We start from the raw sequence: 108,813 nt of genomic DNA on the forward strand, positions 1-108,813 counted from the left end.
CATTGCCAGGTAGTTTTTCTTGGTCTTGCGGTCGCCGTTGTCGGTGGTCTGGGTGCCTTCGCTATCGGACTGCTGCAGGGTGTCGGTCTCGATGATGTCGGTCGAGGTTACGGCCTGGCCCATGGCGTAGGCGCTCCACGCGCCGCTTTCGCCATAGACCCACGGACGCAGATCGAGGCCGACGCCGTTGACGTCGCCGCCGCTGGCGGTGCCGAGGTCGCGGTCGTCTTCGGACTGGCCGGTGATTTTCACTTCGAGGCCGAAGTTCTTCGATTCAGTCATCGCGGCCAGGGTCGGACAAGACCAGATCAACGCGAACGTGAGGCCAATGCCGGCCTTCACAAAGGGATTCAATTTCATAGTTTTTCCTCGCCGTCTTCTTCTTGCAGGGCGTGCAGTTGCAGCGTGTTCTGGTTCAGGGCGCCACGGGCCGCCTGTTCCTGTTGCAGCAGGCGCCGCGCTTCGGCCAGGCGCTCGGGCGGCAGCTGGGCGGCGAGGGTGGTCGCCAGCTCGTCGGCTTGCGGGGTGTTTTGCGCCTTGGCCAATTGGCTGAACACATAGGCGTTGAGCGGGTCGGGCTTGGTGCCCTTGCCTTGGGAAAACAGCTGGGCGATGGCGAAGTCGGCGCTGTTCTGGCCGTTGCGCGCAGCGGTCAGCAGATGGTCGAGGGCCTTCTGCGGATAGACCTTGCCCAGGTAGCCACGGCGGTAGATCTGGCCGAGGTAGTAATCGGCGGCGACTTCGCGGCCGACGGCTTTCTGGAAATGTTCCTCGGCGACTTTCGCGTCGGCCGGGACCAGTTTGCCTTCGTAGTAGAGCTTGCCCAGCAACAGTTCGGCGCGCGACTGGTCGGCGGCGCGGCCGTTGTCCAGGTACTTCATCATCTGATCGACATCGCCCAGTTCCGGGAAGTCGTAGAGCAGTTGTGCCAGCGTTACCCAGGACGCCGGGTAGCCCGGCGCGATCGGCTCGAGCAGCGACTGCGCGGTTTTTTCGTCGGTCTTGCCCAGGGTCGAATCAGCCAGCACACGGGCTACGGAATCCACCCGCTGAGCGCTGACGGTGCCGCGGCTGTAACCGGCCTGCAGTTGTTTGATCAGCTCGGCCTGTTGCTCCGGCGCGCCACGTTTTTGATAGACCGTGGCCAGTTCGACGTAGCAGATGTCGGTGGTGTTGAGTGCGGCCTTGCAGATCTTTTCCACGTCATCCAAGTGCTGGTCGTAAGTGCCCTGGGTGCGGTACAGCAGCACTTGAGCGAGACCGGCTTCCGGGTAACCGGATTTGCGCCATTGGTCGATCTGCTGCTGAGCGTTGATGTTCGGGAAGCTGTGCGGGTATTGCAGGTACAGCATCGCGAGCGGAATCAGCGTGTTGCCTTCGCCACTGGCGGCGGCTTTCTTCAGCAGGGTTTCGGCTTCGTGATGTTCGGCCTCGGTGGAGCCGGGCTTGGCCACCAGCAAGCGGCCGAGTCGGGCCTGGGCACGCGGCGAAACACTGGCGGCGGCGCGGTAGGTGGCTTCGGCCTGTTTCATTTGTTCCGGATCGCGACTGTCGACCTGAATATCGGCGAGGCCCACCTGGGCTTCGCTGTAACCCAGATCGGCCAGCGCACGGTAGTTCTGCGCGGCGGTCGCGGTGTCACCGCGCTTGAGCGCTTCGTTGGCCAGACGCTGGTCAGGCAGGCCGGCGCAACCGGCCAGACTGACTGCCAAGGCCAATGCGCACACTGAACCCATGTGGGAGCGAGCTTGCTCGCGAAAGCGGTGTGTCAGTCGGCACTGAGGCTGAATGTCAGAATGCATTCGCGAGCAAGCTCGCTCCCACAGGGTTTGTGGTGTGCTCGAGATGGGTGCAGTAGTCACAGGCATGTCCTCGACTTAAAGACCGGCAGCCATGGCTTTGTCGATCAGCCAGTTCAGGTTCGGACCACGGTCGCTGTTCACTTCCACCGGGCGGCCGGCGAAGCGGCTGTCCAGCGGTTCGTCTGGCTGGATCTGCACGCGGATGTCGGAGGACAGGTCAGCACTTTTCAGGCTGGTGCTGCTGATGATCTTGCCGGTGCGGGTCTTGTCTTCGCCGGCGATCTGGAAGCTCACCGGAGTGCCCGGACGTACGTCGCCGAACTGGCGATAGGAGAAGCGTGCATCGACGGTGGCCTGGGTATTGCGCGGTACCAGCTGGAAGATCACGTCGCCCTTGCTCGCATATTGACCGTCGGCCACCAGTTGCTGGGCCACGGTGCAATCGCACGGCGAGGTCAGAGTGCCGGTCATCTGCTTGCCGAACAGTTCTTCAACCTTGGCCGGCTGCAGTTGATCTTCGTCCAGATGGCCCTTGAGCACGTCGAGCATGCTGGTGCTGAAAGTCGCCAGCGGTGCACCTTTGGCGGCAACGCCGTCGGATTTGACCAGGCTCTGCACAGTGCCGTCGCGCGGCATGGTGATGTTCATGCCCGGCACGCTGACCAGACCGGCCTGCGCATGGCTGACGAAGTACATGCTGTACACCGATTTGAAAATGAAACCCGCCGCCACCAGGCCGACCGCGAAGATACCGGCGCTGAACGTCACCGCTTTCAGGCGCCCGAACGGGGTCATGCCGGAGTCGCCGTCCTTGACCTTGCGGGCCTTGGTGAAGTTGTCGCGCTGCAGGGTTGCCAGCACTTCGCCGATGCTGACGATGTCGCCGGCCAGGTGCGAAGTGATCAGGTGGCGCAGGGTCGAAATGTCCTGCGGCTCGAGGTTCTGGAACTGGCAGCCGACACGGCCCGTCTGCCGGTCGTAGGAGCGCACTTGCAGTTCAACGTCCATGGCCAGGCCGAGGTTGTCGATGACGAACTGCAGACGCGCCTTGTACACCTCGCCGACGGTCAGCGGCAGTTGTCCGGCATTGAACGCCAGACCACCGGCGGACAGGTCGAGGACCCGTGCTTCAACCGGGGTCCGGTCAGGGCCGAAGAATCGCAGCTTGGCCGGGATTTTTACCCGGGCGTGCTGGCGCTGGGCTTCGGATTCATGCACTACGTTGACGTTGACGGCGGTATTCATGGGGGCGATTTCCTTGTTAATTCAATAGGGGCAGGTCAGACCATCATCAGCAGCACGGCGACGAAGATGCTGCCGGCGGAGAAGGTCATGGTCCGAGACGACCAGGTGTTGAACCAACGTTGAAAGCTGGCGAGATCACGGGTCAGGGAAGTGGGTTGGCGAGTCCAGGATTGTTGGTCGAGGCGGAAGAACACGTAGATCTTCACGAGCGCGCCGACGATCTGGTTGTAATAGAGAATTGCCGGGTAAGCCGGACCGATCCGGTGGCCCGAGCAGGACAGCAACAGCGTCAGAATCAGTCGGGTGATGCCGATCCACAGCAGGTAAACCAGAATGAACGCGGTGCCGTATTTGAAGCTGGCGATGATTGCCACGGTCAGGCCGAGCAGCGATGTCCACATCGATACGCGCTGGTCGAACAGCACCACCGAGGTGAAGGCACCGAGGCGTTTTACACCCAGGCCCAGCGCTCGGGAGTTCTGCCGCAGGTTGTTGCCGTACCAGCGGAACATCAGTTTGCGGCTGGCCTTGATGAAGCTCTTTTCCGGCGGGTGTTCAACGGTGTTGATCGCCGCGTCCGGCACGTAGAAGGTGTCGTAGCCCAGACGCATCAGGCTGAACCAGCTCGACTTGTCGTCGCCGGTCAGGAACTTGAAACGGCCCAGGCGCCAGTGTTGCAGCGAGTCGCTTTCAACGTCGGCGATGAATTCCGGGTTGGTGACCACGGTGGCGCGGAACACCGACATGCGTCCGGTCATGGTCAGCACGCGTTTGGACAGGGCCATCGAGCACATGTTGATGTGGCGCTGGGCGAAGCGCAGCTTGTGCCACTCGCTCATGATGTAGCCGCCACGCACTTCGCAGAATTCGTTGGTGGTCAGGCCGCCGACGTTGCCGAACATCTGGAACCACGGCACGGTTTTGCGCACAACGCCTTCGCCGAGCACGGTGTCGCCATCGATCACGGCCACCACGGCGCGGTCGTCCGGCAAGTGACGGGAGATCGCGCGGAAACCAAACGCCAGGCCATCACGTTTGCCGGTGCCGGGAATGCGCACGAAGTCGAGTTTCACGCGGTCCGGCGGATTCATCCGCGCCCACAGCGCCTTGACCAGCAGCTCATCGGACATTTCGACGATCGAGCAGACCACGGTGGTCGGCAGTTCGCAGTCGATGGCTTCGCGGATCACCGAGCTGTAAACCTGCGCGGTGGTCAACGCGTCGATGCGGAAACTGGTGACCATCAGAAACACATGCGACGGGTCCGCCGCTTTACCCAGCTTGCGAACCTTGCGGCGCAGGTGCGGGTAGACGATGTAGAGAAAGATCATGCCGCGCACAAAGTGCGTGGCACCCATCGAATAGCGCCAGATACCCACGGCGCCAATCAGGAAAATGAAGTCCTTCGACTCGGAGTCGAACGTGGACGTGGGCAGCATCAGGGCCAGGCCCATCAGCAGGCTCAGAAACAAAAGCCAGCCGGCGGATTGCAGAAAAAAATGTTTGAGCTTGGACATGACCGTCATCCGAAGGTGATGGGGGCTTCAAGCCGCCCGCCGATTCACGGCGGGCGGTTTGAAACTCGGGGCTTGCCGCTGCGTTACCAGCAGATGCCTTCGGTGCGGCTACCGGCGCTGGTGGCCTTGGACATGAAGCCCACCAGGTCGATCACCTGTTTGCCGTGCGGCGCTTCTTCGGCCAGCGCACGGAACTTCTCGTCGCGGTTGCCGAGGATGATCACGTCGGAGTTGTCGATCACCGAATCGAAGTCCGCGTTGAGCAGGGACGACACGTGCGGGATCTTCGACTCGATGTAGTCCTTGTTCGCGCCGTGGACACGGGCGTACTGGACGTTGCTGTCGTAGATGCTCAGGTCGTAACCCTTGCCGATCAGCATCTCGGCCAGTTCCACCAGCGGGCTTTCGCGCAGGTCGTCGGTGCCGGCCTTGAAGCTCAGGCCGAGCAGGGCGACTTTGCGTTTGTCGTGGCTTTCAACGATGTCGAAGGCGTTTTGCACTTGCGATTCGTTGCTGCGCATCAGCGAGTTGAGCAGCGGCGCTTCGACGTCCAGGGAGCCGGCGCGGTAGGTCAGGGCGCGCACGTCTTTCGGCAGGCACGAACCGCCGAACGCGAAGCCCGGGCGCATGTAGTACTGGGACAGGTTGAGGGTCTTGTCCTGGCAGACGACCTCCATCACTTCGCGGCCATCGACGCCCACCGCTTTGGCGATGTTGCCGATCTCGTTGGCGAAGGTCACTTTGGTGGCATGCCAGACGTTGCAGGTGTACTTGATCATCTCGGCGACGGCGATGTCCTTGCGGATGATCGGCGCGTCGAGTTCTTCGTACAGTGATTGCAGAACGTCGCCCGAGGCCTTGTCGAACTCGCCGATGACGGTCATCGGTGGCAAGTCGTAGTCGGCGATCGCGGTAGATTCACGCAGGAACTCAGGGTTTACGGCGACACCGAAATCAACGCCGGCTTTCTTGCCGGAGCAGTCTTCGAGGATCGGGATGACAACGTTTGCCACGGTGCCCGGCAGCACGGTGCTGCGCACGACGATGGTGTGACGGGTGGTCTTTTCGCGCAGAACAAAACCGATCTCGCGGCACACCGCTTCGATGTAGTTCAGTTCCAGGTCGCCGTTCTTCTTGCTCGGCGTGCCGACGCAGATCATCGACAGATCGGTGTCGCGAATTGCCTCGGCGAAGTTGGTTGTGCCGCGCAGACGACCGGTCTGGATACCTTGTGCCAGCAACTCGCCCAGGCCCGGTTCGACAATGGGAGATTTGCCAGCGTTGATCATGTCGATCTTGTCTTTGGCAACATCGACGCCAACGACGTCATGGCCCCGTGCAGACAGGCAACCGGCACATACTGCACCGACGTAACCCAAACCAAATATGCTGATGCGCATCGCAATTACCTCTGTATATATCAGGCCTTAGAGGGCCGGAGTTAATAGTTTTCAGCGTTCTTAGTGCACTCGAAAGTGTGACTTACAGGCGTCACAATGCCGTGTGCAGGCATACTTAAGTTCCGAGTGTCTAAATAAGTGCACTCAAGATGTGCGCTAACCAGGCCTTGTTGTTATGACGTGCCCTGTTATGCAGCCGATCCTCTGGTCAGAGGGCTCTTGTGCAATCGTGTTACACGCTCGATGCCAGGATAAATACCTGTAGATCAAGCGCTTGGGTGCTCAGGCGAGCACGTTTATAGGGGCGCGACCATGGCCTTGCAGGGGATATTAATGGTGCGTATCTCCTGTCCTTCGATAGTTGTCCAGAGTTGTTATCCATGGGTGCAAGTTGTTGTGACAACTTGGTTACATGGTTGGGTTCTCTGCGTAAGTTATCTCGTACAAACTCGGCGAGAATCGTTACCGGTGGTATGAGCTATGCATTTGGACATAGTTCCTGTCCGCTCATCGCGGAAGCAGAAATTTTTTGAAATATTGAGAAAGATGGCACTGCTTTCAAATTGATAGCACTTTCGATTTCGCCCTTTGTTAATCGGGGGATAATCGCGTTAGATGGTTTTGTGCCACTACTGTAAAAAAATTTAGGTGCCACTACTGAAAAAAATGACAACTGTCGAGTGAAACTAAAGATAGGAAAGAGGGTGATGTTTTTATGGCGCCAATAAGTCGGCGTAAACAGGCGGGGGATTTTTGACGTCGTGCGACCTGCACGACTCTCTTAATCAAGAGTCGTGCAGAAGTGCATGCTTTATTCCGGTGCGTGGTCGCGCAGAAACACCAGATTGTCGGGTTTCGATTGCTCGGCGCTGTAGCGATAACCCTGTACATCGAACTGCTTGAGCAGGGCCGGATCGTTGATTTTTTCCTGGATCACGAAGCGGCTCATCAGGCCCCGGGCCTTCTTGGCGTAGAAGCTGATGATCTTGTACTGACCGTTCTTCAGGTCCTTGAACTCGGTATTGATGATGCGCGCGTTCAGGGTCGTGCGTTTGACGGCCGAGAAGTATTCGTTGGACGCCAGGTTCAGCAGCACGTCATCGCCCTGATCGGCCAGTGCTTCGTTCAGCCATTCGCTGATGCGCGTGCCCCAGAAGGCGTACAAGTCCTTGCCTCGGGCGTTGGCCAGTTTGGTGCCCATTTCCAGGCGATACGGCTGCATCAGGTCGAGCGGGCGCAGCAGGCCGTAGAGGCCGGAGAGCATGCGCAGGTGCCGTTGCGCATAATCGAAGTCGGCTTCGCTGAAACTCTGGGCGTCGAGTCCGGTGTAGACGTCGCCCTTGAAGGCCAGCAATGCCTGTTTGGCGTTTTCCGGTGTGAACGCCGGTGTCCAGCTGCCGAAGCGCGCGGCGTTGAGGCCGCCGATCTTGTCGGACACGTGCATCAGCTCGCTGATCTGCGCCGGGCTCAGTTCGCGCAGTTGCTGGATCAGTTCCTGGGAATGGTCGAGGTATTGCGGCTGGGTGAAGCGCTGGGTCGCCGGCGGTGTTTCGTAATCGAGGGTCTTGGCGGGGGAAATCACCATCAGCATGAAGTCGTCTCCTTTAATCGTGGGGGCGATTCTAGGGGGTTGGGGCGGATGACTCCAGCTATCAGGTCCATAGGTGATCGGTGGTGTGCCACCCAACCCTGATCGTTCCCACGCTCTGCGTGGGAATGCAGCCAGTGACGCTCTGCGTCACCCCGGCAGCGGACGCGGAGCGTCCGGGGAGGCGTTACCACGCAGAGCGTGGGAACGATCATCTGTGTGCCTGCGGGAATTACTGTCGGATCGGCTATAGTGCCGCGCGGGTTTTGTTATGGAGACACCCTTTGCGCATTGTTCTTTTTTTCGCCGCGTGGCTGTTGAGCGTCGGTGCCGTTGCGGCGCCGGGCGATATCGCGACGCTGGATCGCAGCACCTGGCCGGAGAAACTCGACAACCCGACCCTGTTCGACGTCGCCTCACGGGCGGAAATCCTGATGTTCGCCCGAGGCCTGCTCGGCACCGAAGCACTGGACGAAGCGGTGCTGGCCCAGCGTCTGGGACTGCGCACGGTCAATCTGGATGCGATCAACAGCCTGCGCGAGCGCCTGTGGCAGCGCCTGCTGGCCAACTACAACTTCGCCCAGCAAAGCTGCGATCAGGACGCCTCGTTTTGCTTCCTCGTCGAAGACTTGCCGACCCTGCGCGAGCAGGCGGCCAAATTCGTGGTCAGTGACGAGAGCTACTACACCAAATGGGCCGAACCGAGCCGGATCTTCCATCTGCAGTACCTTGATGAGCTGATGCGCAAGGCTGCGCTGTCGCCGCAGACCAGCAGCGAACTCGATCATTTCGCAGACTACGAGCGCAACGGCGACGACATGCACGATCGCCTGTTTCTGCTGAGTTTCGACAGCGCCGCCAACCTGCAACCGGACAATACCGACTGGCTCACCGAGTACCTGCGCAAGTCGAACCTGAGCGGCACCTTTTTCATGTTGGGCAAGGATGTTCAGGCGCGGCTGGCCGATCGTTCGGTGAGCAGTCTGCAAGCGACGTTTTCGCAGCAGTGCGTCGGCGTTCAGGGCTGGGAATTCCGCTCTCACAGCCACTGGCAGGACTGGCAGGATTCGGTGCGACGCAGTGCCGACCTGGTGCGCAACAAGCTGCCGGAAAACTACGTGCCGCTGTTCCGTCCGCCGGAAGGCCAGCGTCGCAGCGATGCTGGGGGGTTCTTCAACAGTCAGGGCTTGCAAGTGGCGCTGTGGGACATCGATGCCCAGGACGGCGCCGGCAAGCTCAAGGGTGCTCCGAGCGCGCAGCGCGTGCTGACCCTAATGCTGTTGTGGCGACACGGAGTGATCAATTTCAACATGAAGCAGGACGCGGTGAAGACCGCGTTGCCGTGGCTGATCACACAGACTGCGCAAAGCGGCATCGGCTGGGAAGACTGTCAGAACGCGTTTCGCTGAAAAACGGCAAGAGCCCGGAAATATTGGGCTTGGGGTGAATTTTTTGCAGGATTCGATGCAGGCGGACTTCCGACTCTAACGGGGGCAGGGCGGTCCGCCAAGGGCTTTTCGTCACTTTGCAAAATAAACTTCAAAAAAGCGTCAAAGTGCTTTTTTCTGTCACGGGTTTTGGAGTATTACGAAGTCAGACCGCCGAAACCTGCAACACAGGTGGCGTCTTCCAAGACCCATTTTGTGTGCGGTTCACCTGCTATCCCGACAAAAGCTGTGCAGGTGGATTCGGCAGTCACTTCGAGGCGCAGCACCGCCGAGGTATTGCGTCGAATGGCTCCCACAAAGGTGACCGAGTATGGATGATCACGGACGTAGCCCCTCCTCCAACCAGCCAATCCTTTATGTACTCGATACCAACGTACTGATTCACGATCCGAACGCCCTGCTGAATTTCGAAGAACACCACGTCGCGATCCCGATGACCGTGCTTGAAGAGCTGGACAAGCTCAAGAGCGGGCATCACAGCGTGGCCGCCGAATGCCGTCAGGCGATCCGCCTGATCGACAAGACCCTGGGCGATGCTTCCCCGGAAGATGTCGAGCTGGGGGTGCCGATCCAGCGCGGCAAGGGCGGTCCGAAGGGCTTGCTGTCAATTCTGATGAGCAAGCAGGCCGAATCGAACCTGATTCTGCCCGAGCATCTGAACGACAACAAAATCATCAACCAGCTGATCGACCTGCACACCCGCGACCCGAAAAAACCGGTGGTGCTGGTCACCAAAGACATCAACATGCGCCTCAAGGCGCGCGCCTGCGGGATTGACGCCGAGGACTACAGCACCGACCAACTGGTCGACGACGTGTCCCTGCTGCCCAACGGCTATCACAACATGACCGGCTCCTTCTGGGACCGTGTGAGCAAGGTCGAAACCCGTCAGGACCATGGCCGCACCTGGCATCAGGTGCAATTGACCGATAACCTGCCGGCCGTGCACATCAACGAATTCATCATTGATGAGCAAGGGTTTGTCGGCTGGATCAAGGAGATTGAGGAGGACCGTCTGCTGATCCTCGACCTTCATCAGGAACCGCTGCTGCACCAGGAAGCCTGGGGCCTCAAGCCACGGGACATCTATCAGAGTCTGGCGCTGTATGCGCTGCTGGATCCGGACATTCACCTGGTCAATCTGTCCGGCGCCGCCGGCTCGGGTAAAACCATTCTGGCGCTGGCCGCTGCGATCGAGCAGACCATGGTCAGCAAGCGCTATCGTCGCATCATCGCCACCCGCAGCGTGCAGGGCCTGGACCAGGAAATCGGCTTCCTGCCCGGCACCGAAGCGGAAAAAATGGAGCCTTGGCTGGGCGCCATCACCGACAACCTCGAAGCCTTGCACATGGATGACGAAAACACCCATGGCAGCGTCGACTACATCCTCAGCAAAGTGCCGTTGCAGTTCAAATCGCTCAACTACATTCGCGGTCGCAGCTTCCAGCAGAGCCTGATCCTGATCGACGAATGCCAGAACCTCACGCCGCACCAGATGAAAACTATCATCACCCGGGCCGGCGCCGGTTCCAAAGTGGTGTGCCTGGGCAACCTGGCACAGATCGACACCCCTTACCTGTCCGCGACCAGCTCCGGGCTGACCTACCTGACCGAACGCTTCAAGGATTTCCCCAACGGTGTGCACATCACCCTGCAAGGGGTGCCTCGCTCGATCCTGGCCGAATACGCCGAATCGCATCTGTAACCGTCAAACGCAACCGGGCGACTGCAAAGTCGCCCGGTTTTTTATGTGCGCAATTCTGACCCCCAGGTTTACAATCGACGCTCCTGATCAGGAGTAATCCCGTGCTGACTCATCTCGATTCCCAAGGTCGCGCCAACATGGTCGACGTCACCGAAAAAGCCGTGACGTTCCGTGAAGCGACGGCCCAAGCGCTGGTGCGCATGCTGCCCGACACCCTGCAGATGATCGTCAGCGGCGGCCATCCCAAGGGCGACGTGTTCGCCGTGGCGCGCATTGCCGGCATTCAGGCGGCGAAGAAAACCAGTGACCTGATTCCCCTGTGCCATCCGTTGATGCTGACCGGCGTCAAGGTCGAGCTCAGTGCCGAAGGCGATGACGCGGTGCGCATCGTCGCCCGCTGCAAACTGTCCGGGCAGACCGGCGTCGAGATGGAAGCGCTGACCGCCGCCAGCGTCGCCGCCCTGACCATCTACGACATGTGCAAGGCCGTGGATCGTGGCATGACCATTGAAAGCGTGCGTCTGCTGGAAAAGGTCGGCGGCAAGAGCGGGCATTTCCAGGCGGAGCAGCCATGAACCTGACCGTGAAGTTTTTTGCCCGTTACCGCGAGGCGCTGGGCGTGGACTCGGTGAAGGTCGAGGGTGACTTCGCCACCGTCGATGACGTTCGTGCGTTGCTGGTGCAGCGTGACGGCGCCGAGGTGCTGAGCGAGCAGAATCTGATGTGCGCGCGCAACGAAGACCTCTGCCAGCTCGACGAGCCGGTGGCGGATGGCGACGAAGTGGCATTTTTCCCCACCGTGACCGGAGGCTGAGCCATGCGCATTCGAGTGCAGTCCGAACCGTTCGATCCGGGCGCCGAAGTCAACGCGATGCACGCGGCCAATGTCGGCGTTGGCGCGGTGGTGAGTTTCGTCGGCTACGTGCGCGACTTCAACGATGGCCTCGATGTCGCCGGAATGTTCCTCGAACACTATCCGGGCATGACCGAAAAGGCCCTCGGCAAGATCGCCGTAGAGGCCGAGCAACGCTGGCCGCTGTTGAAGCTGGAAGTGCTGCACCGCATCGGCGCGCTGGAACCGGGCGAACCGATCGTGTTTGTCGCCGCCGCCAGTGCCCATCGCCAGGCGGCGTTCGACGCCTGCGCCTTTGTCATGGATTACCTGAAAACCCGCGCGCCGTTCTGGAAGAAAGAGAACACCAGCGACGGCCCGCGCTGGGTTGAAGGCCGTGACAGCGATCATGCGGCGGCGGATCGCTGGAAGCAGTAATTCCTCTGTCGACTTAGAGTCAGTCTTCGCGAGCAAGCTCGCTCCCACAGGTTTTAGATAATCCTTGTGGGAGCGAGCTTGCTCGCGAAGAGGCCATCCGAATCACCAATTCCCTCAAGTTCACCTCCCCGACCATCGGCCAGAAATGATCGGTCTCGCCCAATTGACGATTTGTACGTAAAAGTCCAGTATGGATTTACAAGTACAAAAAAGGTCTTTCCCCGTTTCAGCTTTTTTCTTCTGTCTTGCCAAACCAACAACAACCCGCGAGAGAACGAACATGAAGAAATTCCCCCTCATCACCGGTCTGGCACTGAGCCTGTTGGCGTGCAGCAGCGCGTTCGCCGCCGAGAAAACCCTGCGCATCGGTATCGAGGCGGCGTATCCGCCCTTCGCCTCGAAAACCGACAAGGGTGAAATCGTCGGTTTCGACTACGACATCGGCAACGCCCTGTGCGCGCAGATGCAGGTCAAGTGCGTGTGGGTCGAGGGCGAGTTCGACGGTCTGATTCCTTCCCTGAAAGTGAAGAAAATCGATATGGCGCTGTCGTCCATGACCATCAACGAAGATCGCAAGAAGTCGGTGGACTTCACCCACAAGTACTATTTCACCTCGTCGCGGCTGGTGATGAAGGAAGGCGCGAGCGTCGATGACCAGTACGCCAGCCTCAAGGGCAAGACCGTTGGCGTGCAGCGTGCGACCACTACCGACCGCTACGCCACCGAGGTGTTCGAGCCCAAGGGCATCAACGTCAAGCGTTACGGCAACAACGAAGAAATCTACATGGACCTGGCGGCCGGGCGTCTCGACGCGATTTTCGCCGACACCATTCCGCTGACCGACTTCCTGTCGATGCCTCGGGGCAAGGGTTACGCCTTTGTCGGGCCCGAGTTGAAGGACCCGAAATACGTGGGCGAGGGCGCGGGGATTGCGGTGCGCAAGGGCAACACTGAGCTGGTCAGCCAGTTGAACACCGCCATCGACGGCATTCGCGCCAGTGGTGAGTATCAGAAGATTTCCGAGAAGTACTTCAAGTCGGACATCTACGGCGACTGACAGTCCGCCATCGCTGGCACGCCAGCTCCCACAGAGATTTTCGGTGTACACAAAACCTGTGGGAGCTGGCTTGCCAGCGATGAGGCCGTCAGATTCACCGCAAAATCTTCAGCCCTTCAATTCCTTCAAATGCTTGTACACCGTCGCCCGTCCCATGTTCAGGACATTGGCCACATAGTTCGAGGCGCTCTTGCCCTTGAACGCCCCCTCGGCGTGCAGCGCCAGCACCAGTTCGCGTTTGTGATCGCGGGTCAGCAGGTTCAGGCTCAGTTGCCGCTCGCGTAGCCAGGCGTGCAGGAAGGTGTTGATGCGCTCCTGCCAGTCATCGCGAAACAGCGAGTCCGGTTGCGGAATCAGTTTGCTCGGCGAGAGGAACAGGTCCAGCGCAGCCTTGGCATTCTCGAACAGCGAAATATTCAGGTTGATGCACAGCACCGCCAGCGGATGACCTTCGCTGTCACGCAGCACGGTGCTCAGGCTGCGAATCTTCTGGCCGTCCCAGTTGAGCTTTTCGTACGGGCCGATGTTTCGTTCGCTGACGTCGTCGCTGAGCATGTCCTCCAGCGACGATTCATCGCCGATCACCCGTTTCGACAGGTTGTTGGCGATGTAGTCGACCTTCTGCGTGCGCAGGTCATGCAGCACCACTTCGGCATGGGGAAAGAACAGCGTGGCGATGGCGTCGGCGATGGCGTGGTAGTTATCCAGCGCGGCGTCATGCAGCTCGGGCGTGTGTTCGGGGGCGGTCATAACTGTGGAGCTCCAGGCAACGTCAGCGCCCCCGTGATCCGGGGGCGTTGCGAGTGTGCCGCAATCCGTCGGGCGCGTCATCCGGGCGGACGGTCAGGCCAGGCGGGAAGGGGCGAGCATGGCGGCGGTCAGGCCGAATTGCTCGAGGTGTCGGGGCAGCGATTCGCCACGCACCAGCGCTGCGCTGGCCATGCCCATGGCCGGTGAGGTCTGGATACCGTAACCGCCCTGGGCCGCGACCCAGAACAGCCCCGGCACTTGTGGGTCGAACCCGGAGAGCAAATCACCGTCGGCGACGAAACTGCGCAGACCGGCCCAGGTGCGGGTCGGGCGGCGGATGGTCAGGGTCGTCGCCTCCTCGATCTGGTAAATGCCCATGGCAATGTCCAGTTCTTCCGGTTGCACGTCGTGCGGCTCGACCGGGTCGGCGTTGGCCGGTGAGCCGAGGAACATCCCGGCATCGGGCTTCATGTAAAAGGATTCGTCGAGGCTGACCAGCATCGGCCAGTGATGAATGTCCACGCCTTCGGGGCCGGCGAAGATGAACGCGGCGCGACGTTTTGGTTGCAGGCCCAACGGCCGGGCGCCGGCCAGGGCACCGATCTTGTCGGCCCAGGCGCCAGCCGCGTTGATCACGATGGGCGCGCTGAAGGTTTGGTCATTGGTCTGCACGTGCCAGATTCCGTCGGCATCGCGGCTCAGCCCGAGCACTTCGCAATCGGTATGCACCTGGCCGTTGTTGCGACGGATGCCGCGCAGATAACCCTGATGCAGGGCGTCGGTGTCGATGTCGCTGGCGGTCGGGTCGTAGATCGCGCCATGGACTTTCTCCCTGCGCAGGATCGGCAGCCTCGCGCAGGCTTCATCCGCGCTGAGCAACTGCATCTCCGGCACTGTGGCTTTGGCGCTCAGGTATTGATTGTTCAGCTCGGCGGCGTCCCCGGTGAAATCCACGGTCATTTCCCCGCGCGGGGTCAGCAGCGGGTGCTCGCAGAAACCGCTGGGCGGATGGTCGAAGAATTCGCGGCTGGCCTGGGTCAGCGCCCGGACCTGCGGTGTGCCGTAAGCGGCGGTGAACAGCGCCGCCGAGCGCCCGGTGGAGTGATAGGCCGGATGCGACTCGCGCTCCAGCACCACGACCTTGCCGTGCTGCGACAGCCAGAAACCGGTGGAAGCGCCGGCAATCCCGCCGCCGATGATGATGAAATCTGCATGACTCATGAAAATCTCCGGTGTCAGCGCTGCAATTGATAGATGGCATTGGCCAGGGCGATGTCTTCCAGACCCAGACCGATGGAGCGGAAAAACACGTGATGCTGGTAATCGGGGCGCTGCACTTTTTCGCTGAGCAGATCCGCCAGGTCGCCGAGGATCGCGCTATTGTCCCAGCCATGTTGTTCGCGGGCGATCAGCATCTCGCCGGCCGAGCCCGGGGTGGTCAGGCGATAGTCGCAGAACACCTGCATGTCGTTGAGGCTTTGCGGCGGCACTTCGTGGGCGCGCGGTGCGTTGGTGCTGATCGAGGTGATCAGCGCTGGTTTGTTCAAGGTCGCCGGGTCGATCACAGGTCCTGCGGACGAAGTGCAGAGCATGACTACGTCGGCCTCGGCGATGGCGGCTTCGCGGCTTCCGGCGATGCTCACCCGTGGATCGAGGGCTTGCAGTTGTCGGATGGTTGCCGGGTCTTCGCTCAAGGTAGGTGAATACACACTGATGCTTTGCCAGTCGCGCAACGTTTTGACGTAATGCAGGTGCGCCTGGGCGACCTTGCCGCTGCCGATGATTGCCAGGCGTTTTGCGTTCGAAGGGGCCAGGGCGTCGACGGCGACAGCTGTGGTTGCCGCCGTGCGGGCGGTGGTCAGTTCGCCGGCATCGCAGAGCAGCAACGGTTGACCGGTCTGCATCGACATCAACAGCGTCCACGCCGTCACCAGCGGGCCTTGTTCGCGAACGATGTACGGCGAGGTCTTGACTCCGTACACGCCATCTTCTGCCAGCACGCCCAGATAGTTGATGAAGTCCCCGGCGCCCTGGGGGAATTCCACCAGTTGCTGCGCCGGTTGCACCGCATGCCCGGCCGCCAGATCGCGGAACAGCTTGCGCAGGATCTGCGGCACATCGATCCGGGCCAACAGCTCGCGGGCCTGGGTTTGGTCGATCACGTAGGGCGTACTGGACATGGCAGACTCCGGAGACTGTTTCTAAACTAATTTGTCTATTATGGACTTTTAGTTTTGTTGAACAATATCCGGGCGAAAAAAAAGCGCAGTCCGTTGCCGGCTGCGCTTCTCTTTATGGTGCCGCTTACTGTGGACGCTTGCGCTCAACCGCCCGCAACAGATGGGTCGGCGGCGTTTCACAGCTGATCTTGCGACCGAGTTTTTCTTCGATGGACGGCAACTGATAGGAGTCGTCTTCACCGGCGAAGCTGATCGACACACCGTCGGCGCCAGCACGACCGGTACGACCGATGCGGTGCACATAGTCGTCCGGGACTTCCGGCAGGGTGAAGTTGATCACGTGGCTGATACCGTCGATGTGAATACCGCGACCGGCCACGTCGGTGGCGACCAGGACGCGGATCCTGCCTTCGCGGAAGCCTTCAAGCGTCTTGATCCGCTTGTGCTGCGGCACGTCGCCGGACAATTGCGCGGCGTTGATGCCGTCGCGCACCAGGCGTTCCTCGATACGCCGCACTTCGTCCTTGCGGTTGGCGAACACGATCACTCGCTCCCAGCCGTTGTCGTTGACCAGGTTGAAGAGCAGTTTGTATTTGTCGGCACCGGCCACCGCATAGATGTGCTGTTCGACATTTTCGTTGGCCACGTTGGTGACCTCGATTTCGACGATCGCAGGATCGGTGGTCCACTGCTTGGCGAGGTTCATCACGTCATCGGTGAAGGTCGCGGAGAACAGCAGGGTCTGGCGTTCGCTTTTCGGCGGAGTCTGGCGAATGATCTGACGCACTTGCGGGATGAAGCCCATGTCGAGCATGCGGTCGGCTTCGTCCAGCACCATCACTTCAACCATGTCCAGGTGCACGTCGCCGCGCTGGTTGAAGTCGAGCAGGCGGCCAGGCGTTGCGACGAGGATGTCGCAATGGCGCGCTTCGAGGTGCTTGAGCTGCTTGTCGAAGTCCATGCCGCCGACGAACGTCATGACGTTGAGGCCGGTGTACTTGGTCAGGTCGGCGGCGTCCTTGGCGATCTGCACCACCAGTTCACGGGTCGGCGCGATGATCAGCGCCCGTGGCTCGCCCATGTAGCGCTCTTTCGGCGGCGGCGTCTGCAACAGCTGGGTGATGATCGAGATCAGGAACGCGGCGGTCTTGCCGGTGCCAGTCTGGGCGCGGCCGATGGCGTCTTTGCCGGCGAGGGTATAACCCAGCACCTGAGCCTGGATCGGCGTGCAATACGGGAAGCCCAAGTCGTGGATGGCATGCATCAGTTCCGGGGCGAGCTTGAAATCGTGGAAGCGGGTCTTGCCTTCCTGCGGCTCGACGACGAAGTCTTCGAGTTTCCAGGGAATCACCGGCGCCTTGGGCTTGGGTTCGCGACGTGGTCTGGCCGGTTTCGGGGCTTCGCTGCGCGCAGGCTCAGTGGCGGGCGTGGCAGCCGGAGCGGGTTTCGGTTCGTGCTTTGGGGGCGTGGCGGGCGTCTGGCGGCCGGCCTGGCTGGCATCGTTGCGATGACCGGGGGCGTGCGACGGCGCAGTGGGGACTGGCGCGAGCTGCTCAGCCTCGCTTTTACCGAACATTTTCTTGAGTGCTTTGAGCACGGTCATCTCATCAATTGGTTAAGGAATGTACGCCGGCCAGTGTAATGCAAGAAACGGGCGCGGCGTAGTGGGATGATCAAAGGGCGACCCCTGTCGCAATTGTCAGCGCAAGCGTTCGCTGAGCCACACGCCGATGTCGCGAATTTCTTCGGGTAACACTTCGTGCTCCATTGGGTATTCCTGCCATGTCACGGTGACACCATGGGCTTTGAGATACTCATAAGCCGTGCGACCCATCGAGTTCTGCACCACGTTGTCGAACTGGCCGTGCAGCGCCAGTGCCGGAATCCGTTGCTGGCTGGCGGATAACTCCAGTTCATCGCTGAACGTCGGCGCGTATGTCGATAATGCCAGTACCCCGCCCAACGGCCCCTGCCATTTCAGAAACGCGGTGTGATAGACCACGGCGCCGCCCTGGGAAAAACCGGCCAGGAAAATCCGCGATGCGTCTATTCCGCTGCTTCGCTGTTCTTCGATCAATTCGATGATGCGATCGGCGGACGCTTCCAGCTCATCGTGGTCGATCGACCGCGCCGGGCTCATGGCTTTGATGTCGTACCAGCTTGGCATGGCATATCCGCCATTTATCGTCACCGGGCGCGTCGGCGCCTGAGGCAGCACGAAACGCGTGCTCAGCAGGCTTTCCTGAAGCGCTTCGGCCACCGGCAGAAAGTCGTAGCGGTCGGCGCCGAGGCCGTGCAGCCAGATCACGCAGGCGTCTGCGGGCTTAACAGGCTGAAGAATCAAGGGCTCGGTCATGGCTGCTCCAATTGTGTGCGGGCGCTCTCATTGAGTGCGTGATTTGCGTGCGCGCCCGGTTGATCCGTTAAGAAGATGTCGCAAGGGTGCAAGTTTTGCTATTGACCTGTCACTCAATCGCTTCAGCAGCCGGTGTGGTACGGGCTTTGCTATGAGGTAGTCGTGCAATCAATCTCGCGCCTGGCGGTAACACTATCAGTGAACGCCGGGTGACGGGATAGCAAAGAATCCGGTGATGGATGTTCGCCAATGGCCGCAACGGGCTTAGCGAACGTGAAAGGGCTACCGCCCGTTCGGCCGAATGGTGAGAAGTGAGTTGTCCATGATGTGGATTTTCTCCTACTAGACTCATAGCGAAGGTCCTGCGTCGGTTGACCCCAAAAAAAGCCAACACGGGTCAACAACGCCTCAAAAGGGTGCGACTGGACTCAAGCTCCGACACAACAAGAGCAAAACTGGAGGTTTGAATGAAGATGTTGAAATCCACTCTGGCGATCGTGACTGCTGCTGCAGTACTGGGTGTCAGCGGGTTCGCTCAGGCGGGTGCAACCCTGGATGCAGTGAAGAAGAAAGGATTCGTGCAGTGCGGCGTCAGCGATGGCTTGCCAGGCTTCTCGGTTCCGGATTCCACCGGCAAGATCGTGGGCATCGATGCTGACGTCTGCCGCGCCGTGGCCGCTGCCGTGTTCGGCGACGCGACCAAGGTCAAGTTCAGTCAGTTGAACGCCAAGGAGCGTTTCACCGCTCTGCAGTCGGGCGAGATCGACATCCTGTCGCGCAACACCACCATGACCAGCTCCCGTGACGCGGGCATGGGCTTGAAATTCCCGGGCTTCATTACCTACTACGACGGCATCGGCTTCCTGGTTAACAACAAGCTGGGCGTCAAGAGTGCCAAAGAGCTGGACGGTGCAACCATCTGCATCCAGGCCGGTACCACTACCGAACTGAACGTTTCCGACTACTTCCGCGGCAACGGTCTGAAATACACCCCGATCACTTTCGACACCTCCGATGAAAGCGCCAAGTCGCTGGAGTCCGGTCGTTGCGACGTGCTGACCTCCGACAAGTCCCAGCTGTTCGCCCAGCGCAGCAAGCTGGCTTCGCCGAAGGATTATGTCGTTCTGCCGGAAACCATTTCCAAGGAACCACTGGGCCCGGTCGTGCGTAACGGCGACGACGAGTGGCTGGCCATCGTGCGTTGGGTTGGCTACGCGCTGCTGAACGCCGAAGAAGCAGGCATCACTTCGAAGAACGTCGAAGCTGAAGCCAAAGCGACCAAGAACCCGGATGTCGCTCGTATGCTCGGCGCAGACGGCGAATACGGTAAAGACCTGAAACTGCCGAAGGACTGGGTCGTACAGATCGTCAAGCAAGTCGGCAACTACGGTGAAATCTTCGAGAAAAACCTCGGCAAGAGCACTCCGCTGGAAATCGACCGCGGCCTGAACGCGCTGTGGAACAACGGCGGCATTCAATACGCACCACCAGTGCGCTGATGGTTCTGTCACCCGGCAGGCCAACTGCCGGGTGACGTTCTGTTCCATTATTTCCGGGGCACTTCATGCAAAATTCAATCGGCGCACCAAAGCAGAGGCTCAGCCTCAGCGATCCACGAGTGCGTGCGTGGGTATTTCAGATCATCACCATCGTGGCGGTGGTCTCCCTGGGCTGGTATCTGTTCGATAACACCCAGACCAACCTGCAACACCGGGGTATCACTTCGGGGTTCGACTTTCTCGAGCGCAGTGCCGGGTTCGGCATCGCTCAACACCTGATCTCCTACACCGAAGCGGACAGTTATGCCCGGGTGTTTGTCATCGGCCTGCTCAACACGCTGCTGGTGACCTTCATCGGTGTGATCCTGGCCACAATTCTCGGCTTCATCATCGGCGTCGCGCGCCTGTCGAAGAACTGGATCATTTCCAAACTGGCAACCGTGTACGTGGAGGTTTTCCGTAACATCCCGCCACTGCTGCAGATCCTGTTCTGGTACTTCGCGGTGTTCCTGACCATGCCGGGGCCGCGCAACAGCCACAACTTCGGCGATACCTTCTTCGTCAGCAGCCGTGGCCTGAACATGCCGGCCGCGCAAATGGCCGACGGCTTCTGGGCGTTCGTGGTCAGCATCGTGGTGGCCATCGTCGCCATCGTGCTGATGAGCCGCTGGGCCAACAAGCGCTTTGAAGCGACCGGCGAGCCGTTCCACAAGTTCTGGGCTGGCCTGGCGTTGTTCCTGGTGATCCCGGCGCTGTGTGCGCTGATCTTCGGTGCACCTGTGCACTGGGAAATGCCGAAGCTGCAAGGCTTCAACTTCGTCGGTGGCTGGGTGCTGATTCCGGAACTGCTGGCCTTGACCCTGGCGTTGACGGTGTACACCGCGGCGTTCATCGCCGAGATCGTGCGTTCGGGCATCAAGTCGGTCAGCCACGGCCAGACCGAGGCGGCGCATTCGCTCGGCCTGCGCAACGGCCCGACCCTGCGCAAGGTAATCATTCCGCAAGCGCTGCGGGTCATCATCCCGCCGCTGACCAGCCAATACCTGAACCTGGCGAAAAACTCCTCGCTGGCGGCCGGTATCGGTTATCCGGAAATGGTTTCGCTGTTCGCCGGCACCGTGCTGAACCAGACCGGTCAGGCGATCGAAGTCATTGCCATCACCATGAGCGTGTACCTGGCGATCAGTATCAGCATTTCCCTGCTGATGAACTGGTACAACAAGCGCATCGCGCTGATCGAGCGGTAAGGAATAGCGCATGAGTACTCATACTTTCAAACCCGACATGCCACCGCCGGCCAAGGTCTTCGGCCCGATGGCGTGGATCCGCGCGAACATGTTCTCCAGCTGGCTCAACACCCTGCTGACGCTGTTTGCGTTCTATCTGATCTACCTGGTGGTACCGCCGATCCTCAGTTGGGCGATCCTCGATGCCAACTGGGTCGGCACCACCCGCGCCGACTGCACCAAGGACGGCGCCTGCTGGGTCTTCATCCAGCAGCGTTTCGGCCAGTTCATGTACGGCTACTATCCGCCGGAACTGCGCTGGCGCGTGGACCTGACCGTGTGGCTGGCGGTCATCGGCGTGGCGCCCTTGTTCATCAAGCGCGTGGCGCACAAGGCGGTGTACGGCCTGAGCTTCCTGGTGATCTACCCGATCGTTGCCTGGTGCCTGCTGCATGGCGGCGTCTTCGGCCTCGACACCGTGGCGACCAGCCAGTGGGGCGGTCTGATGCTGACCCTGGTGATCGCCACTGTCGGCATCGCCGGTGCGTTGCCGCTGGGGATTGTCCTGGCGCTTGGCCGACGCTCGAACATGCCGGCGATCCGTGTGGTCTGCGTGACCTTCATCGAGTTCTGGCGCGGCGTGCCGTTGATCACGGTGCTGTTCATGTCCTCGGTGATGCTGCCGCTGTTTCTGCCTGAAGGCATGAACTTCGACAAGCTGCTGCGGGCGCTGATCGGCGTGATCCTGTTCCAGTCGGCGTACGTCGCCGAGGTGGTGCGCGGCGGTCTGCAAGCGATCCCCAAAGGCCAGTACGAAGCCGCGGCCGCGATGGGCCTCGGTTACTGGCGCGCCATGGGCCTGGTGATTCTGCCGCAAGCCCTGAAGCTGGTGATTCCCGGCATCGTCAACACCTTCATCGCGCTGTTCAAGGACACCAGCCTTGTGATCATCATCGGCCTCTTTGACCTGCTCAACAGCGTCAAGCAAGCCGCTGCCGATCCGAAATGGCTGGGCATGGCCACCGAAGGCTACGTGTTCGCCGCCCTGGTGTTCTGGATTTTCTGTTTTGGCATGTCGCGCTATTCCATGCACCTGGAACGCAAGCTCGACACTGGCCACAAGCGTTAGGAGTTTTTTCGATGAGCGAAGCAATCAAAAAGCCAGCGGGCCCTGAAGGCATCATTCAGATGCAGGGCGTGAACAAGTGGTACGGCCAGTTCCATGTGCTGAAAGACATCAACCTGAACGTGCGTCAGGGCGAGCGTATCGTGCTGTGCGGCCCGTCGGGTTCCGGCAAGTCCACCACCATCCGCTGCCTCAACCGTCTGGAAGAACACCAGCAGGGCCGCATCGTGGTCGATGGCGTGGAACTGACCAACGACCTCAAGCAGATCGAAGCGATCCGCCGTGAAGTCGGCATGGTGTTCCAGCACTTCAACCTGTTCCCGCACCTGACCATCCTGCAGAACTGCACCCTGGCACCGATGTGGGTGCGCAAGATGCCCAAGCGCAAGGCCGAGGAAATCGCCATGCATTACCTGGAACGCGTACGCATTCCGGAGCAGGCGCACAAGTATCCGGGGCAACTGTCCGGCGGCCAGCAGCAGCGTGTGGCGATCGCCCGCGCGCTGTGCATGAAACCGAAAATCATGCTGTTCGACGAACCGACCTCGGCACTCGACCCGGAGATGGTGAAAGAAGTACTCGATACCATGATCGGCCTGGCCGAAGACGGCATGACCATGCTCTGCGTAACCCACGAAATGGGCTTCGCCCGCACCGTGGCCAACCGTGTGATCTTCATGGACAAGGGCGAAATCGTCGAGCAGGCGGCACCGAACGACTTCTTCGACAATCCGCAGAATGATCGTACGAAGCTGTTCCTGAGTCAGATCCTGCATTGATCCGATTCAGGCGTTGAAATAAACCCGGACTCAGTTCCGGGTTTATTTTTGTCCGGGTTTTGCCGGTTGCCCTGATTGGAAAATCTGACTACCCTGTCAGCAAATTCATCCCATGATTGGATGACAGGGCGAATTCCATGTCTGAAAACTCTTTATTGATCAAACGATCCCTGGTCGATCAGGCGCTGGATCAACTGCGTCAGCGCATCACCGATGGCAGCTGGCAGGTCGGTCAGCGGCTTCCCACCGAGCCCGAGTTGTGCGCCGAACTCGGCATCAGCCGCAATACCGTGCGCGAAGCGATGCGGGTGTTGGCGTTTTCCGGGTTGATCGAGATCCGTCAGGGTGACGGCAGTTACCTGCGGGCGGTGGTCGATCCGATGGACACGCTCAAGGCGCTGTCCAGATGCTCGCTGGATCAGGCTCGGGAAACCCGGCACATCCTTGAAGTCGAGGCCATCGGCCTGGCGGCCTTGCGCCGTACCGATGAAGACCTCGTCGCGTTGCGCGAAGCGCTGGGTGTCGCCGGCAGCCACTATCACGGCGACCTCGACAGTTACATCCGCTGCGATCTGGTGTTCCACCGGCGTCTGGTGGATGCCGCACACAATCCGACCCTCAGCGAGCTGTATCGCTATTTTTCCAGCATCGTCGGCGCGCAATTGCGCCAGACCCTGAACATCGTCCCCCGTCGCCAGGAAGTCTTCGATTTGCACGTCGCCTTGCTTGAGGCCGTCGAGCAGCGCGATCCGGAGCGGGCCAAAGCCTTGTCGAGGCAGTTGATCAATGAACCTTGAAACCGAGAAAACCATGTCCCGCCCAGAAGTCTCCCCGGCACCCGTTCGCAAGGCCGAGCTCGAAGAATTGTTGATCGACGCCGAAGCCGATGACGAACAAGTGCAGCAAGGTCATCCGTTGGTGCGGCGCCCTTGGCTGTTGCTGCTTGGGTTGATTCTGGTGGCGTTGAACCTGCGACCGGCGCTGTCGAGCATGGCGCCGCTGCTCAGTGATGTGTCGAAAAGCCTTGGTTTGTCGGCCGCTCAAGCAGGGTTGCTGACGACGTTGCCGGTACTCTGCCTCGGTCTGTTTGCTCCGCTGGCACCCGTGCTGGCGCGACGTTTCGGTGCCGAGCGGGTGGTCTTGGGGATTCTTCTGACACTGGCCGGCGGCATCATCCTGCGCAGCAACTTCGGCGAAATCGGTCTGTTCGTCGGCAGCGTGCTGGGCGGTGCGAGCATCGGCATCATCGGCGTTTTGCTGCCGGGCATCGTCAAGCGCGACTTCGCCAAACATGCCGGCACCATGACCGGCGTCTACACCATGGCCCTGTGCCTGGGCGCGGCAATGGCGGCAGGTTCCAGCGTGCCGCTGAGCGAACACTTCGACCACAGCTGGGCCATGGGTCTGGGTTTCTGGGTGATTCCGGCGCTGGTGGCGGCAGTATTCTGGCTGCCGCAAATCGGCCAGAAGCACGGCGCGCACAACGTTGCCTATCGGGTCCGCGGTCTGCTGCGTGATCCGCTGGCGTGGCAAGTGACCTTGTACATGGGCCTGCAATCTTCACTGGCCTACATCGTGTTCGGCTGGTTGCCGTCGATCCTCATCGGTCGCGGGCTGACCCCGACCCAGGCCGGCCTGGTGCTGTCCGGATCGGTGATCATCCAGCTCGCCAGCTCCCTGGCGGCACCGTGGCTGGCCACGCGCGGCAAGGATCAGCGGCTGGCGATCGTGGTGGTCATGGCGCTGACGCTCGGCGGCCTGTTCGGTTGCCTCTACGCACCAATCGAAGGACTGTGGGGCTGGGCGATCCTGCTGGGGCTGGGGCAGGGCGGTACGTTCAGCCTGGCGCTGACCCTGATCGTGCTGCGCTCGCGGGATTCCCATGTCGCGGCCAACCTGTCGAGCATGTCCCAGGGCTTCGGCTACACCCTCGCGTCCATGGGGCCGTTCGCGGTCGGTGTGGTGCACGACTGGACCGGTGGCTGGAACGCCGTGGGCTGGATCTTCGGCATCATCGGTGCGGGTGCAATCCTCGCCGGCCTCGGTGCCGGACGTGCGCTGTATGTGCAGGTAGTCAGCGAAAAGGTCTGACGCGCGCGCACTGTCGGTATTCGGAGTGCGAATGCCGATAGTGTTTCGGGCGTTTGCGGATTATCGTGCTGGCAATCTGTACCTTTCCTGGAGATTGCCCATGAGTGAAGAAGCCCACAGCGCCCTGATCACCCGTTTCTACCAGGCTTTCCAGCGCCTTGACGCCGAGGCCATGGCCGCCTGCTACACCGACGACGTGGTATTCAGCGATCCGGCGTTCGGCGAACTGCGCGGCCGCGATGCCGGCGACATGTGGCGCATGCTCACCACCCGCGCCAAAGACTTCTCACTGACCTTCGACAACGTCCGCGCCGATGAGCGCAGCGGCGGCGCCCACTGGGTGGCGACCTACCTGTTCAGCCAGACCGGCAATATCGTGATCAACGACATCCAGGCACGCTTCGTCTTCCGTGACGGCAAGATATGCGAACACCACGACCACTTCGATTTGTGGCGCTGGTCGCGTCAGGCGTTGGGCTTCAAGGGCCTGCTGCTGGGTTGGACGCCGCTGGTGCGCAACGCCGTCCGTGCCCAGGCCCTGAAAGGGCTGAAGGCATTTCAGGCGAGTCGCTGATAAGATCGCGGCCTGTTTTCCTTACGCCTGAATTGTCCCGTGACCAGCCTCAGCGAAAATCCTCCCGATGTCGACGTACCAGTGAGCAAGTCCTGGTTCGTCTACCTCGTACGCGCCGCCAACGGTTCGCTGTACTGCGGGATCAGCGATGATCCCGTGCGCCGCTTTGCCAAGCACCAGAGTGGCAAGGGCGCACGATTCTTTCTTTCAAGCCCGGCGATGGCGCTGGTCTATACCGAGCTGTGCCGCGACAAGAGTGATGCGTTACGCCAGGAGCGGTTGATCAAAAAACTCAGGAAGAGTGCGAAGGAATGTTTGGTGGCGTCTTATCGGCCTGATTGATCGGGTGTAAGCGGTAGAAGTCTCTGCATGTCGAAGGCGCTGCCTGAGGCAAACGGCGGGCGAAAAAAAACCGCCTTTGCGGGGCGGTTTTTCTGTAAACGCCGGTTTGCGGCCGGGTTTACTGCATCACAATGGACACACTAGCGTGGACGAAGATTATTCGGCTTTATGCCATCGAGCAAGTGGGAAAACCGTCTCGGTTTCGGCTGAGGCGGTTTTTTTCGAGAACTCTCCAGTGCCTTATCAACCTGACTGATCGGTTCCCATCAGCCGGATCCGTAGGCTGCGAACAAATTGCGCGCTAAGCTGCTGGCTCACTTTCTGTGCGGCGGAGCCGAGCATGTCCGAGTTGATCCTTCATCATTACCCGACCTCTCCCTTTGCTGAAAAGGCCCGGCTGCTGCTGGGGTTCAAGGGCTTGTCCTGGCGTTCGGTGCATATCTCGCCAGTGATGCCCAAGCCTGACCTGACCGCCCTGACCGGTGGCTACCGCAAGACGCCGGTGCTGCAGATCGGCGCCGACATCTATTGCGACACCGCGCTGATCGCCCGTCGCCTCGAGCAGGTAAAGGCCCAGCCTTCGTTCTTCCCGGATGGTCAGGAAATGATCGCCGCCAGTTTCGCTGCCTGGGCCGATTCGGTGGTGTTCCAGCATGCGGTGAGCCTGGTGTTTCAGCCCGAATCGGTGGCGGTGCGTTTCGGCAAGTTACCGCCGGAAGCGATCAAGGCCTTCCTCGCCGATCGTGCCGGACTGTTCAGCGGTGGCAGCGCGACCAAACTGTCAGCCGAACAGGCCAAACATCAATGGCCAACCATCATGGCGCGTCTGGAGCAGCAGCTGCAGCGTGAAGACGGGGACTTCCTGTTCGGCGAGCCGTCGATTGCCGACTTCGCCATGGCCCATCCGCTGTGGTTCCTCAAGGCGACCCACGTCACCGCGCCGCTGGTGGACGACTATCCGGCAGTGTCCGCATGGCTCGGGCGGGTGCTGGGCTTCGGTCACGGTGCGGCCAGTGCGATGAGTTCCGAAGAGGCGCTGGAGGTTGCACGCAGTTCGAAACCGGCGGCATTGCCCGATGAGCAGTTTGTCGATCCGAACGGATTCGAAACGGGCCAGCAAGTCGTGATCGCGGCCACTGACTACGGCGTTGATCCGGTGGCCGGTGAGCTGGTGTTTGCCGGTCGCGAGGAGTTGATCTTGCGCCGTGAAGACGAACGTGGCGGCGTGGTGCATGTGCACTTCCCGCGTTTCGGTTTCCGAATCGAGAAACGCTGAAACAACTGAGGGAGCCGATTGGCTCCCTCGTTCATTTCAGTGCAGCGAGAATCTCGTTCGGATCAAACCCGCGAATCAACGTGCCATTGACGTCGATCAGCGGAATTCCGCGCCCGCCCAAAGCCTCGTAAGCCTTGCGTGCCTCGGCATCCTTCTCGATATCGAATTCCTTGAACGGAATGCCTTTCTGATCGAGAAAGCGCTTAGTCTGCTTGCAGTAACCGCACCAGTCCGTGGCGTACAACACGACATGGGCGTTGGCGCGGACCTGCTCGGACGCCATCTGCGATGGGTTGAATACCCGCTCGATCTTGCCCCAGTTCTGATAGACCACGACCACCAGCAGAACCAGCAGAACTTTTTTCAGCACATTGCCGAGCATCAGTTGCGACGCTTCAACTGATCGGTGAGCGAGGTCGGCAGACCTTTGATGATCAGGGTGCCGGCCTCTTCGTCGTATTCGATCTTCGAGCCCAGCAGGTGTGCTTCGAAGCTGATCGACAGGCCTTCGGCGCGGCCGGTGAAGCGGCGGAACTGGTTGAGCGTGCGTTTATCCGCCGGAATCTCCGGCGACAGGCCGTAATCCTTGTTGCGGATGTGATCGTAGAAGGCCTTTGGGCGCTCTTCGTCGATCAGCTCCGAGAGTTCTTCCAGGCCCATGGGCTCGCCGAGCTTGGCCTGGCTGCTGGCGTAGTCGACCAGGGTCTTGGTCTTTTCGCGCGCGGAATCTTCCGGCAGGTCTTCGCTCTCGACGAAGTCGCTGAAGGCCTTGAGCAGGGTGCGGGTCTCGCCCGGGCCGTCGACGCCTTCCTGGCAGCCGATGAAGTCGCGGAAGTACTCCGAGACCTTTTTGCCGTTCTTGCCCTTGATGAACGAGATGTACTGCTTGGACTGCTTGTTGTTCTGCCACTCGGAAACGTTGATCCGCGCCGCCAGGTGCAGTTGGCCGAGGTCGAGGTGGCGCGACGGTGTCACATCCAGTTGTTCGGTCACTGCCACGCCTTCACTGTGGTGCAGCAGGGCGATGGCCAGGTAATCGGTCATGCCTTGCTGGTAGTGGGCGAACAGCACGTGGCCACCGACCGACAGGTTCGATTCTTCCATCAGCTTTTGCAGGTGCTCGACCGCGACTTTGCTGAACGCGGTGAAGTCTTTGCCGCCTTCCATGTACTCCTTCAGCCAGCCGCTGAACGGGAACGCACCGGACTCCGGATGGAACAACCCCCAGGCTTTGCCCTGTTTGGCGTTATAGCTCTCATTGAGATCGGCGAGCATGTTCTCGATGGCAGCGGACTCAGCCAGTTCGGAGTCACGGGCGTGCAGGACTGCGGGTGTGCCGTCGGGTTTTTTGTCGATCAAATGGACGATGCAATGACGGATCGGCATAGGCTTCTCGGCTGGTGGAAGGGGGGAGGGCGGGCTCCCCCGAAAAAGCGCTCAGTGTACCGCAACCACTGGATTTGGCGCGGGGTGAAGGGCAAATCCGGGTCACCCGACGGCCCTTATGCATTTATTTACCGATTTAGCGCAATAAACCTGACCATTTGGCTAGCTAGAGGCGGATATTTCCTTGTCTCTGTGCTAGTTTTGCCCGGTCTTGTGCGAAGTCACCGCGACAAGCATGCATTCAGCTTTTGTCAGGTCGAACCAAACCTTGATTTCGGCATCTATAACCCCGACTCGTCGTGGTTATCGCCGAGGGTGCCAGATCCAGAAGATCGGGCTCGATGGCTGACACTGCACTCTGCAATCCATATGAATTTGATAGGGAAGGAACACTACATGGCTCTTACTAAAGACCAACTGATCGCCGACATCGCTGAAGCTATCGACGCGCCGAAAGCCACCGCGCGTGCCGCTCTGGACCAACTGGGTCAAATCGTTGCCGATCAGCTGGAAAACGGTGCCGAAATCACTTTGCCAGGTATCGGCAAGCTGAAAGTGACCGAGCGTCCTGCCCGCACTGGCCGTAACCCGTCGACTGGCGCTGCCATCGAAATCCCTGCCAAGAAAGTGGTCAAGATGGTTGTGGCCAAAGGCCTGACCGACGCTGTGAACAAGTAAGACGCAGCGATAAAAAAAACCGTGCACCGGAGCGATCCGGGCACGGTTTTTTTGCGCCTGCTGTTTGTGTTTCAGCAGTAGCGGCGGCTGCTTTGCGCTCAAGCGCCGCCCTGGTCGAAGCGTATTACTTGCGAACCCAGCGCTCGCGCCGCCAGATCTGCTGTTCGGACTTGGTCTGGAAGGTCCAGGCGACGAAGCGGCTCTGCTTCTGCCCCTGGGACATTTCCACCACCTGGCTTTCCAGCGCGCCGGCCTTTTTCAGCGCGGTTTCGATGGCAGGCAGGTTCGAGGCTTTCGAGACCAGGGTGCTGAACCACAACACCTTGTGCGCAAAGTTCGCACTTTCGGCGATCAGTTGCGTCACGAAGCGCGCCTCGCCACCTTCACACCACAGCTCGGCCGACTGACCGCCGAAGTTCAGCACCGGTAATTTGCGCTTCGGATCGGCCTTGCCCAGGGCTCGCCACTTACGCTCGCTGCCCTTGGTGGCTTCTTCCATCGACGCGTGGAATGGCGGGTTGCACATGGTCAGGTCAAAGCGCTCGCCGGGCTCCAGCAGGCCGATCAGGATGTGCTTGCGGTTTTCCTGCTGGCGCAGCTGGATGACCTTGTTCAGGTTGTTGGACTGGACGATGGCCCTGGCGGCGGCCACGGCGGTCGGATCAATCTCCGAGCCGAGGAAGTGCCAGCGGTATTCGCTATGACCGATCAGCGGATACACGCAGTTGGCGCCCATGCCGATATCCAGCACATTGACGATGGCTCCGCGCGGAACCACGCCATCGTTGTTGCTGGCCAGCAGGTCCGCCAAAAAGTGGATGTAGTCGGCACGGCCCGGCACCGGCGGGCACAGATAATCGGCCGGGATGTCCCAATGCTGGATACCGTAGAACGATTTGAGCAGCGCCCGGTTGAACACACGCACCGCATCGGGACTGGCGAAGTCGATGCTTTCCTTGCCGTACGGGTTGGTGATCACGAACTTCGCCAGTTCCGGCGTGGTCTTGATCAGCGCCGGGAAGTCGTAACGACCCTGATGGCGATTGCGCGGGTGCAGGCTGGCTTCTTTACGCGGTTCCACGGGCTTGGCCGGGGTGGCGGAGTCAGGCTTCTTGCGCGCAGGTTTCGGTGTACGTGGGGCGTTCATGGGCGTGGTCGATTCGGGTAGGGCTGAAAGTGGCGGCTATTGTCCCACAGGGCGCTGCGTTGTTGGCCGGAAAAGTGCCGGGCACAAAAAAGGGAGGCCGTTGCGGGCCTCCCTTTTTCAGTGCGATTTGCCGTTACAGGCTGGCAATCCGCGCGTGCTGCTCGGCCAGCTTGGCCAGAGCCTGTTCGGCTTCGGCCAGTTTGGCGCGTTCCTTCTCGATGACTTCGGCCGGGGCCTTGTCAACGAAACCGGCGTTGGACAGCTTGCCGCCAACGCGCTGGACTTCGCCCTGCAGACGCAGGATTTCCTTGTCCAGACGCGCAAGCTCGGCGTTCTTGTCGATCAGGCCGGCCATCGGCACCAGCACTTCCATCTCGCCAACCAGCGCGGTGGCAGACAGCGGCGCTTCTTCGCCGGCCGCCAGCACGGTGATCGATTCCAGACGCGCCAGCTTCTTCAGCAGCGCTTCGTTTTCGGTCAGGCGGCGCTGATCTTCGGCGGTGACGTTTTTCAGGTAGATCGGCAGCGGTTTGCCCGGGCCGATGTTCATTTCGCCACGGATGTTGCGCGTGCCGAGCATCAGGCCCTTGAGCCATTCGATGTCGTCTTCGGCCGCCGGATCGATGCGCTCTTCGTTGGCCACCGGCCAGGGTTGCAGCATGATCGTCTTGCCCTGAATGCCGGCCAGCGGCGCGATGCGCTGCCAGATTTCTTCAGTGATGAACGGCATGAACGGATGCGCCAGACGCAGCGCCACTTCCAGTACGCGAACCAGCGTGCGGCGGGTACCGCGCTGACGCTCGACCGGCGCGTTTTCGTCCCACAGCACAGGCTTGGACAGTTCCAGGTACCAGTCGCAGTACTGGTTCCAGATGAACTCGTACAGCGCTTGCGCCGCCAGGTCGAAACGGAACTGATCCAGTTGACGGGTCACTTCGGCTTCGGTGCGTTGCAACTGCGAGATGATCCAGCGGTCTGCCAGCGACAGCTCGTAGGCTTCGCCGTTCTGGCCGCAGTCTTCGCCCTTGTCCAGAACATAACGCGCGGCGTTCCAGATCTTGTTGCAGAAGTTGCGATAGCCTTCGACGCGGCCCATATCGAACTTGATGTCGCGACCGGTGGAGGCCAGCGAGCAGAAGGTGAAGCGCAGGGCGTCGGTGCCGTAGCTGGCGATGCCGTCGGCGAACTCTTCGCGGGTCTGCTTCTCGATCTTCTTCGCCAGCTTCGGCTGCATCAGGCCGGACGTGCGCTTCTGCACCAGGGTTTCCAGCTCGATGCCGTCGATGATGTCCAGCGGGTCCAGGACGTTGCCCTTGGACTTGGACATCTTCTGGCCCTGGCCATCACGCACCAGACCGTGTACGTAAACGGTCTTGAACGGAACCTGCGGCGTGCCGTCCTCGTTCTTGATCAGGTGCATCGTCAGCATGATCATCCGGGCGACCCAGAAGAAAATGATGTCGAAACCGGTGACCAGCACGTCGGTGGAGTGGAATTTCTTCAGGAACTCGGTCTTTTCCGGCCAGCCCAGGGTAGAGAAGGTCCACAGGCCCGAACTGAACCAGGTGTCGAGCACGTCGTTGTCCTGTTGCAGCGCAACGTCCGGGCCGAGGTTGTGCTTGGCGCGCACTTCGGCTTCGTCGCGACCCACGTAGACCTTGCCCGACTCGTCGTACCAGGCCGGAATCCGGTGACCCCACCACAGCTGACGGCTGATGCACCAGTCCTGGATGTCGCGCATCCACGAGAAGTACATGTTTTCGTACTGCTTCGGCACGAACTGGATGCGGCCGTCTTCAACGGCGGCAATCGCAGGCTCGGCCAGCGGTTTGGTGGACACGTACCACTGGTCGGTCAGCCACGGTTCGATGACGGTGCCGGAGCGGTCGCCTTTCGGCACTTTCAGGTTGTGATCGTCGACGCTGACCAGCAGGCCGGCGGCGTCGAACGCGGCCACGATCTGCTTGCGTGCTTCGAAACGCTCGAGACCGGCGTACTCGGCCGGAATCTTGCCGTCGATGCTGTCGTTCAGCGTGCCGTCGAGGTTGAACACTTGCGCTGCCGGCAGCACGTTGGCGTTCTTGTCGAAGATGTTCAGCAGCGGCAGGTTGTGGCGCTTGCCGACTTCATAGTCGTTGAAATCGTGGGCCGGGGTGATTTTCACGCAGCCGGTGCCGAATTCAGGATCGCAGTAATCGTCGGCGATGATCGGAATGCGGCGGCCGACCAGCGGCAGCTCGACAAACTTGCCGATCAGGGCTTTGTAGCGCTCGTCGTTCGGGTTCACCGCGACGGCGGAGTCGCCGAGCATGGTTTCCGGACGGGTGGTCGCGACGATCAGGAAGTCGTTGCCTTCAGCGGTTTTCGCGCCGTCGGCCAGCGGGTACTTCAGGTTCCACAGGAAACCTTTCTCGTCATGGTTTTCCACTTCGAGGTCGGAAATCGCCGTGTGCAGCTTGGTATCCCAGTTGACCAGGCGCTTGCCGCGGTAGATCAGACCGTCTTCGTGCAGGCGCACGAACGCTTCTTTAACGGCTTCGGAGAGGCCGTCGTCCATGGTGAAGCGCTCGCGGCTCCAGTCCACGGACGAGCCGAGGCGGCGGATCTGACGGCTGATGTTGCCGCCGGACTGATCCTTCCACTCCCAGACTTTTTCGAGGAATTTCTCGCGGCCCAGATCGTGGCGATTCTGGCCCTGAGCTTCGAGTTGACGCTCCACCAGCATCTGCGTGGCGATACCGGCGTGGTCGGTGCCCGGCTGCCACAGGGTGTTGCGACCCTGCATGCGGCGGAAACGGATCAGGGCGTCCATGATCGCGTTGTTGAAACCGTGACCCATGTGCAGGCTGCCGGTGACGTTCGGCGGCGGGATCATGATGGTGTAGGAGTCGCCCGCGCCTTGCGGGGCGAAGTAGTTCTCGGACTCCCAGGTGTTGTACCAGGAAGTTTCAATGGCGTGCGGCTGGTAGGTCTTATCCATGCGCGGCGGGACCCTATTGGCATTTATTCAGGAAAAGCCGGGAAGTATAGCGGGGCATGGGGCGCAGGGCGAGCGGGGCGGGCCGGGTGGAGGGCTAAATGTGGGAGCTGGCTGACCAGCGATGGCGGTGGCGCGGTTTTTCAGGAAAGCCGCCGTGATGCTGTCGCTGGCCAGTCAGCTCCTACAGGAGATCGGGGGGATTATTCATACTGGCCGAGAAGCCGTTCCATCCGCGCCTCGAGGCGACGTTTGATTTCGGTTTCGATGTGTGGTGCGAAATCGTCGATCACGTCCTGCATGATCAGTTGCGCGGCGGCGCGCAGTTCGCTGTCCAGGTGCAGGAGCGCGTCGGGACCTTTATCCACAGGTGCAGCGGCAGGCTGCGGGGCAGGCGTCGGCGGGGGTGCAGCTTCGGCGGCTTGCGGTGTGTTGTCGATCGAATCGAACAACATCGGAATCTGTTCCTGTTCGCCATCATCGACCGTGTCGGTCAGCAGCGGCGGTTGCAGGTTGTCATCACCGAGCAACTGGCGGATCGACTCGAGATCATCCAGCAGGTGCGCGGGTTTTTGCAGCGGTTTTGGAGTGTCCATCGGCGTACTCAGAGTCGCTGTAAACGGTGGTCTTGCAGAGGATAGCCCTGTTCGCGGTAGAAACGGAAACTCTCCCGCGCCGCAGTGCGAATCGTCGGATCTTCCACCACAACCTCCGCCACCCGGGCGAATTTGTTGGCGAAAGCCGGGACTTTCAGGTCGAGGTTGACCAGCAAGTCCGCGTGCTGGCCGCAGTCATCGCCCAATCCCAACACGATCAAACCTTCCGGTTCGCTTTCAGCCGGGCCGTGAGGCACGAAGGTTTCGCCCTTGAACGCCCACAGCCGCGCATCGAGATCATCACGCTGGGCGGCATCGCTGCAATGCAGGTAGATGCGGTGGCCCATGCGCCACGCTTTCTCGGTGAGCTTGCAGGCAAAGTCCAGGCGAGCCGAAGGATCGGCGCTGGGCAGGATATAAAAGTCGACTTTGGTCATTGCGGTTCCTGAGCTGAAAGCGGCGCCTCTCAAGAAAGGCGCCGCCCGCAGTCATCGGTTTCAGGCTTTGGCGCGGTCCAGCAGGTATTGGGTCAGCAGTGGAACCGGACGGCCAGTGGCGCCCTTGTCCTTGCCGCCGCTGGTCCAGGCGGTGCCTGCAATGTCCAGGTGTGCCCAGTTCAGTTTTTTGGTGAAGCGCGACAGGAAGCAGGCGGCGGTGATGGTGCCGGCTTTCGGACCGCCGATGTTGGCGATGTCGGCGAACGGGCTGTCCAGTTGCTCCTGGTACTCATCGAACAGCGGCAGTTGCCAGGCGCGGTCGTCGGCAGCCTTGCCGGCGCTCAGCAGTTGCTCGATCAGCTCGTCGTTGTTGCCCAGCAGGCCTGACGTGTGGGCGCCCAGAGCAACGACGCAGGCACCGGTCAGGGTGGCGATGTCGATTACTGCTTGCGGCTTGAAGCGCTCGGAGTAGGTCAGGGCGTCGCACAGCACCAGACGGCCTTCGGCGTCGGTGTTGAGGATTTCCACGGTCTGGCCGCTCATGGTGGTGACGATGTCGCCCGGACGCGAAGCCGTGCCGCTCGGCATGTTCTCGGCGCAGGCGAGGATGCACACCAGGTTGATCGGCAGTTTCAGTTCCAGCACGGCGCGCAGGGTACCGAACACGCTGGCGGCGCCGCCCATGTCGTACTTCATCTCGTCCATGCCGGCGCCCGGCTTCAGGCTGATGCCGCCGGTGTCGAAGGTGATGCCTTTACCGACCAGCGCGTACGGCTTCTCGGATTTCTTGCCGCCGTTGTATTGCATGACGATCAGACGCGGCGGCTGGGCGCTGCCCTGGCCGACGGCGTAGAACGAACCCATGCCCAGCGACTTGATCTTCTTCTCGTCGAGGACTTCGACTTTCAGATCCTTGAACTCTTTGCCGAGGTTCTTGGCCTGTTCGCCCAGGAAAGTCGGGTGGCAGATGTTCGGCGGCAGGTTGCCCAGGTTGCGGGTGAACGCCATGCCGTTGGCGATCGCAGTGGCGTGGTTCACGGCGCGCTGCACTTCGGCCTGAGCGGCCTTGATGGTCAGCAGGGTGATCTTCTTCAGGGCGCGCGGTTCGGCTTTCTGGCTCTTGAACTGGTCGAAGGTGTATTCGCCGTCGATCAGGGTTTCGGCCAGCAGTCGGGTCTTGCCGTAGCTGTCGCGGTTCTTGACGATGATTTCATCGAGCGCCAGCACGGCGTCGCTGCCACCCAGGCCTTTAAGCGTGTTGAGGATGCCGGCGACGATCTTGCGGAACGGACGGTCGCCCAGTTCTTCATCCTTGCCCACGCCGACCAGCAGCACGCGTTCGGCTTTCAGGTTCGGCAGGCTGTGCAGCAACAGGCTCTGACCGACCTTGCCGGCCAGGTCGCCACGCTTGAGCACGGCGCTGATGGCGCCGCCGCTCAGTTCGTCGACCTGCCTGGCGGCAACACCGAGTTTGCGGCCTTCGCCGATAGCAACCACCAGGGTGGCGGTTTTCAACGTTTCTGGGCTAACGCTTTTTACAACCAGTTCCATGTCCGGATCCCTGAATGAATGGTCAACACGCAGGCGTTCGACGTGTCCGCCGTCGCCTGCTTATAGAGAGAAGAGGCGCAGGCCAGTGCCTGCGACAGAGGCGGCAGTTTGAACCTCGCTCACCGCGCCTGACAACCCTCGGTTGTACGATCTTCAACGGATTGCATGCTTGCGTGAGTGTGCGCAGTGACAGGCGCCCTCAATCACAGGATAATGCCGCATCTTTTTTCGACGGCTCTGCCTTGCGGGCCCGTCGATACGTTTGCTTGTTTGGCCGCCTTAGCCTGACAACCCTGGAGTGTCTGGTTTGATCGTCTTCCGTTATCTGTCCCGCGAAGTCCTGTTGACCCTGAGTGCGGTAAGCGCCGTGCTGCTGGTCATCATCATGAGCGGTCGCTTCATCAAATACCTCGCCCAGGCCGCTGCGGGCCAGCTCGATCCGGGATCGCTGTTCCTGATCATGGGCTACCGTCTGCCGGGCTTCCTGCAACTGATCCTGCCGCTGGGCCTGTTTCTCGGGATCCTGCTGGCGTACGGCCGGTTGTACCTGGAAAGCGAGATGACCGTGCTCTCGGCCACCGGCATGAGTCAGCAGCGTCTGTTTCGCATGACCCTGTTCCCGGCCACCCTGGTGGCGCTGGTGGTGGCATGGCTGAGCCTGAGCCTGGCCCCGCAAGGCGCCAACCAGTTCCAGCTGCTGCTGAACAAACAGGACGCCCTGACCGAGTTCGACACCCTCGAGCCCGGCCGTTTCCAGGCCCTGCGCGACGGTACGCGGGTGACCTACACCGAAACCCTGAGCGACGATCGGGTCAACCTGGGCAGCGTGTTCATCTCGCAGAAGAACCTCGGCGCCAACCAGAAGGATCGCGGTATTTCCGTGCTGGTGGCAGAAAAGGGCCGTCAGGAAGTGCGTCCCGACGGCAACCGCTACCTGATCCTCGACAACGGGTACCGCTACGACGGCAGCCCGGGTCAGGCCAACTACCGCGCCATCCACTACGAAACCTACGGCGTGCTGCTGCCCAAGCCGGATGTCAGCGAGGAAGTCACCGACCGTGACGCCATGCCGACCTCGTCTTTGCTGGGCAGCGACGACATCCGCTCGAAAACCGAATTGCAATGGCGCCTGTCGCTGCCGTTGCTGGTGTTCATCGTGACCCTGATGGCGGTGCCGCTGTCGCGGGTCAACCCGCGTCAGGGGCGTTTCCTCAAGCTGCTGCCGGCGATTCTTCTTTATATGGCTTACCTGACCATCCTGATTGCCGCCCGCGGCGCCCTTGAAAAAGGCAAGATTCCACCGTCGCTCGGTTTGTGGTGGGTGCACGCGATCTTCCTGTTCATCGGCCTGGGCCTGTTGTACTGGGAACCTCTGCGCCTGAAGCTGGCCAGCCGTCGCAGCGCTGCGCTGGAGGTGGCCCGTGGTTAAACTCGACCGCTACATCGGCAGCAGCGTATTCATTGCGATCATTGCAGTGCTGGCGATCATTCTCGGCCTGGCGACCTTGTTCGCGTTCATCGACGAGATGGGCGACGTCAGTGACACCTACACCCTGGTCGATGTCCTGAGTTTCGTGCTCCTGACCGCGCCACGCCGCATGTACGACATGCTGCCGATGGCGGCGCTGATCGGCTGTCTGATCGGCCTCGGCAGTCTGGCGAGCAGCAGCGAACTGACGGTAATGCGCGCTGCCGGTGTGTCCATCGGGCGCATCGTCTGGGCGGTAATGAAACCGATGCTGGTGCTGATGCTGGCCGGTGTGCTGATCGGCGAGTACGTGGCGCCGGTCACCGAAAGCATGGCCCAGGCCAACCGTTCGCTGGCGCAAGGCAGCGGCGACGCGCAAAGCGCCAAGCACGGCATGTGGCACCGCCAGGGCGAGGAGTTCATTCACATCAACTCCGTACAGCCCAACGGTCGCCTGTATGGCGTGACTCGCTATCACTTTGACAAAGAGCGTCATCTGCTGAGCTCGAGCTTCGCCAAGCGCGCCGAGTTCGATACCGATCACTGGCAGCTGACCGACGTAACGACTACCAGATTCCACGAGCGCAGTACCGAAGTGGTCAATACACCGGTCGAGCGTTGGGATGTCTCGCTGAGCCCGCAATTGCTGAGCACTGTGGTGATGGCGCCGGAATCGCTGTCGATCACCGGCCTGTGGGGTTATATCCACTACCTGGCCGATCAGGGCCTGAGCAACGGTCGTTACTGGCTGGCATTTTGGGTCAAGGTGTTGCAGCCGCTGGTGACCGCTGCCCTGGTACTGATGGCGATCTCCTTCATCTTCGGTCCGTTGCGTTCGGTGACCCTCGGTCAGCGGGTATTCACCGGTGTGCTGGTGGGTTTCACCTTCCGCATCGTTCAGGATCTGCTGGGTCCATCCAGTCTGGTGTTCGGGTTCTCGCCGCTGTTCGCGGTGCTGGTGCCGGCTGGCGTATGTGCGCTGGCGGGTGTCTGGCTGTTGCGTCGAGCCGGTTGATGAACAAGGTTTCACCCACGCTTTAGCCTTGGAAACGCCTCGGTCGTCAGATCGGGGCGTTTTTGCATGCAATCCGGGTGACAGGCGAACGTGACGCTTGCGCCGTGTATCAGGTACAATTCCCGGCTATTTTTCGGCGGGCCAAGCCTGCAGCCTTTTTGAGTGTTGATCCGTGAGTGATTTGAGTCATATCCGCAATTTCTCCATCATCGCCCACATTGACCATGGCAAGTCGACGCTGGCTGACCGTTTCATCCAGATGTGCGGCGGCCTGGCCGAGCGTGAAATGGAAGCCCAGGTCCTGGACTCCATGGAACTGGAGCGTGAGCGCGGGATCACCATCAAGGCCCACAGCGTCACCCTCTATTACAAGGCCAAAGACGGCATTACCTACCAGCTGAACTTCATTGACACCCCGGGCCACGTCGACTTCACCTACGAAGTCAGCCGTTCCCTGGCCGCGTGTGAAGGCGCGTTGCTGGTGGTCGATGCGGGGCAGGGTGTTGAAGCCCAGTCCGTGGCCAACTGCTACACCGCCATCGAGCAGGGCCTCGAGGTCATGCCGGTGCTGAACAAGATCGACCTGCCACAGGCCGAGCCCGACCGCGTCAAGGACGAGATCGAGAAGATCATCGGCATCGACGCCACCGACGCCGTCACCTGCAGCGCCAAGACCGGCCTGGGTGTCGACGAGGTTCTGGAGCGTCTGGTTACCACCATTCCTGCGCCGACCGGCAACATCGAAGATCCGCTGCAAGCGTTGATCATCGACTCCTGGTTCGACAACTACCTGGGCGTTGTCTCCCTGGTACGCGTGCGTCACGGCCGCGTGAAGAAGGGCGACAAGATCCTCGTCAAGTCCACCGGCAAGGTGCATCTGGTCGACAGCGTTGGCGTGTTCAACCCGAAACACACCGCCACCGCTGACCTGAAAGCCGGCGAAGTGGGCTTCATCATCGCCAGCATCAAGGACATTCACGGTGCGCCGGTCGGTGACACCCTGACCCTGAGCTCCACTCCGGACGTTCCGGTGCTGCCAGGCTTCAAACGTATCCAGCCGCAGGTTTACGCCGGTCTGTTCCCGGTCAGCTCCGACGACTTCGAGGACTTCCGCGAAGCGCTGCAGAAACTGACCCTGAACGACTCGTCGCTGCAATACACCCCGGAAAGCTCCGACGCACTGGGCTTCGGCTTCCGTTGCGGCTTCCTCGGCATGCTGCACATGGAGATCATCCAGGAGCGCCTGGAGCGCGAATACGACCTGGACCTGATCACCACGGCGCCAACCGTAATCTTCGAACTGGTGCTGAAAACCGGTGAAACGATTTACGTCGACAACCCGTCAAAGCTGCCGGATGTCTCGTCGATCGAAGACATGCGCGAGCCGATCGTGCGCGCCAACATCCTGGTACCGCAGGAGCACCTGGGCAACGTCATCACCCTGTGCATCGAAAAACGCGGCGTGCAGGTCGATATGCTGTTCCTCGGCAATCAGGTGCAGGTGACCTACGACCTGCCGATGAACGAAGTGGTCCTGGACTTCTTCGATCGTCTGAAATCCACCAGCCGCGGCTATGCTTCGCTGGACTACCATTTCGATCGCTACCAATCGGCTAATCTGGTGAAACTGGACGTGCTGATCAACGGCGACAAGGTCGACGCTCTGGCGCTGATCGTGCACCGTGACAATTCGCACTTCAAAGGTCGCCAGTTGACCGAGAAGATGAAAGAACTGATTCCTCGTCAGATGTTCGACGTGGCCATCCAGGCTGCCATTGGCGGTCAGATCGTCGCCCGGACAACCGTCAAGGCGCTCAGAAAGAACGTATTGGCCAAGTGCTACGGCGGCGACGTCAGCCGTAAGAAAAAACTGCTTGAGAAGCAGAAGGCCGGTAAGAAACGCATGAAACAGGTCGGCAACGTGGAAATCCCACAAGAAGCCTTCCTCGCCGTGCTCAGGTTGGAATAGTCAGGTCCTATGTCACTAAATTTCCCGCTGTTGCTGGTCATTGCCGTGTTCGTCTGCGGTCTGTTGGCGTTGCTCGATCTGTTGATCCTGGCACCGCGTCGGCGTGCTGCCATCGCCTCCTATCAGGGCAGCGTCAGCCAGCCTGATGTGATGGTGGTCGAGAAGCTGAACAAGGAACCGCTGCTGGTCGAGTACGGCAAGTCGTTCTTCCCGGTGCTGTTCATCGTGCTGGTGCTGCGTTCGTTTCTGGTGGAGCCGTTCCAGATTCCGTCCGGCTCGATGAAACCGACCCTGGACGTCGGCGACTTCATTCTGGTGAACAAGTTTTCCTACGGGATCCGTTTGCCGGTGATCGACAAGAAGATCATCGAAGTCGGTGATCCGCAGCGCGGCGATGTGATGGTATTCCGCTACCCGAGCGATCCGAACGTCAACTACATCAAGCGTGTCGTCGGCCTGCCGGGCGACACCGTGCGGTACACCGCCGACAAGCGTCTGTTCGTCAATGGCGAGTCGATTGCCGAGCAAATGGTCGGCTCCGAGCCGGGCACCCTCGGCAGTGCGGAACTCTACAAGGAAAAACTCGGCGCCGCCGAGCACCTGATCCGCAAGGAAATGAGCCGCTACCGCGCTACGCCGGACCATAGCTGGACCGTGCCGGCCGGACACTACTTCATGATGGGCGACAACCGCGACAACTCGAACGACAGTCGCTACTGGGATGATCCAAACATTCCCAAGGATCTGCTGGGCATGGTTCCCGACCAGAACATCGTCGGCAAAGCCTTCGCGGTCTGGATGAGCTGGCCGGAACCGAAACTCAGCCACCTGCCGAACTTCTCGCGGGTCGGCCTGATCAAGTAAACAAACACGGCGCTGTTGACCACAGCGCCGAATGCATTTCTGGCGTCGGCACAACCGGCTCCAGGGCATGAAGCCACGATATTCAGGACGTCATTTTTGAACACAGCGTTAATTGTCCCAGGCCTGCGCCGTATCCCGGCGATGGCGGTGGAATCCAGCCACGAACTCAGCGTGGGTAAACCGTGAGCGTTTCTCTAAGCCGTCTCGAGCGCCAGCTCGGTTACACCTTCAAGGACCAGGAACTGATGGTCCTGGCCCTCACGCACCGCAGCTTTGCCGGACGCAACAACGAGCGTCTGGAATTCCTCGGCGATGCGATCCTCAACTTTGTTGCCGGCGAAGCCCTGTTCGACCGTTTCCCGCTGGCTCGCGAAGGCCAGTTGTCGCGTTTGCGCGCTCGGCTGGTAAAAGGTGAGACGCTGGCGGTGCTGGCCCGCGGTTTCGATCTGGGCGATTACCTGCGTCTGGGTTCCGGCGAGTTGAAGAGTGGCGGTTTCCGTCGCGAGTCGATTCTGGCCGACGCCCTGGAAGCACTGATCGGTGCAATCTACCTCGACGCCGGCATGGAAGTCGCCCGCGAGCGCGTACTGGCCTGGCTGGCCGGTGAGTTCGAAGGCCTGACGCTGGTCGATACCAACAAGGATCCGAAGACTCGCCTGCAGGAATTCCTGCAATCGCGCGGCTGTGAACTGCCGCGCTATGAAGTGGTGGATATCCAGGGCGAGCCGCACTGCCGTACCTTCTTCGTCGAGTGCGAAGTTGTCCTATTGAATGAAAAAAGCCGAGGTCAGGGTGTGAGCCGTCGTATTGCCGAACAGGTAGCGGCCGCCGCAGCACTGATTGCCCTGGGTGTGGAGAATGGCAATGACTGATACAAACGCAACGCGCTGTGGCTATGTTGCCATCGTCGGCCGTCCCAACGTGGGCAAGTCCACGCTGCTGAACCACATCCTCGGCCAGAAGCTGGCAATCACCTCGCGCAAGCCGCAGACCACTCGCCACAACATGCTCGGGATCAAGACCGAGGGCGACGTGCAGGCGATCTACGTCGACACCCCCGGCATGCACAAGGGTGGCGAAAAGGCCCTGAACCGCTACATGAACAAGACCGCTTCGGCGGCGTTGAAAGACGTCGACGTGGTGATCTTCGTAGTCGATCGCACCAAGTGGACCGAAGAAGATCAGATGGTTCTGGAGCGCGTGCAGTACGTGACCGGCCCGTTGATCGTCGCGCTGAACAAGACCGACCGCATCGAAGACAAGGCCGAGCTGATGCCGCATCTGTCGTGGTTGCAGGAACAGCTGCCGAACGCGCAGATCATTCCGATTTCGGCGCAACAAGGGCATAACCTCGATGCGCTGGAAAAGGTCATCGCCGACCATCTGCCGGAGAACGATCACTTCTTCCCGGAAGACCAGATCACCGACCGCAGCAGCCGCTTCCTCGCCGCCGAACTGGTGCGCGAGAAGATCATGCGCCAGCTCGGTGCCGAACTGCCGTACCAGATCACCGTGGAAATCGAAGAGTTCAAGCAGCAGGGCGCGACGCTACACATCCATGCGTTGATTCTCGTCGAGCGTGACGGCCAGAAGAAAATCATCATTGGCGACAAGGGCGAGCGTATCAAGCGCATCGGCACCGAGGCGCGCAAGGACATGGAGCTGCTGTTCGATTCCAAGATCATGCTCAACCTGTGGGTCAAGGTGAAGGGCGGCTGGTCCGACGACGAGCGTGCGCTGCGTTCGCTGGGTTACGGCGACCTGTAAAGCAATACATCGATCCATTGTGGGAGCGAGCTTGCTCGCGAAGACGATGTAACATTCGGCATTGATGTTGACTGTTGCACCGCTTTCGCGAGCAAGCTCGCTCCCACACTGGTTTTGGGTGATGAGTAAACCGCGTTTCCCTCAACGAGAAATCCATGTCTCAAGCGCCTCCCGCCCAACCCGCCTACGTCCTGCACTCCCGCGCCTACCGCGAAACCAGCGCATTGGTGGACTTCCTCACGCCGCAAGGTCGGCTGCGGGCGGTATTGCGCAGTGCGCGGGGCAAGGCCGGAACACTGGCGCGGCCGTTCGTGCCGCTGGAAGTGGAGTTTCGCGGCAAGGGTGAGTTGAAGAACGTCGGGCGGATGGAAAGTGTCGGCAACGCAACGTGGATGGTCGGCGAGGCGTTATTCAGCGGCCTGTATCTCAACGAATTGTTGATTCGCCTGCTGCCCGCCGAAGACCCGCACCCGGCGGTGTTCGATCATTACGCTGCTACCTTGCTGGCTTTGGCTGAAGGCCGGCCACTGGAGCCACTGCTGCGATCCTTCGAATGGCGGCTGCTCGACGACCTTGGTTACGGTTTTTCCCTGAACACCGACATCAACGACCAACCCATCGCTGCGGATGGTCTCTACCGTTTGCAGGTGGATGCCGGACTCGAGCGGGTCTATCTGCTGCAACCCGGCCTGTTCAACGGCACCGAACTGCTGGCCATGGCCGAAGCCGACTGGTCGGCCCCCGGCGCGTTGTCCGCCGCCAAACGCTTGATGCGACAAGCGCTGGCCGTGCATCTGGGCGGTCGTCCTCTCGTCAGTCGCGAGCTGTTTCGCAAGCCCTGATATGCTGTGCGCCGAATCTTTCCATTCAGGAGCGCATCCGTGACCACCAGCAATCGCATTCTTCTTGGCGTGAACATCGACCACGTCGCCACCCTGCGTCAGGCCCGTGGTACGCGCTACCCGGATCCGGTCAAGGCTGCGCTGGACGCGGAAGAGGCGGGCGCCGACGGTATCACCGTGCACCTGCGCGAAGACCGTCGACACATTCAGGAGCGCGACGTCCTGCTGCTCAAGGACGTGCTGCAAACCCGCATGAACTTCGAAATGGGCGTCACCGAAGAAATGATGGCGTTCGCCGAACGCATTCGTCCGGCGCACATCTGCCTGGTGCCGGAAACTCGTCAGGAACTGACCACCGAAGGTGGTCTGGATGTGGCGGGGCAGGAGGAGCGAATCAGAGCGGCGGTCGAGCGTCTGTCGAAGATCGGCAGCGAAGTGTCGCTGTTCATCGACGCCGACGAGCGGCAGATCGCGGCGTCGAAGCGTGTCGGCACACCGGCCATCGAACTGCACACCGGGCGGTATGCCGATGCTGAAACGCCAAGCGAGGTGGCGCAAGAACTCAAGCGTGTGGCGGATGGCGTGGCGTTCGGTCTGGCCCAGGGCCTGATCGTCAATGCCGGCCATGGCCTGCACTATCACAACGTCGAGGCCGTGGCCGCGATCAAGGGCATCAACGAGCTGAACATCGGCCATGCGTTGGTGGCACACGCGTTGTTCGTCGGCTTCAAGTCGGCGGTGTCGGAGATGAAAGCGCTGATTGTGGCGGCTGCCAAACACTAAGTATCAACATCCTGTGGGAGCAAACTTGCTCCCACATTTGTTTTGGGGATGGGTTAAAGCGGAGCGGGCTCTTGAGCGGGCTTCGACTTGTCGATCCCCGGCACATGCAGGTTGCCTTCGGCCACTTGATCGCCTTCAAGCTGCGGCTGGGTCACCCAGGTGAGGATGTCGTAGTAGCGTCGGATGTTCGCCACGAAATGTACCGGTTCGCCGCCCCGGGCGTAGCCGTAGCGGGTCTTGCTGTACCACTGTTTCTGCGACAGACGCGGCAGGATCTTTTTCACATCCAGCCACTTGTCCGGGTTCAACCCTTCCTTGGCCGCCAGTTTGCGCGCGTCATCCAGATGACCGCTGCCAACGTTGTAGGCCGCGAGGGCAAACCAGGTGCGATCCGGCTCCTGGATCGACTCGTCGAGCTGATCCTTCATGTAGGCCAGGTACTTGGCGCCACCCATGATGCTCTGCTTCGGATCGAGGCGGTTGGATACGCCCATGGCCTGGGCGGTGTTCTGGGTCAGCATCATCAGCCCGCGCACGCCGGTCTTCGACGTGACCGCCGGTTGCCACAGCGATTCCTGGTAACCGATGGCCGCGAGCAGGCGCCAGTCGACTTTTTCTTTCTTGGCGTAGGCCTTGAAGTGCTGTTCGTATTTGGGCAGCCGCTGCTGCAAATGTTGGGCGAAGGTGGTGGCACCCATGTAGCCGAGGACGTCGACGTGGCCGTAATAACGGTCTTTCAGACGTTGCAGGGTGCCGTTCTTCTGCACCTTGTCCAGATAACTGTTGATCTCGTTGAGCAGGCTGTTGTCTTCACCGGCGGCCACGGCCCAGCTCTGGCTGCGGGCGTCGCCGAGGTCGAAGGCCACGCGGATATTGGTGAAGTACACCTGGTTCATCGCCACTTCGTTGGAATCGACCAGGGTCAGGTCGATCTGACCTTCATCGACCATGCGCAGCAGGTCGACCACTTCAACGGCGTCGGATTCTTCGTATTGAATGGCAGGATATTTCTGTTTCAGCTCCGCCAGTTGTTCGGCGTGGGTGCTGCCCTTGAGCACCATGATCTTCTTGCCTACCAGATCGCTGGCGTCGGTGGGGCGCGACTGGCCGTTGTGGTAGATGATCTGCGGAGTGACTTCGAGGTAGGAGCGGGAGAAACGCACCTGTTTCTTGCGCTGTTCGCTGCTGACCAGACCGGCGGCCGCCAGCACCGGGCCGTTCGGCTTGCCGATCTGGTTGAACAGGTCGTCGAGGTTGTCGGCGGTTTCGATTTTAAGCTCTACCCCCAAATCGTCGGCGAAGCGCTTCACCAGCTCGTATTCGAAGCCGGTTTCACCGCTGCGATCCTGAAAGTAGGTGGCGGGGCTGTTTCGGGTGACCACCCGCAGCACGCCATCCTCCTTTACGCGCTCGAGTGTGTTGGGTTTATCAACACAGCCACTGAGCATCAGGAAGAGTCCGGTAGCGATCAGCCATCTGGCGTACCGCGGACGCAAAGCCGTTGGGGAAAACATGTGCGCAGTATACGCAAAGGACAACGGGCGCCATATCTCGACAGTTGCGGGGTTGTCTGCTAGGGATCACAAAACCGCTCGAAACCCCGCAGGGACGGGCCCGAAAGGCATTTTGTGACAGAAAAAATAACCGGCGTTCCTGCAGCCGTTAAATTTGACCCTCAAGGCAGGAACACCACTCGACATCCGGGTGCAACCGTGCGTAGCGTTTCGGGTGATGTTGAGGGCGGTTTAGGCTAGAATGCACGGCCTCAAAGCACACCCCTTCCCGAGGCTGTCCCGAAGATGTTGATCCTGCGCGGCGCTCCTGCCCTTTCTGCCTTTCGCCACAGCAAACTCCTTGAGCAACTGAGCCAGAAGGTTCCGGCTGTCAGTGGCTTGTATGCTGAATTCGCTCACTTCGCCGAAGTCACCGGCGTCCTGACCGGCGACGAACAGCAGGTGCTTGCGCGCCTTCTGAAGTACGGTCCAAGCGTTCCGGTTCAAGAGCCGACCGGTCGTCTGTTCCTGGTGTTGCCGCGTTTCGGCACCATCTCGCCATGGTCGAGCAAGGCCAGCGACATCGCCCGCAACTGCGGCCTGAACAAGATCCAGCGCCTGGAGCGCGGCATTGCGTTCTACGTGGCCGGTCAGTTCAGCGAAACCGACGCGCAGCAGATCGCCGACGTACTGCATGACCGCATGACCCAGATCGTTCTGGGCAACCTCGAACAGGCTGCCGGTCTGTTCAGCCACGCCGAACCGAAGCCGCTGACCGCCATCGATATCCTCGGCGGTGGTCGCGCCGCGCTGGAAAAAGCCAACGTCGAACTGGGTCTGGCCTTGGCCGAAGACGAGATCGACTACCTGGTCAACGCCTTCAACGGTCTCAAGCGTAACCCCCACGACATCGAACTGATGATGTTCGCCCAGGCCAACTCCGAGCACTGCCGCCACAAGATCTTCAACGCCAGTTGGGATATTGACGGCGAGAGCCAGGAAAAAAGCCTGTTCGGCATGATCAAGAACACCTATCAGATGCACAGCGAAGGCGTGCTGTCCGCTTACAAGGACAACGCTTCGGTGATCGTCGGCAACGTCGCCGGCCGCTTCTTCCCGGATCCGGAAACCCGCCAGTACGGCGCGGTGCAGGAGCCGGTGCACATCCTGATGAAGGTCGAAACCCACAACCACCCGACCGCTATCGCTCCGTTCCCGGGCGCGTCCACCGGTTCCGGCGGCGAGATCCGCGACGAAGGTGCAACCGGTCGTGGCGCCAAGCCGAAGGCCGGCCTGACCGGCTTCACCGTGTCGAACCTGCAGATCCCGGGCTTCGAACAGCCGTGGGAAGTGCCGTACGGCAAGCCTGAGCGCATCGTCAACGCGCTGGACATCATGATCGAAGGCCCGCTGGGCGGTGCTGCGTTCAACAACGAATTCGGTCGTCCGGCCCTGACCGGCTACTTCCGTACCTTCGAACAATCGATCACTACCCCGCACGGTGACGAAGTTCGCGGTTACCACAAGCCGATCATGCTGGCGGGCGGTATGGGCAACATCCGTGAAGAACACGTCAAGAAAGGCGAGATCGTCGTCGGCTCCAAGCTGATCGTGCTCGGCGGCCCGGCGATGCTGATCGGTCTGGGCGGCGGCGCTGCTTCCTCAATGGCCACCGGCACCAGCTCGGCGGACCTGGACTTTGCTTCCGTGCAGCGTGAAAACCCTGAAATGGAGCGTCGCTGCCAGGAAGTCATCGACCGTTGCTGGCAGCTGGGCGACAAAAACCCGATCAGCTTCATCCACGACGTGGGGGCTGGCGGTCTGTCCAACGCCTTCCCGGAACTGGTCAACGACGGCGACCGCGGTGGCCGTTTCGAACTGCGCAACATTCCAAACGACGAGCCGGGCATGGCCCCGCACGAAATCTGGTCCAACGAATCCCAGGAGCGTTACGTTCTGGCAGTCGGCCCGGCCGACTTCGAGCGCTTCAAGGCGATCTGTGAACGTGAGCGTTGCCCGTTCGCCGTCGTCGGTGAAGCCACCGCCGAGCCGCAACTGACCGTGACCGACAGCCACTTCGGCAACAACCCGGTGGACATGCCACTGGAAGTGTTGCTGGGCAAGGCACCGCGCATGCACCGTTCGGTGGTTCGCGAAGCCGAGCTGGGCGATGACTTCGATCCGTCGAACCTCGACATCGCCGATTCCATCGAGCGCGTCCTGCACCACCCGGCCGTGGCGAGCAAAAGCTTCCTGATCACCATCGGCGACCGCACCATTACCGGCCTCGTGGCCCGCGACCAGATGGTCGGCCCATGGCAGGTTCCGGTGGCTGACGTTGCCGTTACCGCCACCAGTTTCGACGTCTACACCGGTGAAGCGATGGCGATGGGCGAGCGCACTCCGCTGGCGCTGCTGGACGCTCCGGCGTCGGGTCGCATGGCCATCGGCGAAACCCTGACCAACATTGCCGCCTCGCGCATCAACAAGCTCTCCGACATCAAACTGTCGGCGAACTGGATGTCCGCTGCCGGCCACCCGGGTGAAGACGCGCGTCTGTATGACACCGTGAAAGCGGTCGGCATGGAGCTGTGCCCTGAGCTGGGGCTGACCATTCCGGTGGGCAAGGACTCGATGTCCATGGCCACCCGCTGGAACGACAACGGCGAAGACAAGACCGTCACCTCGCCGATGTCCCTGATCGTGACCGGTTTCGCGCCAGTGGCTGACATCCGTCAGACCCTGACCCCGGAACTGCGCATGGACAAGGGCACCACCGACCTGATCCTGATCGACCTCGGTCGGGGCCAGAACCGCATGGGCGCCTCGATCCTCGCTCAGGTTCACGGCAAGCTCGGCAAGCAGGCCCCGGACGTCGACGACGCCGAAGACCTGAAAGCCTTCTTCGCGGTGATCCAGGGCCTCAACGCCGACGGTCACCTGCTGGCATACCACGACCGTTCCGACGGTGGTCTGCTGACCTCCGTAGTGGAAATGGCCTTCGCCGGCCACTGCGGTCTGAGCCTGAACCTCGACAGCGTTGCTGAATCCTCGGCAGAAATCGCCGCCATCCTGTTCAACGAAGAACTGGGTGCCGTGATCCAGGTTCGCCAGGACGCCACTCCGGGCATCCTTGCGCAATTCAGCGCTGCCGGTCTGGGTGAATGCGTTTCCGTGATCGGTCAACCGATCAACAACGGCCAGATCAACATCACCTTCAACGGTGACACCGTGTTCGAAGGCCAGCGTCGTCTGCTGCAACGTCAGTGGGCCGAGACCAGCTACCAGATCCAGCGTCTGCGCGACAACGCAGACTGCGCCGAGCAAGAGTTCGATGCGCTGCTGGAAGAAGACAACCCGGGCCTGAGCGTCAAGCTGAGCTACGACGTCAACCAGGACATCGCCGCGCCTTACATCAAGAAAGGCATCCGCCCACAGGTCGCCGTACTGCGTGAGCAGGGCGTCAACGGTCAGGTGGAAATGGCAGCCGCGTTTGACCGCGCCGGTTTCAACGCGATCGACGTGCACATGAGCGACATTCTGGCCGGTCGCGTCGACCTGAACGAGTTCAAAGGTCTGGTGGCCTGCGGTGGCTTCTCCTACGGCGACGTTCTCGGCGCCGGTGAAGGCTGGGCCAAATCCGCGCTGTTCAACAGCCGTGCCCGCGATGCGTTCCAGGGCTTCTTCGAACGTAACGACAGCTTCACCCTCGGCGTGTGCAACGGTTGCCAGATGATGTCCAACCTGCACGAGCTGATTCCGGGCAGCGAGTTCTGGCCGCACTTCGTGCGCAACCGCTCCGAGCAGTTCGAAGCGCGCGTGGCGATGGTGCAAATCCAGGAATCGAACTCGATCTTCCTGCAGGGCATGGCCGGTTCGCGCATGCCGATCGCTATCGCTCACGGTGAAGGCCATGCCGAATTCGAAAGCGAAGAGGCACTGCTTGAAGCCGATCTGTCCGGTTGCGTGGCGATGCGTTTCGTCGACAACCACGGCAAGGTCACCGAAGCCTACCCGGCCAACCCGAACGGTTCGCCGCGCGGGATCACCGGCCTCACCAGCCGCGACGGTCGCGTAACGATCATGATGCCGCACCCGGAGCGTGTGTTCCGCGCCGTGCAGAACTCGTGGCGTTCGGAAGACTGGAACGAAGACGCTCCTTGGATGCGCATGTTCCGTAACGCTCGTGTGTGGGTGAACTAAGCGCTGTGTACAAGCTTGCGTTTTTTGTTCCCGACAGCCATGTCGAGGTGGTCAAGGACGCCGTATTCGCGGCCGGTGGCGGGCGGATCGGTGACTATGACCACTGTGCCTGGCAGGTGCTTGGATCTGGTCAGTTTCGGCCTCTGGACGGCAGTCAGCCGTTCATTGGCGAGGCGGGGCAGGTTGAGCGGGTCGAGGAGTGGAAGGTTGAGCTTGTTGTTGGCGATGAGTTGATTCGCTCGGTAGTGGCGGCTCTTAAGTTGAGCCATCCCTACGAGACGCCGGCTTATGAAGTGTGGCGACTGGAGGATTTTTGATCCTCCTTGGCTGCTGAAATGAAAACCCGCTGAGAGTGATTTCAGCGGGTTTTTTGGTTTTTTTGGGGGGGGATTGAGTGAATATCCGTTTCTTCGGGTGTTGCTGCTGGCGGTTTCGCCCTTACGGCGAGTCACTTTTTTCAAACGCCAAAAAAGTAACCAAAAACGCTGGGCCCCTGCGTTCGGCGCCTCGCTGTGGCTCGGCGTTCCTTCGTTCCGGGATTCATCCGGGGGCATCGCCTACGGTTTGCTTCGCTGCACCTCCTCTCGATGCATGCGGCTGCGCCGCACGGTCGCTGCGCTCCCACCCCCGGATAAATCCCTCCACTCAGCCTGCCGATGGGGCCAAAAGATCAAGAGCCTTACTCGAGCTAACGCTCATCGTGTTGAGTGGTGGACCTAAACCTTCGCACTCACCTCACTCCGATTAACCAACCCCTCCAGCGCCGCACTCAAACTCTGCGCCCGCTCGCCCACCAGCAAGTGCCATACGCCATCTTCCAGTGCGCTCACACCCAGACATCCAAGCTCTTTCAATCGGCTTTCCGACAGCGCCTTGCCATCGGCCAGTTGCAGGCGTATCCGGCTCATGGCGATGCAGTCCAGTTGCAGCACGTTGTCGCTGCCGCCCAGAGCAGTCAGCCATTGCTGGGCCTGGGGTGTGGACACTGTGACGGGCTCGCTGGTTTCAACGATGTCGACAGGGGCAACCACTACGGTTCGGCCCAATGCGGGCATCGCCAAGCGGATTTCGTCGGCAATGCTGTCGGCCATCGGCCCGACAACCACCTGCAAGCTCCCGCCCTTGCCCGGACGTACTACGGCCATTGCGCCCAGGGCTTTCAAGTCCGCATCGGAGGCTTTGTTGCGATCCACCATTTCCAGGCGCAGCCGCGTGGTGCATGCGCCGACAGTCACCAGATTCTCCGCGCCACCCAGTGCCTTGATGTAAGCCCCGGCGCGTTCGTTTTCGGTCAGGACCGCTTTGTCGGCGCTGGCAACGTCTTCACGTCCCGGGGTTTTCAGGTTGAAGCGGCGGATACAGAAATCGAACACCGCGTAGTAGATGACCGCATAAACCAGGCCCACCGGCACCACCAGCCAGCCGTTGGTCGAGCGTCCCCAGCCCAGCACCATGTCGATGAAACCGCCGGAGAAGGTGAAGCCCAAGTGGATGTTCAGCGCATTGGTGATTGCCATCGACAGGCCGGTCAGTAGCGCATGCAGAAGAAACAGCAGCGGAGCGAGGAACATGAAGGCGAATTCGATGGGTTCGGTGACGCCGGTGAGGAACGCGGTCAGGGCCATCGACAGGAAGATCCCGCCCATGACTTTGCGCCGCTCCGGCAGGGCGTTGCGGTACATCGCCAGGCAGGCGGCGGGGAGGCCGAAGATCATGACCGGGAACATGCCGGTCATGAACTGGCCGCCTTTCGGGTCGCCGGCGAAATAGCGGGACAAGTCACCGGTGACCAGTGCGCCGGTGGTCGGGTCGGTAAAGTTGCCGAACACGAACCACGCCATGTTGTTGAGGATATGGTGCAGGCCGGTGACGATCAGCAGGCGGTTGAACACGCCAAAGACGAAGGCGCCGAAGCTGCCGCTTTCCATCAGCAGGGTGCCGAAGCTGTTGATGCCGTGCTGGATCGGCGGCCAGATGTAGCCGAACAGCACGCCCAGGCCGACCGCGCTGAAACCGGTGACGATGGGGACGAAGCGCCGGCCGCCGAAGAACGCCAGGTACTCCGGCAGCTTGATGTCCTTGAAACGGTTGTACAGCGCGCCGGCCATCAGGCCGCTGACGATCCCGGCGAGCATGCCCATGTTGATGCTCGCGTCGAGCACCTTGAGGGTGGAGATCATCACCAGGTAACCGATCACCCCGGCGAGGCCGGCGGTGCCGTTGTTGTCCTTGGCAAACCCGACCGCGATGCCGATGGCGAAGATCATTGCCAGGTTGGCGAAGATCACCTGACCGGCGTCGTGGATGATCGCGATGTTCAGGAGGTCGGTGTCGCCCAGGCGCAGCAGCAGGCCGGCGATCGGCAGGATCGCGATTGGCAGCATCAGCGCCCGGCCGAGGCGTTGCAGGCCTTCGATGAAGAGTTGGTACATGGCGTTTGTCCTTGTTGTTTTTGTTAGCGCAGAGGCCAGTGTTGATGACAGGCATGCCGCACCGCGGCGGCGCTGCTCAGCTTGAGCAAGTCCCGGGCGAGGCGTTGGCATTCGGCTTCGTGCAACTGGCGCACGCGGTCCTTGATTTCGCCGATCTGTACCGGGCTCACCGACAGTTCGGTCACGCCCAGGCCGATCAACACCGGCGTCGCCAGCGGATCCGAGGCGAGGGCGCCGCACACGCCGACCCAGCGTTTATGCAGCGCCGCGCCGTCGCAGGTCATGGCGATCAGGCGCAGCAGCGCCGGGTGCAAGGCATCGACCCGTGCGGCGAGGCCGGCGTGGTCGCGGTCCATGGCCAGGGTGTATTGCGACAGGTCGTTGGTGCCGATGGACAGGAAGTCCGCGTGCTCGGCCAGTTGTTCAGCCTGCAGCGCAGCGGCCGGAACTTCGATCATCACGCCGATTTCCGGACGTTGATTGATGCCCAGCTCCAGACACAGCGCATCGACCCGCTGGCGGATGTGCAGCAGTTCGTCGACTTCGGTCACCATCGGCAACAGGATCCGGCAGCGCTGCAACGGGCTGACTTGCAGCAGGGCGCGCAGTTGCTGATCGAGGATTTCCGGGCGGGCCTGGGCCAGACGAATACCGCGCAGACCGAGCACCGGGTTGGCTTCGACCGGCAGTGGCAGGTAGTCGAGTTGTTTGTCGCCGCCGACGTCGATGGTGCGGATGATTACCGACTTGTCGCCCATGGCATCGATCACGGCTTGATAGGCGGCGCGTTGCTCTTCGACATCCGGTGCAGTGTGGCGGTCGACGAACAGGAACTCGGTACGCAGCAGGCCGACGCCATCGGCGCCGTTGGCAAATGCATCCGCCGCTTCATGGCTGGAGGCGACGTTGGCGACCACTTCGATAGCGACGCCGTTGCGGGTTTCGGCGGGCAGATGGGCTTTGGCTTGCTGGGCATTGCGCCGTTGCTGTCGGTCGATTTGCGCTTGTTGGACCTCAGCCAGACGCTCGGCATTCGGCGTCAGTTCGAGGCGACCGCCGTCGGCGTCGAGGACCACCGATTGGCCTTGTGCTTGGTCGAGCAGCGCCGAGCCCAGTGCAACCATGCACGGCAGGCCTTTGCCTCGGGCCAGAATCGCCACGTGGGAAGTCGCACCACCTTCAGCCATGCACAAACCCGCGACGCCTTGCGCGCTCAGTTGCAGCAAGTCCGACGGCGTCAGTTCGTGGGCGGCGACAATGGCGCCGGCCGGCACGTCGTAGTGCCAGGCTTCGCCAAGCAGCGCGCGCAGCACCCGTTGCCTGAGGTCGCGCAGATCGTTGGCGCGCTCGGCCAGCAGCGGGCTGCCGGTGTTTTGCAGTACCTCGCATTGCGCGTCGATGGATTGGCTCCAGGCGTGGGTCGCCGCCGTGCCGGTTTCAATTGATTGCTGGGCAGCGTCGAGCAGGGCCGGGTCTTCAAGCAAGGCCAGGTGCGCGGCGAAAATCGCTTCTTCGTCGGCATTACGCTGTTTTTTCGCCTGGGCGAGGGTGCTGTTGATTTCGCTGCGAACCTGATTCAGCGCGGTGTCGAGAATTTGCAACTGTTGCTCGGGCTGATGATTGCCGCTGTCGGCTGGCAGGCTGATCGCGTTCAAGCGAAACAGCGGCCCGCCGACCAGGCCCGGTGCGGCGCACACGCCGTGCAACACGCCAGCCTCGGCCGAACGATTGCGTGGGGCGGAGGCAACCGGCGCGGCGGCATGATGATCTTCGGGCAGGGCGGTGGCCAATGCGGTAAGCAAGGCTTGCAACGCCGCCTGTGCGTCGGGGCCCTGGCAACTGACCTGCACTTCGTCCTGCTCGCCAATCGCCAGGCCCATCAAACCGATGAGGCTGTTGCACGGCGCCGATTTGCCGGCGAAATGCAGCTGCGACTGGCTCTTGAAACCTTGCGCTGTCTGGCGGATCAACGCCGCCGGGCGTGCATGCAGACCACCGCGATGGGCGATCCGCACGTGACCGTGAACTTCCGGGCCGCCAGGTTCTTCGATGTTCGCCGCAACGCTGCGACGAGCGACGATGTGCAGCAGCGGTTCACCGACCTTCACCGTTTTCAGCGTAATGGGGCGCGCCTGGAAATCCTGGCTGTTGGTCAGGATCAACAGGCTGACCAGGCTTTTGCACTGGCGGCCGACCTTGTCCAGGTCATAGCGCAACAACGGCTGGCCACTGCTGACCCGCGCGCCTTCCTTGACCAGCATCGAGAACCCTTCGCCCTGCAACTCCACCGTGTCCAGGCCGAGGTGCAACAACAGCTCGGCGCCGTTGTCAGCGCGCACGGTCAGTGCGTGGCCGGTGCGGGCGACGTGGATCACCACGCCGGCGCAGGGCGAATACAAGGTATCGTTCAGCGGATCGATGGCAATGCCGTCGCCCATCGCGCCGCTGGCGAACACCGCGTCCGGGACTTTGGCGAGCGTGAGCACCGGGCCGCTGAGCGGGGCGCTTAAAGTCAGCTCTTTATTGTTGTTGTGCATGGCTCGGTCTCATCAGGAAAACGTTCGGTTCGGACTCAGTGCGTACGGGTGACTTTGCTCAGGTGTCGCGGCTGATCCGGGTCCATGCCACGGGCCACGGCCAGACCGGCCGCCATCACGTAGAAACTCTGGATCGCCAGGATCGGATCGAGCGCCGGGTGCTCGGCACGGCTCAAGGTCAGGTCGCGTTCGCTGACATCATCCGGCGCGGCCAGCAGCACGCGGGCACCGCGCTGGCGCATTTCGGCCGCCAGGCTCAGCAGGCCGGCCTGTTCGGCACCGCGGGGGGCGAACACCAGCAGCGGGTAATGTTCGTCGATCAGGGCCATCGGGCCGTGACGGACTTCGGCGCTGCTGAAGGCTTCGGCCTGGATCGCCGAGGTTTCCTTGAATTTCAGTGCGGCTTCCTGAGCGATGGCGAAACCGGCGCCACGGCCGATCACCATCAACCGCTCGCAATCGCGCAGGGCGTCGATGGCCAGGCTCCAGTCCTGTTGCGCGGCTTCGCGCAGGCCTTCGGGCAGGGCGTTGTGTGCCTCCAGCAATTCACTGTCTTCTTTCCAGTGCGCGATCAAGCGGGCGCTGGCGCTGAGGGTGGCGATGAAGCTCTTGGTCGCGGCGACGCTGCTTTCAGTACCGGCCAGCAGCGGCAGGCTGAATTCGCATGCGGCCTCCAGCGGCGAATCGGCAGCATTGACCATCGACACGCTCAGGGCACCGCGCTTGCGCAGCAGGCGCAGGCTGTTGACCAGGTCCGGGCTCTGGCCCGACTGGGAAAACGCGAACGCGACCTGGCCGCTGACCTTAAGCGGCGCCTGCTGCATGGTCACCACCGACATCGGCAGCGACGCCACTGGAATCCCCAGTTGCTGCATGGTCAGGTAGGCGAAGTAGCTCGCTGCATGGTCGGAGCTGCCACGGGCAACGGTCATCGCCACTTGCGGCGGCTGACGGCGCAGGCGCCCGGCGATCTCGATCATGTGCGGATCGAGTTGTTGCAGTTGGGCTTGCACGGCCTCGAACGAGGACAGCGCCTCCTCAAGCATTTTTGAAGTCAATGTCTTCTCCTTCGACCATGACGGCGGTCAGTGTGAGTGAGCGATCCAGCCGCACGCAGTCGGCCCAGGCGCCGGGTTGCAGGCGTCCGCGTTCGGTGATGCCGAGGTAGTCGGCGGGGAATTGCGAAAGACGTTGCGAGGCCTCGGCGATCGGCAGACCGATCTTCACTAGATTGCGCAGGGCCTGATCCATGGTCAGGGTGCTGCCGGCCAACGTGCCGTCGGGCAGGCGCACGCCGCCCAGGCATTTGGTGACGGTGTGGCTGCCGAGCTTGTACTCGCCGTCGGGCATGCCGGCGGCGGCGGTCGAATCGGTCACGCAGTACAGGCACGGAATCGAGCGCAGGGCGACGCGGATCGCGCCGGGGTGTACGTGCAGCAAGTCCGGAATCAGTTCGGCGAATTTGGCGTGGGCCAGTGCCGCGCCGACGATGCCCGGCTCGCGGTGATGCAGCGGGCTCATGGCGTTGTACAAATGCGTGAAGCTGGTGGCGCCGGCTTCGAGCGCGGCGACGCCTTCCTCGTAACTGCCGAGGGTGTGGCCGATCTGCATGCGGATGCCACGGCTGCTCAGCTCGCGAATCAGACCGTCGTGGCCGGCGATTTCCGGGGCGATAGTGATCACCCGAATCGGCGCGAGTGCCAGATACTCTTCAACTTCGGCCATCAACGCGGTGTGGGCGAAGTTCGGTTGGGCGCCGAGTTTGCCGGGATTGATGTACGGACCTTCAAGGTGAACGCCGAGCACCCGTGCGGCGCCTTTCGGACGCTGCTCGCAGAATTCGCCGACTTCCTTGAGCACGCTGGCAATCTCGACACTCGGCGCGGTCATGGTAGTGGCCAACAGCGAGGTGGTACCGAAGCGCACGTGGGTCCTGGTGATGGTTTCGAACGCGCTGGCACCTTCCATGATGTCCTTGCCGCCACCGCCGTGGACGTGCAGATCAATGAAACCCGGCAGCAGATACGGCAAATCATTGGTCGCCGGATCGCAAGGCTCGCCTTCGATCGACACGACTCTGCCGTGTTCGTGGACCAGCCGGCCGCGAACCCAGCCGTCAGCGGTGAGGATGTTGTCTTCAGACATTTCGCTTCTCTCGTTTGGCCTGGCTGCTGATCAGCGGCGAAGCTCTGCAACAAAGTCGTAGTAGTCGTTGCGGCAATAGGTGTCGGTGACTTCGATCGGCGTGTTGTCTTCCAGATAGCCGACCCGGGTCATCAGCAGCATCGCGGTGCCGGGAGCGATGCCGACCAGCGCGGCGAACTCGTCCGATGCGTTGATCGCCTGGATGTGCTGCAACGCGCGCACGATCGGTTTGCCGATGCTGTCGAGGTGTTCGTAGAGGGAATCGCCCACCACCTGTGGCTTGGGCATGATCGAGGCGGGCAGGGTGCTCATCTCGATGGCCATCACCGTGTCGTCGGCTTTGCGCAGGCGTTTCATGCGCGCGACCTTGTCGTTCGGCGACAGACCGAGTCGGATCAGTTCTTCGTGGGTGGGCAGGGAGATTTCCCGCTCGAGCCATTGCGAGCTGGGTACGAACCCCTTGAGACGCAGCATCTCGCTGAAACCCGACAGGCGCGACAGCGGTTGTTCAAGGCGCGGGGTGATGAAGGTGCCGGAGCCTTGCAGGCGTCGGATCAAACCCTGATCGAGCAGGACTTCCAGCGCCTTGCGGGCGGTGACCCGGGAAATCCCCAGCATCTCGCTCAGATTGCGCTCCGAGGGCATTGCCTGTTCGGCTTTCCACTGGCCTGTATGGATCGCCGCTTCCAGGTTGCGCGCCAGTTGCAGGTACAGCGGCGTCGGCTGGGAGTCGTCTGGGCGTAGGGCGTGGAGGTCGTTCATGTAAGGCATTTCCGGCGCTGATATAGGATTGTTGTCGCTCGGTAGTGCGGCGAAAACTAATACCACTTGCATACCATGTCAACGCGTCGGAAACGCCTGTAGTCCTTTGGATTCGGGTGTTTGAGGATGGGTGGTTTCAAGTGGTATTAGAGGTGGGGGCGGCAAAGCAAAAGATCGCAGTCTGCGGCAGTTCTGGCGGGTGAAAGTGGTATCACCGTTCAGACGTTGCCGCAGGCTGCGATCTTTTTGATTTATTTTTTGCGAGCGACCAATGGTCGGGAGAAAGGGCCGCGTTGCGGCCCTGAGAGCGCAAGCGCTCCGGTCACAGACTCAAGGGCGGATTTCGATCATCGTGCCGTCCGGCACCAGGTTCCAGACTTCGCGCATGTCGACGTTGCGCATGGCGATGCAGCCGTCGGTCCAGTCCAGGGTGTGGAACAGTTGCTCGGGGTTGTCCTCGGAGTCCGGCGTACCGTGGATCATGATCATCCCGCCAGGCTCGACGCCTTCGCGGCGGGCGCGGGCGGAGTCGCTGATGTTCGGGTAGGAGATGTGCATCGACAGGTTGAATTTGTCGCTGGTCTTGCGCCAGTCGATCCAATAGAAACCTTCCGGCGTGCGCTTGTCGCCCTCAATCAGCTTCGGACCCTTTTTCGCGCCTTTGCCCAGGGAAATGCGATAGCTCTTGAGTGGCTTGCCGTCGGCGATCAACTGCAGTTGATGGGCCGATTTGAGCACCAGTACTTTTTCGATGAGCGGGGTGTTTGAAGGCGTCACGGTGGTCACGAATGACGCTTGGGAGACGGTGACGAACGACAGGCAGAACAGGGCAAGCAACCAGCGCATTGAAACGATTCCCCAGATATGAAGCAGATACTTTATTTATAGAGAGTGTGCAGTCGCTGTCGCGGGCTGCGTTAGCCGGTTATCGGCCGGCCGCCGTCGAAATCAAGTGATGGCCGGTTGCGCGAGCGGCGGGATCGATTCGGAACGAACCGGATAGACCTCGACGCGCCGGTCGGCGAAGAAGCATTCCAGGGTACGGCCCACCGTGCGAAAAGCCAGCTCGTCCCAGGGAATGTCTTCCTCGTCGAACAGTTGCACTTCCAGGCTTTCAGGGCCGGCGGCGAAGTCCAGATCCGCCAGCTCGGCGCGGAAAAACACATGCACCTGACTGATGTGCGGCACGTCGATCAGGGTATAGATGCTCAGGTTGCGTACCCGGGCGCAGGCTTCCTCGGCGGTTTCGCGGATGGCGGCCTGCTCGATGGTTTCGCCGTTCTCCATGAACCCGGCGGGCAACGTCCAGTAACCGAGGCGTGGCTCGATGGCGCGGCGACACAGCAGGACTTTGCTGCCCCAGGTCGGCACGCAACCGGCCACGATATTGGGGTTCTGGTAGTGAATCGTCTGACAGCTGCCGCAGACAAATCGCAGCCGCGAGTCGCCTTCGGGAATGCGCTGGGTCACCGGGTTGCCGCACTGGCTGCAAAATTTCATGCTGGGGTTCCTGAATGCTGCGCCTATCTTGGCGTGCAGCGGTGTCAGTCGGCAAGTTGTCGTTTCGCGACATGACGCCCGTCCGGGGCTTGGGCGGTCGCAATGATTGGTGCATGATGCAGGGCAAGGCACCGATCGAGAACACTTATGCTGGACGAGCTACTGCACCGGGTAAGCAATCACACGCCGCGCACGCTGGAGACCGACACGCGTTTCCCCGAGGCCGCTGTCCTGGTGCCGATTACTCGCAGTGACGAACCCGAACTTGTCCTCACCCTGCGCGCCAGCGGGCTCTCGACCCACGGCGGCGAAGTCGCCTTCCCCGGTGGGCGACGGGATCCGGAAGACCCGGACCTGACGTTCACCGCCCTGCGCGAAGCCGAAGAGGAAATCGGCCTGCCACCGGGACTGGTCGAAGTGATCGGTCCGCTCAGCCCGCTGATTTCCCTGCATGGCATCAAGGTCACGCCGTATGTCGGGGTGATTCCCGACTTTGTCGAATACCAGGCCAATGATGCCGAGATCGCTGCGGTGTTCAGTGTGCCGCTGGAGTTCTTCCGCAAGGATCCGCGCGAACATACCCACCGCATCGACTATCAGGGTCGCAGTTGGTACGTGCCGAGCTATCGTTTCGGCGAATACAAGATCTGGGGGTTGACGGCGATCATGATTGTCGAGTTGATCAACCTGCTCTATGACGCCAGAATCAGCCTGCATGAGCCGCCAAAAAGCTTTATCAATACCTGAAGCCATCGTTCGAATGGCCAGCCATCGTGAGCCCTGAGGAAAACAAGATGAAATACCGCCTGGGCGACGCCCGTGTCGATACCCATCCGCAGAGCTGGGTTGCCCCCAATGCCGTGCTGGTGGGCAAGGTCAGACTGGAAGAAGGCGCCAACGTCTGGTTCAACGCCGTGTTGCGCGGCGACAACGAACTGATCCTGATCGGCAAGAACAGCAACGTGCAGGACGGCACGGTGATGCACACCGACATGGGCTATCCGCTGACCATCGGCACCGGCGTGACCATCGGCCACAATGCCATGCTTCACGGTTGCACGGTCGGCGACTACAGCCTGATCGGCATCAACGCGGTCATCCTCAACGGCGCGAAAATCGGCAAGAACTGCATCATCGGCGCCAACGCGCTGATCGGCGAAGGCAAGGAAATTCCTGACGGTTCACTGGTGATGGGCTCGCCAGGCAAAGTGGTGCGCGAACTCACCGAGCCGCAGAAGAAGATGCTCGAGGCCAGCGCCGCGCACTATGTGCATAACTCACAGCGCTATGCGCGCGATCTGGTCGAGCAGGAAGAATGACAACTCCGGAAAGACCCGTCGCCTCGCCGTGCGTGAGCATTTGCGCGCTGGACGAAGACGACATTTGCACCGGTTGCCAGCGCACGGTCGAGGAGATCACCCGCTGGAGCCGGATGACCAACGACGAGCGGCGGGCGGTGCTGGGGTTGTGTCATGAGCGGGCGAAGGCGAGCGGGCTGGTCTGGATGATCGGCAAAACGCCAGGGCAATAATCGATTTGATTGGCGTCATCGAAGGGCTGAAGTAACCTGTGCGCCAATTTGACAGGTCACGCCCATGATTTTCCTCATCGCCTACATCAGCAGCGTCGTGCTGATCAACTTTGCCTTCTCCACCGCACCGCACCTGGACATCATCTGGTCGGCATGGGGCGGGCTGGTTTTCGTGTTGCGCGACATGGTGCAGATCCGGTTCGGCCACGGCGCGATCCTGGCGATGCTGGCGGCGCTGGTGCTGTCCTATGTCACGTCCGATCCGTCGATCGCGTTGGCCAGTGCCACGGCATTCGCGGTCTCGGAGTGCATCGACTGGCTGGTATTCACCGTCACCAGGCGCCCGCTGCGTGACCGGTTGTGGATCAGCTCGGCGCTGAGCATTCCCCTCGACACCTTCATCTTCTTCGGCATGATCGACCTGCTGACACCGCCAGTGCTCATCACTGCATTGGCCTCGAAGTTCGCCGGTGTCACCGCCGTCTGGCTGATCATGGCCTGGCGTGAACGCAAACAGGCTGTCGCCGGCTGAAGCCAAACCCTCAGGTTCATGTAAAATGCCGCGCTTTCTCCCCATGGAAAGCGCGTCTGGCGTTGCTTTCCTCGATGATCCGCTTCTTTGAGGACCTGAGATGACCCGTATCGGAACTCCATTGTCGCCGACCGCGACCCGCGTATTGCTGTGTGGCTGTGGTGAGTTGGGCAAGGAAGTGGTGATCGAGCTGCAACGCCTGGGCGTTGAAGTGATTGCCGTCGACCGCTACGCCAATGCGCCGGCCATGCAGGTTGCCCATCGCAGCCACGTGATCAACATGCTCGACGGTGCCGCCCTGCGTGCAGTGATCGAAGCCGAGAAGCCGCACTTCATCGTGCCGGAAATCGAAGCTATCGCCACCGCCACCCTGGTGGAGCTGGAAGCCGAAGGCTTCACCGTGATCCCGACTGCTCGCGCCGCGCAACTGACCATGAACCGCGAAGGCATTCGTCGCCTGGCCGCCGAAGAGCTGGACCTGCCGACTTCGCCATACCACTTCGCCGACACCTTCGAGGACTACAGCAAAGCCGTTCAGGACCTGGGTTTCCCGTGCGTCGTCAAACCGGTGATGAGTTCGTCGGGCAAGGGCCAGAGCCTGCTGCGCAGCGCCGATGACGTGCAGAAGGCCTGGGACTACGCACAAGAGGGCGGTCGCGCCGGCAAAGGTCGCGTGATCATCGAAGGCTTCATCGATTTCGACTACGAAATCACTCTGCTGACCGTGCGTCATGTCGGTGGCACCACGTTCTGTGCGCCGGTCGGCCACCGTCAGGAGAAGGGCGACTATCAGGAATCCTGGCAGCCACAGGCCATGAGCCCAATCGCACTGGCTGAATCCGAGCGCGTTGCCAAAGCCGTGACCGAAGCGTTGGGCGGTCGTGGCCTGTTCGGCGTCGAATTGTTCATCAAGGGCGATCAAGTGTGGTTCAGCGAAGTGTCGCCGCGTCCACACGACACCGGTCTGGTGACCCTGATTTCCCAGGACCTGTCGCAGTTCGCCCTGCACGCCCGGGCGATCCTCGGTCTGCCGGTACCGCTGATCCGTCAGTTCGGCCCATCGGCTTCGGCAGTGATTCTGGTGGAAGGTCAGTCGACCCAGACCGCATTCGCCAACCTCGGCGCGGCACTGAGTGAACCGGATACCGCGCTGCGTCTGTTCGGCAAGCCTGAAGTCAACGGCCAGCGCCGCATGGGTGTTGCACTGGCCCGTGACGAGTCGATTGAAGCCGCTCGTGCCAAGGCGACCCGTGCTTCCCAGGCTGTTGTTGTAGAGCTGTAAACCGAGTCACATCCATCGCGAGCAAGCTCGCTCCCACAAGTTCGGCGGCACTCACAAATTATGTGTGTGGCACGGACAATGTGGGAGCGAGCTTGCTCGCGAAGCTTTTAGATCAGGCAACCTGATTCAGGTCGTTATTGCGCGTTTCCTTCAGGCACAGCACAGCGATCAGGCTGAGCACCGCCGCCCCCGATACATACCCGCCGACGTAACTCAAACCACCCATCGCAACCAGTTTCTGCGCGAAGAAAGGCGCCGCCGAGGCTCCGACGATACCGCCGAGGTTGTAGGCCGCCGATGCGCCGGTGTACCGCACGTGCGTCGGAAAAAGCTCCGGCAGCAGCGCGCCCATCGGGGCGAATGTCACGCCCATCAGGAACAGCTCGATGCACAGGAACAGCGCCACGCCCCAGGTCGAGCCCTGAGTCAGCAACGGCTCCATCAGAAAACCGGACAGAATCGCCAGCACACCACCGATGATCAGCACCGGCTTGCGCCCGTAGCGGTCACTGGCCCAGGCCGACAACGGCGTCGCGGCCGCCATGAACAGCACCGCGAAGCACAGCAATCCGAGGAAGGTCTCGCGGCTGTAACCCAAGGTGGAGACGCCGTAGCTCAGGGAAAACACTGTCGAGATGTAAAACAGCGCATAGCAGACCACCATGGCGGCGGCTCCCAGCAATGTCGGTGCCCAGTATTGGCTGAACAGCTCGACCAGCGGCACTTTCACTCGCTCCTGACGGGCGATGGCGTTGGCGAACACCGGGGTTTCGTGGAGTTTGAGGCGCACGTACAGCCCGACCATTACCAGCACGGCGCTGAGCAGGAACGGAATCCGCCAGCCCCAGCTGCGAAACTGTTCGTCATTGAGCGTCATGGCCAGCGTCAGGAACAGGCCGTTGGCGGCCAGAAAGCCAATCGAAGGCCCGAGTTGCGGGAACATGCCGAACCACGCCCGCTTGCCTTTCGGGGCATTCTCGGTCGCCAGCAGCGCCGCGCCGCCCCATTCACCACCCAATCCCAGGCCTTGGCCGAAGCGCAGCACACAAAGCAGGATCGGCGCCCAGGCCCCGATGCTCTCGTAGCCCGGCAGAACGCCGATCAGCGTGGTGCAGACGCCCATCAGCAGCAGCGAAGCGACCAAGGTCGATTTGCGCCCGATCCGGTCACCGAAATGGCCGAACAGCGCCGAGCCCAAAGGTCGGGCGAGGAAGGCGATGCCGAAGGTCAGGAATGCCGAGAGCATCTGCGCCGTGCCGGAAGTCTGAGGGAAAAATACCGGCCCGATCACCAGCGCAGCGGCGGTGGCGTAGACGTAGAAATCGTAGAACTCGATGGCCGTGCCGATGAAGCTCGCGGTGGCCACGCGGGTGGCGGAGTTGGCCGGTTGGGTCGGCGCGGTGTCGCTGTAAGCAGTACTGGTCGTCATGCGGTGATCCCTGACAGTCATGAGCTCCGTTGGAGCGAATTATTATGGTCGAGCACCCAGGGATGTGGGATGAGGCGCGATCGCTGCTTCAGGTAGGAGCAGTCGTCGGTGTGATGCGGATATTGCCGGTGAACCGGCCGGAACGGGTCGGGTGCGGGGTAAGCACGCGGTTCGGCGGGGCTTGGGTAAGCCTCGCGATTATAGGAAGGTGGCTAACGATTGAACAAGGGGCTGGCTAGCGGGCCGTGGCCAGCGCCGGTGCCGAAGTGGTGTGCCAGATCAGGACCTTGCTCACCCGGTTCTCCTCGGTTTCGAGAATCTCCAGGCGATAGCGGCCGATCTTCAGGCACACCGCGCTTTCCGGGATGGTTTCCAGCGCCTCCGTCACCAGGCCGTTGAGGGTCCGGGGGCCGTCGCTGGGCAGGTGCCAGCCCAGACATTTGTTCAGTTCGCGGATCGACGCCGCCCCATCGATCACCATGCGGCCATCGGCTTGCGGGTGGATGTGCGGGTTGTCGAGGCTGTGCTCGCTTTCAAATTCGCCGACGATCTCTTCGAGAATGTCTTCCAGGGTGACAATCCCCAGCACTTCGCCGTACTCGTCCACCACCATGCCCAGGCGCCGCTGCTGCTTGTGGAAGTTCAGCAGTTGCAGTTGCAGCGGGGTGCTTTCGGGAACGAAGTACGGCTCGTAACTGGCCGCCAGCAACGCTTCGCGGGTCAGGCTGCCGTTGTCGAGCAGGTGACGGATCTGCCGGGTGTTGAGTACGGCTTCGACCTGATTGATATCGCTGTGAAACACCGGCAGGCGGGTGCGCCGGTTCTTGCGCAATTGCTCGATGATTTCTTCGAGCGGATCGTCGAGGTTGATGCCGTCGACATCGCTGCGTGGCACCAGAATGTCGTTGACCGTGATGTTGTCCAGCGCATGGATGCCTGAGATCGGATGCGGGCGCACCGGATGATCCGGATCGTCATGATGCTCGGTCGGCACATCGTCTTCGCTCTGTTGCACCATTTGGGCCTTGCGGATGAACGGGCGCATCAGCAAACCACTGATGCGGCTGAGCAGCCACGCAAGCGGGTAAACGCCCTTCAGCGGTACTGCCAGCAGCGTATTGCCAAACGACAACACCGCATCCGGGTATCGTTGGGCGAGCGCGCGGGGGAAATAATCGGCAAAGACCAACAGCAGGGCGCCGGCGCCAAGGCAAGCCGCCCAGGGGCCGTTTTCTTCACAGAGAAAGATTGCCAGCAGTGTGGCAAGAATGACGGCGAGGGTGCGGCACAGGGTATTGCAGAGGATCAGGCTGTCGAGCGGGAAGTTGAGCTTCGCCAGCGGCTTGTCGCTGGCGCGGGATGCGGTGCGTTGCGCAAGCAGGTGCTGCTGCGCCGCTTCGACGGCGGTAAACAGCCCCGACCAGAGAATCAGCAGGACAAATACCGCGAGCATCGGCCCTATGGGCAAACCGTCCATTTATACCGCCCGTCAGATGTGCAGGATGTATTCACGAACCAGTTTGCTGCCGAAATACGCGAGCATCAGCAGGCAGAAACCGGCGAGGGTCCAGCGGATTGCCTTGTGGCCGCGCCAGCCGAGGCGGTTACGGCCCCAGAGCAGAACGCTGAACACGATCCAGGCCAGGCAGGCCAGCAGGGTTTTATGCACCAGGTGTTGCGCAAACAGATTCTCGACGAACAGCCAGCCGGAGATCAGCGACAGCGACAGCAATGTCCAGCCTGCCCAGAGGAAGCCGAACAGCAGGCTTTCCATGGTTTGCAGTGGCGGGAAATTCTTGATCAGCCCGGACGGATGCTTGTGCTTGAGCTGATGATCCTGCACCAGCAGCAACAAGGCTTGAAAAACCGCGATGGTGAACATGCCGTAGGCGAGGATCGACAACAGAATGTGCGCGAGGATGCCTGGCTCTTCATCAATGATCTGTACCGTGCCAGTCGGCGCGAACTGCGCCAGCAGCACCGTGATCGCACCCAGCGGGAACAGCAGCACCAGCAGGTTTTCCACTGGAATCCGCGAGCAGGCCAGCAGGGTCAGGGCGATGACAGCGGCGGCGATCAGGCTTGAGGCGCTGAAGAAATCCAGGCCCAGACCGATCGGCGTCAATAAATGCGTGAGCAGGCTTGCGCTGTGGGCCAGCACGGCGAGGACGCCGAGCGAGACCAGCAGGCGCTTGTTGGCCTTGGCGCCAGTGGCCAGGCGGGTGCCCTGGTAGAGGGTCGCAGCGGCGTAGAGAAGTGCGGCGGCGAGGGTGGTCAGCAAACTCGGTGACAAGGGGAGCATAAATCCTGTTAGGCAAGCCCGAAAGGCGCTGAGTTTGGCATAGAACCGCCGTCGCACGAAAGACCGGCAAGCTGACAGCGAGGTGTCCGCCAGACGCAGTCTTCGCTATAATCCGCGACCTGCCCACGCCGCAGGCTCGCCGAGCACATGTTGATTCCGGTCTGGGCCGCCATTATCCCGGTCTACACAGGGCCTGAAAGGATCGCGCAATGTTTGAAAACTTAACCGACCGTCTCTCGCAGACGCTGCGCCATGTCACCGGCAAGGCGAAACTGACCGAGGACAACATCAAAGACACCCTGCGCGAAGTGCGCATGGCGTTGCTCGAGGCTGACGTCGCCCTGCCGGTGGTCAAGGACTTCGTCAATTCGGTCAAGGAACGCGCTGTCGGCACCGAGGTGTCGCGCAGCCTGACGCCGGGCCAGGCGTTCGTGAAGATCGTCCAGGCCGAGCTCGAAACCCTGATGGGTGCGGCCAACGAAGACTTGAACCTGAGCGCCGTGCCGCCTGCCGTCATTCTGATGGCCGGTCTGCAGGGCGCGGGTAAAACCACCACCGCCGGCAAACTGGCGCGCTTCCTTAAAGAGCGCAAGAAGAAGTCGGTCATGGTCGTGTCGGCGGACATCTACCGTCCTGCTGCTATTAAACAGCTGGAAACCCTGGCCAACGACATCGGCGTGACGTTCTTCCCGTCCGACCTGAGCCAGAAGCCGGTCGACATCGCCAACGCGGCTATTAAAGAAGCAAAACTGAAATTCATCGACGTGGTCATCGTCGACACCGCCGGTCGTCTGCACATCGATGAAGAGATGATGGGCGAGATCAAGGCGCTGCATGCCGCGATCAATCCGGTTGAAACCCTGTTCGTGGTCGACGCCATGACCGGTCAGGACGCGGCCAACACGGCCAAGGCCTTCGGTGATGCGCTGCCGCTGACCGGCGTGATCCTGACCAAGGTCGACGGTGATGCCCGTGGCGGTGCCGCGCTGTCCGTTCGCGCGATCACCGGCAAGCCGATCAAGTTCATCGGTATGGGCGAGAAGAGCGAAGCGCTCGATCCGTTCCACCCTGAGCGTATAGCTTCGCGGATCCTCGGCATGGGCGACGTGCTCAGCCTGATCGAACAGGCCGAAGCGACCCTCGACAAGGACAAGGCCGACAAGCTTGCTAAAAAGCTGAAGAAGGGCAAGGGCTTCGATCTCGAAGACTTCCGCGATCAGTTGCAACAGATGAAGAACATGGGCGGCCTCGGCGGGCTCATGGACAAACTGCCGAGCATCGGCGGCGTCAATCTCTCGCAAATGGGCAACGCCCAGAACGCCGCAGAGAAGCAGTTCAAACAGATGGAAGCCATCATCAACTCCATGACCCCGGCCGAGCGCCGCGACCCTGAGCTGATCAGCGGTTCGCGCAAGCGTCGGATCGCCATGGGTTCCGGCACCCAGGTGCAGGACATCGGTCGCTTGATCAAGCAGCACAAGCAGATGCAGAAGATGATGAAGAAATTCTCCGCCAAGGGCGGAATGGCGAAAATGATGCGCGGCATGGGCGGTATGTTGCCCGGCGGCGGCATGCCGAAAATGTAAGGTGTCCCGCCTCACCCATTCTGCTCACTTGTGGCGGCAACCGTCACTCGCCAAAAGTGAGCGAAATGGCTGAGACGGGACACTGGATTCTCGCCGGTCGTCGCGCCGGCGCAGACCCTGCAAGGACGCAGGATCAACAGCAAACCCGCACTCGGCGGGAGCTGACCGGCCGTTTTGAATGACGGCCCCATATGCAAATCTGCACGGCATGCCACAGGCGCCGGAAAAAGTCATTTGCAAAAGTCCGGATATTCCTTAGAATATGCGGCCTTTCGGGCACCCATGCCCGCTGTGCATTTAGATTTGCAGCACCGACTACAGGAACGATGTTCACATGCTAACAATCCGTCTTGCCCTTGGCGGCTCCAAAAAGCGCCCGTTTTACCACCTGACCGTAACCGACTCCCGCAACCCGCGTGACGGTTCCCACAAAGAACAGGTTGGTTTCTTCAACCCTGTTGCCCGTGGTCAGGAAGTTCGTCTGTCCGTGAACCAAGAGCGCGTTGCCTACTGGCTGAGCGTTGGTGCACAGCCTTCTGAGCGTGTTGCTCAGTTGCTGAAGGAATCTGCCAAGGCTGCAGCCTGAGCAGTATGAGCGCGACGCCAGAAAAAGCTGATGACCTGATCGTTGTCGGCAAGATTTTTTCGGTTCACGGCGTTCGCGGCGAGGTGAAGGTCTTTTCCTTTACCGATCCGATTGAAAACCTGTTGAACTACCGCAACTGGACGCTTCGGCGCGAAGGCGTGGTAAAGCAGGTCGAGCTGGTCAGCGGTCGATCCACTCAAAAGGATCTGGTTGCCAAGCTCAAAGGCCTCGACGATCGTGATGAAGCCCGTCTTCTGAGCGGTTACGAGATTTGCATCTCACGAAGCCTTTTGCCCGACCTGACTGGCGACGAGTACTACTGGTACCAGTTGCAGGGTCTGAGTGTCATCAACCAGGACGAACAACTGTTCGGCAAGGTTGATCACCTGTTGGAGACCGGCGCGAACGATGTATTGGTGGTCAAGCCCTGCGTCGGCAGCCTGGATGATCGCGAGCGGTTGTTGCCCTATACGGAGCAATGCGTGCTGGCAATCGACCTGGAAGCAGGCGTGATGAGGGTGGAATGGGACGCGGACTTCTAAGCAATGGCCAGCCTGCGCGTAGACGTCATTACGCTGTTCCCCGAGATGTTCTCGGCCATCAGTGAGTACGGCATTACCAGTCGTGCGGTCAAACAGGGGCTGTTGCAGCTGACCTGTTGGAATCCGCGGGATTACACGACGGATCGGCATCACACTGTAGACGATCGCCCGTTTGGCGGTGGTCCGGGCATGGTGATGAAGATCAAGCCCCTGGAAGATGCTCTGGTTCAGGCCAAGGCAGCAGCCGGGGAGGCGGCGAAGGTGATTTACCTGTCCCCCCAAGGCCGTCAACTGACTCAGTCGGCGGTACGCGAACTGGCGAAATCGGATGCATTGATCCTGATTGCCGGTCGCTATGAAGGCATTGACGAGCGTTTTATTGATGCTCATGTCGATGAAGAGTGGTCGATTGGTGACTATGTGTTGTCTGGCGGCGAGCTGCCGGCCATGGTTATGATCGATGCGGTTACACGACTGCTGCCCGGAGCTTTAGGGCATGCGGATTCCGCTGAGGAAGATTCCTTTACGGATGGTCTGCTGGATTGCCCGCACTACACCCGACCTGAGGTGTATGCGGATCAGCGTGTTCCCGACGTGTTGCTGAGTGGCAATCACGCGCATATCCGGCGTTGGCGTTTACAGCAGTCCCTCGGCAGGACCTATGAACGACGCGCCGATCTTCTGGAAAGCCGCTCGCTTTCTGGAGAAGAGAAGAAGCTGCTCGAGGAATACATCCGCGAGCGGGACGATAGTTAACAACGTATCGATGGTAGATCAGACGATTTACCTTAGGAGCACAGCATGACCAACAAAATCATCCTTGCACTCGAAGCAGAGCAGATGACCAAAGAAGTCCCTACCTTTGCCCCAGGCGACACCATCGTCGTTCAGGTGAAAGTGAAGGAAGGCGATCGTTCCCGTCTGCAAGCGTTCGAAGGCGTTGTAATCGCCAAGCGTAACCGCGGCGTGAACAGTGCGTTCACCGTTCGTAAAATCTCCAACGGTGTTGGCGTAGAACGTACTTTCCAGACCTACTCCCCGCAGATCGACAGCATGGCTGTCAAGCGTCGCGGTGACGTACGTAAAGCCAAGCTGTACTACCTGCGCGACCTGTCGGGTAAAGCAGCTCGCATCAAGGAAAAACTGGCTTAAGTCCAGCTTCCGATGCAGAAGAAAGCAGCCTACGGGCTGCTTTTTTGTTGCCCGCAATTTATCCACAGCATTCCGTTTCAGGCCTGACCCATGACCCCTCGCGAGCAAGAAATCGAACGCCGCACCGAACTCTCGGTGACCCGCGTGACCAAGGCGGTTTTCCCGCCGACCACCAATCACCACAACACCCTGTTCGGTGGCACCGCGCTGGCCTGGATGGACGAAGTGTCGTTCATCACTGCCACGCGCTTCTGCCGTTTGCCGCTGGTGACCGTGTCGACCGATCGCATCGACTTCAATCACGCGATTCCGGCGGGTTCCATCGTCGAACTGGTTGGACGGGTGATCAAGGTCGGCAACACCAGTCTCAAGGTCGAGGTGGAAGTGTTCGTGGAAAGCATGAGCTGCGACGGGCGTGAGAAAGCGATTCACGGGCAGTTCAGCTTTGTCGCCATCGATGATGACAAGCGTCCGGTGCCCGTGCTGCCAGGTTTCGCGGCCTGATCCTGCACCGAGCCGAAGCATTCGCGGGCAAGCCCGCTCCTACAGTGTCGGTGCCGAGCACAACCTCAGCGGACCAAACAAAACCTGTGGGAACGGGCTTGCCCGCGATCCGGTCTGTCAGGCGCTGACACTCTCCGGCTGAATCAGCGCCAGCAACGTCCACCCCGGCCCCGGCTTCAGCACGGTTTCCGGCGACACGACATGCACCCAGCCACTGTCATCACGCATGAACAGCAGCGTCGCACGATTGCCATGTAACGCCTGGTAATCCTCCCAGCCAAACCCATCCGTCAACGTTGTGCTGTACAACTCGGCCCCTTGGCCCATCTGGCTGGCCAACTTCGCGTAGGTGAACGCCTCGCTACCCAGTTGATTGCCGCGATGCTCAAGACTTGCGCGATGTTTGTCGCTGCGCCGGCTCTCCTGCCCGCTGGCGAGTCCGAACAGACGTTGATGGCCGAAGTCATGGCGAAAGCGCATGGCCGCCAACGTATTGAGTTCGCCCGACGGTGACAGTGCCAGCAAATGCCCCAGTCCGACCAGGTCCAGATGCGCATCGGCATGCTGCGAGGCCGGATTGCCGAAGTAGGTCGGCAAGCCATCCATGCGCGCCGCCCGGATGTTTTCCCAGCTCGAATCCGTCAGCAGCACCCGGCTGCCCAACTGCTGCAGCGACTTGCCAAGCAGGCGCGCAGGGCCGTTCGCCCCGACGATCAGAAAGCCGCTCGGCGCAGGCTCCGCAACCTTTAACAGGCGCGCCAAGGGTCGGGCAGTCGCACTTTGCAGCACAACGGTGCCGATAATCACGGCGAAGGTCAGCGGCACCAGCAACAGCGCGCCTTCATGGCCCGCTTCATCCAGGCGAATCGCAAAGATCGCCGAGACCGCCGCGGCGACGATCCCGCGCGGGGCAATCCAGCACAGCAATGCACGTTCACGCCAGCTCAAGCTGGAGCCGGCGGTACTCAGCATTACATTCAGAGGCCGGGCGATCAGCTGGATGACCAGCAGCAGAATCAACACCAGCGGCCCGAGGCCGATCAGCGCATTCAGATCCAGGCGTGCCGCCAGCAGAATGAACAGCCCGGAAATCAGCAGCACGCTGAGATTTTCCTTGAAGTGCAAAATATGCCGCACATCCACACCCTTCATATTGGCCAGCCACATGCCCATCAGCGTTACCGCCAGCAGTCCCGATTCGTGCATCACCTCGTTGGCTGCAATGAAGATCCCCAGCACCGCCGCCAACGACGCGAGGTTGTGCAGGTATTCCGGTAGCCACTGACGACGGATGATGGTGCCCAGCAGCCAGCCGCCGGCCACACCGAACAGACTTCCGCACAGAATCACTCCGCCGAAGGTCAACAGGCTCTGCTTGAGACCTTGGCCCTCGGCACTGGCGATGATGAAGCTGTAGACCACCACCGCGAGCAGCGCCCCGATCGGGTCGATCACAATCCCTTCCCAGCGCAGGATGTTGGCGATCGATGCCTTGGGACGTACCACGCGCAGCATGGGCACGATCACGGTCGGGCCGGTGACCAGGGTCAGGCTGCCGAACAGGATGGCGAGCAGCCAGTCGAAGCCCAGCAGCCAGTGAGTCGCGACCGCAATCACTGTCCAGGTCGAGAGCGCTCCGATTGTGACCAGGCGATGCACGACGCTGCCGATCTCGCGCCACTCCGACAGGTGCAGGGTCAGGCTGCCTTCAAACAGAATCAGCGCCACCGCCAGCGACACCAGAGGCATCAGCAACGGACCGAACATTTCCTGCGGGTCGAGCCAGCCCAGCACGGGGCCTGCCAGGATGCCGGTCAGCAGCAGAAACAGAATCGCCGGCAGCTTCAGGCGCCAGGCGAGCCATTGACAGCCCAGCGCGGCGGCACCGATACCGCCGAAAGCCAACAGAATTTGCTGCTCGTTCATTGAAGCTCCCTGTTCCTTGAAATAGCGGGCTATGAAAGACTAGCGGCCATTTCAACCGTTCACTCTTTATTTGCGCGCAGTGCCAAGCCTGCGTGACTTGAGCGCCCATGCCTGCCATCGACCACCCACTGATCGACCAGTTTCTCGACGCCCTCTGGCTGGAAAAAGGTCTCTCCGACAACACTCGCAACGCCTATCGCAGTGATCTCGCGCTGTTCAACGGCTGGTTGCAGGACAAAGGTCTCGAGCTGATCAATGCCGGTCGCGAGCTGATCCTCGATCACCTGGCCTGGCGCCTGGAACAGAACTACAAACCTCGCTCCACCGCGCGATTCCTCTCGGGTGTGCGTGGCTTTTATCGCTATCTGTTGCGGGAAAAACTGATTTCGGTCGATCCGACCTTGCGCGTGGATATGCCGCAGCTCGGTCGGCCATTGCCAAAGTCCCTGTCGGAAGCCGACGTCGAAGCGCTGCTCAAGGCGCCGGATTTGAGTGAAGCCATCGGCCAGCGCGACCGTGCCATGCTCGAAGTGCTTTACGCCTGTGGACTGCGGGTGACCGAGTTGATCAGCCTGACCCTGGAGCAGGTCAATCTGCGTCAGGGCGTGTTGCGGGTGATGGGCAAGGGCAGCAAGGAGCGGTTGGTGCCGATGGGCGAGGAAGCGATTGTCTGGGTCGAGCGCTACCTGCGCGACGGCCGCAGCGAACTGCTGGGCGGGCGCCCCAGTGATGTGCTGTTTCCCAGCCAGCGCGGCGAGCAGATGACTCGGCAGACCTTCTGGCACCGCATCAAGCATCAGGCCAAGGTCGCCGGGATCGGAAAATCACTGTCGCCGCACACCCTGCGTCACGCGTTTGCCACCCACTTGCTCAACCATGGCGCGGACTTGCGGGTGGTGCAGATGCTGTTGGGCCACAGCGACCTGTCGACCACGCAGATCTACACTCACGTCGCCCGGGCGCGTTTGCAGGATCTGCATGCCAAACATCACCCGCGCGGCTGAGCCCGTTCGTCTTGCGACAGGCGCATTCGGCCACGGGAGCCTTATGTGGTAGGCTTTGCCGGTTTGCACGATGGGCGGTTATGACCCGGTGTTCCGGCACGGGCGTTCTGATCGTTCCATTTGTCCGCCTTCAGGAGTTCTCATGCGTCTGACCCAGATTTTCGCCGCCGCAGCCATTGCGTTGGTCAGCACCTTTGCCGTCGCCGATGACGCGGCCGACAAAGCGATTCGCCAAAGCCTGGAAAACCTCCAGCTCGACGTGCCGGTGGACACCATCACCGCCAGCCCGCTGCCGGGCCTGTACGAAGTCAAGCTCAAGGGCAGCCGCGTGCTCTACGCCAGCGCCGACGGCCAGTACATCGTTCAGGGCTACATGTTCCAGCTCAAGGACGGCAAACCGGTCAACCTGACCGAGAAGACCGAGCGCCTGGGCATTTCCAAACTGATCAATGCGATCCCGGTGGCCGAGACCGTGGTTTACCCGGCCGTGGGCGAAACCAAGTCGCACATCACCGTGTTCACCGACACCACCTGCCCGTACTGCCACAAGCTGCACGCTGAAGTGCCCGAGCTGAACAAGCGTGGCATCGAAGTGCGTTACGTGGCGTTCCCGCGTCAGGGCCTTGGCTCGCCGGGTGACGAACAGCTGCAAGCCGTGTGGTGCTCGAAAGACAAGAAAGCGGCCATGGACAAAATGGTCGATGGCAAGGAAATCAAGGCCGCCAAGTGCGAGAACCCGGTGTCCAGGCAGTTCGCCCTCGGTCAGTCGATCGGCGTGAACGGCACACCGGCCATCGTTTTGGCCGACGGACAAGTCATTCCGGGCTACCAGCCTGCGCCACAAGTCGCCAAACTGGCGCTGGGCGCGAAGTAATTCGCATCGTCACGCTCAGGCGTTGACGAGCGTGGTCCGGCGGCTGGATTGCCGGGCCATCAACAGAGAGCCGCGAACCTGCGGTTGTTTTCACGGCCGGCCTCGTGTCGGCCGTTTTATGGGGAGTTCACAGTGAAACCGGTCAAAGTAGGCATCTGTGGGTTAGGGACCGTCGGTGGCGGAACCTTCAACGTACTTCAGCGCAACGCCGAGGAAATTGCTCGTCGTGCCGGGCGTGGAATCGAAGTGGCACAAATTGCCATGCGCACGCCAAAGCCTCAGTTCCAGACGACCGGTATTGCGATTACCAACGATGTCTTCGAAGTGGCCACGAACCCTGAGATCGACATCGTCATAGAGCTGATGGGCGGCTACACCGTTGCCCGCGAGCTGGTACTCAAGGCCATCGAGAATGGCAAGCATGTGGTCACCGCGAACAAGGCTCTGATTGCCGTTCACGGTAATGAAATTTTCGCCAAGGCACGCGAGAAAGGCGTGATCGTGGCATTCGAAGCGGCGGTCGCCGGCGGCATTCCAGTGATCAAGGCGATCCGTGAAGGCCTGTCCGCCAACCGTATCAACTGGGTCGCCGGGATTATCAACGGCACCGGCAACTTCATCCTCACCGAAATGCGCGAGAAGGGTCGTACCTTCGAAGACGTGCTGGCCGAGGCGCAAGCGCTGGGTTACGCCGAAGCCGATCCGACCTTCGACGTCGAGGGCATTGACGCCGCGCACAAGCTGACGATCCTGGCATCGATCGCATTCGGTATTCCGCTGCAGTTCGACAAGGCTTACACCGAAGGCATCACCAAGCTGACCACCGCCGACGTGAACTACGCCGAAGCGCTGGGCTACCGCATCAAGCACCTGGGCGTTGCACGCAGCACCGCCGCGGGTATCGAGTTGCGCGTACACCCGACGCTGATCCCGGCCGATCGCCTGATCGCCAACGTCAACGGCGTGATGAACGCGGTGATGGTCAATGGCGACGCTGCCGGTTCGACCCTGTTCTACGGCGCCGGCGCCGGCATGGAGCCGACCGCTTCGTCGGTGATCGCGGATCTGGTGGACGTGGTTCGCGCCATGACCTCCGACCCGGAAAACCGCGTACCGCACCTGGCCTTCCAGCCGGACTCGCTGTCGGCTCATCCGATCCTGCCGATCGAAGCCTGCGAAAGTGCCTACTACCTGCGCATCCAGGCCAAGGATCACCCGGGCGTACTCGCTCAGGTGGCGAGCATCCTCTCGGAGCGCGGCATCAACATCGAGTCGATCATGCAGAAGGAAGTCGAGGAACACGACGGCCTGGTGCCGATGATCCTGCTGACCCACCGCGTGCTGGAACAGCACATCAACGATGCGATCGCCGCCCTCGAAGCGCTGGCGGGCGTGGTCGGTCCGGTTGTGCGGATCCGTGTCGAGCACTTGAACTAAGCCGATCTCCTTCACCGGTCCCGCCAGCGGGGCCGGTGTCGTGAACACTGTCCATTGGAGTCAGTCATGCGTTACATCAGTACCCGCGGCCAGGCACCGGCCCTGAATTTCGAAGACGTCCTGCTGGCCGGTCTTGCCACCGACGGCGGTCTGTACGTCCCGGAAAACCTGCCACGTTTCACCCAGGAAGAAATCGCTTCCTGGGCCGGCCTGCCGTATCACGAGCTGGCTTTCCGGGTCATGCGCCCGTTCGTCACCGGCAGCATTCCGGACGCCGATTTCAAAAAGATTCTTGAAGAAACCTACGGTGTGTTCGCCCACAACGCCGTTGCGCCGCTGCGTCAGCTGAACGGCAACGAATGGGTGCTGGAGCTGTTCCACGGTCCGACCCTGGCGTTCAAGGACTTCGCCCTGCAACTGCTCGGTCGCTTGCTCGACTACGTGCTGGAAAAGCGCGGCGAGCGCGTGGTCATCGTCGGCGCCACCTCCGGTGACACCGGTTCGGCCGCCATCGAAGGCTGCAAGCACTGCGAAAACGTCGACATCTTCATCCTGCACCCGCACAACCGTGTGTCTGAAGTACAGCGTCGGCAGATGACCACCATCCTCGGTGAAAACATCCACAACATCGCCATCGAAGGCAACTTCGATGACTGCCAGGAAATGGTCAAGGCCAGCTTCGCCGACCAGAGCTTCCTCAAGGGCACGCGCCTGGTGGCGGTGAACTCGATCAACTGGGCGCGGATCATGGCCCAGATCGTTTACTACTTCCATGCAGCCCTGCAATTGGGCGGCCCGGCGCGTTCGGTGTCGTTCTCGGTGCCGACGGGCAACTTCGGCGACATCTTCGCCGGCTACCTGGCGCGCAACATGGGCCTGCCGATCAACCAGTTGGTGGTTGCCACCAACCGCAACGACATCCTGCACCGCTTCATGAGCGGCAACCAGTACGTCAAGGAAACCCTGCACGCCACGCTGTCGCCGTCGATGGACATCATGGTCTCGTCGAACTTCGAACGCCTGCTGTTCGACCTGCACGGTCGCAATGGCGCGGCGATTGCCGGCCTGATGGACTCGTTCAAGCAGGGCGGCGGTTTCAGCGTCGAACAGGAACGCTGGACCGAGGCACGCAAACTGTTCGACTCGCTGGCCGTGGACGATGCGCAAACCTGCGAGACCATCGCCGAAGTCTACGAGCAGACCGGTGAAGTGCTCGACCCGCACACCGCCATCGGCGTGAAAGCCGCTCGCGAATGCCGTCGCAGCCTGGACATCCCGATGGTGATTCTGGGCACGGCGCATCCGGTCAAGTTCCCGGACGCAGTGGAGAAAGCAGGCGTAGGAAAAGCACTCGAGCTACCTACACATCTTTCTGATTTGTTTGAGAGAGAAGAGCGCTGCACTGTCCTGCCGAACGAACTCAAAGCCGTGCAGGCCTTTGTCAGTCAGCATGGCAACCGCGGCAAGCCTCTTTAAGCCCGCAGAGCTGTCACATTTTGAAGCCCGTCTCCTGACGGGCTTTCTTGTTTTTGCATGCCACACTGCGCGCGTTTCGCCCACCAAGGACGGGCGAGTCGATGACGAAGGATGTGGCAATGCGGTTTTTTTCAGGATTGAAACCAGCCCTGTGCTGGTTGTTTTTATTGGGCTGCTTCGGGCTGTCACCGTGGGCTGAAGCAGGCCATCTGGCGAAGCATTCCGTTGCGCTGGAGGATGTTCAGCCGATCGAGCTCGATGAGCACGAGCGTCAATGGATTCGAGATAACCCCCGAGTGACCGTCGCCTCGGTGCAGTACCCGTTGTATCTGTTTCAGGATGAGCATGGCCAGTGGAGCGGCTTGAACAACGATGTCCTGTCGCACATCAGTGCCTTGACCGGCCTGCAGTTTGTGCATCAGGAGTCATTCTCCACCGATCACCTGCTTGAACGGCTCCAGAGTGGTGTGGCCGATATCAGCACAACGCTGGCGATGAACGACGAGCGCAAGGCGTTTCTGGATTTCAGTCACGCGTTCGGCGGTGCCGGCTGGGTGTTCGTCGGGCACGCTGACGAGCCCGCGATACAGTCGCTTGCGGCGCTGGCCAAGCGGGTGCTGGTGCTGCCGGCCCGGCATGCACTGGAGGACAGCATTCGACGCGACTACCCGGCAATCGAGATCCGCTCGGTCAAGACGTATGCAGAGGCACGGGCCCTGGTCGAGAGTGGCGAGGCCTACGCCACCATCGAAAACGAGATCGGCGCTCAGCTGTTTCCCTCTGGCCTGCTCAGGGTCGGCGGTCTAGTAGAGGGCAAGTGGGAGGCTGACCATCTGGCAGTACGCAAAGGGCTGCCCGAGCTGGTGAGCATCCTCAACAAGGCCTTGGGCGCTTTCTCTGCGGCCGAACTGCGCGCCATGCGCATGAAATGGCTGGATGGCATTGCTCCCGCGCCGACACCCTCGATCACGTCGCAACTGATCAAGGGGGGGATGCTGGGCGATAGGCGGACTCGGAGTGTTCGGACTCCTGTCGTTGTTGTGGAACCGTCGACTGGCGGCCGAGATTAAACAGAGACGTGCGGCCGAAAAGGATCTGCGAGATCAATTGGCCTTTCAACATGCGCTGATCGATGCGATGCCCGATCCCGTGTTCGTGCGCGATCTGCAGGGTCGGTTGATCATGTGCAACCGCAGTTATGAAGATGCGCTGTCGGTCCGTCAGGAGCAGGTCCAGGGGCGGATGCTGTTCGAGTTCGACGCACTTCCACAGGCGACGGCACTGATGCTGCACGACGAATTCATGGCGCAACTGGGCACGCGTAAAACGCGCTTCAGCAAACGGCAACTGATGTTCAAGAGCGGCCCTCGTCAGATCTATCAGTGGACGGTGCCGTTTTACTGTGCCGACGGAAAACTGCGCGGTCTGCTTGGCGGCTGGACGGACATCACCGAGCGTCGAAAGGAGAGCGGGTGTCGATGTCTGCATTAAAGATGGGAAAAGTCCTATAAACCGCGATTCCTTTTCTGATGGGAGGCTTAGGACGACTGCCCTAGAGTGACAGGCCACTGCGGCGTGAATCCGCGATTGTCGCTCCAGAGGTCGTCCCATGCGCTCGCTCAAGATCCTGATTCTAGAACCCAATCCGTTCCAGCTGATGGCGTTGCACCAGATGCTCAACGCCATCGGTATCTACGATGTCCTGACCGCGCCGTCGCTGGGTTCGGCCAAGCGCTCACTGGAGCGCCGCGGAGCCGTCGACATCACCCTGTGCAACCCGCGATTGCAGAACGGTGACGGGTTGGCGCTGATCCGGCATCTGGCCGACCGGAAGGGCGCGCGGGCGATGATCCTGCTGGGCACCGTGGCCCCCAGCCTGCTGGACGAACTGGAAACGTTGCTGGGCGAGCACGGGATTACCTTGCTGGGCCGCCTGCACACACCGGTCTCTGCGGTGTTGATGAGGAGTCTGCTGGACACCTACATGGCGACCCCCCGGCATTCCGTCGACGCTTGAGCCCCATGGTTATTTTTCTGTCATCTTCGCCATGCATGCTCCGATAGGCCGGTGACGCTCCGGGAGAGGCCGGCGGCAGGCAGAACTTTCCTCTCGGGCCGGTGGTCATTTACTGTGAACACGCCCCAGACACTGTGTTTTCGGACTATTGAGTGGAGATCGAGATGGAAAGTATCAGTCTATTGCTCGGTGAGGCTCTGAGCCCGTATCAGGTGACGTTGACCCCTCGGGGTCGCCACGGCGAATGCCTGGTGACCTTGAAGAACGGCAACGGCGCGATCGTGGTGGAGCGCGAATTCAATCAGGCGCAATTGAGCGACAAGCGCCAGCTGACCGATGTGGTCGACGGCCTGCACCGTGACATCCTGATTGCCGAAGGCCGGCTGGAGCCCTGTGTCATCGCCGCGTTGCGAAACGCAGCCCTCGACAAGCACCCGACCCTCTGAAACTGATTTTTCTTTTGTGGGAACCTTCCTGCATCCAAGTCAGTCAGACCCCGTAACAGCAGGATCAAGCATTGTGCTCCGGTGCTTGTGGCTTGCTGCTACGGGTCTTTGATTCAGACCACGTTTAACCCCGAGTCGTCTCCCCACTTCTCGGGGTTTCTTTTTGCCCGGATTTCACTGCGCGGCTTGTTGCTGGAAGAAAATCCGCGCCTGCTCCAGATAGTCCTGGCGACTCTCGGGGTCGAGCCAATCGGCATAGAGCTGGTCGAGATGTTCGTGGGGCAGGGTGCGCAACAGCTGATTGATCTCGGTGATCGCCTGTCGACCCGCCGTGGTGTCGGTGCAGCCGACATGGCCTGACAGATACTTGTCCGTGCCGCGAATCGGAAAGAACAGCAATTCATTCTCGGCGATCTCGGCCTGCCGTGCCTGATAGCGGATTTCAGGCCAGTAACCCAGCACCACCTGCAAACGCCCCAGACGCTGCATCGACAGCAGGCTGCTGAGCGCATCGTTGCCGTAATGCGGCGTCAACGCGCCGCCCGGTGCCTGATGCAGCAATGTATCGATGTACTCGCCATAACTGCGTTCCGCGACCACCCCGACTTTTCGCTCGCCGTTGGCCAAAAATGCCGACAGGTCGGCTTCGCCCTCGACCAGAAATGGCTCGAGCACTTCGCGATCTCTCTGACGCACCACCAAACCATTGCTGACCGCGCGAAACGCGGGGATGGAGAAGGCGATCCATTGCGCCCGCTCCTTGTTCCAGACCAGCGACGGATCGCAGGCGAAGGGGTGTTCATGGAGCATTTGATTGCCGCGGGCGCGATTGACCCGCATCAAGGTGTGTTCGTATTGCGGCATGCCGGCAATCAGCATCGGCATCAATTGATCGATAACGCCCTGGCCCTTTTTCGGGCCTTCTAAGATCGTCAGCGGCGGCAGGTCGCGCAGCAGCCAGATCAACGTCGGTTTGGCCTGCGCCCACGCCGGCAGTACCAGCAGCAATAGCAGGCCGAACAACCGCCAGGTCCACCAATGGTGGGCGCGGTTCGAGGCCGAGGGCATCAGGCGCTTCAGCTCAGATGGCTCCGTCTTCGCGCAGCCGGGCGACCTGCTTCTCGTCGTAGCCAAGATCGTGAAGTACCTGCGCATTGTGTTCACCGAGCTGCGGTCCGACCCATTCGGACGTGCCGGGTGTCTCAGAGAGTTTCGGCACGATGCCCGGCATCTTGAAGGGTTTGCCGTCCGGCAGTTTGGCGTGCAGGAACATTTCCCGGGCCAGGTACTGCGGATCGTTGAACATGTCTTCGGCGCTGAAGATCCGGCTCGCCGGCACTTCGGCCTGGTTCAGCAGGTCCAGTACCGTTTGCAGCGGCAGCGAGTTGACCCAGCGGTCGATCACCCCATACAACTCGTCACGACGGCTGTCGCGTCCGTCATTGCTGGCCAGCGCCGGGTCATTGGCCAGATCTTCGCGGCCGATGATCAGCATGAAGCGCTTGAAGATCGCATCGCCATTGGCACCGATCTGCACATGTTTGCCGTCGGCACTGGTGTGGATCGACGACGGCGTGATGCCCGGCATGATGTTGCCGGTGCGTTCACGGATAAAACCGAACACATCGAATTCCGGCACCATGCTTTCCATCATGGCGAAGATCGCTTCGTACAGCGCCACATCGACCACCTGACCGAGCCCGCCGTTGACCTCGCGATGACGCAAAGCCATCAACGCGCCGATCACGCCCCACAGGGCGGCAATCGAGTCGCCGATGGAAATGCCGGTGCGTACTGGCGGGCGGTCTTCGAAACCGGTGATGTAGCGCAGGCCGCCCATGGATTCACCAACGGCACCGAAACCTGGCTGGTCTTTCATTGGCCCGGTCTGGCCGAAACCCGACAGACGCACCATCACCAGTTTCGGGTTCAGCGCATGCAGGGTTTCCCAGCTCAGGCCGAGTTTTTCCAGCACGCCGGGGCGAAAGTTCTCGATCAGGATGTCGGCTTCGCTCAGCAGTTTTTTCAGGATCGCCAGGCCATCGGGGTGTTTCAGGTTCAGGGTCAGTGACTTTTTATTGCGTGCCTGGACGAACCACCACAGCGACGTGCCTTCGTACAACTTGCGCCATTTGCGCAGCGGATCACCGCCGTCCGGCGACTCGATCTTGATCACTTCGGCGCCGAACTCGCCGCAGATGCGCGAGGCAAACGGCCCGGCAATCAAAGTACCCAATTCAATGACTTTCAGACCGCTGAGCGGTTTGTTGGCGAACGGCATGCGAGATCCTGTAGGACAAGGCTGAGCAGATAGAGCGTTTTAACATAGCCGGCTGTCAGTCGCGCAAGGTTGATCGCCATCAATTCGTGGATTGCCTACAGCATCGGTTAGACTTGCCGACTTTCCTCGTATCAAGAAGCCCGTTCATGGCCCAGCCGTCCACTACCTACAAATTCGAACTGAACCTCACCGATCTCGACCGCAGCGTCTACGAGAACGTGAAGCAGACCATCGCCCGTCACCCTTCGGAAACCGAAGAACGCATGACCGTGCGCCTGTTGGCCTACGCGCTCTGGTACAACGAGCAACTGTCGTTCGGTCGTGGTCTGTCGGACGTGGATGAACCTGCGCTGTGGGAAAAGAGCCTGGACGATCGTGTCCTGCACTGGATCGAAGTCGGCCAGCCTGATGCGGATCGTCTGACCTGGTGCTCCCGTCGCACCGAGCGCACCAGCCTGCTGGCCTACGGCAGCCTGCGCGTCTGGGAAGGCAAGGTAATCCCGGCAATCAAGAACCTGAAGAACGTCAACATCGCAGCCGTTCCGCAGGAAGTGCTGGAAACCCTGGCCCAGGACATGCCCCGCGTCATCAAGTGGGACGTGATGATCAGCGAAGGCACGATCTTCGTGACTGACGACCGTGGTCAACACGAAGTCCAGCTCACCTGGCTGCAAGGCGAGCGCGGTTAAGTCCGCGCTATTCCCGAAAAATCCCACGTATTCAAGAGAAGCTTCTGTTAGCCCATGCGTATCGATCCTCGCCCGTTGCCCGCCACTCTGCCGTTTCTCGGTGAACTGCCACCCCTGTTGACCCGCCTGTACGCGGCGCGGGGCGTGCAGTCCGAGGCGGAGCTGGACAAGAGCCTGGCGCGGCTGATCCCGTTCCAGCAGCTCAAAGGGATCGATGCGGCGGTGGACCTGTTGGTGACGGCGCTGGAGCAGCGTCAGCGGATCCTGATCGTCGGCGACTTCGACGCCGACGGCGCGACGGCCAGTACCGTCGGCGTGCTCGGCTTGCGCCTGCTGGGCGCGGCGCACGTCGATTATCTGGTGCCGAACCGCTTCGAATACGGCTACGGCCTGACGCCGGAAATCGTCGAAGTCGCGATGACCCGCGAGCCGCAACTGTTGATCACCGTTGATAACGGTATTTCCAGCGTTGAAGGTGTGGCGGCCGCGAAACGTCACGGTCTGAAGGTATTGATCACCGACCATCACTTGCCCGGCGACGAACTGCCGCTGGCCGATGCACTGGTCAATCCGAACCAGCCCGGCTGCGAGTTCCCGAGCAAGGCGCTGGCCGGTGTCGGGGTGATTTTTTACGTGTTGATGGCCTTGCGTGCGCGCCTGCGCAGCCTCGGCTGGTACGAGAGCAAACCACAACCGAACATCGGCGAACTGCTGGATCTGGTGGCGTTGGGCAGCGTTGCCGACGTGGTGCCGCTGGATGCCAACAACCGGATTCTGGTGCATCAGGGCCTGGAGCGGATTCGCGCCGGGCGTGCGCGGCCGGGAATCAAGGCCATCCTGGAAGTGGCCAAGCGTGAAGCCTCGCGCATCACGTCGACCGACCTCGGTTTCATCGTCGGCCCGCGCCTTAACGCAGCAGGGCGTCTGGATGACATGAGCCTGGGCATCGAGTGCCTGCTGACCCACGACGCTGCGCTGGCCCGTGAGATGGCTGCGCAACTGGACGGCATGAATCAGGATCGCAAATCCATCGAGCAAGGCATGCAGCGCGAGGCGCTGGCCCAGCTCAAGGACTTGCCGGTCGAGTCGATGCCTTTCGGTCTTTGCCTGTTCGATCCGGAATGGCACCAGGGTGTCATCGGCATTCTGGCGTCGCGGATGAAAGAGCGGTATTTCCGCCCGACCATCGCCTTCGCCGATGCAGGCGATGGTTTGCTCAAGGGCTCGGGGCGCTCGGTGCAGGGTTTTCATATCCGTGATGCGCTGAGCGTGGTTGCGGCGCAACATCCAGACCTGATCGCGAAGTACGGTGGCCACGCGATGGCGGCGGGCTTGACCTTGCGGCAGGAGAATTTTCCGTTGTTTGCCGAGGCATTCGACGCCGAAGTGCGTAGGCAACTTCGCGAAGAAGACCTGACCGGGCGCCTGCTGTCAGATGGCACATTGGCGGTCGAGGAGTTTCATCTGGAACTGGCCCGCGCCCTGCGCCACGCCGGGCCATGGGGCCAGCACTTTCCGGAGCCGCTGTTTCACGGCGTGTTCCAGTTGGTCGAGCAGCGGGTGGTCGGCGAGCGGCATCTCAAAGTGGTGCTGAAAACCGAATGCGGGTCGGTGAAGCTTGATGGCATCGCGTTCGGCATTGATCGCGATATCTGGCCGAACCCGACGATCAAATGGGTCGAACTGGCCTACAAACTCGATCTCAACGAGTTTCGCGGCAATGAAACCGTGCAGTTGATGATTGCCCACATCGAGCCGCGCTAAAGCTCATTGCGCCCTTTACTGAAGGGGCGCAGGCAATCTTCAATTGTGCTGTTTCATTTCTGAACCCTCCCTCATCCCCGGATGTCGACTAGGCTCTAAGCACTGCTTGATTGGCCTTGTGACGTCTTGTCGAATTTTTTGCCCGCGGGGGCGGGTGCTGCACCTTTTTCCTGTCACTCGTCGACTTTTCAAACAGAACCCTGGAGCCTGCCCACTGAATTGAGAGGTGCCCCATGAGTCTGCTGCTTGAACCCTTTACCCTTCGCCAACTGACCCTGTCCAACCGCATCGCCGTGTCGCCCATGTGCCAGTATTCCAGCGTTGATGGCCTGGCCAACGACTGGCATCTGGTGCACCTCGGCAGCCGTGCCGTGGGGGGCGCTGGCCTGGTATTCACCGAAGCCACGGCGATCACGGCCGACGGGCGGATCACCGCCGAAGACCTGGGCCTGTGGAACGACGAACAGATCGCACCGCTGCAACGCATCACCCGTTTTATCAACGCCCAGGGCGCAGTGGCCGGCATTCAACTGGCCCACGCCGGGCGCAAGGCCAGCACCCATCGGCCATGGATCGGCAAGCATGGCAGCGTCAAACCGGAGGATGGTGGCTGGACGCCGGTCGGGCCGTCGCCGATTGCCTTTGATCCGCAACACACCCAGCCGAAACAACTGGATGAAGGGCAGATCGCTCACGTCATTCAGGACTTCGTGGCAGCGGCCAAACGCGCGCTAACCGCCGGTTTCAGTGTGGTCGAGGTGCATGCGGCGCACGGTTATCTGCTGCACCAGTTCCTTTCACCATTGAGTAACCAGCGCCGCGATCAGTACGGAGGTTCGTTCGAAAACCGCATTCGTCTGGTGCTGCAAGTGACCGAGGCGGTACGCGCGGTGTGGCCGGAAGAACTGCCGGTTTTTGTGCGTCTGTCGGCCACCGACTGGGTCGAGGACGGCTGGAATCCCGATGAAACCGTAGAGCTGGCGCGCCGCCTGAAAGCTTTGGGGGCTGACCTGATCGACGTGTCATCGGGCGGCACGGCGGCCAACGCCGAAATCCCCGTGGGGCCGGGTTATCAGACGCGCTTCGCCGAGCGGGTACGCAAGGAGTCAGGTATCGCCACCGGCACCGTGGGAATGATTACCGAGCCTGCGCAAGCCGAGCACATTTTGCGAACCTGTCAGGCCGACATCATCTTCCTCGCCCGTGAGTTGCTGCGTGATCCGTACTGGCCACTGCATGCCGACGATGACCTGGGCGGACGCAAAGCGGTGTGGCCGGCGCAGTATCAACGTGCGACCCATCGGGATCAGCCGATTCACGAGTCTGATCTGCGGGATTGATTCCGGCCTGTCGCAAAGCCTATAAAACCCGCCATTGAACCGGCGGGTTTTTTCTTGTCTGTCGTTTGGAATTGCAAAGGAATGGATCGCAATGTTGATCGAACGAGCGCTGACTGAATCGGACTTGCCGCGGCTGGCGCTGATCGACCGCAGCGAGTTAGTCGAGGAATGCTATCGCGTGGAAAACGGTGAGTTGATTCTGTATCCGGCGCGTTTCGACATGCGCGGATGGCCCGAAGGCGAGGCGGAGGAGAATGCGCGGGTATTGGAAAAGTGCTGGCGCAGTGGCGGGTGGCTACACGGGATTTTCGATGGCGAAACACTGGTGGCTGCGGTGGTTGTGGATAACCGGGTTATTCACAATCAGGGCCTGAACATGCGGCAGTTGAAGTTTCTGCACATCAGCCGTGTCTGGCGGGGGCATGGATTGGGCGGGCGATTGTTTGCCCTGGCTTGCGCCCATGGCCGAGAGGTTGGCGCCGAGGCGTTGTACGTCTCGGCGACCGAGTCGCGCAATACCGTGGAGTTCTATCAGCGCCAGGGTTGCCGGTTGCTGGCGCAACCGGATCCCGAACTGTTTGCACTCGAACCTCACGATATCCACTTTTACTGTCGCCTGGACTGATGCCATCGCGAGCAAGCTCGCTCCCACAGGTTTTCGGTTGTACACAAACTCGGTGATCAATCGATATCCATGTGGGAACTGGCGTGCCAGCGATGAGGCCCGATCTGACGCTAGAGAATCATCAAGGGTATTTGCGCTTGTCCGGTGCCGGCGGGAAGTACTGGTATAACCAGGTCTCGCTCAGCGTGCGGTCGTTGGTACGGATGAACAGACGCAGTTCTACCGGATCCACGCTGTCATTGGTCGGGTACCAGTCGAACAGGATGCGGTAACCCTTGATGTCATCCAGCACCAGCACGCTGAAGTCCTGCACCTTGCCGTTGGAGCACGTCACCACCGGCTCGATCCCGGTGCCCTGCGGCAGGCGATCCAGACCGCCACCGGTGAAGTCCACGGCAAAACGACGGGCCCAGACCGGCGGGTAATGCTCGCCCGGTGCCCAGCCTTCGACAAATCCACCCATGCCCGAACGGGTCGCATGAACCCGCGCCAGCGGCGTGCCGACCGGCGGCAGGGCGCTCCAGTAGAGCTTGTAGCCGTAGTTCAGCGAGTCGCCGGCCGCTACCGGTTTCTTCGGCGTCCAGAACGCAACGATGTTGTCGAGGGTCTCGCCGGTTGTAGGAATTTCCAGCAGATCGATAGAGCCTTCGCCCCACGCGGTTGTAGGTTCTACCCACAGGCTCGGGCGCTTGCTGTACCAGTCGACGGTGTCCTGATAATTGGCGAATTCGTGGTCGGTCTGCACCAGACCGAAACCTTTCGGATCGGTGTCGGCGAAAGCGTTGAATTGCAGGGTCGCCGGGTTGTTCAGCGGGCGGCAGATCCACTCGCCGTTACCGCGCCACATGGCCAGACGATCCGAGTCGTGGATTTGCGGGTGAATGGTGTCGCACATCCGGCGCTCGTGGGTGCCGCAACTGAACATGCTGGTCATCGGCGCGATGCCCAATTGCTCGATGGCAGTGCGGGCATTGATGTGGGCGTCGATCTCCATCACCACGCGCTCGGCCTGGCAGTCGATGTCGAAGCGATAGGCGCCGGTCGCACTCGGAGAGTCGAGCAGGGCGTAGACCACGAAGCGGGTCGCGTTTTGATCCGGGGTCTCGAACCAGAACTTGGTGAAGTCAGGGAATTCTTCGCGCTTCTTGGCGTAGGTGTCGACGGCCAGGCCACGGGCGGACAGGCCATATTGGCCAGTGGCATCCACTGCGCGGAAGTAGCTGGCGCCGAGGAACGACACCACGTCATGCCGATCCAGTTCCGGCGCCTTGAACAGCTTGAAGCCGGCAAAACCCAGGTCGCCCTTGAGCTGCTGGGTATCGACCGAAGTGTTTTCGTAGTTGAACAGCTGAGGACGGAAATGCACCTCGCGCGCCATGCGCGTCTTGGGATCGACGCTGTACATGCGCACCGGCTGGCGGAAACCCATGCCGACGTGGAAAAACTGCACATCGAGCTGACCCTTGTTTTCCTTCCACAGCGAATGCTCGCCGTCGTAGCGGATCGCGTTGAAGTTCTGCGGGGTCATGGTCGCCAGGGTCGGCGGCAGCACCTGTTTGGTGTCCTGATACGCGCTGCCGGCCAGTTGTTTGGCCTGGCGCTTCAGCGTTTCAAAGTCGAAGGCCTGGGCTTCACCGTCGGCGGCACCGCCAGAGGCGGCCCAGGCGCGAGCAGCGAGCAGGCCCGAGGCGGATAGGCCGGTGTAAGCCGCAATGGCCATGGACGCTTTGAGCAAATTCCTGCGGTGCATAGATACAACCTGTCGTGGACAATCCCGCGCCCTTCCTGGCACGTACTGGATCAGAAATTACGGTTCGGACAAGCCTTCGGCCAAACGCTACGGACTAGTAACAGATGCGCGCTAGCTTAATCCGTTCGCTGATTTTGCAAAATTCCCTGATAGCACGGCGCTAGCCTCTCAATGAAACAAGACGTTACGGTTACTTATCCCACAGCCTTTTCTGATTTATAGGGCATATCTGCTTTTTTCGACTAATTACTCTAAAAACAGCTTTTCAGCGCCGATTTAATTTCTATTCTATGGGCATCGCCGGTCATGACCCATCCGACCGGCAGGGCTCAAATCGCTGCTTAAGGAGCGGGGCGATGCGGTTTTCGAAAATTTCTGACGTACTGGAAAAGGACATCGTCCATGACAAAAGGACAAGGCATCACCGAAATGTTGGGCATCTTTCCCTGCCTCACCAACGTCCGGCGAAGACGCCGGCTCAGTCCTGACGAACTGAAACTGGTGGAGCGTTACCGGGAGTTGTCGGAAAGCGACCGGATTGCGATGCGGTATCTGGTGGATGCGATGAGGAGTGTTTCGCGGTTTTGAAGTAAAAAACCAAAGGGGCGGACTGTGAAGTCCGCCCCTTTTTCATTCTTGAGGTTTACCGGGGACGCTGTGCCAGCATCAACTCAGGCATGTCCCGCCATTTCACCCAGGCCTGTTGTTGCCAGTGGAGCAGCGGCACGGTGACGCCAGCCCAATGCACGGAGCTCAGGCTCGGGCAGGTTTCCGCTGTTGCTGAGCTGGTTTCCCGCAGGATGGGGATCACCTCATTGCTCAGCCATTGGCGCAGATTGCGGTTTTCCGGGATGAAATGGTGAACCAGCAGCGCGTACATGCCGGATTCGCTGACCATTGGCGTCTCGACAACTTTGCCGTACTTGCGCAGCCGGACGGTACGGCGTTGGTCGGGGTCGAGTTTGAGCGTGACGCGTGAGTTCAAGGGATGGCCCATCATGCGGCCGAGATCCTGAGCGCAGAACCAGGCTTGGTGATCGAGCAGGAGAGCGTGGAGGAAGCGGTTGTGGCGGGTGAATACGGTGGGGATGAAGTAAGGATGATCTTTAGAGGGATTTTGAGTTTGATTGGGCATTCGTCGACTCCAATATTGAGAATAGAGCCGCCACTCGAATGAGTGCGGTTGCGCCATTTTGACTTTGTTCCGGCTTCGACACCGGGCTGCTGACTTCGCTGCCGAAAAGAAGCGTATCGGTCAGGTGCTTATGGTGCCAAGCCCGGTTAATCGACGCTTGTTGTAGGAATCGAAGATCTTTCTCGAAGGTAGCGTCTGTAGGAAATGCCTGTTTTTGTATGGCCGCCAGCCAGACTGCACCTGAAGCATGATTTTTCCTTTATTTATCTGAATCTCAGGCATCCCCCGAATGCTCGGCCCTTGGTCACTGGGCCCAAAGGATTTTTGTGAATAATGGAGAATTCAATGAAGGTGTCCCTCAAACAGATCAACGGCCCATGGGATCAGGGATGGGTGCTGGACAAGCACATGGTAAGTAGTACCTTTCTCGGCAACGATGATCGCGGACACCCCTGTTTCGATAATCAGCGCACAGAGATTGGTGAGGCGACTTACCAGCTCAAATACCAGAAAGACTGGAATCAGGTGGGCCCACTGGCCCAAGCGGTAGCGACAAATGTGTTCCCTATGTTGGATCAAGTAGGATTTGTGCTGCCCATGCCTGCTTCAAATATCCGGCAGCGACAACCTGTTACTGAGGTTGCTTTGGAGTTGGGGCGAATTGTCGGGCGGCCAGTTTTCTCGGATTTGCTTCGAAAAGCGACCACGGGAAAGTCGCTCAAGGATTTGCACTCCAAAGCAGACAAGGTTGCTGCGATTGGAAACAGTTTTAGCGTCAATGACGAAATTACGACAGAGGGATGCTGGAATGTTTTGGTCGTAGATGATTTGTTTGACAGCGGAGCGTCGATGGACGCGGCTTGTGCTGTCTTGCGTGAATATCCGAAGGTGGGGAAGATCTACGTAGCGGCGCTAACCTGGAAGTGAATTCAATGACGACTGTATTTATTGCTGGCTCTATCAATATCAAGAACCTTGATCCGAAGGTTAAGGAGCGTATCAGTAATATCGTTGCGTCTGAATTCGAGGTGGTCGTTGGTGATGCAGGTGGCGCCGATACCTCCATTCAGGAGTATCTGCTGAGTCTCGAACGATCCAGAACCACTGTGTTCTGTAGCGGTCCGGCGCCGCGTAACAACCTCGGACAGTGGCCCGCCAGAACAGTGGACTCCAAACATTCCAAAGGATCGAGGGCTTTCTTCACCGAGAAAGACGTGGTGATGGCCGAAGCTGCTGACTACGGATTGATGATATGGGATGCGAAGAGCACCGGTACGCTCAGCAACGTCATAGAACTGCTGTCTAGAAAGAAGAAGTCCCTTGTCTTCGTCAACAAGGAGAAGGAATTCAAAGTGGTGGGAGACGTCAATCAGCTCGAAGAGTTGATTGCATTCATGTCTGATCACGCCAAGCAAAAAGCCAACGAAAAAATCAAATTGTTCGATCGTATTTCCTCGCTGAAATACGATCAGTGCGAACTTTTGTTTTGATGTTTTGCGTCGGCTTTCTTGAACCCCGGCACTCTATCGGTGCCGGGGCCAAACGTTTTTAGCGACTCACCTTCCAGGCATCCCCGGCCGGCGCCTTCCCATGGTCATACGGCTTGCCAATCCACATGTAAACCAGCCCCAGCCCAACCACGATCGCCGTGCTCAGCACCATCGCGTAGTTGATGTACCACGCGGCATCCGGCGTGCGGGGCCAGGCCATGTTGATGATTGCGCCGACGCCGTACACCAGCGCGCCGATGTTCACCGGCCAGCCCCAGGCGCCGAGGGTGAATTTGCCGCTGGGTTTCCAGCCTTTGCTGCGGGCGTACAGGGCGGCGAGGACGATCATCTGGAACGCGAGGTAGATGCCGATGGCGGCGAAGCTGACGATGGTGGCGACGGCGTCTTGCAGGAAGAAGCCGAGGGCGATGATCAGGCCGGGCAGGACGCCGGACACGAATAGCGCAGCAACCGGCACCTGTGTCGTAGGAGAAATCTTTTTCAGCAATCGGCTGCCGATGACCATTTCATCGCGGGCGTAGGAATACAGCAGACGACTCGCCGCCGCTTGCAGGCTGATGACGCAAGAGATGAAGGAAATCATCACCACGGCCATCACCACTTTCGAACCGACCGGGCCGAAGGCGTTGTTGAGGATGGTGGTGACCGGATCCTTGTCGGTGCCGTTGATCACCGCTTGCATGTCCGGCACGGCGAGAATCAGCGCCAGGCAAGCGAACATCGCTGCGATGCCGCCGATGTAGATGGTCATGCGCATGGCCACCGGGATTTTCTTGCTCGGGTTCGGAGTTTCTTCGGCCACGTCGCCGCAGGCCTCGAAGCCGTAATAAAGGAACATCCCCGCCAACGAAGCGGTGAGGAATGCCGGCAAGTAGGAGCCGTCGACGCTGATATCGAAGGTGTTGAACAGCACGCTGATCGGCTGGTGACGCTTGAAAATCAGCAGGTACACGCCGACGATCACCGCACCCACCAATTCGCAGAGGAAGCCGAACATGGCGATCCGCGCCAGCACTTGGGTGCCGCTGAGGTTGACCAGTGTGGCGAACAGCGTCAGCACCAGGGCGATGACGATGTTGGTGTTGTTGCTCGGCTCAAAACCCAGCATGGCGGCGAGGTACGGGCCGGCGCCGACCGCAACGGCGGCGATGGTTACGCACAGGGCGATGGAGTAGATCCAGCCGACCATCCATGCCCATTTCTTGCCCACCAGACGCCGCGCCCAAGGGTAGACACCGCCGGAAATCGGGAACTGCGACACCACTTCGCCGAAGATCAGGCACACCAGCAATTGGCCGCAACCGACCAGCAAGTAGGCCCAGAACATCGGAGGCCCGCCGGCCGCCAGGCACAGGCCGAACAGGGTATAAACCCCTACGACCGGTGACAGATACGTGAAGCCCAAGGCGAAGTTTTCCCACAGGCTCATGCTGCGGTTGAAGTTGGAGGTGTAGCCCAGTTGGCGCAGTTGTTCGGCATCGCTGTCGGCAACGGCGGCTGAGAGATCGGGTGATGCACTCATGTGTGTTTGCTCCGTGAAATCGGCAGATTTCGGATAGCCGAAACCGTGGCGGGGCTTGGTGAGCGCCGCCCGGATCGGTAGTTATTGTTTTGAATGCCTGGTGGTGCGGATAACCGGCTTCTGCCATGAAACCGGGGGGATGCCTTTAGTGCTTGAACATCACATGCCGAACCGTGGTGTAGTCCTCCAGCCCGTACATGGACATGTCCTTGCCGTAGCCGGACAGTTTCTGACCGCCGTGGGGCATTTCGCTGACGAGCATGAAGTGCGTGTTCACCCAGGTGCAGCCGTACTGCAAGCGTGCGGACAGGCGATGGGCGCGTCCTACATCCGCCGTCCATACCGAGGACGCCAGGCCGTAGTCCGAATCGTTGGCCCACTCCAGCGCCTGGGCTTCATCGGTGAATTGAGTCACCGACACCACCGGCCCGAACACTTCGCGGCGGACGATTTCGTCATCCTGCTGGGCGTCGGCCAGAACGGTCGGTTCGAAGAAGAAACCATTGCCTTCGACAGCCTTGCCGCCGGTGATCAAGCGAATGTGCGGTTGCGCCACGGCGCGCTCGACAAACCCGGCCACGCGGTCGCGATGCTGGGCGGTGATCAGCGGCCCCAGCTCGGTCGACGGATCATCCTGCAAGCCGTACTTGATGCTGCTGACCGCCGCGCCGAGCTTCTCGACGAACTTGTCGTAAATGCCTTGCTGCGCGTAGATCCTGCACGCAGCGGTGCAATCCTGGCCGGCGTTGTAAAAGCCGAAAGTACGAATGCCTTCGACGGCGGCATCGATATCGGCGTCGTCGAAGATGATCACCGGAGCCTTGCCGCCCAGTTCCATGTGCATGCGTTTGACGCTGTCGGCGGTGCTGGAAATGATGTTCGAGCCGGTCGCGATGGAGCCGGTCAGCGAGACCATGCGCACTTTCGGATGGGTCACCAACGGGCTGCCCACGCTCGGCCCACGACCGAACACCAGATTGAGTACACCGGCCGGGAAAATATCCGACGCCAGTTCGGCCAGACGCAACGCGGTCAGCGGGGTTTGTTCCGATGGCTTGAGCACCACGGTATTACCGGCGGCGAGGGCCGGGGCGATTTTCCAGGCGACCATCATCAGCGGGTAGTTCCACGGCGCGATGGAGGCGATCACGCCCACCGGGTCGCGGCGGATCATCGAGGTGTGGCCGGGCAGGTATTCGCCACCGGCCGAACCGCTCATGCAACGGCTGGCGCCGGCGAAGAAACGGAACACGTCGGCAATCGCCGGAATCTCGTCGTTCAGCGCGGCGCTGTAGGGTTTGCCGCAGTTGTCGGATTCCAGTTTCGCCAGTTCTTCGCCGTGGGCTTCGATGGCGTCGGCGAGTTTGAGCAACAACAGCGAACGGTCTTTCGGCGTGGTCTGCGACCATTCGGCGAAGGCACTGTCGGCGGCGCGCACGGCGGCATCGACCTGGGCCTCGGTGGCCTCGTTGATTTCCACCAGCACTTCGCCACGCGCCGGGTTGAGCACCGGTTGCGCCGGGCCTTCGCCGTTGACCAGTTGGCCGTTGATCAAGAGTTTGGTTTGCATGTTGTTGTCCTCTTTGCAGCCATCGTTATTTTTCAGAAGAAACCGAAAATCCTGTGGGAGCGAGCTTGCTCGCGAAAGCGGTGTGCCAGTCGACATCAATGTTGGATGTCATGGCCTCTTCGCGAGCAAGCTCGCTCCCACAGGGGAAAGTGGTGTCTGTTATGAGTTCATTTGCCGCCGCTGCCGGCCACGCTCTCGCCACCCCGGGTCAGGTAGTAGGCGCCGAGGATCGGCAGCATGGTCACCAGCATCACGAGCATCGCCACGACGTTGGTCACCGGCACGTCCCGTGGGCGGCTCAACTGATTGAGCAACCACAGCGGCAAGGTGCGTTCATGCCCGGCGGTGAAAGTGGTGACGATGATTTCGTCGAACGACAGCGCAAACGCGAGCATGCCGCCGGCGAGCAGCGCCGAGCCGAGATTCGGCAGGATGATGTAGCGGAAGGTCTGCCAGCCGTCGGCGCCGAGGTCCATCGACGCTTCGATCAGGCTGTGCGAGGTACGGCGCAAACGGGCGATGACGTTGTTGTAGACGATCACCACGCAGAACGTCGCGTGGCCGACGATGATGGTGAACATCCCCGGTTCGATCCCCAGCGTCTTGAAGGTCGCCAGCAGTGCGATCCCGGTGATGATCCCCGGCAGCGCGATGGGCAGGATCAGCATCAGCGAAATGCCCTGCTTGCCGAAGAAGTCCCGGCGGTAGAGCGCGGCGGAAGCGAGGGTGCCGAGCACCATGGCGATCAGCGTGGCAATGGCGGCAATCTGCAACGACAGCTTGATCGCCTCCAGCACATCCGGTCGGGAAAACGCCACGCTGAACCAGTGCAGCGTGAAGCCTTTCGGAGGAAAGCTGAACGCCGCGTCTTCGGTGTTGAAGGCGTAGAGGAAGATGATCAGGATCGGGAAGTGCAGAAACACCAACCCGCCCCAGGCTGCGATGCGCAGACCGAGAGATGCTTTTTCAGAGTGCATCGAAGGCCCCCAGTCGTTTGACGATGGACAGGTAAATGGCGATCAACACGATCGGCACCAGCGTGAACGCGGCAGCCATCGGCATGTTGCCGATCGCGCCTTGCTGCGCGTAGACCATGCTGCCGACGAAGTAGCCCGGCGGGCCCACCAGTTGCGGCACGATGAAGTCGCCCAGGGTCAGCGAAAAGGTGAAGATTGAACCGGCAGCAATCCCCGGCACCGACAGCGGCAGAATCACCTGCATGAAGGTCTGGCGCGGCTTGGCCCCGAGGTCGGCGGAGGCTTGCAGCAACGACGGCGGCAGGCGCTCCAGCGAGGCCTGGATCGGCAGGATCATGAACGGCAGCCAGATGTAGACGAACACCATGAACCGCCCCAGATGCGAGGTCGACAAGGTGCTGCCGCCGACCCCGGGAATCCCCAGAATGAACTGCAGCACCGGCTCCAGCCCCAGGTGCTGAACGAACCACTGCGCCACGCCGCCCTTGGCCAGCAGCAACGTCCAGGCGTAGGCCTTGACGATGTAGCTGGCCCACATCGGCATCATCACCGCGATGTAGAAAAACGCCTTGGTCTTGCCCGTGGTGTAGCGCGCCATGTAGTAGGCAATCGGGAACGCGACGATGGCGCTGGCGATCGACACCACGACGGCCATGCTCAGCGTGCGCAGGATGATGTCGAAGTTCGATGGCTGGAACAGTGCGGCGAAGTTGGCCAGGGTCAGGTCGGGCGTGACCGCCATGGTGAAGTCGTCGAAGGTGTAGAAACCTTGCCACAACAGCACCAGCAGCGAGCCCAGATAGATTGCGCCGAACCACAGCAGCGGCGGCACCAGCAGCATCGACAGATACAAATTAGGTTTGCGATAGAGCAGGTTGGAAAACCTGCGCAACGGCGCCGATTGAGGGAGGGCGAGGGCGGTCATGTCACACCTCGCTCGCAACGGTGTCGTGCAGCGCGATCATCGCTTCCCGTGCCCAGCGTGCGCTGATGCGCTGACCGGTCTGGTGCTGCGCGCTGCTGTCGATCCACTGATTGTTAGCCTGACTGATGCTCAGGGTCTGGCCGTTTTCCAGTTTCAGCTCGTAGCGCGTGGCGCTGCCCTGATACTGGATGTCGTGGAGCAGGCCACTGACTTCGATTTCATGGCTGGCCAGCGGGCCTTCGGCGAAACGCACATGTTCCGGGCGGATCGAAAACGGCTGCGGATGGCCGCTGAGCTGGCGCGCCAGATCACCGCGAATCACGTTCGAAGTGCCGACGAATTCGGCGACGAACGTGGTGGTCGGTTTCATGTACAGAGTGCGCGGCGTGTCGACCTGTTCGATGCGACCCTTGTTGAACACGGCCACGCGGTCGGACATCGACAGCGCTTCAGTCTGATCGTGGGTGACGAAGATGAAAGTGATGCCGAGCTGGCGTTGCAGCTTCTTCAGTTCGCTCTGCATCTGTTCGCGCAGCTTCAAGTCGAGAGCGCCCAACGGCTCGTCGAGCAACAGCACTCGCGGGCGATTGACCAACGCGCGGGCGAGGGCGACGCGCTGGCGCTGACCGCCGGACAACTGCACCGGTTTGCGCGCGCCGTAGCCGCCGAGGGCGACCATGTCCAAGGCTTCTTCGGCGCGTTTATGGCGCTCGGTTTTGCTGACGCCTTTGACCTTCAGGCCGTAGGCCACGTTATCCAGCACGTTCATGTGCGGGAACAGTGCGTAATCCTGAAACACCGTGTTGACGTCGCGCTGATAGGGCGGCAGACCGGCGGCTTCGGCGCCGTGAATGCGGATCGAGCCCGCGCTCGGTTGCTCGAACCCGGCGATCAGGCGCAGGCACGTGGTCTTGCCCGAGCCGGAGGGGCCGAGCATGGAAAAGAACTCGCCGTCCTGGATATCGATGGAAACCCGGTCAACGGCCTTCACTTCGCCGAACTGCCGGGAAACGTTGGTGAACTGGACTGCAAGCGTCATGGTGCGGTGCTCCAAAAAGGCGAGGGCCGTCGCAGCGGCCCTGCCTGGACTTCTGAAAAACGAACAACGGTTATCTGTTGCCAGGTGAGATCGCGGTATTGGCGGTGATCTCATGTGGGAGCGAGCTTGCTCGCGAAGACGGTGGGTCAGTCACCTGCAATGTTGGATGTGATGCCCACTTCGCGAGCAAGCTCGCTCCCACAGGAAAGATCGATTACCTACCGCCCATGATCGCAATGTAGTCCTGCGTCCACCGGCTGTACGGCACAAACTTCCCTCCCTCGGCCTGCGGGGTTTTCCAGAAAGCGATCTTGTCGAACTGGTCAAACCCGTTGGTCTTGCAGCCTTCAGCGCCGAGCAACTCACTGCCCTGACACGCCGCCGGAACCGCCGGCAACGAACCAAACCACGCCGCCACATCACCCTGGACTTTCGGTTGCAGCGACCAGTCCATCCACTTGTACGCGCAGTTCGGGTGCTTGGCCTCGGTGTGCAGCATGGTGGTGTCGGCCCAGCCGGTGGCGCCTTCTTTCGGCACGGTCGAAGCGATCGGCTGTTTGTCGTTGATCAGGCCGTTGACCTGATACGGCCAGGCGCTGGACGCCACCACGCCTTCGTTCTTGAAGTCGCTCATCTGCACCGTGGTGTCGTGCCAGTAGCGGTGGATCAGCTTCTGCTGGGCACGCAACAGTTCCAGAACTGCCTTGTACTGATCTTCGGTGAGCTGGTACGGATCCTTGATCCCCAGCTCAGGCTTGGTCGATTTCAGATAAAGTGCCGCGTCGGCGATGTAGATCGGGCCGTCGTAGGCTTGCACGCGACCCTTGTTCGGCTTGCCGTCGGGCAGGTTCTGTTCCTCGAACACCACGTTCCAGCTGGTCGGGGCGGTCTTGAACACGTTGGTGTTGTACATCAACACGTTCGGGCCCCACTGGTACGGGGTGCCGTAGGTTTGTTTATTGACGACGTACCACGGCGCGTCTTTCAGGCGCGGGTCGAGGGATTTCCAGTTCGGGATCAACGCGGTGTTGATCGGCTGCACACGCTTGCCGACGATCAACCGCAGCGATGCATCGCCTGACGCGGTCACCAGGTCGTAACCGCCCTTGGCCATCAGGCTGACCATTTCGTCGGAGGTGGCGGCGGTTTTCACATTGACCTTGCAGCCGGTTTCCTTCTCGAAACCGGTCACCCAGTCGTAGGCCTTGTCGCTTTCACCGCGTTCGATGTAGCCGGGCCAGGCGACGATATCGAGCTGGCCTTCGCCGGCGCCGACGGCTTTTAGCGGCTCGGCGGCCTGCAGGCTGGCGCTGGCCAGCAGGGCCATGGTGATTGCACTGAGCAGTGCGGTCTTGTGCACGAACATGGTGAACCCTCTTCTTTAAATTATGGTCGGGGCAGTTGTGAACGCGGTGAAGCATGCCGTCAGCGGCTTGTTATTAGCGTAGTCAGAGATGCTGGCCGTGGCGGGCCATGATGTGCCGCACCACGCTGTAGTCCTGTAGCGAATCGCTGGATAAGTCTTTGCCGTAACCGGAGCGTTTCAGGCCGCCGTGGGGCATTTCGCTGACCAGCATGAAATGGCTGTTGATCCAGGTGCAGCCGTATTGCAGGCGCGCGGCGACCTGCATCGCCTTGTCCAGGTTCTGGGTCCACACCGACGAGGCGAGGCCGTATTCCGAGTCGTTGGCCCAGTCCACCGCTTGCGTCAGTTCGTCGAAGCGGGTCACGGTCACCACCGGGCCGAACACTTCGCGCTGGACGATTTCATCGCTCTGTTTGCAACCGGCCAACAGCGTGGGTTGATAGAAGAACCCGGCACCCGAATGCACCGCTGCGCCTGTGACCCGCTCGATGTGCGGCTGACCGAGGGCGCGTTCGACGAAGCTGGCCACGCGGTCGCGCTGGCGCGTGCTGATCAGCGGGCCGATTTCGTTGTCGGCGTCACGCTTGCCGGCGAAACGCAGCCTGCTGACCGCCGCGCCAAGTTCGGCCACCAATTTGTCGTGAATCCCGGCCTGGGCGTAGATCCGGCAAGCCGCCGTGCAATCCTGCCCGGCGTTGTAATAACCATAAGTGCGCACGCCTTCGACCACGGCTTTAATGTCGGCATCGTTGCAGACGATCACCGGAGCCTTGCCGCCGAGTTCGAGGTGCGTGCGTTTGAGGGTTTTGGCGGCGGCCTGGAGGATTTTCTGGCCGGTGACGATATCGCCGGTGAGCGACACCATGCGCACTTTCGGGTGCCCGACCAGATGACTGCCAACGCCTTCTCCGCCGCCGCAGACGATGTTGATCACTCCGCGCGGCAGGATTTCGGCCAGTGCCGGAGCCAGCGCCAGGATCGACAGCGGCGTGTGCTCGGACGGCTTGAACACCAGCGTATTGCCGGCGGCGAGGGCCGGGGCGATCTTCCACGCAGCCATCATGATCGGGTAGTTCCACGGCGCAATCGACGCGACGACGCCAATCGGATCGCGACGCACCATGCTGGTGTAGCCCGGCACGTATTCGCCGCTGAGCTGGCCGGTCTGGCAGCGTACGGCGCCGGCGAAGAAGCGGAACACATCGACGGTCGCGGTCAAATCATCCTGCCGCGCCAGATGCAGCGGCTTGCCGCAGTTCAGTGCTTCGAGGCGGGCGAGGTGGTCGGCGTGTTTTTCGACGGCGTTGGCGATTTCCAGCAGGAGATTCGAGCGTTGTTGCGGGGTGGTGCGCGACCACTCGGCAAAGGCGCGGTGGGCGGCGAGGATGGCGGCTTCAACTTGCTCGGTGCTGGCTTCGGCGATCTGGGTCAGGACTTCGCCGGTGGCCGGGTTGAGGATCGGTTCGACAAAACCCTGGCCGGTGACCAGTTCGCCGTCGATCAGCAACGCGGTGTGCATGTGGGTCTGCGCGCCAGCCATTTTCCGTGATCTCTTTTCTTGTATGGCCATGTTGCTCCCTGTTCCGGGAGCCGACCGTCTTATCGATGCAGCAAGACTAGTGCGCGGCTCCGGGGTCGACAAATTCTAAATACTGAAGGTGGCATTCGATTAAATAGATGGCTTGCGTCCACCGTGAGGCTGCTCGCGGGCCACGGTCAGAAACGGATCGACCAGCGCGGGTCGCGCAGTGCCGCGACGCCAGGCCAGACCGACGTCGAGGGTCTGGCTGAGGTCGGCAATCGGCCGGGCCTCGATGATGTCGCCTTCCAGCGACCATGGGCGGTAGGTCATGTCGGGCTGGATCGAAACGCCGAGACCCGCCGCCACCAGACTTCGCACTGCCTCGGTGGACGCGGTTCTGAGGGTGATCTTCGGTTGCAGCCCGGCGCCGCGCCACAGGCGTTGGGCATTGCGATCCATCTCGTCGACGTTCAGCTGAATCAACGGCTCCCGGGCAACATCGGCGAGGTTGATGCTGTCGTGTTCCAGCAGCGGATGCTGGGCCGGCAGCCACAAACGGTGCGGCGAGTGGGTCAGCACTTCGGTCTGCAAGGCATGGCGGTCTTCGAGGTTGGAGAGGATCAGTACCCCGACATCGATCTCGCCGCTGACCAGCAGATGCTCGATGTACGGCCGTTCGTCCTCCATCACCCGTATCTCGACGTTGGGATAGGCGCGCTGGAAACGGGTCAGCAAATCCGCCAGGTAATAACCGGCCACCAGGCTGGTTACGCCGACAATCAACTGCCCCGCGACCTGATCGGTGCTTTGCTGCAGGCTGCGTTTGGCGTTGTCCACGGTGGCCAGAATCAGGTGCGCCTGGCGCAGGAACTGGTGGCCCTGATGGGTAAGGGTCATGCCCTTGGCGTGGCGGTTGAACAGGCTGACGCCGATTTCTTCCTCCAGTTGCTGGATGGCCAGGGTCAGGGTCGATTGGGAAATGAACGCGGTTTGTGCGGCGGCGGAGATCGAGCCGGTCTCGGCCACGGCGATGAAATGGCGGATCTGACGCAAGGTCATCATGGAAGGTTTACCCGGTGGGCGGTTTTTATAGATTGCCTCGAGTGTATATCTATTTTCACGAATGACCGCTGCGGGCCAGGCAACATCTGGAAGCACACTCGCGGCCAAGCGCGGGGCACTTTCGAACTAGGCTGAGGGCCTTATTGATCCGGATAACCCCTGTTTGGAGACGGAACATGAACACCCGTGGATTGCTCGATCAACTCCTCAAGTCCGGCCAGGAACTGCTGCAGAACAAGGCGGGCGGGGCGCAGAACAAACCGGTTGCCGGTGGTTTGGGCGGCTTGCTGGGCGGATCTTCCAGTAACGGCGCACTCGGCGGCTTGCTGTCAGGCGCAGGCGGCGGTGCCCTGGCGGCCGGCGCCATGGGCCTGCTGCTGGGCAGTAAAAAGGCCCGCAAGGTTGGCGGTAAAGTCGCCCTCTACGGCGGCCTCGCCGCACTGGGCGTAATCGCCTACAAAGCCTACGGCAACTGGAACGCCCAGAAAGGCACCGCTCCACAAAACGAACCGCAAACCGTCGATCGCCTGCCACCGGCGCAAGTCGAACAACACAGCCAGGCCATCCTCAAAGCCCTGGTCGCCGCCGCCAAGGCCGACGGCCACATCGACGACCGCGAACGCCAACTGATCGAAGGCGAATTCACCAGACTCGACAACGATCAGGATCTCAAACACTGGCTCCACGCCGAACTCAACAAACCCCTCGACCCCACCGACGTCGCCCGTGCAGCGAGCACACCGGAGATGGCCGCCGAGATGTACGTGGCGAGCGTGATGATGGTGGATGAGGAGAACTTTATGGAGAAGGCGTATCTGGATGAGCTGGCGAAGCAGTTGAAGCTGGAGCCGGGGTTGAAGGTTGAGTTGGAGAGGCAGGTGAGGGTGGCTGTTGCGTAACTGATAGGTTTGATGAGTCCCCGGCGAGGATCGAGCATCGTTCGCCGGGTTTCCTTCAGTGCAAACCTGCGGCCTTGCAGGCCTCGACAAAGGTCGCGCCTTTCTTGTCCATGGCGCTTTTGACCAACTGATTGGCTTTCACCAGTGCCGCACTGGGCTTGGCCCACTGCTCCGGTGGAAGTGGCTGCGACCAGGCTTGAACCTGTTCCGGCAGAAGGGGACGGCCCTTGCGATGAGCCCATTCGGCGAGGATGTAGGGCATTTTCCAGAAGGTCAGTACACGCCCGATGTACCAGCGGCGCAATGGCCATCGAGATTTCTCCCCGAATCCATATTCCCTCCGTTGTTCTGGAGTCAGGTCCTCGCCACCTTCTTCGTCCAGCGACCCCATCGCACGGGCATCTTCGCGTTCGATTTCAAAGGTGTGCAGTCCTTCATAAGGCTTGAGCCGATCCCCGGTCGGGATCAGGCCGAGTGCCTTGAGCATCGGGTTCGGCACATCGACCAGTTGACCGTCTTCCATGAAGTTGCGAATGGATGCCCACATGCCCAAGGAGTGAGCATCGCTGGGTTGTGGTAGCAGCAGAAACTGCACTTTGTCCTGCTCTTCATCTTCCAACCCCATGCCTAAGGTGTATTGGCGAGTGGCGCCGTAACTGGTGACGCCCTGGGAGTTTGCAACCCAGGCAACCACGCTTTCCCAAGGCACGATCAGCACGCGATGGGTTTTGCTGTCGACGTAACAGACTTCACGGCGCTGGCGGTTGAAGCGGACGGGATAGGTTTTTGCGGCGGTGAAAACGCTGGAAAACATTCCGTAGACATAGGCGCCGATTGGCAGTATGGAAAGGAGAGAAACGCTAATCGTAACCTTCATAAACATAAAGAGTTCTTGCCAGGGATCGCTGAAGTTTTCTGGATAAGCGATTACTCCATAGATAATGACAAGGCTTGGCATAATGAACGCCAAGAAAATGGGCAGCCAAATTCCAGCGGCTAATATTTTTCCTTGTTCAACTATTCCCCAGTTGCTACCACCTAGCTCCAGATACGTTTCGTTCATCTCCGAAAAATTACGACGGGATGATTGTGACTGGCCGGTGTAAACAGGTAGTGGCGAAAGAAATAGGGTCTCATTTAATCCGCTGACACGAATTTCTCCAGCGCGTGGGCGTTGGTTTCTGATATCTGGGGTTGATTCCTTCCCTTCATTGCTCTTTTTGCGTCTAAATAAATTCCTAAGCATCTGCCGTCGCCAAATCTTCTTTTTTGAATAACCTGAAGGGTGTCTTACCGGTTCCGGTCGGTAAGGTATCAACAGAATCTACTTTATACGTGCCTTTTGTGGGGATTCGTACGCCATGGGCATTAAGGATGTGCAGATTGCGCAGAACAAAACAGGTTTGGTGCATTACGTCGCGTTCGGCTTCCAGTTGGTAAGCAATATTGAATGCCAACGCAAAGTCAGTGGTTTGTAATGAGTCACTGATTGGCAAATGGAGTATTAATGCTTCCTTGCCTTTACTGGCGACAATAAAACGAGGAGCCCAGGCGGATGTGCACTCCTTCCAGCGCAAAGGAAATGGCCCAGGGCTATAGGCGTTGGTTCGAGGTTGATCGCGATATTGCTGGTATGCCTGTAGTTGTAATTTCCGACTATCCATTTCCTGTGTGCTTACACCAGGTAGTAGAAGCTTTAGATAAGTAAGTTTGTTATCTCTGATGAATTCGCAAGTTGGTTTCTGCACAACTTTCGCGAGCTCGTTCCATTCGTCCTGTGCATTACGCTGCTTGGTTTTTCTCCCCCACGCACAGCTCTCCATCCACTTCTGCAAGTCATCCAGATTGAAATAGTTGAAGAGCCCTTCACCCACCAGTTGCAGAGCTGTGGCGATCAGTCCAATCAGGTTGGCGCGTGTACCGATGGCCAAAAGCCTTGGGCTGGCTTCAGCCCATGCTAATGCACGAAGCTCCGTAGGATTCTTCATAATGTTCTTGACTATGGATCCTGTGTGTTTGGCTGCCCATGTATTGGTTCCGACCAACGTTGCGTCGCCACTTATTTGCAACGTCGTTGCTGCCAATCCTTTGTAGTCACCTTCAGCTAAAGCTTTACCCCATTGCAAAGAGTGTTTTCCTAGATCGAGCGACGCGGCCAGGCCTCCAGCTACGAATGCCCAAAATCCTGCTATACCGCTCCAGCGTCCCAAGCGGCTCATTGTATTTAGTTTGCCAGCAGCACTTTCCATCTGTTCGATATGTGCCTGAAAAATAGTAACCGACAATCCTTGGACGGTTGCGAAACCAGCAGCTGTCACGCCTATGACCGTCTCCGTGAAAGCCAGAGCATCCGTTGCGGAACGATTCTCTTTTTTTAGAAAGGCATTCAACCCTTCAATAAACTTCTGTCCCTGAATGACAAACAGAGCAAATGCAATACCATCACCTTTCGATTTCAAGGCACCAGATAGCGGTTTGCTGAAAGTCCCAGTGGCCCTGAAATCGCGCACAGTTCTACTCATCTCCATCCGCAACTGCGGATCCAGCCCATCAACCACCGTACCAATTTTCGCTGCACTATCACCCCCGACCGCCAAGGCATCGGTGAGTTTCTCTTCCAGTGGAATCAGCACATTTTTCAGTTGAGCGATGCGTTGGTTATGCGGTGCTTCACTACCCGGAGTTGCAGAGCCGATGGACTGGCGCATCAATTCCCGATTTCGAAGTTTGTAGCTTTCTTTCAATTGGCTACGCAAGTTCAGCGATTGGTCGCGAGCCTGATTGAAGGCTGCAATTTCAGCCCCTGTAGCCGCGCGCAGAGTCAATCCCTGTCGAGAGAACTCGCGCAATAGCTGCAGGCGCGCGGGTGCTCCAATCTTGCGGATGTACTCGTTGGGATCAACGGTTTGTGCGCGCGCGAAACTCTCGTGAGCCTTGTCCAGTTGATCGGCAATTTTCAGCTGCCGCGCCGGGTTGTAGGCCTCGTCCAGCATGCTTTGCATGCCCATGAACTGGGTGTTCAGTTTGGCGTAATTGGGCAGGCGCTCGGTCATCAAGCTGTGGAACTGGTTGGTCAGCACATTGACGTTAGCGAGGTTTTCCTTGGCCGAGATCACGTTGATCGAGAAGCTGGTCAAGTCTGCCAGTTTTTTTGCAATGTCTACCTGTGCCACGAGGGACAGAGTATCCAGTCCTGGCACCAGGGTCTGCAGATTTGCCTCCATGTAGGCGGCAAGTTTTTCGAGCGCTTTTGGGTCTGCGCACATGGCTGCCACGCAGACAAACTCGGTTTCCAGTCGGTGCTTGATTTGTGCGTCGAGATTGAAGTCGTAATACCAGGCTGCACCGTGAAAGCGGCCACTGGTGAACATATTCAGTCGATCTTCACGGATGTTTTGCAGACGATCGTGCCAATGTTTTAGAAGGTTTTGCTGTTCCTGAACAAAGGCTTCCATTTCCTGACGGTTGACCAGATCGTCGATACCTCGCTGACCTAATTCCTTGCCATGCAACGCATACCAGCTTTGCAGGCTGAGTTTGTTCAAAGTGTCCTGGTGTTTACGATAAAGCGGATCTCCCAGGGAATCCGTCATGTCCATGTAGGCGCGGGCGTAAGGATCTTTCTCCGCCATCTTTCGCCAATGAGTTTCGTCACCGTAGATGCCTGGGTCTCTGTGGTCCCGGCGAACCTTCAGGAAGTCGTAGATTTTCGATTGCTGTTCTTCGTCGGTGTCATCTTTCAGTGCCTGAACTTCAGGATCTGTTTTACCCAGCGCTTCCAGCCGTGGACCGTTCACATCATAAAGAGACTGTACGTAGGAACCCGTGAGGTATTGCGCCTGACGCTTATCGTCCTTGCTCCACCGATCAATCCAGTCAGCCACTTTCAACTGAGCGCTGGCAAGATCGCGCATGACGCCGATGTCGTCACGCAACACCAGAAACAAATAGTCATTCTTGTAGGCGCCCTGCACCTTACTGGTCAGCGATTCAATCGCAATAGGTTTGAACAGCGGTTGATCTTCCCAGTGATAAGCCTTGCCTTCTTGTGGGTCTGCTCCTTCAAGGACGGCATCGGCGCTTTTTTCAGGCTGCTCTTTCACTTCTGCCAGCCAGTTTTCCACTTGTTGTTTGCTCAACAAATGTTTGCCGCCCTTTTCAGGGCAGGCACTTGCCAACTCCACCGGTTGCATCAAACGCTTCCGTTCTTCTTTGGACTTGAGCACTTGCGAGCATTTATTGGCTGTCCATTGAAGCTCGGAATAGCTGGCATACAAAGTGTGTTTTCGGGTGAAGACAAGATGAGGTTCGCCGATCGAACTGGTGCGCGTGTCACCGGAGACTTCCTGGCTGCTCCACAATAGTTTGGTGATCTCGCCTTTCTCTATGCGGTACTCGTGTAGGTAACCGGTGGTGCCGTTGATGATGTAGAGGTAGCCGTCGCGCAACAGCCGGATGCCCAGTGGCTGGCTTTTTGTCTTGAACGGCATGGCGAGTTCGGATGCGGGATCGAGGTGCTGAACGAGCCCATAGCGCAGAGGCAGCAACTGAACTTTCTTGTTCATCAATTGGCATTCACCCATTGGGACACGGGTGTCCTTGGCAGGTTTAGCCAGGGCAGCAGTGTTGGCGCTGGTTTTTGGTGGTTGTTGAGCGGTCATGATGGGCTTCCTTGTCGATCCTCAGCACGGCTTTCGGCAAGCTCGGCAGCGCGCTCCACGCGCTTCAATGGCGCATCAGGTGTCGACTGCGTCAGCAGTCGCACGATATCAGGGTGGTCAGTCAGCGGTTCCCCTGCCAGATAACCGTAAACGTTCGCATAGAGGGTGATTTCCTGCTCCGACGCAAAACCTTGTTCGTAGGCTTCATCCGCTATTTTCTGCGCATAGGGGCGACGATCCTGTTCAGGAAAAGTCGCCATGTATTCAGGAAAGTACTTTTCCAAGTGCTCATTCAATGACGAGACAAAGTTGCGAAACTCTACCTCACCTAACGCTGTGAGTTCCTTATCGGTCAAGCGATAGGTTTGCGGTTCAGCAATGGCGGGTTCGGGACGTTTGTGTTGATGCCATAAGGTTTCGACTCCGTCTGGCAGGCAGATGTACTCGACCGGACCAAACCAGCGTGCACTACTGGCTTGCTCCGCCAACCCGAACAACTGATGCATGACTGCTGGGTCGGCGATGCGCGGCATAACCTCAACGCCGCTCGGATGCTCCACCGTAAGCAAGTGACGCCAATGTCCCCAAAGCACATGAGCATCGGTAGTACTGAACAACAGATAGCCCCACTCCAAGGCCGAGATTTCCAGAAAATAGGCTAAAAGCGGATCGCTGGGCCCTTTGAGAGCAATCAGGTAAGGCGAGATGTCGGACAGTTCTTGCCAGCGTGTCGATTGGTAGAGGCTGTATGCCTGGTTGTCCCATTGGTACAGCTGCTGTGCCAGATTGGGCACACTCACGCCGTCCAGAAGTAAATAGGCGGGCGTCTTCCACGGCAAGTCATTCGGAAGCGGCGGTAGTTTATTCATTTACTGTTCACCCTTTTGTGCCGCAACTTTTGCAGCCTCGCAAACCGCACAAATCGGCTTCTTCTGCATCAACGCCCGCCGTTGCGCGGGCACCAACAACTTCCCGGCTTTATCCGCATCCGCCTGCTTCAACGGCCCCGGCATCAACGGCGCCGCCCCCGTCCCGCTCCCCGGCCCACCGCCGGAGTTGATATTGATCGCCGGCCCGCTCATGGTCACGCCGCCGCCATCGATCTTGATGAAGCTGCCGCCACCGACCAGCGTCAGTTCGGCCCCGGCCTCCAGCACCACTTTCATCCCGCTGCTCAGGTGAATTTCCTGCCCGGCGTCGATGAACTGGCCGGTGCCGATCTTGATGTGCTGGTTCACGCCCACGGTCAGGTGATCGTTGGCGCGGGCTTCGACTTTGCGGTCTTCGTAGACGGTGTGGTGTTCTTCGGCCTTGAATTCCGTGTAGCTGTTCTTTTCCACGACGTCGTGGCGTTCGTTGCCGACGCGGATTTTCTGGTCGTGTTCGATGTTTTCGTCCCAGTCGCGCTGGGCGTGGAGGAAGATCTGTTCCTGGCCTTTCTTGTCTTCGATGCGCAGTTCGTTGAAGCCACCGCCGCCCATCGAGCTCAGGGTCTTGAAGGTGGTGCGGGTCTTGTTCGCCGGCAGCGCGTAGGGGACGGTGTTTTCCTTGTGGTACAGGCAGCCGCTGATCAGCGGTTGATCGGGGTCGCCTTCGAGGAAGGTGACCAGCACTTCCATGCCGATGCGCGGGATGGCGATGCCGCCGTATTGGGCGCCGGCCCAGGCGGAGGAGACGCGCAGCCAGCAGCTGGTCTTGTCGTCGGCCTGGCCTTCGCGGTCCCAGTGGAACTGCACTTTGACCCGGCCGTATTCGTCGCAGTGGAT

97 protein-coding genes and 1 pseudogene (1 of these 98 cut by a window edge) are annotated in these 108,813 nt (G+C 60.4%); 52 read left to right on the forward strand and 46 right to left on the reverse strand.

Annotated features, from left to right (window positions below; genetic code table 11):
* From AC1MDC_RS16995 to yaaA, 6 genes are all read right to left on the reverse strand, one after another.
* Positions 1–360 carry the beginning of an alginate export family protein gene (locus AC1MDC_RS16995; protein WP_085698539.1) on the reverse strand. It extends 1,128 nt beyond the left edge of the window, so the window shows 360 of its 1,488 coding nt (coding positions 1–360); the start codon lies at positions 358–360; its stop codon lies beyond the left edge, outside the window.
* A complete protein-coding gene (gene algK / locus AC1MDC_RS17000; RefSeq protein ID WP_371917928.1) occupies positions 357–1,868 on the reverse strand; it encodes an alginate biosynthesis TPR repeat lipoprotein AlgK in 1,512 nt (503 codons plus the stop codon). Before algK ends, AC1MDC_RS16995 begins: the two co-directional genes overlap by 4 nt.
* Before the next feature lie 9 nt (positions 1,869–1,877).
* Entirely contained in the window at positions 1,878–3,047 is a 1,170-nt protein-coding gene (locus tag AC1MDC_RS17005) for a PilZ domain-containing protein (protein WP_266200901.1), read from the reverse strand.
* Positions 3,048–3,082: 35 nt separating this feature from the next.
* Entirely contained in the window at positions 3,083–4,564 is a 1,482-nt protein-coding gene (gene alg8, locus AC1MDC_RS17010; protein WP_176247718.1) for a mannuronan synthase, read from the reverse strand.
* An 83-nt stretch (positions 4,565–4,647) separates the two neighbouring features.
* Positions 4,648–5,964, reverse strand: coding sequence for a nucleotide sugar dehydrogenase (locus tag AC1MDC_RS17015; protein WP_085698542.1), 1,317 nt, complete (start codon positions 5,962–5,964; stop codon positions 4,648–4,650).
* A gap of 811 nt (positions 5,965–6,775) precedes the next feature.
* On the reverse strand, positions 6,776–7,555 hold the full coding sequence (gene yaaA / locus AC1MDC_RS17020) for a peroxide stress protein YaaA (protein WP_266200900.1): 780 nt from the start codon (positions 7,553–7,555) through the stop codon (positions 6,776–6,778).
* A gap of 281 nt (positions 7,556–7,836) precedes the next feature.
* Here yaaA and AC1MDC_RS17025 point away from each other — a divergent pair, with 281 nt between their 5' ends.
* The 6 genes from AC1MDC_RS17025 (at position 7,837) to AC1MDC_RS17050 (ending at position 13,032) form a co-directional block, all read left to right on the forward strand.
* The gene (locus tag AC1MDC_RS17025) at positions 7,837–8,961 is read left to right on the forward strand and encodes a polysaccharide deacetylase family protein (RefSeq protein WP_480393386.1); all 1,125 of its coding nucleotides are present in this window, start codon (positions 7,837–7,839) and stop codon (positions 8,959–8,961) included.
* A gap of 349 nt (positions 8,962–9,310) precedes the next feature.
* Positions 9,311–10,705, forward strand: a complete 1,395-nt coding sequence (locus tag AC1MDC_RS17030; protein ID WP_085698545.1) for a PhoH family protein — start codon at positions 9,311–9,313, stop codon at positions 10,703–10,705.
* Between the two features lie 101 nt (positions 10,706–10,806).
* Positions 10,807–11,280 carry a cyclic pyranopterin monophosphate synthase MoaC gene (gene moaC, locus AC1MDC_RS17035; protein WP_007957321.1) on the forward strand — a complete coding sequence of 158 codons (474 nt, stop codon included), beginning with the start codon at positions 10,807–10,809 and terminating at the stop codon, positions 11,278–11,280.
* A complete protein-coding gene (locus tag AC1MDC_RS17040) occupies positions 11,277–11,519 on the forward strand; it encodes a MoaD/ThiS family protein (RefSeq protein ID WP_085698546.1) in 243 nt (80 codons plus the stop codon). The genes moaC and AC1MDC_RS17040 overlap by 4 nt, the downstream gene beginning before the upstream one ends.
* Positions 11,520–11,522: 3 nt before the next feature.
* Positions 11,523–11,975, forward strand: a complete 453-nt coding sequence (gene moaE / locus AC1MDC_RS17045) for a molybdopterin synthase catalytic subunit MoaE (protein ID WP_085608144.1) — start codon at positions 11,523–11,525, stop codon at positions 11,973–11,975.
* A 280-nt stretch (positions 11,976–12,255) separates the two neighbouring features.
* Positions 12,256–13,032, forward strand: a complete 777-nt coding sequence (locus AC1MDC_RS17050) for an ABC transporter substrate-binding protein (RefSeq protein WP_011332566.1) — start codon at positions 12,256–12,258, stop codon at positions 13,030–13,032.
* 108 nt (positions 13,033–13,140) lie between these two features.
* Here the strand turns inward: AC1MDC_RS17050 and AC1MDC_RS17055 are convergent, their stop codons facing one another.
* The 5 genes from AC1MDC_RS17055 to AC1MDC_RS17075 form a co-directional block, all read right to left on the reverse strand.
* Positions 13,141–13,782 carry a helix-turn-helix transcriptional regulator gene (locus AC1MDC_RS17055; protein ID WP_007957327.1) on the reverse strand — a complete coding sequence of 214 codons (642 nt, stop codon included), beginning with the start codon at positions 13,780–13,782 and terminating at the stop codon, positions 13,141–13,143.
* A 93-nt stretch (positions 13,783–13,875) separates the two neighbouring features.
* A complete protein-coding gene (locus AC1MDC_RS17060; RefSeq protein WP_480393387.1) occupies positions 13,876–15,003 on the reverse strand; it encodes an NAD(P)/FAD-dependent oxidoreductase in 1,128 nt (375 codons plus the stop codon).
* A 14-nt stretch (positions 15,004–15,017) separates the two neighbouring features.
* Positions 15,018–15,962, reverse strand: a complete 945-nt coding sequence (locus AC1MDC_RS17065; RefSeq protein WP_480393388.1) for an ornithine cyclodeaminase family protein — start codon at positions 15,960–15,962, stop codon at positions 15,018–15,020.
* Between the two features lie 124 nt (positions 15,963–16,086).
* Positions 16,087–17,565 carry an ATP-dependent RNA helicase RhlB gene (rhlB, locus tag AC1MDC_RS17070; RefSeq protein WP_085698549.1) on the reverse strand — a complete coding sequence of 493 codons (1,479 nt, stop codon included), beginning with the start codon at positions 17,563–17,565 and terminating at the stop codon, positions 16,087–16,089.
* A 96-nt stretch (positions 17,566–17,661) separates the two neighbouring features.
* Complete coding sequence (locus AC1MDC_RS17075) at positions 17,662–18,318, reverse strand: alpha/beta hydrolase (protein ID WP_085698550.1); 657 nt, start codon at positions 18,316–18,318, stop codon at positions 17,662–17,664.
* A 467-nt stretch (positions 18,319–18,785) separates the two neighbouring features.
* Here AC1MDC_RS17075 and AC1MDC_RS17080 point away from each other — a divergent pair, with 467 nt between their 5' ends.
* The 9 genes from AC1MDC_RS17080 to AC1MDC_RS17120 all read left to right on the forward strand — a co-directional run bounded on the left by AC1MDC_RS17080 (position 18,786) and on the right by AC1MDC_RS17120 (position 27,231).
* Positions 18,786–19,817: an amino acid ABC transporter substrate-binding protein gene (locus AC1MDC_RS17080; protein WP_085698551.1), complete on the forward strand. Its 1,032-nt coding sequence runs from the start codon at positions 18,786–18,788 to the stop codon at positions 19,815–19,817.
* Between the two features lie 65 nt (positions 19,818–19,882).
* A complete protein-coding gene (locus tag AC1MDC_RS17085; RefSeq protein ID WP_085702523.1) occupies positions 19,883–21,064 on the forward strand; it encodes an amino acid ABC transporter permease in 1,182 nt (393 codons plus the stop codon).
* 10 nt (positions 21,065–21,074) lie between these two features.
* Positions 21,075–22,172: an amino acid ABC transporter permease gene (locus tag AC1MDC_RS17090; RefSeq protein ID WP_085698553.1), complete on the forward strand. Its 1,098-nt coding sequence runs from the start codon at positions 21,075–21,077 to the stop codon at positions 22,170–22,172.
* An 11-nt stretch (positions 22,173–22,183) separates the two neighbouring features.
* Positions 22,184–22,948: an amino acid ABC transporter ATP-binding protein gene (locus AC1MDC_RS17095; RefSeq protein WP_085698554.1), complete on the forward strand. Its 765-nt coding sequence runs from the start codon at positions 22,184–22,186 to the stop codon at positions 22,946–22,948.
* 137 nt (positions 22,949–23,085) lie between these two features.
* A complete protein-coding gene (locus tag AC1MDC_RS17100; RefSeq protein WP_085698555.1) occupies positions 23,086–23,745 on the forward strand; it encodes a FadR/GntR family transcriptional regulator in 660 nt (219 codons plus the stop codon).
* On the forward strand, positions 23,735–25,039 hold the full coding sequence (locus tag AC1MDC_RS17105; RefSeq protein ID WP_266200896.1) for a CynX/NimT family MFS transporter: 1,305 nt from the start codon (positions 23,735–23,737) through the stop codon (positions 25,037–25,039). Before AC1MDC_RS17100 ends, AC1MDC_RS17105 begins: the two co-directional genes overlap by 11 nt.
* A 100-nt stretch (positions 25,040–25,139) precedes the next feature.
* Complete coding sequence (locus tag AC1MDC_RS17110) at positions 25,140–25,613, forward strand: nuclear transport factor 2 family protein (RefSeq protein WP_085608154.1); 474 nt, start codon at positions 25,140–25,142, stop codon at positions 25,611–25,613.
* A 39-nt stretch (positions 25,614–25,652) separates the two neighbouring features.
* On the forward strand, positions 25,653–25,955 hold the full coding sequence (locus tag AC1MDC_RS17115; protein ID WP_480393389.1) for a GIY-YIG nuclease family protein: 303 nt from the start codon (positions 25,653–25,655) through the stop codon (positions 25,953–25,955).
* Between the two features lie 340 nt (positions 25,956–26,295).
* A complete protein-coding gene (locus AC1MDC_RS17120) occupies positions 26,296–27,231 on the forward strand; it encodes a glutathione S-transferase family protein (protein WP_085698558.1) in 936 nt (311 codons plus the stop codon).
* 31 nt (positions 27,232–27,262) lie between these two features.
* Here AC1MDC_RS17120 and AC1MDC_RS17125 read toward each other — a convergent pair whose 3' ends face one another.
* The gene (locus tag AC1MDC_RS17125; protein WP_085702526.1) at positions 27,263–27,613 is read right to left on the reverse strand and encodes a glutaredoxin family protein; all 351 of its coding nucleotides are present in this window, start codon (positions 27,611–27,613) and stop codon (positions 27,263–27,265) included.
* Positions 27,613–28,617: a nucleoid-associated protein YejK gene (gene yejK, locus AC1MDC_RS17130; RefSeq protein WP_085698559.1), complete on the reverse strand. Its 1,005-nt coding sequence runs from the start codon at positions 28,615–28,617 to the stop codon at positions 27,613–27,615. The genes AC1MDC_RS17125 and yejK overlap by 1 nt, the downstream gene beginning before the upstream one ends.
* A 396-nt stretch (positions 28,618–29,013) precedes the next feature.
* On the opposite strand from yejK, the gene AC1MDC_RS17135 reads away from it, so the two are divergent.
* Positions 29,014–29,295: an HU family DNA-binding protein gene (locus AC1MDC_RS17135; RefSeq protein WP_085698560.1), complete on the forward strand. Its 282-nt coding sequence runs from the start codon at positions 29,014–29,016 to the stop codon at positions 29,293–29,295.
* 124 nt (positions 29,296–29,419) lie between these two features.
* Here AC1MDC_RS17135 and rlmF read toward each other — a convergent pair whose 3' ends face one another.
* The 5 genes from rlmF to AC1MDC_RS17160 all read right to left on the reverse strand — a co-directional run bounded on the left by rlmF (position 29,420) and on the right by AC1MDC_RS17160 (position 36,003).
* Positions 29,420–30,442: a 23S rRNA (adenine(1618)-N(6))-methyltransferase RlmF gene (rlmF, locus tag AC1MDC_RS17140; RefSeq protein WP_085698561.1), complete on the reverse strand. Its 1,023-nt coding sequence runs from the start codon at positions 30,440–30,442 to the stop codon at positions 29,420–29,422.
* A 133-nt stretch (positions 30,443–30,575) separates the two neighbouring features.
* Complete coding sequence (locus tag AC1MDC_RS17145) at positions 30,576–33,422, reverse strand: valine--tRNA ligase (protein WP_085697239.1); 2,847 nt, start codon at positions 33,420–33,422, stop codon at positions 30,576–30,578.
* A gap of 200 nt (positions 33,423–33,622) precedes the next feature.
* Positions 33,623–34,015 carry a DNA polymerase III subunit chi gene (locus AC1MDC_RS17150; protein WP_085697240.1) on the reverse strand — a complete coding sequence of 131 codons (393 nt, stop codon included), beginning with the start codon at positions 34,013–34,015 and terminating at the stop codon, positions 33,623–33,625.
* Positions 34,016–34,023: 8 nt separating this feature from the next.
* The gene (locus tag AC1MDC_RS17155) at positions 34,024–34,452 is read right to left on the reverse strand and encodes a DNA polymerase III subunit chi (RefSeq protein ID WP_085697241.1); all 429 of its coding nucleotides are present in this window, start codon (positions 34,450–34,452) and stop codon (positions 34,024–34,026) included.
* Between the two features lie 60 nt (positions 34,453–34,512).
* Complete coding sequence (locus AC1MDC_RS17160; RefSeq protein ID WP_227234537.1) at positions 34,513–36,003, reverse strand: leucyl aminopeptidase; 1,491 nt, start codon at positions 36,001–36,003, stop codon at positions 34,513–34,515.
* 307 nt (positions 36,004–36,310) lie between these two features.
* On the opposite strand from AC1MDC_RS17160, the gene lptF reads away from it, so the two are divergent.
* From lptF to pdxJ, 8 genes are all read left to right on the forward strand, one after another.
* The gene (lptF, locus tag AC1MDC_RS17165) at positions 36,311–37,432 is read left to right on the forward strand and encodes an LPS export ABC transporter permease LptF (RefSeq protein WP_085697243.1); all 1,122 of its coding nucleotides are present in this window, start codon (positions 36,311–36,313) and stop codon (positions 37,430–37,432) included.
* Positions 37,425–38,486 carry an LPS export ABC transporter permease LptG gene (lptG, locus tag AC1MDC_RS17170; protein WP_085697244.1) on the forward strand — a complete coding sequence of 354 codons (1,062 nt, stop codon included), beginning with the start codon at positions 37,425–37,427 and terminating at the stop codon, positions 38,484–38,486. The genes lptF and lptG overlap by 8 nt, the downstream gene beginning before the upstream one ends.
* 172 nt (positions 38,487–38,658) lie before the next feature.
* Positions 38,659–40,455 carry a translation elongation factor 4 gene (gene lepA / locus AC1MDC_RS17175; RefSeq protein WP_085697245.1) on the forward strand — a complete coding sequence of 599 codons (1,797 nt, stop codon included), beginning with the start codon at positions 38,659–38,661 and terminating at the stop codon, positions 40,453–40,455.
* Between the two features lie 9 nt (positions 40,456–40,464).
* Positions 40,465–41,319 carry a signal peptidase I gene (gene lepB / locus AC1MDC_RS17180; protein ID WP_085697246.1) on the forward strand — a complete coding sequence of 285 codons (855 nt, stop codon included), beginning with the start codon at positions 40,465–40,467 and terminating at the stop codon, positions 41,317–41,319.
* A gap of 182 nt (positions 41,320–41,501) precedes the next feature.
* Positions 41,502–42,191, forward strand: a complete 690-nt coding sequence (gene rnc / locus AC1MDC_RS17185) for a ribonuclease III (protein ID WP_011332589.1) — start codon at positions 41,502–41,504, stop codon at positions 42,189–42,191.
* On the forward strand, positions 42,184–43,086 hold the full coding sequence (gene era, locus AC1MDC_RS17190) for a GTPase Era (RefSeq protein WP_011332590.1): 903 nt from the start codon (positions 42,184–42,186) through the stop codon (positions 43,084–43,086). Before rnc ends, era begins: the two co-directional genes overlap by 8 nt.
* 155 nt (positions 43,087–43,241) lie before the next feature.
* Positions 43,242–43,928, forward strand: a complete 687-nt coding sequence (recO, locus tag AC1MDC_RS17195; protein WP_085702536.1) for a DNA repair protein RecO — start codon at positions 43,242–43,244, stop codon at positions 43,926–43,928.
* Between the two features lie 39 nt (positions 43,929–43,967).
* Positions 43,968–44,711, forward strand: a complete 744-nt coding sequence (gene pdxJ / locus AC1MDC_RS17200; RefSeq protein WP_480393390.1) for a pyridoxine 5'-phosphate synthase — start codon at positions 43,968–43,970, stop codon at positions 44,709–44,711.
* A gap of 53 nt (positions 44,712–44,764) precedes the next feature.
* Here pdxJ and mltF read toward each other — a convergent pair whose 3' ends face one another.
* Complete coding sequence (gene mltF, locus AC1MDC_RS17205) at positions 44,765–46,225, reverse strand: membrane-bound lytic murein transglycosylase MltF (RefSeq protein ID WP_480393391.1); 1,461 nt, start codon at positions 46,223–46,225, stop codon at positions 44,765–44,767.
* A gap of 285 nt (positions 46,226–46,510) precedes the next feature.
* Between mltF and purL the strand changes: the two genes are divergently transcribed.
* Both purL and AC1MDC_RS17215 read left to right on the forward strand, forming a co-directional pair.
* Positions 46,511–50,407, forward strand: a complete 3,897-nt coding sequence (gene purL, locus AC1MDC_RS17210) for a phosphoribosylformylglycinamidine synthase (RefSeq protein WP_234204527.1) — start codon at positions 46,511–46,513, stop codon at positions 50,405–50,407.
* A gap of 5 nt (positions 50,408–50,412) precedes the next feature.
* The gene (locus tag AC1MDC_RS17215; protein ID WP_266200888.1) at positions 50,413–50,724 is read left to right on the forward strand and encodes a YqfO family protein; all 312 of its coding nucleotides are present in this window, start codon (positions 50,413–50,415) and stop codon (positions 50,722–50,724) included.
* A gap of 399 nt (positions 50,725–51,123) precedes the next feature.
* Here AC1MDC_RS17215 and nagE read toward each other — a convergent pair whose 3' ends face one another.
* From nagE to AC1MDC_RS17250, 7 genes are all read right to left on the reverse strand, one after another.
* Positions 51,124–52,839, reverse strand: coding sequence for an N-acetylglucosamine-specific PTS transporter subunit IIBC (gene nagE, locus AC1MDC_RS17220; protein WP_480393392.1), 1,716 nt, complete (start codon positions 52,837–52,839; stop codon positions 51,124–51,126).
* Positions 52,840–52,862: 23 nt separating this feature from the next.
* Positions 52,863–55,376 carry a phosphoenolpyruvate--protein phosphotransferase gene (gene ptsP, locus AC1MDC_RS17225; RefSeq protein WP_480393393.1) on the reverse strand — a complete coding sequence of 838 codons (2,514 nt, stop codon included), beginning with the start codon at positions 55,374–55,376 and terminating at the stop codon, positions 52,863–52,865.
* A gap of 35 nt (positions 55,377–55,411) precedes the next feature.
* Positions 55,412–56,434: an SIS domain-containing protein gene (locus AC1MDC_RS17230; protein WP_139832564.1), complete on the reverse strand. Its 1,023-nt coding sequence runs from the start codon at positions 56,432–56,434 to the stop codon at positions 55,412–55,414.
* Positions 56,415–57,521 (reverse strand): N-acetylglucosamine-6-phosphate deacetylase, encoded by a 1,107-nt coding sequence (nagA, locus tag AC1MDC_RS17235; protein ID WP_480393394.1) that lies wholly within the window; start codon positions 57,519–57,521, stop codon positions 56,415–56,417. Before nagA ends, AC1MDC_RS17230 begins: the two co-directional genes overlap by 20 nt.
* Positions 57,522–57,551: 30 nt before the next feature.
* Positions 57,552–58,283, reverse strand: coding sequence for a GntR family transcriptional regulator (locus AC1MDC_RS17240; protein ID WP_480393395.1), 732 nt, complete (start codon positions 58,281–58,283; stop codon positions 57,552–57,554).
* A 330-nt stretch (positions 58,284–58,613) separates the two neighbouring features.
* Positions 58,614–59,129, reverse strand: coding sequence for a L,D-transpeptidase family protein (locus AC1MDC_RS17245; RefSeq protein ID WP_007954614.1), 516 nt, complete (start codon positions 59,127–59,129; stop codon positions 58,614–58,616).
* Between the two features lie 102 nt (positions 59,130–59,231).
* Positions 59,232–59,783 (reverse strand): NUDIX hydrolase, encoded by a 552-nt coding sequence (locus AC1MDC_RS17250; RefSeq protein ID WP_085697256.1) that lies wholly within the window; start codon positions 59,781–59,783, stop codon positions 59,232–59,234.
* Between the two features lie 147 nt (positions 59,784–59,930).
* Between AC1MDC_RS17250 and AC1MDC_RS17255 the strand changes: the two genes are divergently transcribed.
* The 5 genes from AC1MDC_RS17255 to purT all read left to right on the forward strand — a co-directional run bounded on the left by AC1MDC_RS17255 (position 59,931) and on the right by purT (position 63,128).
* The gene (locus AC1MDC_RS17255) at positions 59,931–60,530 is read left to right on the forward strand and encodes a CoA pyrophosphatase (protein ID WP_085697257.1); all 600 of its coding nucleotides are present in this window, start codon (positions 59,931–59,933) and stop codon (positions 60,528–60,530) included.
* Between the two features lie 47 nt (positions 60,531–60,577).
* Positions 60,578–61,102, forward strand: coding sequence for a gamma carbonic anhydrase family protein (locus tag AC1MDC_RS17260; protein ID WP_085697258.1), 525 nt, complete (start codon positions 60,578–60,580; stop codon positions 61,100–61,102).
* Positions 61,099–61,314, forward strand: a complete 216-nt coding sequence (locus tag AC1MDC_RS17265; protein ID WP_085697259.1) for a DUF1289 domain-containing protein — start codon at positions 61,099–61,101, stop codon at positions 61,312–61,314. The genes AC1MDC_RS17260 and AC1MDC_RS17265 overlap by 4 nt, the downstream gene beginning before the upstream one ends.
* A 64-nt stretch (positions 61,315–61,378) precedes the next feature.
* A complete protein-coding gene (locus AC1MDC_RS17270; protein WP_085697260.1) occupies positions 61,379–61,846 on the forward strand; it encodes a preQ0 transporter in 468 nt (155 codons plus the stop codon).
* Between the two features lie 100 nt (positions 61,847–61,946).
* A complete protein-coding gene (purT, locus tag AC1MDC_RS17275) occupies positions 61,947–63,128 on the forward strand; it encodes a formate-dependent phosphoribosylglycinamide formyltransferase (RefSeq protein ID WP_085697261.1) in 1,182 nt (393 codons plus the stop codon).
* Positions 63,129–63,240: 112 nt separating this feature from the next.
* Here purT and AC1MDC_RS17280 read toward each other — a convergent pair whose 3' ends face one another.
* The 3 genes from AC1MDC_RS17280 to AC1MDC_RS17290 all read right to left on the reverse strand — a co-directional run bounded on the left by AC1MDC_RS17280 (position 63,241) and on the right by AC1MDC_RS17290 (position 66,859).
* A complete protein-coding gene (locus AC1MDC_RS17280) occupies positions 63,241–64,557 on the reverse strand; it encodes an MFS transporter (protein WP_085702544.1) in 1,317 nt (438 codons plus the stop codon).
* A 235-nt stretch (positions 64,558–64,792) separates the two neighbouring features.
* On the reverse strand, positions 64,793–66,034 hold the full coding sequence (locus AC1MDC_RS17285) for a transporter associated domain-containing protein (protein ID WP_480393396.1): 1,242 nt from the start codon (positions 66,032–66,034) through the stop codon (positions 64,793–64,795).
* 12 nt (positions 66,035–66,046) lie between these two features.
* Positions 66,047–66,859 carry a cytochrome C assembly family protein gene (locus tag AC1MDC_RS17290; protein WP_085697265.1) on the reverse strand — a complete coding sequence of 271 codons (813 nt, stop codon included), beginning with the start codon at positions 66,857–66,859 and terminating at the stop codon, positions 66,047–66,049.
* Between the two features lie 209 nt (positions 66,860–67,068).
* Here AC1MDC_RS17290 and ffh point away from each other — a divergent pair, with 209 nt between their 5' ends.
* From ffh to AC1MDC_RS17320, 6 genes are all read left to right on the forward strand, one after another.
* Complete coding sequence (ffh, locus tag AC1MDC_RS17295) at positions 67,069–68,445, forward strand: signal recognition particle protein (RefSeq protein ID WP_085702546.1); 1,377 nt, start codon at positions 67,069–67,071, stop codon at positions 68,443–68,445.
* A gap of 334 nt (positions 68,446–68,779) precedes the next feature.
* Entirely contained in the window at positions 68,780–69,031 is a 252-nt protein-coding gene (gene rpsP, locus AC1MDC_RS17300) for a 30S ribosomal protein S16 (RefSeq protein ID WP_003198088.1), read from the forward strand.
* A 5-nt stretch (positions 69,032–69,036) separates the two neighbouring features.
* Positions 69,037–69,573, forward strand: coding sequence for a ribosome maturation factor RimM (rimM, locus tag AC1MDC_RS17305; RefSeq protein WP_085697267.1), 537 nt, complete (start codon positions 69,037–69,039; stop codon positions 69,571–69,573).
* A gap of 3 nt (positions 69,574–69,576) precedes the next feature.
* Positions 69,577–70,329, forward strand: a complete 753-nt coding sequence (gene trmD, locus AC1MDC_RS17310) for a tRNA (guanosine(37)-N1)-methyltransferase TrmD (RefSeq protein WP_007954629.1) — start codon at positions 69,577–69,579, stop codon at positions 70,327–70,329.
* Positions 70,330–70,374: 45 nt separating this feature from the next.
* Complete coding sequence (rplS, locus tag AC1MDC_RS17315; RefSeq protein WP_085697268.1) at positions 70,375–70,725, forward strand: 50S ribosomal protein L19; 351 nt, start codon at positions 70,375–70,377, stop codon at positions 70,723–70,725.
* 90 nt (positions 70,726–70,815) lie between these two features.
* Positions 70,816–71,229, forward strand: a complete 414-nt coding sequence (locus tag AC1MDC_RS17320) for an acyl-CoA thioesterase (protein ID WP_011332614.1) — start codon at positions 70,816–70,818, stop codon at positions 71,227–71,229.
* Between the two features lie 117 nt (positions 71,230–71,346).
* Here the strand turns inward: AC1MDC_RS17320 and AC1MDC_RS17325 are convergent, their stop codons facing one another.
* Entirely contained in the window at positions 71,347–73,155 is a 1,809-nt protein-coding gene (locus tag AC1MDC_RS17325; RefSeq protein WP_234204540.1) for a cation:proton antiporter, read from the reverse strand.
* 107 nt (positions 73,156–73,262) lie between these two features.
* Between AC1MDC_RS17325 and xerD the strand changes: the two genes are divergently transcribed.
* The 7 genes and pseudogenes from xerD to AC1MDC_RS17360 all read left to right on the forward strand — a co-directional run bounded on the left by xerD (position 73,263) and on the right by AC1MDC_RS17360 (position 80,409).
* Positions 73,263–74,159: a site-specific tyrosine recombinase XerD gene (gene xerD / locus AC1MDC_RS17330; RefSeq protein ID WP_085697270.1), complete on the forward strand. Its 897-nt coding sequence runs from the start codon at positions 73,263–73,265 to the stop codon at positions 74,157–74,159.
* Positions 74,160–74,301: 142 nt separating this feature from the next.
* The gene (gene dsbC / locus AC1MDC_RS17335; RefSeq protein ID WP_227234550.1) at positions 74,302–75,033 is read left to right on the forward strand and encodes a bifunctional protein-disulfide isomerase/oxidoreductase DsbC; all 732 of its coding nucleotides are present in this window, start codon (positions 74,302–74,304) and stop codon (positions 75,031–75,033) included.
* A 132-nt stretch (positions 75,034–75,165) separates the two neighbouring features.
* Entirely contained in the window at positions 75,166–76,470 is a 1,305-nt protein-coding gene (locus AC1MDC_RS17340) for a homoserine dehydrogenase (RefSeq protein ID WP_018926703.1), read from the forward strand.
* Between the two features lie 66 nt (positions 76,471–76,536).
* Entirely contained in the window at positions 76,537–77,946 is a 1,410-nt protein-coding gene (thrC, locus tag AC1MDC_RS17345; protein WP_085697272.1) for a threonine synthase, read from the forward strand.
* A 119-nt stretch (positions 77,947–78,065) separates the two neighbouring features.
* Positions 78,066–79,437: pseudogene (locus AC1MDC_RS17350) on the forward strand (transporter substrate-binding domain-containing protein).
* Positions 79,438–79,555: 118 nt separating this feature from the next.
* Positions 79,556–79,963: a response regulator gene (locus tag AC1MDC_RS17355; protein WP_085697274.1), complete on the forward strand. Its 408-nt coding sequence runs from the start codon at positions 79,556–79,558 to the stop codon at positions 79,961–79,963.
* Positions 79,964–80,127: 164 nt separating this feature from the next.
* Entirely contained in the window at positions 80,128–80,409 is a 282-nt protein-coding gene (locus tag AC1MDC_RS17360) for a DUF3509 domain-containing protein (RefSeq protein WP_085697275.1), read from the forward strand.
* Between the two features lie 174 nt (positions 80,410–80,583).
* Here the strand turns inward: AC1MDC_RS17360 and AC1MDC_RS17365 are convergent, their stop codons facing one another.
* Both AC1MDC_RS17365 and AC1MDC_RS17370 read right to left on the reverse strand, forming a co-directional pair.
* Positions 80,584–81,477, reverse strand: coding sequence for a TIGR02285 family protein (locus AC1MDC_RS17365; RefSeq protein ID WP_227234553.1), 894 nt, complete (start codon positions 81,475–81,477; stop codon positions 80,584–80,586).
* A gap of 13 nt (positions 81,478–81,490) precedes the next feature.
* Positions 81,491–82,690 carry a CaiB/BaiF CoA transferase family protein gene (locus AC1MDC_RS17370; protein ID WP_480393397.1) on the reverse strand — a complete coding sequence of 400 codons (1,200 nt, stop codon included), beginning with the start codon at positions 82,688–82,690 and terminating at the stop codon, positions 81,491–81,493.
* A 146-nt stretch (positions 82,691–82,836) separates the two neighbouring features.
* Here AC1MDC_RS17370 and AC1MDC_RS17375 point away from each other — a divergent pair, with 146 nt between their 5' ends.
* The 4 genes from AC1MDC_RS17375 to AC1MDC_RS17390 all read left to right on the forward strand — a co-directional run bounded on the left by AC1MDC_RS17375 (position 82,837) and on the right by AC1MDC_RS17390 (position 87,108).
* A complete protein-coding gene (locus AC1MDC_RS17375) occupies positions 82,837–83,379 on the forward strand; it encodes a YaeQ family protein (RefSeq protein WP_007954646.1) in 543 nt (180 codons plus the stop codon).
* A gap of 54 nt (positions 83,380–83,433) precedes the next feature.
* Positions 83,434–85,143: a single-stranded-DNA-specific exonuclease RecJ gene (gene recJ, locus AC1MDC_RS17380; RefSeq protein ID WP_085702551.1), complete on the forward strand. Its 1,710-nt coding sequence runs from the start codon at positions 83,434–83,436 to the stop codon at positions 85,141–85,143.
* Positions 85,144–85,376: 233 nt separating this feature from the next.
* Complete coding sequence (locus tag AC1MDC_RS17385) at positions 85,377–86,483, forward strand: NADH:flavin oxidoreductase/NADH oxidase (RefSeq protein ID WP_480393398.1); 1,107 nt, start codon at positions 85,377–85,379, stop codon at positions 86,481–86,483.
* Between the two features lie 91 nt (positions 86,484–86,574).
* On the forward strand, positions 86,575–87,108 hold the full coding sequence (locus AC1MDC_RS17390) for a GNAT family N-acetyltransferase (RefSeq protein ID WP_480393399.1): 534 nt from the start codon (positions 86,575–86,577) through the stop codon (positions 87,106–87,108).
* A gap of 121 nt (positions 87,109–87,229) precedes the next feature.
* On the opposite strand, the gene AC1MDC_RS17395 is transcribed toward AC1MDC_RS17390, so the two are convergent.
* Complete coding sequence (locus tag AC1MDC_RS17395) at positions 87,230–88,858, reverse strand: glucan biosynthesis protein D (RefSeq protein WP_085697280.1); 1,629 nt, start codon at positions 88,856–88,858, stop codon at positions 87,230–87,232.
* A 402-nt stretch (positions 88,859–89,260) separates the two neighbouring features.
* Between AC1MDC_RS17395 and AC1MDC_RS17400 the strand changes: the two genes are divergently transcribed.
* Complete coding sequence (locus tag AC1MDC_RS17400) at positions 89,261–89,446, forward strand: hypothetical protein (RefSeq protein WP_007954656.1); 186 nt, start codon at positions 89,261–89,263, stop codon at positions 89,444–89,446.
* Positions 89,447–89,501: 55 nt separating this feature from the next.
* Here the strand turns inward: AC1MDC_RS17400 and AC1MDC_RS17405 are convergent, their stop codons facing one another.
* Positions 89,502–89,993, reverse strand: coding sequence for a BRO-N domain-containing protein (locus AC1MDC_RS17405; protein WP_480393400.1), 492 nt, complete (start codon positions 89,991–89,993; stop codon positions 89,502–89,504).
* A 345-nt stretch (positions 89,994–90,338) separates the two neighbouring features.
* Here AC1MDC_RS17405 and AC1MDC_RS17410 point away from each other — a divergent pair, with 345 nt between their 5' ends.
* Together AC1MDC_RS17410 and AC1MDC_RS17415 are read left to right on the forward strand one after the other, a co-directional pair.
* Entirely contained in the window at positions 90,339–90,920 is a 582-nt protein-coding gene (locus AC1MDC_RS17410; protein WP_234204549.1) for a ComF family protein, read from the forward strand.
* A gap of 5 nt (positions 90,921–90,925) precedes the next feature.
* Positions 90,926–91,483 carry a hypothetical protein gene (locus AC1MDC_RS17415; protein ID WP_085697283.1) on the forward strand — a complete coding sequence of 186 codons (558 nt, stop codon included), beginning with the start codon at positions 90,926–90,928 and terminating at the stop codon, positions 91,481–91,483.
* 58 nt (positions 91,484–91,541) lie between these two features.
* On the opposite strand, the gene AC1MDC_RS17420 is transcribed toward AC1MDC_RS17415, so the two are convergent.
* The 8 genes from AC1MDC_RS17420 to AC1MDC_RS17455 form a co-directional block, all read right to left on the reverse strand.
* A complete protein-coding gene (locus AC1MDC_RS17420) occupies positions 91,542–93,026 on the reverse strand; it encodes an APC family permease (RefSeq protein ID WP_480393401.1) in 1,485 nt (494 codons plus the stop codon).
* Positions 93,027–93,171: 145 nt separating this feature from the next.
* Positions 93,172–94,596 (reverse strand): gamma-aminobutyraldehyde dehydrogenase, encoded by a 1,425-nt coding sequence (locus AC1MDC_RS17425; protein ID WP_085697285.1) that lies wholly within the window; start codon positions 94,594–94,596, stop codon positions 93,172–93,174.
* Between the two features lie 167 nt (positions 94,597–94,763).
* A complete protein-coding gene (locus AC1MDC_RS17430; protein WP_085697286.1) occupies positions 94,764–95,573 on the reverse strand; it encodes an ABC transporter permease in 810 nt (269 codons plus the stop codon).
* Positions 95,563–96,498: an ABC transporter permease gene (locus tag AC1MDC_RS17435; protein ID WP_007954664.1), complete on the reverse strand. Its 936-nt coding sequence runs from the start codon at positions 96,496–96,498 to the stop codon at positions 95,563–95,565. Before AC1MDC_RS17435 ends, AC1MDC_RS17430 begins: the two co-directional genes overlap by 11 nt.
* Position 96,499: 1 nt before the next feature.
* Positions 96,500–97,537, reverse strand: a complete 1,038-nt coding sequence (locus AC1MDC_RS17440; RefSeq protein WP_085702556.1) for an ABC transporter ATP-binding protein — start codon at positions 97,535–97,537, stop codon at positions 96,500–96,502.
* A 214-nt stretch (positions 97,538–97,751) separates the two neighbouring features.
* On the reverse strand, positions 97,752–98,903 hold the full coding sequence (gene ydcS, locus AC1MDC_RS17445; protein WP_234204555.1) for a putative ABC transporter substrate-binding protein YdcS: 1,152 nt from the start codon (positions 98,901–98,903) through the stop codon (positions 97,752–97,754).
* An 82-nt stretch (positions 98,904–98,985) separates the two neighbouring features.
* Positions 98,986–100,473 carry a gamma-aminobutyraldehyde dehydrogenase gene (locus AC1MDC_RS17450; protein ID WP_480393402.1) on the reverse strand — a complete coding sequence of 496 codons (1,488 nt, stop codon included), beginning with the start codon at positions 100,471–100,473 and terminating at the stop codon, positions 98,986–98,988.
* A 99-nt stretch (positions 100,474–100,572) separates the two neighbouring features.
* Positions 100,573–101,487, reverse strand: a complete 915-nt coding sequence (locus tag AC1MDC_RS17455; RefSeq protein ID WP_065259672.1) for a LysR family transcriptional regulator — start codon at positions 101,485–101,487, stop codon at positions 100,573–100,575.
* Positions 101,488–101,663: 176 nt separating this feature from the next.
* Here AC1MDC_RS17455 and AC1MDC_RS17460 point away from each other — a divergent pair, with 176 nt between their 5' ends.
* A complete protein-coding gene (locus tag AC1MDC_RS17460; RefSeq protein WP_480393403.1) occupies positions 101,664–102,386 on the forward strand; it encodes a tellurite resistance TerB family protein in 723 nt (240 codons plus the stop codon).
* A gap of 55 nt (positions 102,387–102,441) precedes the next feature.
* Here the strand turns inward: AC1MDC_RS17460 and AC1MDC_RS17465 are convergent, their stop codons facing one another.
* The 4 genes from AC1MDC_RS17465 to AC1MDC_RS17480 form a co-directional block, all read right to left on the reverse strand.
* Positions 102,442–103,632 (reverse strand): DUF6708 domain-containing protein, encoded by a 1,191-nt coding sequence (locus AC1MDC_RS17465; protein WP_480393404.1) that lies wholly within the window; start codon positions 103,630–103,632, stop codon positions 102,442–102,444.
* Positions 103,625–107,047: a toxin VasX gene (locus tag AC1MDC_RS17470; RefSeq protein WP_480393405.1), complete on the reverse strand. Its 3,423-nt coding sequence runs from the start codon at positions 107,045–107,047 to the stop codon at positions 103,625–103,627. The genes AC1MDC_RS17465 and AC1MDC_RS17470 overlap by 8 nt, the downstream gene beginning before the upstream one ends.
* Positions 107,044–107,916: a DUF4123 domain-containing protein gene (locus AC1MDC_RS17475; RefSeq protein ID WP_480393406.1), complete on the reverse strand. Its 873-nt coding sequence runs from the start codon at positions 107,914–107,916 to the stop codon at positions 107,044–107,046. The genes AC1MDC_RS17470 and AC1MDC_RS17475 overlap by 4 nt, the downstream gene beginning before the upstream one ends.
* On the reverse strand, positions 107,917–108,813 hold an 897-nt coding region (locus tag AC1MDC_RS17480; protein WP_480393407.1), incomplete at its 5' end, for a type VI secretion system Vgr family protein.

The sequence above is a fragment of the Pseudomonas sp. 1 genome (assembly GCF_056626735.1).

Excerpts from the sequence above, each read along its gene's own strand:
- algK (WP_371917928.1), bottom strand. The coding sequence starts at position 1,868 with ATGCCTGTGACTACTGCACCCATCTCGAGCACACCACAAACCCTGTGG.
- AC1MDC_RS17005 (WP_266200901.1), bottom strand. The coding sequence starts at position 3,047 with ATGAATACCGCCGTCAACGTCAACGTAGTGCATGAATCCGAAGCCCAG.
- alg8 (WP_176247718.1), bottom strand. The coding sequence starts at position 4,564 with ATGTCCAAGCTCAAACATTTTTTTCTGCAATCCGCCGGCTGGCTTTTG.
- AC1MDC_RS17015 (WP_085698542.1), bottom strand. The coding sequence starts at position 5,964 with ATGCGCATCAGCATATTTGGTTTGGGTTACGTCGGTGCAGTATGTGCC.
- yaaA (WP_266200900.1), bottom strand. The coding sequence starts at position 7,555 with ATGCTGATGGTGATTTCCCCCGCCAAGACCCTCGATTACGAAACACCG.
- AC1MDC_RS17030 (WP_085698545.1), top strand. The coding sequence starts at position 9,311 with ATGGATGATCACGGACGTAGCCCCTCCTCCAACCAGCCAATCCTTTAT.
- AC1MDC_RS17040 (WP_085698546.1), top strand. The coding sequence starts at position 11,277 with ATGAACCTGACCGTGAAGTTTTTTGCCCGTTACCGCGAGGCGCTGGGC.
- moaE (WP_085608144.1), top strand. The coding sequence starts at position 11,523 with ATGCGCATTCGAGTGCAGTCCGAACCGTTCGATCCGGGCGCCGAAGTC.
- AC1MDC_RS17050 (WP_011332566.1), top strand. The coding sequence starts at position 12,256 with ATGAAGAAATTCCCCCTCATCACCGGTCTGGCACTGAGCCTGTTGGCG.
- AC1MDC_RS17055 (WP_007957327.1), bottom strand. The coding sequence starts at position 13,782 with ATGACCGCCCCCGAACACACGCCCGAGCTGCATGACGCCGCGCTGGAT.
- AC1MDC_RS17060 (WP_480393387.1), bottom strand. The coding sequence starts at position 15,003 with ATGAGTCATGCAGATTTCATCATCATCGGCGGCGGGATTGCCGGCGCT.
- AC1MDC_RS17065 (WP_480393388.1), bottom strand. The coding sequence starts at position 15,962 with ATGTCCAGTACGCCCTACGTGATCGACCAAACCCAGGCCCGCGAGCTG.
- rhlB (WP_085698549.1), bottom strand. The coding sequence starts at position 17,565 with ATGACCGTGCTCAAAGCACTCAAGAAAATGTTCGGTAAAAGCGAGGCT.
- AC1MDC_RS17075 (WP_085698550.1), bottom strand. The coding sequence starts at position 18,318 with ATGACCGAGCCCTTGATTCTTCAGCCTGTTAAGCCCGCAGACGCCTGC.
- AC1MDC_RS17080 (WP_085698551.1), top strand. The coding sequence starts at position 18,786 with ATGAAGATGTTGAAATCCACTCTGGCGATCGTGACTGCTGCTGCAGTA.
- AC1MDC_RS17085 (WP_085702523.1), top strand. The coding sequence starts at position 19,883 with ATGCAAAATTCAATCGGCGCACCAAAGCAGAGGCTCAGCCTCAGCGAT.
- AC1MDC_RS17090 (WP_085698553.1), top strand. The coding sequence starts at position 21,075 with ATGAGTACTCATACTTTCAAACCCGACATGCCACCGCCGGCCAAGGTC.
- AC1MDC_RS17095 (WP_085698554.1), top strand. The coding sequence starts at position 22,184 with ATGAGCGAAGCAATCAAAAAGCCAGCGGGCCCTGAAGGCATCATTCAG.
- AC1MDC_RS17100 (WP_085698555.1), top strand. The coding sequence starts at position 23,086 with ATGTCTGAAAACTCTTTATTGATCAAACGATCCCTGGTCGATCAGGCG.
- AC1MDC_RS17105 (WP_266200896.1), top strand. The coding sequence starts at position 23,735 with ATGAACCTTGAAACCGAGAAAACCATGTCCCGCCCAGAAGTCTCCCCG.
- AC1MDC_RS17110 (WP_085608154.1), top strand. The coding sequence starts at position 25,140 with ATGAGTGAAGAAGCCCACAGCGCCCTGATCACCCGTTTCTACCAGGCT.
- AC1MDC_RS17120 (WP_085698558.1), top strand. The coding sequence starts at position 26,296 with ATGTCCGAGTTGATCCTTCATCATTACCCGACCTCTCCCTTTGCTGAA.
- AC1MDC_RS17125 (WP_085702526.1), bottom strand. The coding sequence starts at position 27,613 with ATGCTCGGCAATGTGCTGAAAAAAGTTCTGCTGGTTCTGCTGGTGGTC.
- yejK (WP_085698559.1), bottom strand. The coding sequence starts at position 28,617 with ATGCCGATCCGTCATTGCATCGTCCATTTGATCGACAAAAAACCCGAC.
- AC1MDC_RS17135 (WP_085698560.1), top strand. The coding sequence starts at position 29,014 with ATGGCTCTTACTAAAGACCAACTGATCGCCGACATCGCTGAAGCTATC.
- rlmF (WP_085698561.1), bottom strand. The coding sequence starts at position 30,442 with ATGAACGCCCCACGTACACCGAAACCTGCGCGCAAGAAGCCTGACTCC.
- AC1MDC_RS17145 (WP_085697239.1), bottom strand. The coding sequence starts at position 33,422 with ATGGATAAGACCTACCAGCCGCACGCCATTGAAACTTCCTGGTACAAC.
- AC1MDC_RS17150 (WP_085697240.1), bottom strand. The coding sequence starts at position 34,015 with ATGGACACTCCAAAACCGCTGCAAAAACCCGCGCACCTGCTGGATGAT.
- AC1MDC_RS17155 (WP_085697241.1), bottom strand. The coding sequence starts at position 34,452 with ATGACCAAAGTCGACTTTTATATCCTGCCCAGCGCCGATCCTTCGGCT.
- AC1MDC_RS17160 (WP_227234537.1), bottom strand. The coding sequence starts at position 36,003 with ATGGAACTGGTTGTAAAAAGCGTTAGCCCAGAAACGTTGAAAACCGCC.
- lepB (WP_085697246.1), top strand. The coding sequence starts at position 40,465 with ATGTCACTAAATTTCCCGCTGTTGCTGGTCATTGCCGTGTTCGTCTGC.
- era (WP_011332590.1), top strand. The coding sequence starts at position 42,184 with ATGACTGATACAAACGCAACGCGCTGTGGCTATGTTGCCATCGTCGGC.
- recO (WP_085702536.1), top strand. The coding sequence starts at position 43,242 with ATGTCTCAAGCGCCTCCCGCCCAACCCGCCTACGTCCTGCACTCCCGC.
- mltF (WP_480393391.1), bottom strand. The coding sequence starts at position 46,225 with ATGTTTTCCCCAACGGCTTTGCGTCCGCGGTACGCCAGATGGCTGATC.
- purL (WP_234204527.1), top strand. The coding sequence starts at position 46,511 with ATGTTGATCCTGCGCGGCGCTCCTGCCCTTTCTGCCTTTCGCCACAGC.
- nagE (WP_480393392.1), bottom strand. The coding sequence starts at position 52,839 with ATGTACCAACTCTTCATCGAAGGCCTGCAACGCCTCGGCCGGGCGCTG.
- ptsP (WP_480393393.1), bottom strand. The coding sequence starts at position 55,376 with ATGCACAACAACAATAAAGAGCTGACTTTAAGCGCCCCGCTCAGCGGC.
- nagA (WP_480393394.1), bottom strand. The coding sequence starts at position 57,521 with ATGTCTGAAGACAACATCCTCACCGCTGACGGCTGGGTTCGCGGCCGG.
- AC1MDC_RS17240 (WP_480393395.1), bottom strand. The coding sequence starts at position 58,283 with ATGAACGACCTCCACGCCCTACGCCCAGACGACTCCCAGCCGACGCCG.
- AC1MDC_RS17245 (WP_007954614.1), bottom strand. The coding sequence starts at position 59,129 with ATGCGCTGGTTGCTTGCCCTGTTCTGCCTGTCGTTCGTCACCGTCTCC.
- AC1MDC_RS17250 (WP_085697256.1), bottom strand. The coding sequence starts at position 59,783 with ATGAAATTTTGCAGCCAGTGCGGCAACCCGGTGACCCAGCGCATTCCC.
- AC1MDC_RS17255 (WP_085697257.1), top strand. The coding sequence starts at position 59,931 with ATGCTGGACGAGCTACTGCACCGGGTAAGCAATCACACGCCGCGCACG.
- AC1MDC_RS17260 (WP_085697258.1), top strand. The coding sequence starts at position 60,578 with ATGAAATACCGCCTGGGCGACGCCCGTGTCGATACCCATCCGCAGAGC.
- AC1MDC_RS17265 (WP_085697259.1), top strand. The coding sequence starts at position 61,099 with ATGACAACTCCGGAAAGACCCGTCGCCTCGCCGTGCGTGAGCATTTGC.
- AC1MDC_RS17270 (WP_085697260.1), top strand. The coding sequence starts at position 61,379 with ATGATTTTCCTCATCGCCTACATCAGCAGCGTCGTGCTGATCAACTTT.
- purT (WP_085697261.1), top strand. The coding sequence starts at position 61,947 with ATGACCCGTATCGGAACTCCATTGTCGCCGACCGCGACCCGCGTATTG.
- AC1MDC_RS17280 (WP_085702544.1), bottom strand. The coding sequence starts at position 64,557 with ATGACGACCAGTACTGCTTACAGCGACACCGCGCCGACCCAACCGGCC.
- AC1MDC_RS17285 (WP_480393396.1), bottom strand. The coding sequence starts at position 66,034 with ATGGACGGTTTGCCCATAGGGCCGATGCTCGCGGTATTTGTCCTGCTG.
- AC1MDC_RS17290 (WP_085697265.1), bottom strand. The coding sequence starts at position 66,859 with ATGCTCCCCTTGTCACCGAGTTTGCTGACCACCCTCGCCGCCGCACTT.
- ffh (WP_085702546.1), top strand. The coding sequence starts at position 67,069 with ATGTTTGAAAACTTAACCGACCGTCTCTCGCAGACGCTGCGCCATGTC.
- rpsP (WP_003198088.1), top strand. The coding sequence starts at position 68,780 with ATGCTAACAATCCGTCTTGCCCTTGGCGGCTCCAAAAAGCGCCCGTTT.
- rimM (WP_085697267.1), top strand. The coding sequence starts at position 69,037 with ATGAGCGCGACGCCAGAAAAAGCTGATGACCTGATCGTTGTCGGCAAG.
- trmD (WP_007954629.1), top strand. The coding sequence starts at position 69,577 with ATGGCCAGCCTGCGCGTAGACGTCATTACGCTGTTCCCCGAGATGTTC.
- rplS (WP_085697268.1), top strand. The coding sequence starts at position 70,375 with ATGACCAACAAAATCATCCTTGCACTCGAAGCAGAGCAGATGACCAAA.
- AC1MDC_RS17320 (WP_011332614.1), top strand. The coding sequence starts at position 70,816 with ATGACCCCTCGCGAGCAAGAAATCGAACGCCGCACCGAACTCTCGGTG.
- AC1MDC_RS17325 (WP_234204540.1), bottom strand. The coding sequence starts at position 73,155 with ATGAACGAGCAGCAAATTCTGTTGGCTTTCGGCGGTATCGGTGCCGCC.
- xerD (WP_085697270.1), top strand. The coding sequence starts at position 73,263 with ATGCCTGCCATCGACCACCCACTGATCGACCAGTTTCTCGACGCCCTC.
- dsbC (WP_227234550.1), top strand. The coding sequence starts at position 74,302 with ATGCGTCTGACCCAGATTTTCGCCGCCGCAGCCATTGCGTTGGTCAGC.
- thrC (WP_085697272.1), top strand. The coding sequence starts at position 76,537 with ATGCGTTACATCAGTACCCGCGGCCAGGCACCGGCCCTGAATTTCGAA.
- AC1MDC_RS17355 (WP_085697274.1), top strand. The coding sequence starts at position 79,556 with ATGCGCTCGCTCAAGATCCTGATTCTAGAACCCAATCCGTTCCAGCTG.
- AC1MDC_RS17360 (WP_085697275.1), top strand. The coding sequence starts at position 80,128 with ATGGAAAGTATCAGTCTATTGCTCGGTGAGGCTCTGAGCCCGTATCAG.
- AC1MDC_RS17365 (WP_227234553.1), bottom strand. The coding sequence starts at position 81,477 with ATGCCCTCGGCCTCGAACCGCGCCCACCATTGGTGGACCTGGCGGTTG.
- AC1MDC_RS17370 (WP_480393397.1), bottom strand. The coding sequence starts at position 82,690 with ATGCCGTTCGCCAACAAACCGCTCAGCGGTCTGAAAGTCATTGAATTG.
- AC1MDC_RS17375 (WP_007954646.1), top strand. The coding sequence starts at position 82,837 with ATGGCCCAGCCGTCCACTACCTACAAATTCGAACTGAACCTCACCGAT.
- recJ (WP_085702551.1), top strand. The coding sequence starts at position 83,434 with ATGCGTATCGATCCTCGCCCGTTGCCCGCCACTCTGCCGTTTCTCGGT.
- AC1MDC_RS17385 (WP_480393398.1), top strand. The coding sequence starts at position 85,377 with ATGAGTCTGCTGCTTGAACCCTTTACCCTTCGCCAACTGACCCTGTCC.
- AC1MDC_RS17390 (WP_480393399.1), top strand. The coding sequence starts at position 86,575 with ATGTTGATCGAACGAGCGCTGACTGAATCGGACTTGCCGCGGCTGGCG.
- AC1MDC_RS17395 (WP_085697280.1), bottom strand. The coding sequence starts at position 88,858 with ATGCACCGCAGGAATTTGCTCAAAGCGTCCATGGCCATTGCGGCTTAC.
- AC1MDC_RS17400 (WP_007954656.1), top strand. The coding sequence starts at position 89,261 with ATGACAAAAGGACAAGGCATCACCGAAATGTTGGGCATCTTTCCCTGC.
- AC1MDC_RS17405 (WP_480393400.1), bottom strand. The coding sequence starts at position 89,993 with ATGCCCAATCAAACTCAAAATCCCTCTAAAGATCATCCTTACTTCATC.
- AC1MDC_RS17410 (WP_234204549.1), top strand. The coding sequence starts at position 90,339 with ATGAAGGTGTCCCTCAAACAGATCAACGGCCCATGGGATCAGGGATGG.
- AC1MDC_RS17415 (WP_085697283.1), top strand. The coding sequence starts at position 90,926 with ATGACGACTGTATTTATTGCTGGCTCTATCAATATCAAGAACCTTGAT.
- AC1MDC_RS17420 (WP_480393401.1), bottom strand. The coding sequence starts at position 93,026 with ATGAGTGCATCACCCGATCTCTCAGCCGCCGTTGCCGACAGCGATGCC.
- AC1MDC_RS17425 (WP_085697285.1), bottom strand. The coding sequence starts at position 94,596 with ATGCAAACCAAACTCTTGATCAACGGCCAACTGGTCAACGGCGAAGGC.
- AC1MDC_RS17430 (WP_085697286.1), bottom strand. The coding sequence starts at position 95,573 with ATGCACTCTGAAAAAGCATCTCTCGGTCTGCGCATCGCAGCCTGGGGC.
- AC1MDC_RS17435 (WP_007954664.1), bottom strand. The coding sequence starts at position 96,498 with ATGACCGCCCTCGCCCTCCCTCAATCGGCGCCGTTGCGCAGGTTTTCC.
- AC1MDC_RS17440 (WP_085702556.1), bottom strand. The coding sequence starts at position 97,537 with ATGACGCTTGCAGTCCAGTTCACCAACGTTTCCCGGCAGTTCGGCGAA.
- ydcS (WP_234204555.1), bottom strand. The coding sequence starts at position 98,903 with ATGTTCGTGCACAAGACCGCACTGCTCAGTGCAATCACCATGGCCCTG.
- AC1MDC_RS17450 (WP_480393402.1), bottom strand. The coding sequence starts at position 100,473 with ATGGCCATACAAGAAAAGAGATCACGGAAAATGGCTGGCGCGCAGACC.
- AC1MDC_RS17455 (WP_065259672.1), bottom strand. The coding sequence starts at position 101,487 with ATGATGACCTTGCGTCAGATCCGCCATTTCATCGCCGTGGCCGAGACC.
- AC1MDC_RS17460 (WP_480393403.1), top strand. The coding sequence starts at position 101,664 with ATGAACACCCGTGGATTGCTCGATCAACTCCTCAAGTCCGGCCAGGAA.
- AC1MDC_RS17465 (WP_480393404.1), bottom strand. The coding sequence starts at position 103,632 with ATGCTTAGGAATTTATTTAGACGCAAAAAGAGCAATGAAGGGAAGGAA.
- AC1MDC_RS17470 (WP_480393405.1), bottom strand. The coding sequence starts at position 107,047 with ATGACCGCTCAACAACCACCAAAAACCAGCGCCAACACTGCTGCCCTG.
- AC1MDC_RS17475 (WP_480393406.1), bottom strand. The coding sequence starts at position 107,916 with ATGAATAAACTACCGCCGCTTCCGAATGACTTGCCGTGGAAGACGCCC.